The 114,448-nt window shown below is 68.1% G+C and carries 105 protein-coding genes, 4 tRNA genes and 4 pseudogenes (1 of these 113 running past the window's edge); 69 read left to right on the forward strand and 44 right to left on the reverse strand.

Translation table 11 applies throughout. From position 1 onward, the window contains the following. Positions 1-836: the 5' portion of a hypothetical protein gene (locus tag NAM01S_RS04500; protein WP_067779684.1), read on the reverse strand. Its footprint begins 277 nt before the window's first position; the window shows 836 of its 1,113 coding nt (coding positions 1-836); it begins with the start codon at positions 834-836; its stop codon lies beyond the left edge, outside the window. A gap of 369 nt (positions 837-1,205) precedes the next feature. Here NAM01S_RS04500 and NAM01S_RS04505 point away from each other — a divergent pair, with 369 nt between their 5' ends. Next, positions 1,206-2,162, forward strand: coding sequence for a hypothetical protein (locus NAM01S_RS04505; protein WP_253790558.1), 957 nt, complete (start codon positions 1,206-1,208; stop codon positions 2,160-2,162). Positions 2,163-2,182: 20 nt separating this feature from the next. On the opposite strand, the gene NAM01S_RS04510 is transcribed toward NAM01S_RS04505, so the two are convergent. From NAM01S_RS04510 to NAM01S_RS04530, 5 genes are all read right to left on the reverse strand, one after another. After that, entirely contained in the window at positions 2,183-2,785 is a 603-nt protein-coding gene (locus NAM01S_RS04510; RefSeq protein WP_067779686.1) for a Dabb family protein, read from the reverse strand. Beyond that, a complete protein-coding gene (locus NAM01S_RS04515) occupies positions 2,782-3,105 on the reverse strand; it encodes a hypothetical protein (protein ID WP_067779688.1) in 324 nt (107 codons plus the stop codon). Before NAM01S_RS04515 ends, NAM01S_RS04510 begins: the two co-directional genes overlap by 4 nt. Beyond that, positions 3,102-4,004, reverse strand: a complete 903-nt coding sequence (locus NAM01S_RS04520; RefSeq protein WP_067779691.1) for an LLM class F420-dependent oxidoreductase — start codon at positions 4,002-4,004, stop codon at positions 3,102-3,104. Before NAM01S_RS04520 ends, NAM01S_RS04515 begins: the two co-directional genes overlap by 4 nt. 140 nt (positions 4,005-4,144) lie before the next feature. Next, positions 4,145-5,335, reverse strand: coding sequence for a sigma factor-like helix-turn-helix DNA-binding protein (locus NAM01S_RS04525; protein ID WP_067779693.1), 1,191 nt, complete (start codon positions 5,333-5,335; stop codon positions 4,145-4,147). 452 nt (positions 5,336-5,787) lie between these two features. Then, positions 5,788-6,726, reverse strand: a complete 939-nt coding sequence (locus tag NAM01S_RS04530) for a helix-turn-helix domain-containing protein (protein ID WP_169810802.1) — start codon at positions 6,724-6,726, stop codon at positions 5,788-5,790. 153 nt (positions 6,727-6,879) lie between these two features. Between NAM01S_RS04530 and NAM01S_RS04535 the strand changes: the two genes are divergently transcribed. Both NAM01S_RS04535 and NAM01S_RS04540 read left to right on the forward strand, forming a co-directional pair. Continuing rightward, positions 6,880-7,173: a hypothetical protein gene (locus NAM01S_RS04535; protein ID WP_067779696.1), complete on the forward strand. Its 294-nt coding sequence runs from the start codon at positions 6,880-6,882 to the stop codon at positions 7,171-7,173. Between the two features lie 209 nt (positions 7,174-7,382). Then, entirely contained in the window at positions 7,383-7,718 is a 336-nt protein-coding gene (locus NAM01S_RS04540; RefSeq protein ID WP_255284287.1) for a Scr1 family TA system antitoxin-like transcriptional regulator, read from the forward strand. Positions 7,719-7,803: 85 nt separating this feature from the next. Here NAM01S_RS04540 and NAM01S_RS04545 read toward each other — a convergent pair. The 3 genes from NAM01S_RS04545 to NAM01S_RS04555 form a co-directional block, all read right to left on the reverse strand. Beyond that, a tRNA-Val gene (locus tag NAM01S_RS04545) sits at positions 7,804-7,878 on the reverse strand. 1 nt (position 7,879) lies between these two features. After that, a tRNA-Cys gene (locus tag NAM01S_RS04550) sits at positions 7,880-7,950 on the reverse strand. 45 nt (positions 7,951-7,995) lie between these two features. Then, positions 7,996-8,068: transfer RNA gene (locus NAM01S_RS04555), tRNA-Gly, on the reverse strand. 508 nt (positions 8,069-8,576) lie between these two features. Between NAM01S_RS04555 and NAM01S_RS04560 the strand changes: the two genes are divergently transcribed. After that, positions 8,577-8,648: transfer RNA gene (locus tag NAM01S_RS04560), tRNA-Val, on the forward strand. 321 nt (positions 8,649-8,969) lie between these two features. Here the strand turns inward: NAM01S_RS04560 and NAM01S_RS04565 are convergent. Both NAM01S_RS04565 and NAM01S_RS04570 read right to left on the reverse strand, forming a co-directional pair. After that, on the reverse strand, positions 8,970-10,244 hold the full coding sequence (locus NAM01S_RS04565) for an MFS transporter (RefSeq protein ID WP_253798293.1): 1,275 nt from the start codon (positions 10,242-10,244) through the stop codon (positions 8,970-8,972). Between the two features lie 303 nt (positions 10,245-10,547). After that, a complete protein-coding gene (locus tag NAM01S_RS04570) occupies positions 10,548-11,243 on the reverse strand; it encodes a TetR/AcrR family transcriptional regulator C-terminal domain-containing protein (protein WP_067779702.1) in 696 nt (231 codons plus the stop codon). 71 nt (positions 11,244-11,314) lie between these two features. On the opposite strand from NAM01S_RS04570, the pseudogene NAM01S_RS04575 reads away from it, so the two are divergent. The 12 genes and pseudogenes from NAM01S_RS04575 to NAM01S_RS04630 form a co-directional block, all read left to right on the forward strand. Next, a pseudogene (locus tag NAM01S_RS04575) lies at positions 11,315-11,476 on the forward strand (class I SAM-dependent methyltransferase); the annotation flags it as partial. Between the two features lie 71 nt (positions 11,477-11,547). Continuing rightward, positions 11,548-11,748, forward strand: coding sequence for a hypothetical protein (locus NAM01S_RS04580; RefSeq protein ID WP_067779708.1), 201 nt, complete (start codon positions 11,548-11,550; stop codon positions 11,746-11,748). 66 nt (positions 11,749-11,814) lie between these two features. Next, a complete protein-coding gene (locus NAM01S_RS04585) occupies positions 11,815-12,453 on the forward strand; it encodes a TetR/AcrR family transcriptional regulator (protein ID WP_084482447.1) in 639 nt (212 codons plus the stop codon). Beyond that, entirely contained in the window at positions 12,450-13,304 is an 855-nt protein-coding gene (locus NAM01S_RS04590; RefSeq protein WP_067779714.1) for an MlaE family ABC transporter permease, read from the forward strand. Before NAM01S_RS04585 ends, NAM01S_RS04590 begins: the two co-directional genes overlap by 4 nt. After that, positions 13,304-14,170 (forward strand): ABC transporter permease, encoded by an 867-nt coding sequence (locus tag NAM01S_RS04595; protein ID WP_067779717.1) that lies wholly within the window; start codon positions 13,304-13,306, stop codon positions 14,168-14,170. The genes NAM01S_RS04590 and NAM01S_RS04595 overlap by 1 nt, the downstream gene beginning before the upstream one ends. Positions 14,171-14,174: 4 nt before the next feature. Further along, positions 14,175-15,248 (forward strand): MlaD family protein, encoded by a 1,074-nt coding sequence (locus NAM01S_RS04600; RefSeq protein WP_067779720.1) that lies wholly within the window; start codon positions 14,175-14,177, stop codon positions 15,246-15,248. Continuing rightward, on the forward strand, positions 15,245-16,252 hold the full coding sequence (locus NAM01S_RS04605; RefSeq protein WP_067779723.1) for an MCE family protein: 1,008 nt from the start codon (positions 15,245-15,247) through the stop codon (positions 16,250-16,252). The genes NAM01S_RS04600 and NAM01S_RS04605 overlap by 4 nt, the downstream gene beginning before the upstream one ends. Further along, the gene (locus tag NAM01S_RS04610) at positions 16,249-17,277 is read left to right on the forward strand and encodes an MlaD family protein (protein WP_253798291.1); all 1,029 of its coding nucleotides are present in this window, start codon (positions 16,249-16,251) and stop codon (positions 17,275-17,277) included. Before NAM01S_RS04605 ends, NAM01S_RS04610 begins: the two co-directional genes overlap by 4 nt. Next, positions 17,277-18,380, forward strand: a complete 1,104-nt coding sequence (locus NAM01S_RS04615; RefSeq protein WP_067779726.1) for an MlaD family protein — start codon at positions 17,277-17,279, stop codon at positions 18,378-18,380. Before NAM01S_RS04610 ends, NAM01S_RS04615 begins: the two co-directional genes overlap by 1 nt. After that, complete coding sequence (locus tag NAM01S_RS04620; RefSeq protein WP_253798289.1) at positions 18,272-19,486, forward strand: MlaD family protein; 1,215 nt, start codon at positions 18,272-18,274, stop codon at positions 19,484-19,486. The genes NAM01S_RS04615 and NAM01S_RS04620 overlap by 109 nt, the downstream gene beginning before the upstream one ends. Further along, positions 19,483-20,451, forward strand: coding sequence for an MlaD family protein (locus NAM01S_RS04625; protein ID WP_084482449.1), 969 nt, complete (start codon positions 19,483-19,485; stop codon positions 20,449-20,451). The genes NAM01S_RS04620 and NAM01S_RS04625 overlap by 4 nt, the downstream gene beginning before the upstream one ends. Positions 20,452-20,488: 37 nt before the next feature. Further along, on the forward strand, positions 20,489-21,094 hold the full coding sequence (locus tag NAM01S_RS04630) for a hypothetical protein (RefSeq protein WP_067779733.1): 606 nt from the start codon (positions 20,489-20,491) through the stop codon (positions 21,092-21,094). Positions 21,095-21,115: 21 nt separating this feature from the next. Here the strand turns inward: NAM01S_RS04630 and NAM01S_RS04635 are convergent, their stop codons facing one another. Further along, positions 21,116-21,538 (reverse strand): type II toxin-antitoxin system Rv0910 family toxin, encoded by a 423-nt coding sequence (locus NAM01S_RS04635; protein ID WP_169810803.1) that lies wholly within the window; start codon positions 21,536-21,538, stop codon positions 21,116-21,118. 43 nt (positions 21,539-21,581) lie between these two features. After that, positions 21,582-22,295 carry a TetR/AcrR family transcriptional regulator gene (locus NAM01S_RS04640; RefSeq protein ID WP_067779739.1) on the reverse strand — a complete coding sequence of 238 codons (714 nt, stop codon included), beginning with the start codon at positions 22,293-22,295 and terminating at the stop codon, positions 21,582-21,584. A gap of 35 nt (positions 22,296-22,330) precedes the next feature. Between NAM01S_RS04640 and NAM01S_RS04645 the strand changes: the two genes are divergently transcribed. The 8 genes and pseudogenes from NAM01S_RS04645 to NAM01S_RS37480 all read left to right on the forward strand — a co-directional run. Further along, a complete protein-coding gene (locus NAM01S_RS04645; protein WP_253798287.1) occupies positions 22,331-23,254 on the forward strand; it encodes an alpha/beta fold hydrolase in 924 nt (307 codons plus the stop codon). Next, on the forward strand, positions 23,185-24,147 hold the full coding sequence (locus tag NAM01S_RS04650) for an alpha/beta fold hydrolase (protein ID WP_218018335.1): 963 nt from the start codon (positions 23,185-23,187) through the stop codon (positions 24,145-24,147). The genes NAM01S_RS04645 and NAM01S_RS04650 overlap by 70 nt, the downstream gene beginning before the upstream one ends. Then, positions 24,144-25,718: an FAD-dependent oxidoreductase gene (locus NAM01S_RS04655; RefSeq protein WP_067779749.1), complete on the forward strand. Its 1,575-nt coding sequence runs from the start codon at positions 24,144-24,146 to the stop codon at positions 25,716-25,718. Before NAM01S_RS04650 ends, NAM01S_RS04655 begins: the two co-directional genes overlap by 4 nt. Before the next feature lie 13 nt (positions 25,719-25,731). Continuing rightward, complete coding sequence (locus NAM01S_RS35620; RefSeq protein WP_067779752.1) at positions 25,732-25,977, forward strand: hypothetical protein; 246 nt, start codon at positions 25,732-25,734, stop codon at positions 25,975-25,977. A gap of 4 nt (positions 25,978-25,981) precedes the next feature. Then, entirely contained in the window at positions 25,982-27,058 is a 1,077-nt protein-coding gene (locus NAM01S_RS04665; protein WP_169810804.1) for a zinc-dependent alcohol dehydrogenase, read from the forward strand. Further along, on the forward strand, positions 27,055-28,227 hold the full coding sequence (locus NAM01S_RS04670) for a DUF3500 domain-containing protein (RefSeq protein WP_067779758.1): 1,173 nt from the start codon (positions 27,055-27,057) through the stop codon (positions 28,225-28,227). The genes NAM01S_RS04665 and NAM01S_RS04670 overlap by 4 nt, the downstream gene beginning before the upstream one ends. Before the next feature lie 25 nt (positions 28,228-28,252). Continuing rightward, the gene (locus NAM01S_RS04675) at positions 28,253-29,047 is read left to right on the forward strand and encodes an HpcH/HpaI aldolase family protein (RefSeq protein ID WP_067779761.1); all 795 of its coding nucleotides are present in this window, start codon (positions 28,253-28,255) and stop codon (positions 29,045-29,047) included. A gap of 70 nt (positions 29,048-29,117) precedes the next feature. After that, positions 29,118-29,380: pseudogene (locus tag NAM01S_RS37480) on the forward strand (pyruvate dehydrogenase); the annotation flags it as partial. 32 nt (positions 29,381-29,412) lie between these two features. On the opposite strand, the gene NAM01S_RS04680 reads toward NAM01S_RS37480, so the two are convergent. The 8 genes and pseudogenes from NAM01S_RS04680 to NAM01S_RS04710 form a co-directional block, all read right to left on the reverse strand. Continuing rightward, entirely contained in the window at positions 29,413-29,955 is a 543-nt protein-coding gene (locus NAM01S_RS04680) for a YceI family protein (RefSeq protein ID WP_067779764.1), read from the reverse strand. Beyond that, the gene (locus NAM01S_RS04685; protein WP_169810805.1) at positions 29,952-30,497 is read right to left on the reverse strand and encodes a YceI family protein; all 546 of its coding nucleotides are present in this window, start codon (positions 30,495-30,497) and stop codon (positions 29,952-29,954) included. The genes NAM01S_RS04680 and NAM01S_RS04685 overlap by 4 nt, the downstream gene beginning before the upstream one ends. A 48-nt stretch (positions 30,498-30,545) precedes the next feature. Continuing rightward, on the reverse strand, positions 30,546-31,361 hold the full coding sequence (locus NAM01S_RS04690) for a fumarylacetoacetate hydrolase family protein (RefSeq protein ID WP_307188657.1): 816 nt from the start codon (positions 31,359-31,361) through the stop codon (positions 30,546-30,548). A 99-nt stretch (positions 31,362-31,460) separates the two neighbouring features. Beyond that, on the reverse strand, positions 31,461-32,861 hold the full coding sequence (locus tag NAM01S_RS04695) for an amidohydrolase family protein (RefSeq protein WP_307188658.1): 1,401 nt from the start codon (positions 32,859-32,861) through the stop codon (positions 31,461-31,463). A 465-nt stretch (positions 32,862-33,326) separates the two neighbouring features. Beyond that, positions 33,327-33,568, reverse strand: a pseudogene (locus NAM01S_RS36345) (thiolase family protein); the annotation flags it as partial. A 90-nt stretch (positions 33,569-33,658) separates the two neighbouring features. After that, positions 33,659-34,934, reverse strand: a pseudogene (locus NAM01S_RS04700) (acyl-CoA dehydrogenase). 591 nt (positions 34,935-35,525) lie between these two features. Further along, positions 35,526-37,676, reverse strand: coding sequence for a bifunctional 3-(3-hydroxy-phenyl)propionate/3-hydroxycinnamic acid hydroxylase (locus NAM01S_RS04705; protein ID WP_067779773.1), 2,151 nt, complete (start codon positions 37,674-37,676; stop codon positions 35,526-35,528). A gap of 314 nt (positions 37,677-37,990) precedes the next feature. Further along, positions 37,991-39,313 (reverse strand): LuxR C-terminal-related transcriptional regulator, encoded by a 1,323-nt coding sequence (locus NAM01S_RS04710; protein WP_218018336.1) that lies wholly within the window; start codon positions 39,311-39,313, stop codon positions 37,991-37,993. Between the two features lie 186 nt (positions 39,314-39,499). Here NAM01S_RS04710 and NAM01S_RS04715 point away from each other — a divergent pair, with 186 nt between their 5' ends. Continuing rightward, a complete protein-coding gene (locus NAM01S_RS04715) occupies positions 39,500-40,585 on the forward strand; it encodes an S-(hydroxymethyl)mycothiol dehydrogenase (RefSeq protein ID WP_067779776.1) in 1,086 nt (361 codons plus the stop codon). Further along, positions 40,582-41,214, forward strand: coding sequence for an MBL fold metallo-hydrolase (locus tag NAM01S_RS04720; RefSeq protein ID WP_067779779.1), 633 nt, complete (start codon positions 40,582-40,584; stop codon positions 41,212-41,214). The genes NAM01S_RS04715 and NAM01S_RS04720 overlap by 4 nt, the downstream gene beginning before the upstream one ends. Before the next feature lie 350 nt (positions 41,215-41,564). Here the strand turns inward: NAM01S_RS04720 and NAM01S_RS04725 are convergent, their stop codons facing one another. Next, complete coding sequence (locus NAM01S_RS04725; RefSeq protein WP_067780117.1) at positions 41,565-42,671, reverse strand: MlaD family protein; 1,107 nt, start codon at positions 42,669-42,671, stop codon at positions 41,565-41,567. A gap of 763 nt (positions 42,672-43,434) precedes the next feature. Between NAM01S_RS04725 and NAM01S_RS04730 the strand changes: the two genes are divergently transcribed. The 15 genes from NAM01S_RS04730 to NAM01S_RS04800 all read left to right on the forward strand — a co-directional run bounded on the left by NAM01S_RS04730 (position 43,435) and on the right by NAM01S_RS04800 (position 61,441). After that, complete coding sequence (locus NAM01S_RS04730) at positions 43,435-44,619, forward strand: cytochrome P450 (protein WP_067779782.1); 1,185 nt, start codon at positions 43,435-43,437, stop codon at positions 44,617-44,619. Between the two features lie 13 nt (positions 44,620-44,632). Beyond that, positions 44,633-44,830, forward strand: a complete 198-nt coding sequence (locus NAM01S_RS04735; protein WP_067779785.1) for a ferredoxin — start codon at positions 44,633-44,635, stop codon at positions 44,828-44,830. Between the two features lie 14 nt (positions 44,831-44,844). Next, complete coding sequence (locus NAM01S_RS04740) at positions 44,845-45,957, forward strand: NAD(P)/FAD-dependent oxidoreductase (RefSeq protein ID WP_253798284.1); 1,113 nt, start codon at positions 44,845-44,847, stop codon at positions 45,955-45,957. Positions 45,958-46,601: 644 nt separating this feature from the next. After that, a complete protein-coding gene (locus NAM01S_RS04745; protein ID WP_067779791.1) occupies positions 46,602-48,809 on the forward strand; it encodes a SulP family inorganic anion transporter in 2,208 nt (735 codons plus the stop codon). A 294-nt stretch (positions 48,810-49,103) separates the two neighbouring features. Next, positions 49,104-51,347 carry a solute carrier family 23 protein gene (locus NAM01S_RS04750; protein ID WP_067779794.1) on the forward strand — a complete coding sequence of 748 codons (2,244 nt, stop codon included), beginning with the start codon at positions 49,104-49,106 and terminating at the stop codon, positions 51,345-51,347. 113 nt (positions 51,348-51,460) lie between these two features. Then, the gene (locus NAM01S_RS04755) at positions 51,461-51,892 is read left to right on the forward strand and encodes a TIGR02611 family protein (protein WP_067779797.1); all 432 of its coding nucleotides are present in this window, start codon (positions 51,461-51,463) and stop codon (positions 51,890-51,892) included. Then, positions 51,889-52,506, forward strand: coding sequence for a (2Fe-2S)-binding protein (locus tag NAM01S_RS04760; protein WP_169810806.1), 618 nt, complete (start codon positions 51,889-51,891; stop codon positions 52,504-52,506). The genes NAM01S_RS04755 and NAM01S_RS04760 overlap by 4 nt, the downstream gene beginning before the upstream one ends. A 312-nt stretch (positions 52,507-52,818) precedes the next feature. Then, the gene (gene thrS, locus NAM01S_RS04765; RefSeq protein WP_067780120.1) at positions 52,819-54,879 is read left to right on the forward strand and encodes a threonine--tRNA ligase; all 2,061 of its coding nucleotides are present in this window, start codon (positions 52,819-52,821) and stop codon (positions 54,877-54,879) included. After that, on the forward strand, positions 54,876-55,457 hold the full coding sequence (locus NAM01S_RS04770; protein ID WP_067779803.1) for an ATP adenylyltransferase: 582 nt from the start codon (positions 54,876-54,878) through the stop codon (positions 55,455-55,457). The genes thrS and NAM01S_RS04770 overlap by 4 nt, the downstream gene beginning before the upstream one ends. Positions 55,458-55,510: 53 nt before the next feature. After that, positions 55,511-56,173 carry a phosphatidylinositol phosphate synthase gene (gene pgsA, locus NAM01S_RS04775; RefSeq protein ID WP_067779806.1) on the forward strand — a complete coding sequence of 221 codons (663 nt, stop codon included), beginning with the start codon at positions 55,511-55,513 and terminating at the stop codon, positions 56,171-56,173. A 70-nt stretch (positions 56,174-56,243) separates the two neighbouring features. After that, positions 56,244-57,218: a phosphatidylinositol mannoside acyltransferase gene (locus NAM01S_RS04780; RefSeq protein WP_067779809.1), complete on the forward strand. Its 975-nt coding sequence runs from the start codon at positions 56,244-56,246 to the stop codon at positions 57,216-57,218. Continuing rightward, positions 57,215-58,339, forward strand: coding sequence for a glycosyltransferase family 4 protein (locus NAM01S_RS04785; RefSeq protein ID WP_067779811.1), 1,125 nt, complete (start codon positions 57,215-57,217; stop codon positions 58,337-58,339). Before NAM01S_RS04780 ends, NAM01S_RS04785 begins: the two co-directional genes overlap by 4 nt. After that, positions 58,339-59,382: an NUDIX hydrolase gene (locus NAM01S_RS04790; RefSeq protein WP_067780122.1), complete on the forward strand. Its 1,044-nt coding sequence runs from the start codon at positions 58,339-58,341 to the stop codon at positions 59,380-59,382. Before NAM01S_RS04785 ends, NAM01S_RS04790 begins: the two co-directional genes overlap by 1 nt. A 436-nt stretch (positions 59,383-59,818) precedes the next feature. Then, positions 59,819-60,739, forward strand: a complete 921-nt coding sequence (gene pdxS / locus NAM01S_RS04795; RefSeq protein WP_067779814.1) for a pyridoxal 5'-phosphate synthase lyase subunit PdxS — start codon at positions 59,819-59,821, stop codon at positions 60,737-60,739. A gap of 207 nt (positions 60,740-60,946) precedes the next feature. Further along, positions 60,947-61,441, forward strand: coding sequence for a WKL family lipoprotein (locus tag NAM01S_RS04800; RefSeq protein WP_067779816.1), 495 nt, complete (start codon positions 60,947-60,949; stop codon positions 61,439-61,441). 240 nt (positions 61,442-61,681) lie between these two features. On the opposite strand, the gene NAM01S_RS04805 is transcribed toward NAM01S_RS04800, so the two are convergent. Next, positions 61,682-62,290 (reverse strand): nucleoside/nucleotide kinase family protein, encoded by a 609-nt coding sequence (locus tag NAM01S_RS04805; protein WP_084482497.1) that lies wholly within the window; start codon positions 62,288-62,290, stop codon positions 61,682-61,684. A 197-nt stretch (positions 62,291-62,487) separates the two neighbouring features. Here NAM01S_RS04805 and NAM01S_RS04810 point away from each other — a divergent pair, with 197 nt between their 5' ends. The 4 genes from NAM01S_RS04810 (at position 62,488) to NAM01S_RS04825 (ending at position 65,874) form a co-directional block, all read left to right on the forward strand. Beyond that, on the forward strand, positions 62,488-63,306 hold the full coding sequence (locus tag NAM01S_RS04810; RefSeq protein ID WP_067779819.1) for an acyl-CoA thioesterase: 819 nt from the start codon (positions 62,488-62,490) through the stop codon (positions 63,304-63,306). A gap of 47 nt (positions 63,307-63,353) precedes the next feature. Beyond that, on the forward strand, positions 63,354-64,004 hold the full coding sequence (pdxT, locus tag NAM01S_RS04815) for a pyridoxal 5'-phosphate synthase glutaminase subunit PdxT (protein WP_067779822.1): 651 nt from the start codon (positions 63,354-63,356) through the stop codon (positions 64,002-64,004). A gap of 140 nt (positions 64,005-64,144) precedes the next feature. Further along, entirely contained in the window at positions 64,145-64,978 is an 834-nt protein-coding gene (locus NAM01S_RS04820) for a C1 family peptidase (RefSeq protein ID WP_084482499.1), read from the forward strand. 143 nt (positions 64,979-65,121) lie between these two features. Further along, a complete protein-coding gene (locus NAM01S_RS04825; protein ID WP_067779825.1) occupies positions 65,122-65,874 on the forward strand; it encodes a YebC/PmpR family DNA-binding transcriptional regulator in 753 nt (250 codons plus the stop codon). Between the two features lie 55 nt (positions 65,875-65,929). Here the strand turns inward: NAM01S_RS04825 and NAM01S_RS04830 are convergent, their stop codons facing one another. The 3 genes from NAM01S_RS04830 to NAM01S_RS04840 form a co-directional block, all read right to left on the reverse strand. Then, positions 65,930-66,436 carry an SRPBCC family protein gene (locus tag NAM01S_RS04830; protein WP_067779828.1) on the reverse strand — a complete coding sequence of 169 codons (507 nt, stop codon included), beginning with the start codon at positions 66,434-66,436 and terminating at the stop codon, positions 65,930-65,932. Further along, on the reverse strand, positions 66,433-66,795 hold the full coding sequence (locus NAM01S_RS04835) for a metalloregulator ArsR/SmtB family transcription factor (RefSeq protein WP_067779831.1): 363 nt from the start codon (positions 66,793-66,795) through the stop codon (positions 66,433-66,435). The genes NAM01S_RS04830 and NAM01S_RS04835 overlap by 4 nt, the downstream gene beginning before the upstream one ends. Positions 66,796-67,015: 220 nt before the next feature. Further along, positions 67,016-67,222 carry a DUF5988 family protein gene (locus NAM01S_RS04840; RefSeq protein ID WP_067779834.1) on the reverse strand — a complete coding sequence of 69 codons (207 nt, stop codon included), beginning with the start codon at positions 67,220-67,222 and terminating at the stop codon, positions 67,016-67,018. A 74-nt stretch (positions 67,223-67,296) separates the two neighbouring features. Between NAM01S_RS04840 and NAM01S_RS04845 the strand changes: the two genes are divergently transcribed. From NAM01S_RS04845 to NAM01S_RS04865, 5 genes are all read left to right on the forward strand, one after another. After that, positions 67,297-67,803 (forward strand): O-acetyl-ADP-ribose deacetylase, encoded by a 507-nt coding sequence (locus NAM01S_RS04845; protein ID WP_067779837.1) that lies wholly within the window; start codon positions 67,297-67,299, stop codon positions 67,801-67,803. Between the two features lie 89 nt (positions 67,804-67,892). Continuing rightward, entirely contained in the window at positions 67,893-68,462 is a 570-nt protein-coding gene (gene ruvC / locus NAM01S_RS04850; RefSeq protein WP_067779840.1) for a crossover junction endodeoxyribonuclease RuvC, read from the forward strand. After that, positions 68,459-69,064 (forward strand): Holliday junction branch migration protein RuvA, encoded by a 606-nt coding sequence (ruvA, locus tag NAM01S_RS04855; RefSeq protein WP_067779843.1) that lies wholly within the window; start codon positions 68,459-68,461, stop codon positions 69,062-69,064. Before ruvC ends, ruvA begins: the two co-directional genes overlap by 4 nt. A gap of 6 nt (positions 69,065-69,070) precedes the next feature. Beyond that, on the forward strand, positions 69,071-70,156 hold the full coding sequence (gene ruvB, locus NAM01S_RS04860) for a Holliday junction branch migration DNA helicase RuvB (protein ID WP_067779846.1): 1,086 nt from the start codon (positions 69,071-69,073) through the stop codon (positions 70,154-70,156). Positions 70,157-70,262: 106 nt separating this feature from the next. Next, positions 70,263-70,778: a GtrA family protein gene (locus NAM01S_RS04865; protein ID WP_067779849.1), complete on the forward strand. Its 516-nt coding sequence runs from the start codon at positions 70,263-70,265 to the stop codon at positions 70,776-70,778. A gap of 18 nt (positions 70,779-70,796) precedes the next feature. On the opposite strand, the gene NAM01S_RS36970 is transcribed toward NAM01S_RS04865, so the two are convergent. Further along, complete coding sequence (locus tag NAM01S_RS36970) at positions 70,797-71,363, reverse strand: DivIVA domain-containing protein (protein WP_301317662.1); 567 nt, start codon at positions 71,361-71,363, stop codon at positions 70,797-70,799. A gap of 169 nt (positions 71,364-71,532) precedes the next feature. Beyond that, the gene (locus NAM01S_RS04875; protein ID WP_067780135.1) at positions 71,533-72,183 is read right to left on the reverse strand and encodes a TetR/AcrR family transcriptional regulator; all 651 of its coding nucleotides are present in this window, start codon (positions 72,181-72,183) and stop codon (positions 71,533-71,535) included. A 77-nt stretch (positions 72,184-72,260) separates the two neighbouring features. On the opposite strand from NAM01S_RS04875, the gene NAM01S_RS04880 reads away from it, so the two are divergent. From NAM01S_RS04880 to NAM01S_RS04910, 7 genes are all read left to right on the forward strand, one after another. Beyond that, positions 72,261-73,751, forward strand: a complete 1,491-nt coding sequence (locus NAM01S_RS04880) for a flavin-containing monooxygenase (protein WP_067779852.1) — start codon at positions 72,261-72,263, stop codon at positions 73,749-73,751. Positions 73,752-73,992: 241 nt separating this feature from the next. Beyond that, positions 73,993-74,343: a preprotein translocase subunit YajC gene (gene yajC / locus NAM01S_RS04885; RefSeq protein WP_067779855.1), complete on the forward strand. Its 351-nt coding sequence runs from the start codon at positions 73,993-73,995 to the stop codon at positions 74,341-74,343. 103 nt (positions 74,344-74,446) lie between these two features. Continuing rightward, positions 74,447-76,156 (forward strand): protein translocase subunit SecD, encoded by a 1,710-nt coding sequence (gene secD, locus NAM01S_RS04890; protein ID WP_067779858.1) that lies wholly within the window; start codon positions 74,447-74,449, stop codon positions 76,154-76,156. Continuing rightward, entirely contained in the window at positions 76,153-77,382 is a 1,230-nt protein-coding gene (secF, locus tag NAM01S_RS04895; RefSeq protein WP_067779861.1) for a protein translocase subunit SecF, read from the forward strand. Before secD ends, secF begins: the two co-directional genes overlap by 4 nt. Before the next feature lie 27 nt (positions 77,383-77,409). Further along, positions 77,410-79,119, forward strand: coding sequence for an ABC transporter substrate-binding protein (locus NAM01S_RS04900; protein ID WP_067779863.1), 1,710 nt, complete (start codon positions 77,410-77,412; stop codon positions 79,117-79,119). 37 nt (positions 79,120-79,156) lie between these two features. Further along, complete coding sequence (locus NAM01S_RS04905; RefSeq protein ID WP_067780138.1) at positions 79,157-79,729, forward strand: adenine phosphoribosyltransferase; 573 nt, start codon at positions 79,157-79,159, stop codon at positions 79,727-79,729. 176 nt (positions 79,730-79,905) lie between these two features. After that, a complete protein-coding gene (locus tag NAM01S_RS04910; protein WP_067779866.1) occupies positions 79,906-81,957 on the forward strand; it encodes a CocE/NonD family hydrolase in 2,052 nt (683 codons plus the stop codon). Here NAM01S_RS04910 and NAM01S_RS04915 read toward each other — a convergent pair. Beyond that, positions 81,937-82,368, reverse strand: a complete 432-nt coding sequence (locus NAM01S_RS04915; protein WP_084482457.1) for a nuclear transport factor 2 family protein — start codon at positions 82,366-82,368, stop codon at positions 81,937-81,939. The two genes, NAM01S_RS04910 and NAM01S_RS04915, sit on opposite strands and share 21 nt — an antisense overlap. Before the next feature lie 79 nt (positions 82,369-82,447). Here NAM01S_RS04915 and NAM01S_RS04920 point away from each other — a divergent pair, with 79 nt between their 5' ends. The 4 genes from NAM01S_RS04920 to NAM01S_RS04935 all read left to right on the forward strand — a co-directional run bounded on the left by NAM01S_RS04920 (position 82,448) and on the right by NAM01S_RS04935 (position 85,923). Then, positions 82,448-82,948 carry a winged helix-turn-helix transcriptional regulator gene (locus NAM01S_RS04920; protein ID WP_253798281.1) on the forward strand — a complete coding sequence of 167 codons (501 nt, stop codon included), beginning with the start codon at positions 82,448-82,450 and terminating at the stop codon, positions 82,946-82,948. Positions 82,949-83,137: 189 nt separating this feature from the next. Beyond that, entirely contained in the window at positions 83,138-84,757 is a 1,620-nt protein-coding gene (locus tag NAM01S_RS04925; RefSeq protein ID WP_067779872.1) for an ABC-F family ATP-binding cassette domain-containing protein, read from the forward strand. A 123-nt stretch (positions 84,758-84,880) separates the two neighbouring features. Beyond that, positions 84,881-85,099, forward strand: a complete 219-nt coding sequence (locus tag NAM01S_RS04930) for an excalibur calcium-binding domain-containing protein (protein ID WP_067779875.1) — start codon at positions 84,881-84,883, stop codon at positions 85,097-85,099. A gap of 32 nt (positions 85,100-85,131) precedes the next feature. Continuing rightward, a complete protein-coding gene (locus NAM01S_RS04935; RefSeq protein WP_067779878.1) occupies positions 85,132-85,923 on the forward strand; it encodes a class I SAM-dependent methyltransferase in 792 nt (263 codons plus the stop codon). 14 nt (positions 85,924-85,937) lie between these two features. Here the strand turns inward: NAM01S_RS04935 and NAM01S_RS04940 are convergent, their stop codons facing one another. Genes NAM01S_RS04940 through NAM01S_RS04980 form a run of 9 tightly spaced genes read right to left on the reverse strand, consistent with a single transcriptional unit; the run spans position 85,938 to position 95,140 of the window. Then, the gene (locus tag NAM01S_RS04940; RefSeq protein ID WP_067779881.1) at positions 85,938-87,116 is read right to left on the reverse strand and encodes an acyl-CoA dehydrogenase family protein; all 1,179 of its coding nucleotides are present in this window, start codon (positions 87,114-87,116) and stop codon (positions 85,938-85,940) included. After that, positions 87,113-88,486: an FAD-binding oxidoreductase gene (locus NAM01S_RS04945; protein ID WP_084482459.1), complete on the reverse strand. Its 1,374-nt coding sequence runs from the start codon at positions 88,484-88,486 to the stop codon at positions 87,113-87,115. Before NAM01S_RS04945 ends, NAM01S_RS04940 begins: the two co-directional genes overlap by 4 nt. Then, positions 88,483-89,235, reverse strand: coding sequence for a hypothetical protein (locus tag NAM01S_RS04950; protein WP_157107593.1), 753 nt, complete (start codon positions 89,233-89,235; stop codon positions 88,483-88,485). The genes NAM01S_RS04945 and NAM01S_RS04950 overlap by 4 nt, the downstream gene beginning before the upstream one ends. Next, positions 89,232-89,555, reverse strand: a complete 324-nt coding sequence (locus NAM01S_RS04955; RefSeq protein WP_067779887.1) for an avidin-fold protein — start codon at positions 89,553-89,555, stop codon at positions 89,232-89,234. The genes NAM01S_RS04950 and NAM01S_RS04955 overlap by 4 nt, the downstream gene beginning before the upstream one ends. Then, the gene (locus tag NAM01S_RS04960) at positions 89,552-90,850 is read right to left on the reverse strand and encodes an ATP-grasp domain-containing protein (protein ID WP_067779890.1); all 1,299 of its coding nucleotides are present in this window, start codon (positions 90,848-90,850) and stop codon (positions 89,552-89,554) included. Before NAM01S_RS04960 ends, NAM01S_RS04955 begins: the two co-directional genes overlap by 4 nt. 16 nt (positions 90,851-90,866) lie before the next feature. Continuing rightward, positions 90,867-91,910 (reverse strand): NAD(P)/FAD-dependent oxidoreductase, encoded by a 1,044-nt coding sequence (locus NAM01S_RS04965; RefSeq protein ID WP_067779892.1) that lies wholly within the window; start codon positions 91,908-91,910, stop codon positions 90,867-90,869. 1 nt (position 91,911) lies between these two features. Continuing rightward, a complete protein-coding gene (locus NAM01S_RS04970) occupies positions 91,912-93,456 on the reverse strand; it encodes a class I tRNA ligase family protein (RefSeq protein WP_067779896.1) in 1,545 nt (514 codons plus the stop codon). After that, on the reverse strand, positions 93,453-93,848 hold the full coding sequence (locus NAM01S_RS04975; protein ID WP_218018337.1) for a cupin domain-containing protein: 396 nt from the start codon (positions 93,846-93,848) through the stop codon (positions 93,453-93,455). Before NAM01S_RS04975 ends, NAM01S_RS04970 begins: the two co-directional genes overlap by 4 nt. Continuing rightward, positions 93,845-95,140 carry a lysine N(6)-hydroxylase/L-ornithine N(5)-oxygenase family protein gene (locus NAM01S_RS04980; RefSeq protein ID WP_067779899.1) on the reverse strand — a complete coding sequence of 432 codons (1,296 nt, stop codon included), beginning with the start codon at positions 95,138-95,140 and terminating at the stop codon, positions 93,845-93,847. The genes NAM01S_RS04975 and NAM01S_RS04980 overlap by 4 nt, the downstream gene beginning before the upstream one ends. 202 nt (positions 95,141-95,342) lie before the next feature. Between NAM01S_RS04980 and NAM01S_RS04985 the strand changes: the two genes are divergently transcribed. Next, positions 95,343-96,938 (forward strand): peptide ABC transporter substrate-binding protein, encoded by a 1,596-nt coding sequence (locus NAM01S_RS04985; RefSeq protein ID WP_084482461.1) that lies wholly within the window; start codon positions 95,343-95,345, stop codon positions 96,936-96,938. A gap of 276 nt (positions 96,939-97,214) precedes the next feature. On the opposite strand, the gene NAM01S_RS04990 is transcribed toward NAM01S_RS04985, so the two are convergent. Both NAM01S_RS04990 and NAM01S_RS04995 read right to left on the reverse strand, forming a co-directional pair. Continuing rightward, the gene (locus NAM01S_RS04990; protein WP_253798279.1) at positions 97,215-98,291 is read right to left on the reverse strand and encodes an NAD(P)-dependent alcohol dehydrogenase; all 1,077 of its coding nucleotides are present in this window, start codon (positions 98,289-98,291) and stop codon (positions 97,215-97,217) included. Beyond that, positions 98,284-100,485 carry an MMPL family transporter gene (locus NAM01S_RS04995; RefSeq protein WP_218018338.1) on the reverse strand — a complete coding sequence of 734 codons (2,202 nt, stop codon included), beginning with the start codon at positions 100,483-100,485 and terminating at the stop codon, positions 98,284-98,286. The genes NAM01S_RS04990 and NAM01S_RS04995 overlap by 8 nt, the downstream gene beginning before the upstream one ends. Here NAM01S_RS04995 and NAM01S_RS05000 point away from each other — a divergent pair. Then, positions 100,439-101,920 (forward strand): sensor histidine kinase, encoded by a 1,482-nt coding sequence (locus tag NAM01S_RS05000; RefSeq protein ID WP_218018339.1) that lies wholly within the window; start codon positions 100,439-100,441, stop codon positions 101,918-101,920. The two genes, NAM01S_RS04995 and NAM01S_RS05000, sit on opposite strands and share 47 nt — an antisense overlap. Before the next feature lie 43 nt (positions 101,921-101,963). After that, positions 101,964-102,641: a response regulator transcription factor gene (locus NAM01S_RS05005; RefSeq protein ID WP_067779908.1), complete on the forward strand. Its 678-nt coding sequence runs from the start codon at positions 101,964-101,966 to the stop codon at positions 102,639-102,641. 4 nt (positions 102,642-102,645) lie between these two features. Here NAM01S_RS05005 and NAM01S_RS05010 read toward each other — a convergent pair whose 3' ends face one another. The 4 genes from NAM01S_RS05010 to NAM01S_RS05025 form a co-directional block, all read right to left on the reverse strand. Further along, positions 102,646-103,263, reverse strand: coding sequence for a TIGR03667 family PPOX class F420-dependent oxidoreductase (locus NAM01S_RS05010; protein ID WP_084482463.1), 618 nt, complete (start codon positions 103,261-103,263; stop codon positions 102,646-102,648). Between the two features lie 68 nt (positions 103,264-103,331). Beyond that, complete coding sequence (locus NAM01S_RS05015; protein ID WP_084482503.1) at positions 103,332-104,681, reverse strand: MFS transporter; 1,350 nt, start codon at positions 104,679-104,681, stop codon at positions 103,332-103,334. A gap of 97 nt (positions 104,682-104,778) precedes the next feature. Continuing rightward, a complete protein-coding gene (locus NAM01S_RS05020) occupies positions 104,779-105,609 on the reverse strand; it encodes an isocitrate lyase/PEP mutase family protein (RefSeq protein ID WP_067779916.1) in 831 nt (276 codons plus the stop codon). 129 nt (positions 105,610-105,738) lie between these two features. After that, positions 105,739-107,124 carry an XRE family transcriptional regulator gene (locus NAM01S_RS05025; RefSeq protein WP_067779919.1) on the reverse strand — a complete coding sequence of 462 codons (1,386 nt, stop codon included), beginning with the start codon at positions 107,122-107,124 and terminating at the stop codon, positions 105,739-105,741. 384 nt (positions 107,125-107,508) lie between these two features. Between NAM01S_RS05025 and NAM01S_RS05030 the strand changes: the two genes are divergently transcribed. From NAM01S_RS05030 to NAM01S_RS05050, 5 genes are all read left to right on the forward strand, one after another. Further along, positions 107,509-108,459, forward strand: coding sequence for a hypothetical protein (locus tag NAM01S_RS05030; protein ID WP_067779922.1), 951 nt, complete (start codon positions 107,509-107,511; stop codon positions 108,457-108,459). A gap of 70 nt (positions 108,460-108,529) precedes the next feature. Then, positions 108,530-109,783, forward strand: coding sequence for an adenylosuccinate synthetase (locus NAM01S_RS05035; protein ID WP_067779925.1), 1,254 nt, complete (start codon positions 108,530-108,532; stop codon positions 109,781-109,783). 59 nt (positions 109,784-109,842) lie between these two features. Then, positions 109,843-110,484 carry an NUDIX hydrolase gene (locus NAM01S_RS05040; RefSeq protein WP_067779928.1) on the forward strand — a complete coding sequence of 214 codons (642 nt, stop codon included), beginning with the start codon at positions 109,843-109,845 and terminating at the stop codon, positions 110,482-110,484. Positions 110,485-110,646: 162 nt separating this feature from the next. Next, positions 110,647-111,621 carry an alkaline phosphatase family protein gene (locus NAM01S_RS05045; protein WP_253798277.1) on the forward strand — a complete coding sequence of 325 codons (975 nt, stop codon included), beginning with the start codon at positions 110,647-110,649 and terminating at the stop codon, positions 111,619-111,621. Between the two features lie 264 nt (positions 111,622-111,885). Further along, positions 111,886-114,354 (forward strand): RelA/SpoT family protein, encoded by a 2,469-nt coding sequence (locus tag NAM01S_RS05050; RefSeq protein ID WP_067779933.1) that lies wholly within the window; start codon positions 111,886-111,888, stop codon positions 114,352-114,354. The last annotated feature ends 94 nt before the right edge of the window (positions 114,355-114,448 follow it).

Here is a 114,448-nt window from a genome sequence, read left to right on the forward strand (position 1 = left end):
TCCAGGCGTTCCTGCGGTGCTTCCGTCCGCGGCGCGATCTCCGCGGGTTCGGAGTGCGCGTTCGAGATCGGTTCGGGCGCGGCGTCGTAGGGCGCGCCCCGCGAGACGTTCGGTTCGACCCAATCGTGTAGCGCGGGCGGGACGGAGACGGGCTCTCTGCGCGGCAGCCCGTTCGTCGCGGCGGGCTGCTGCTCGACCCGCGCCGCGACGGCGGCCGCTTCCAAGCTGTCGGTGCGCGGCGATTCGGGCGCGGTTTCCTGGCGGAGCGCCGTCGGTCGGAGACGCTCGGCACGGGAGGTTTCGGGGCGCGGTGTCTCCTGGCGGGCTTCGAGGCGGGGTGCCTCCGAGCGCGTGGTTTCGGGGCGTGGTGCTTCGGGGCGCAGCGATTCCGAGCGCGTGGTTTCGGAGCGCATGGTTTCCGGGCGCAGCGATTCCGAGCGCGTGGCTCCGGCGCGCAGCGCTTCCGACCGCTCGGTTTCGGGACGCAGGGCCTCGGAGCGCGGAGCCTCGGCCCGTAGGTTCTCCGACCGTAGGGTTTCGGATCGCGGCGCGTCGGTTCGTGCCGCGTGCCCGCGGCGCTCGGCGCGGGCGGACGGCACGGTGCGTTCGACGGCGGCACCGGACGCTACGTCCTCGAGCCGGGCTTCCAGCGACGAAACGTTCTGTTCGGTGCGGAAGGCCCAGGCCTCCAGCTTCTTCAGGCGCGCCTCGACGCCGTTGTCGTCGCCCACCCGGGCGGCGACGTTGTCGAGCTTGTCGCTCACCTCGCGCAGGAGCTCCGCGATGCCCGACAAGATCGCGCCGACCGACTCGGCGCTCTGCTGGCCGTGCTCCATGCGTACCTTCTTCCCCGTCGATGCCCGAACTCCGTGCGTGGCCCGGCGATTCTATCCGCAGGCATTTGGCGGCGCGGGGCGAGCACGGCCGTCGCGGTCCCGGCGGCGGGCGGGCGATCCGCCGCGCCCTGCCGCGTCGCCGAATTGGCGGCAAGTATCAATCGACCGAAATTTCTGTGGTGTTTCTCGCGCATGTCGCTGCGAAAACCCTTGTGACGCAGCACACATCGCCTGGTGAGCGGCGTCGCGACGGGCGCGGCGCACCCGAGCGCGGGGTAAAGGGGGCTGGCGAGCGGAGAAAGTTAGGCGCACTCTTGATCTATGGAGTAGGTCGCGAGACCGTGCGGTGTTGGGCAGGGGAGTGATCGCGTGAGAACGACGCAGCGTGTGGAGCAGGCTTGCGGGCGTCGGGCGGTGCTCGCCGAATTGGGCATCGCCGAGGTTCCGGACGAGATTCGCACCGCGGTGAGCGATCGGTCCCGGTACAGCTGCCGGTGCCCGGGATGCGCTTATGCCCAATGGGATATCCAGCGGCTCAAGTACTGGCTGTGCGGCAGGCTGGTCGCCTTCGGCGCCGACGAGGCAGACGTGGATCGGCGCATCGGGGGTATCCGCGTCGACATCCTGTGGCGGATCGGCGAGCGGACCTACGCCATCGAGGTGCGCGGCGGGCCGCTGGACCGTACCCTCGCCCTGGAGCACACCGCCCGGCTGCGCGAGGCGGGGTGCGACGGCGTGCTGTGGCTGTGCCAGCCGGGTTACTGGGTCGCCCACCTGCCCGCGCTCGGCATCGCCGACTTCGCCCCGCCCGCCTGCGATTACCTCGCCGACATGGGCATGCTCGACGCCGAGCACAGCGCCGTCGCGATGCCGCGGCGCGAGCCGTTCGAACTGCGCGAGTTCCTGCGCGGCTGGGTATCGGGTGAGATCGTCTGGGGTTTCCGCGACGAGATGACGGGAGGATGGGCCACCGTGACCGACTGGGAGCATCACACGAGAACACAGGCCGCGGTGATCGCCCGGCAGCGGCAGGAGTTGATGAATCAACGCACCGCGCTCGCGCTCTCCCGGAAATCGGTCCGTGACAAGCAGAAACAGGTCATGAAGCTGACCGCCCGCCTGGAGCGCGCCGAACACGACGCCCAGGAACAGGCGGACGCCCTCGCGGAGGTGAACCGCAAACTCGCCGATCACCACCGCGTCGACAACACCCTGCGAGCCACCATCGCGGGCCTCCAACAGACCGTCAGCCACTGGCAGCTGATCACCTACTGCGCCATGCTGCTGATCGTGACGTTCCTCGCCGCGGCGATGGTGGTGCGCTGAGTTCGTCGCTGGGCGTTGGATCAGGTCAGCACCGGACCGTCTGCCCAGCGGTACAGGTGGGCAATGGCGGGTTCGACGATGGAGCCCGGGATTTCCGGGTCGAACCAGCGATCCACGTGGGTCCAGTGGTACGGGTGCAGGAGGTAGTCGCCGTTGAGACCCACGGGGTCGGCGAATTCCTGTTCCCAGGCGTGGGTCCAGGTGCTCGGGCCGTCCGTTCGGCTCAGGGACCACGATCGGATGGCGGGGATGTGGGTGGGCATGGCCATGAGATCGGATTCGAATCGAGCGATCAGCTTGGCAGGAGTTTCCGGGCGCACGGTGAGCAGCAGTGTTCGTTTGATGCGACGCTCTGTCTCGCAGGGCACGACGTGGGACGCCACTCGGGTCAGCGAGACCGCGTCCACCGGCGCGTCGAACAGCTCGGGGAGGGCTTCCCGGGGTGTGGTGTCGCCGATCAGGTCCCAGGTCGTGCCGAGGCCGCCGGTGCTGCCGGGCTGGTCCGCGCCGCCGGAGCAGTGTCGGACACCGGTGCGTTCGGTGGCGGCCGCGGCCAGTTCCGATGTCCATGTGTCGGCGTCGATGTCGTGGGGGAGGTCGCTCAGGACTATCCAACGCTTCATGCCTGCTCCTCTGCCGCCATGATGTGGCGCTCGCGGGATATCGCGATGGCATCGGTGTCGGCCCAGAAGCGCGCCACGTCGGGATCGGCGGCGGCGAGGGCTCGCATGCCGTAGAAGTCGTAGATGCCGGGGAGTTCCCAGATGATCTGGAGCGCAATGGAATCAGCGGCGTGGTACGCACGTAGGACGCGGGGCGCGCGCAGGCCACGGGCGGTTGCGCCGGGGAGATAGTCGGCGCGCCAGCGGGCCAACCAGTCCTCGGCCCGTTCGGCGGGCAGGACTACGCGGTCGAGGACGCGAACCGGGTTCACGGTGCTCACAGCTTCGCCACCACCTCGTTGCGGTAGCGGTCGACGTAGTCCGCCAGCCGTTCCACACCGGTGAGCAGCGATTCCTCGCCGAACATGGGTGGGGTCAGCACGATTCGGCTCGCACCCGCGCGTACGTAGGGGCGCACGAAATCGGCGTCGAACTCACGCGTGAAGTCGCGGGAGCCGGGCCAGATGGTCATTTCCACCGCATCCTCGGAACGCCCCTCCGCCGTGGCGATTTCGCGAATCCGATCGGCGCCGCGGGCGAAGTCGTCCGAGGTGATGGTGTACGGGAACCAGCCGTCACCCACCAGGCCCGCCCGGCGCACTGCCGGAACACTGTTGCCGCCCAACACAATCGGCACCGGTCGCGATGGCTGCGGCAGGCAGAACTGCTTGTCGAACGAGACGTGCGTACCGGAGTAGCCGGCGGGCGATTCGGTCCACAGCGCGCGCATGGCGCCGACGCACTCGTCGAGCCGTGCGCCCCGATCCGCGAACGGCACCCCGATGGCCGCGTATTCCTCCTTCTGCCAACCGATTCCGAGACCGAGCAGCAGCCGGCCGCCGGACTGGATATCCAGGGTCGCCGCCCGCTTGGCCAACACCACGGGACTGTGCAGTGGCGCGACCACCATGGCGGTGCCGAGCTTCAGTGTGGTCGACGCACCGGCCAGAAAGGCGAGCGTCTCCAGCGGATCGGTCATCGGCACACCGAGATCACCGCCGGGCATCTTTCCGTCCGGAGAGTATGGGTACAGGGGCTCGTAATCCTGCGCCACCACCACGTGCTCGACGGTCCAGATGGATTCCAGCCCGCAGTCCTCCGCCGCGGCGGCGAACTCCCGGAGGAATCCGCCCGATGTCACCAATCCATCCAGGTACGGCATGAGCATGCCGAGTCGCATCCGGCCACCTCCAGTGTCGAATCCAGCCCCCACGACGAATGTGGCGTGTTGGCGCGGTCACAACACAGCAGTGGTCTCGGTGAGCGAGATGCACCTCGCTATGGCCGGGGGCTTGTATACCGGTCGTGGTCGCCGAGGTATCAGGCGCGGGTCAGGCGGAAGGGGCCGCGGTCCCAACGCCATTCGTTGCGCAGAACCAGCGCGACGAAATCGAGTAGTTCGAGTCCGGATTCGTGGTGCAGCCGCCGTACTTCGTGCCACGGCACCGGGCCGCGTTCGATGAGTTCGGTGAGTCCCTTCTCGTGGCGAGCGTCCACCTCGCGACCAGCCAGCTCGGGTAGACCGAGGCGGCTGCCCGTCCAGACCAGCCACCCCCAACCTTCGGCGTGCGCGCGGGCTCGGGCGGCCGCGGACCTGACGCGGTTGACGTGGAAGGCGATGTGGCCGAGCGGCTGCACGTCGATCAGCGCGATCCGTCCGTCGGTGAAACGCGCGGCGACGCTCGGGTAGTGGACCCGTTCGGCACCGTCGATGTCGTACGGCACCGCCACCGGATGTTCCTGGAACGTCTCGATGAGGTCCGCCCCGTTGAGCGTGCGCAGCAGCCTGGCCTGGAGTGCGGAGTCGAAGCCGACGTCGCGGCCCACCTTGTCCAGGTAGAACCGTCCGCGACCGTCGTCGTCACCGTCGACCGTCCGGGCGGAACTCGTCGGCAACGCGGCGGGCGCGCCCGAAGGCCACTCGATGCGCGCCGACCATTCGCCGACCTCCGCGGCGGCCGCGGGTTCGGCGTCGCGCAACTTCGCCAGCTGCCGATTCGTCTTCTTCTGCCACGCCATGATCCGCTGCATGACGTAGCCCGCGATCCGTTTCGCGTCCTCCGGGGCGTGCCCCGCGAGCCGCAGCTTCAGATACGACAACTCGTTGGCCGCCAAATCCGTGTCGGTCGCGTATGTCTCCACCAGCAGCGCCCGCACCAGCGCCGAATCCCGCCCATCCACCGGATACCGCGCCGCGAACACCTCCGCCTCCGCGCGGCTCAGCGCCGCCTCCCGCAACATCTGCCCGACCGCCCGAGTGTGCAACTGCCGCACCCGATCCCGCGCCAAATCGAACCGAGCCCCGATCCGCGCCAACGTCTCCGGCCCCTCCCCACCGACCCCCAACCGCAACCCCACAATCTCCGCATCCCGCTTCCGCCGCTCCGCGACCACCCCCACCATCCCCGCCACCCCTTCATTCACCTCTTCGAGCCCGAACACCACCTCCCCCCGAATGTCATCCGGAAACGCCACATCACCCTCGCCACCGAACCCCGCTTCACCAGCCACAACCCGCAGCTTAACGAGGCCTCCCGACAATCTGGGCCCTACGAGACCGCTGCCGTTCTACAACCGGCAGCGCGGTGTCGAGAACCTACCTGCTGCCCGCGCGGGCCTACGCGCCTACACACGGGGCGCCGCGCTCTCTCCGAAGGGGCACTAGAACCGCCGCTGAGCGGGGTCGTTCAGACGGCGGTACTACCTCCTCGGCGTCCTCGAAGGCTCACACTCGCCCCCGACCGGCGGAGCAGTCGCGCTATCACCTGCATTTCGACAAGTGTTCCCTCGAGACCGGTCTCGAGAGCTTTGTCGGCCAGCGAACGCGCCTCCGACAACGACGGCGACCGGGCGACGCGAAGGGCTTTCATTACTGCTGCGATAGATGTGCTGCCTGCCTCGAGTTCGAGGACGGTCGGACTATTCTCGGCCAGGAGGGCATCGCGCATACGCGCGCACCGTCCCTACCCGCTGACCGCGCACATGTCCGGGTCGACTCGGCGGAGCGCGGATGCCAGCCATTCGGTGCGACGGTGCTCTACAGGCATCTCCGCCAGGCCGTCCGTGGCTTCCTCGATCGCACGGCTCGTGTCCCCCAGCAGAGCCAGAACGCCACCGCGCTGTACCGCACCGAATCCGGGAGTCCACCAGTACATTGCTTCCAGCGGTTCGACGCCGTGCGCTGCTTCGGTCGCCGAGTCCGCGTCGGCCAGGGCGCGCCGGGCTTCCTGCGTCTCCCCGCGCGCGGCCAGCAGTTCGGCCCGCCGCATCCGTGCGTAGGCGATCAGCACGGGATGCGCGCCACGGACAGCCAGCGCGGCGTCCGATAGGCCGATCACTTCGCCGTAGTCTCCTGTCGCACTCCAAGCCACGTATCCGGCGAAGCCGAGGCTATGGACGAGCCGGTCCGGGTCGCGGGACTCCGCCGCCAGATCCACTGCCGTAGAAAGGCTTCGCCGCGCAGCGGTGTCCGCCCCTACCGCGTGTTCGAGCCAACCCCGGTACTGCGTGACTTCGGAGGCGAGCGCCACCGCCTCCGTCCGCGCTGTCCGCGCCTCACGGGCGAACTGCTCGGTCATGGCTGACATTCCGCGCACGGCCGGAAGTACCGCCAGCGCACCGGTCGCGTCCTCGATCCGCCGGGTAGCCGAGAGCATTGCGGCGACGTCGGCCAAGGCGCTGGCGTCCACGCTCGCGGCCGATCTCGTTGCGGCAGTGAGACGGCCCAGGTCCGTCGTCCCCAGCACCCTCTCGTAGGCGGCGGTCACCCCGGTGGGCACCGGGCGTTGTCCGGTCTCGATCAGGGACAAGTACGCCTTGCTGTAGAAGGTCCGTTCCGCCATCCCGCGCAGGGAAATGCCCGCAGCCTCACGGGCAGCGCGCAAGAGTGCCCCGGTTTCCACCACTTCAGCGTAACGGGCCTGTAGACGCATGTGGACGGCGAAACCGTAGGACTCCCAACCGTCCACCCATAGCGTCGATTTCAGCCCCGCCGCCGGGTCGATGCTGGTCCTCGGCGGTGGGTGCCCACCACGGCTGGGGACGAAGGGCAGGGAATGGACGCGCTCGGATGGATAGACCCGTGCTCGCCGACAACGGAATGGGATCGCGCGCAGGTGCGTCGGTTGGCGCGGCGGTTGGGTTACCCGCTGCGGTGGGCGGACCCAGCGTCCGTGCTCGGTCTGGTCGAACAGGTCGAATCCTCGGGAGCCGACGTCGTCCTTTTGCCGTCTTCGGCGCACGTCGACGCGGTGACGCTGGACCGGTTGATGTCGGTTGCCGACGTCGAATGCGCCGCGCCCCGTGCGTCGTTCGGCCGCTGGCCCGCACTCGGCGGGGGCCTCCGATGAGCGCAACGCAAGCCGGACTCGTCTTCGTGACAGCGCTACCGCTGGCCGTTGTCGTCGCCGCGATCTTCTGGCCGTCCGACTACGACGACTGAAGGAGACACGACAGCAACGGATTCCGCGTGTGCGCGCATCCGGCCCGGCCGTACAGAAATAGATCTTGGGGCATCCGGAAGAGTTCGGCTAGGAGTCGGCGAGGCATCGTGACATAGGTGCTTCACGGCCTATTGCAGACCCCGGCTTACGCGCGGGCGCTCATGGCGGCGGGAATGGCATTCCTCAACACCAGTCGCGACCTCGACCAGGCGGTAGCCGCGCGGATGGAACGGCAACGGGTGCTCCACCACGGTCGGCACCGGTTCTATCTCCTGGCCGGAGAGCAGGCACTCGAGACCACAGTCGGCGACGACACGGTGATGGTCGAGCAGCCACGCCACATTCTGGAACTGATGGCACCGCCTCGCGCACTCACGGAAAAAGCCGTCCACGGCCCTGCCGCTCGGGACCTGATCGAGACCGAACTGCGTCGGCGCGGCGGCGCATCGTAGGGGGAACAGGCTGCTCGTCGGTCCGTGTTCAGTTCACGAGGACAAGAAAGGCCCCCTCGAAAGGGGGCCTGACCTGGTGAGACGGTGGTGCGCGATACTGGGATTGAACCAGTGACCTCTTCCGTGTCAGGGAAGCGCTCTCCCGCTGAGCTAATCGCGCGAGGTGGAGACGGGAATCGAACCCGTGTGCACGGCTTTGCAGGCCGTTGCCTCACCACTCGGCCACTCCACCGCGCAAAGGGGGAAGGCTGTTTACACTGCCTGGCCCTACCTCTCGAGCGGATGACGGGATTCGAACCCGCGACCCTCACCTTGGCAAGGTGATGCGCTACCAGCTGCGCTACATCCGCATTTGCATCTCGGGGGCTATCGTTCCGGCCTCCGTGGTGCGAGACAGAACATTAGCCGACGCCCGGTGAAAGGCACAAATCCGCTGGTAGAACGGCCGGAAACGGTGAAGTTGCGAGTGTGGCTCGTGCGGCCGATGGGGTGTGGGGGACTGGGGAGGCTCGTGCGGCGGCGAGTCGCTCCGGATTGCTCTCGAACCGAGGTACCGCTGGGGCGGACTCGTCGGCTCGGGGCCGGACCCATCGGTCGGGGTCCGGGCGCCGCGCGGAGTTGGGTCGGGCTACCACTCGGGTGGCTTCGGGGCGGCACCGTTCGAGCCCGCGAAGTCGGGTGTCGCCCGGGTGGCTCGGGGAGGGTGGCGCCGCCGCTCTCGCAAACCGACGCGAAGCCGCGAACCCGGTCGCGGCGAATCGGTGCCACTCAGATGGCGATTTGGTGGCTGACCGGTAGAGCGTGCTAATGTTCCATCTCGTTCGGACGGCACGAAGTCGCCGCTCGAACGGAGAGTTCGGTCTCATAGCTCAGCGGGAGAGCGTCCGCCTCACACGCGGAAGGTCGCTGGTTCGATCCCAGCTGGGACCACTCACTATTTGCAGGTCAGCGCGATTTCCAGAATTCGACGCTGACCTGCGTGCAACTAACGTGCAAGAAGTCCCCTCACGCTCTGTTGTTGTGTCGCAGTCGGTGACTTGATCTCGTTTGCGCACACCGGTCCCTGGCGTTAGCCGCTGAGGGCGGCGATCACCTGGCTGTCCTTGCCTGTCGTTCATCTGCGGGTGCCGTTTTGTGCAGCAAACTGAAAGCGGACTGAGCTGACCCTGTTGATATGCCGTGCCCAGGTGCCATATGTGGTCGAGACGCCGTCGGCGTGCAGATCAACGGATAGTTTCTGGAAAGTACGGTTCAGTACTTTCGATAGCGGCCGCTATTCGGTCGGCGCGTGGGCCGGGTAGGGAAACGATCGGCCAGGACCGTACCCAACAGCGACAGCATCGCCACGACCGCGACGAGCGTTCCGAACACCAGGCCGATGCGAGACAGGCTCCAATGTCGGGCGGCCAACCCCACCCCGACAACGGGGATGGAGATTGCGAGATAGGCGACCAAGAAATAGCTGGACGCGATCTCGCCGCGTCGTGATGCCGGGGCCGTCCGCACCAGCGCGCCGAGGCCCTTGGTGAAGCTAACGCCCTGTCCGGCGCCGCCGACCGCTGCTGCCGCGATCAGTGCGGGCACCGACCCGATAGTCAGGGCTACCCCGATGAGCAGCGCGCTCAGGGTCAAGCCCGCACAACCCAGGATCAGCGCCGCCGTTACGGGCCAGCCCCGGCTCGCGATCTGGGCGCCGGCCGACGCGGCGAAAACCGTGGAGACCAATACTCCGGCGATGAGCTTGTTGTGCACCTGCAACGACTGAGTGAGAAATGTCGGCACGACCGAGGCGAACAGGCCGATCACGCAGAAGCCGGCGAAAGCTGCCAATGCGGCCCGCAGGAAGGCGAGGCCCGTGCCGGGCGGGACCGATAGCCGCTGTACGGTGAGGCGGCTATGCGGTTGTGGCGCAACGGTTTCCGCTGTTCGTCCGATCGCCAGGACGGCCAAGCCGAGTAGCGCCAGATGGACGGCGAAAACAACGCGCAGGGGCCACGGACCGTATTGCACCAGTGCGCCTGACAGTATCGGTCCGATGCCCAGCCCGCCGATATTGGTCACGCCTGCCACGACCACGGCCCGTGTCTTCCAAGACGACGGTGCGGCCTCGGCGATCATGGCGGTCGCGGTCCCGGTGAACAATCCCGCCGACAACCCGGACAGCCCGCGCCCGAGTAGTAATTGCGCCACCGACTCTGCGGTGAGGAACACCGATGAGCTGGCTGCGGAACAGGCCAGACCTGCGAGCAACAGCGGCCGGCGTCCGAGGAAGTCTGACCATCGGCCGAACAGAATCAGCGCCGCAATGACACCCGCGGCGTAAGTCGCGAAGATCATGGCGGAGGTGTCGATGCCGAATCCGAGTTCGGCCGCGTACAGGGTGTACATCGGAGTCGGCAGAGTTGTCCCGAGCATGACGACCGCGAAGGCGAGACATACCGGCAGCATCGCCTTGATCGCCGAGGCATCTTTCGCGGTGGTGGCCGCGTCTTCGATACGCGCCTCGGGCGCCTGCAGGGTTCTCATGCTGGTAACAGTGTTGGATGGGCGGACACTCCGTCAACATTTATCGGCAACAGTGTGACCGATATTATGTAATGCTGGGACTGTCGAAGTCGGGCCGGGCTGTCGGATGTGGTCAGGGCGAGCCCGTTGTGCAACAGCACCTTGCTCATCTCGGGGGGCGGTGCAGTCGGCCGGTAAGCCGGAAGCTGTTGGTGTTACTGCGGCGCTGATTCGCCCGGACGGCGCGGTCCAGCGATCGAATTGCGACCTGTCCGCACTGCGCTGCGCGATGCCCCCGCCTCGATTTCCCCGGCGGCGGCTGAATTACTCCGCTGCGGTGTCGTGGTGCGACGCGAGCCCGTCGATGATCATGTCCAAGCCGAAGCGGAACTCGTCCTCCAGCCTTTGCATGGGCAGGCAATCGGCGACGGCGATGGTGGAGGGGAAGTCGGCGGGATCGAGCTGGTGGAAGAGCGCGGTGAGGCGCGCGGGCTCCGGGTCGGGAGCGGTGGGGTCGTGCAGCTGCGCGGCGAACCCGACAACATACCGGGCCAGCATGGCGTAGGTGCGCGCGGCCGCTTCGGGCGCGAAACCGGCGTCGAGCAGCATGGTGAGGAAGCGCTCACGCAAAGCGAGCACATTGGGTCCGGTGGGGACCTGTTCGATGAGCAGCGGTGCGATGCCGCGATGCCGGCTGAGTGTGTCGAAGATGGCCTGCGCCGCCGTCCGGCTGGCTTGTTGCCAGTCGCCGTCGGTCGCGTCGACATTCAGATCGACCTCTCCGAAGACCCAGTCGACCACGAAACCGACGAGCTCGGCACGGCCGGTGACGGCTCGATAGAGCACCGCCGTTCCGGTGTCGAGCCGCTGGGCGAGAGTGCGCATCGACAAGGCCGCCGCGCCTTCCTCGTCGACGAGTTGCACGGCGGTGGCGACGATTTTGTCGAACGGCACGCGCGGACGACCTGGCGAGCGACGCGCCGGGCGCGTGCCGGTTTCGGGTTCGGTGCTGCTTCCCATGCCTACATTCTCGCCGACGGCGACGCCGTCGCGGGAACAGCACGCGGTTACGGCGTAGCCGAATGTGGCCGACGGTGAGCGACCTGGACCCCACCTCGGTCGCCAACATCGCCGCCGGAGAGCTGGGTGCGCCTCCTCGGGTGCGCACCCAGGTCGTCGACGCGACCGCCATCGATGCCCCGGACGACAGCTACGTGGTGTTCTCTATGTCGTTTCATCACCTGCCGCCTTCGCGCTGGGTCCGATTCTCGGTTTCCCCTTCCTGACCGCAGCGCTGCTCGCCCCGCAAGATCGAGGCCGGCTGATGGCGGACCATCGAGGGCCACAGAACGACGAACCGTTCGATGTCGGCGTCGTCGTCGAATGCCTGATGCAACTGGCGGCCTCGGCGCTGCGTTCGGCTGCTGTGCTCGACCCGACGCTCGACATCGAAGCAACACTTCGGCCGTTGATCGACGAATTCTCCGCTTCCCGACGAACCGGGGGCTCCGAGCAGGGCCAATAATAACGGCAACAATGTTGCTGAAATAGCTTGACGACGGCAGTGATTACGGACACACTGTAGCCCATTATGGATGGACACGCTGCCGTGGATGCGCCGGACGTCGACGCGATGAATGCTCGGGCGCAGCGCGCCCTGCGCACCCGGGCGGCTTTGATCCAATCGGCACGACGGGCCCTCGGGAGCGGCGGGCTCGCGCGCCTAGGTATCGCCGACTTGGCGCGCGATGCCGGTGTCTCGACCGGATCCTTCTACAACCACTTCACGGGCAAGGACGAGTTGTTCGCCGTGGTTGTAGCCGAGGTGGTCGAGGAACTCGCCGACATCCTGGACGACGCTGTCGCGGGCAAGGACGAGCCCGCCGAGTACGTCCGGGCGCAGATCCGTGCACTCGTGGTGATCGGTCTCGCCGATCCCGGCACCGCCGCGATTGTCGTGGACGCGCGATATCACGTGCTCGAGCACGCCGACATCCGCTCGCGCCTGTCGTTCGGCGTCCAGGCGGGGATCTCGGCGGGCTGCTTCCACGTCCACGATGTCGAAGCCACCCTGGATCTCCTGGGCGAAGTCGTCTTGGCGCTCCTGCGAACCTCACGCCGCAATCCCGCCGCGGTGACGACGGAGTGGATCGAGACCCTGGCCCAGCAGGTGCTGTACGCGCTGGGACACCCGCCCGGCCCGGCCCGAACGAAAGATCGAATGTTGTGACTGTACCACCCAATGCCTCTGGCGCACAGCGTGATTCCTCCGTTGTGCAGATCGTTCGCGCGAACTTCTCCGACACCGTCGTCGGCGGCGTACGCACCTGGGGACGGACGGTCGACCTCGCCATCGAGTCGGTGGGGCAGGGACTCGGCGATCTGGTGCGCGGGCGCTTCCAATGGCGCGAAATGCTGTACCAAGCGTGGTACATCGTTACCGTCACGGCCTTACCCGCGATCCTGATGGCCGTGCCGTTCGGGGTGATCGTCTCGGTCCAGATCGGCAACATGATCCGGGAATTGGGCGGCGACTCACTGCTGGGGGCGGCGAGCGGGCTCGGGGTCATCAAGCAGGGCGCCCCGATCGCGACGGGACTGCTGCTCGGCGGCGCCGGCGCCGCGGCGATCGCAGCAGACCTGGGCGCCCGCACCATCCGCGAAGAGGTGGACGCGCTGCGGGTCATGGGCGTCAGCCCCATCCGTCGGCTGGTGGTGCCGCGCATCGTCGCGATGGTGCTGGTCGCGCCACTGCTGAACATCCTGATCATCTTCACCGGCGTGGCCGCGGGATACTTCGTCGCGATCGGCGCGCAGGGCGTGACCTCCGGAAGTTACTGGGCCACTTTCGGTTCCTTCACCACGGTCACCGATGTGGGGATCTCGCTACTGGAGGCGATCCTGTTCGGCTTCATCGTGGCGATCATCGGCTGCCAGCGCGGCCTGGAAGCCAAGGGCGGACCCCGCGGCGTGGCCGACGGCGTGAATGCCTCGGTCGTGCTCTCGGTGATGTCGGTCCTCGTCGTCAATCTCGTTGTCAGCCAGCTGGTCCAGATGTTCGCCCCGACGAGGATGGCGTGATGACCGCGACGCCGTACGCGCCGCGCGGCCTGCGCTGGGCATATCGGGCGGTCCGGGGTCGACGACGACTGTTGCTGCCGATCGACTCGATCGGGTTCATGCTGTCGTTCTGTTGGCAGGTCCTGTCGGCGATCCCCTTGGCACTCAAACACTATCGCGCCCAGACGCTGCGCGCGATCAGCGAAACGACCTGGGGGAGAGGGGCACTGATCGTCGGCGGCGGCACCGTGCCGATGCTGATCGTGCTGGGTATGGTGCTCGGCGCAGCCGTGGGCATCCAGTCCTATGGCACGTTGAACATGGTCGGATTGGGCCCGCTGACCGGGATCGTCTCCTCGTTCGCCAACACCCGAGAGCTCGCGCCGATCATCGCGGCGATCGGATTCGCGGCCCAGGCCGGGTGCCGGATGACCGCGGAGATCGGGTCCATGCGCATCTCGGAGGAAATCGACGCGATCGAATGCCTTGGGTTGCGCTCGATTCCGTTCGTGGTGACGACGCGGGTTATCGCCGGCGTGGTCGCGATCGTGCCGACCTTCCTGATCACCCTGATCCTCAGCTATATGTCCTGCGCACTGGTCGTCGTCGGCATCCACGGTCAGGCCTCAGGGGTCTACGAGCACTATTTCAGCCAATTCGTCAGCGGTCCCGACATCGCCGCCGCCGTATTGAAGGTGCTGGTCTTCGGCGTCGCGGTGATCCTGATCCATTGCTATCAGGGGTATTTCGCGACCGGCGGGCCCGAAGGCGTCGGCATCGCGTCGGGCCGGGCGGTGCGCGCGAGCTTCGTCGCGATCATCACATTGGACATGCTGCTGAGCCTGATCATCTGGGGTTTCAGCGCGACGATCACGTTTACGGGGTAGCGACATGCCTACATTCGGGCTGCCAGGGGCAGCCATCACCGAAAAGTCCGCACGGCGGACGGGCGTGCTGGCCCTCGCGGCCGTCGCGGCTGTCGCCGCGGTCTGGACCGGGGTTCAGTCGGTGCGCGTGGATGATCGGATGCGCGTGACGCTGCGCACCGAACAGATCGGCGACGGTATCGTCACCGGCGCGCGGGTGCGACTGGACGGGGTCAATGTCGGCGAAGTCACCGACATCGACAGTGCCGGCGCCGGGCAGCAGGAGATCACGCTACGACTGGACAAGTCCCAGCTCACCGGGCTCACGGACGCACTCGTCCTCGACTACGCGCCGTCGAACCTGTTCGGCATCAGCGAGGTCGAGTTGCGCCGCGGTGAAGGCGGCGCCGCATTGCGCGACGGAGCAAGTGTCGATCTCACCGGTGGGTCGGCATCGCGAGTCACGAATGCCACGTTGGGCACGCTGATCCGGTCGCTGGGACAAACCACCGACCAGGTGCTGACACCACAACTGGCCGACGTGCTCACCACACTGGCCACCGACGCCAAGGCCTTCACCCCGATTCTGGAGGCCGTCGTGATGCTGGGCCGAGCCGTCGCGGAAACCCAGCGCTACGATCCGTCCTTCCTGATCGGGCAATACGCTTCCACACTGCATGGCACGGCCGCATTCGCCGGCGCCACAGTCGATCTACTCGATCACATCAACAACATCGAAGTCCTGCGCACCGATCAGCCGCTGTTCGATTCGGGCGTCGCGCTGCTCGCCGAGCAGATGTTTCCCTCGATCACGAATCTTGGACAGACCGGGCAGCGGCACTACACCGGATACACCGACATGCTGACCCCCTTGCTCAACGTCACCGCCCAGATGGTGCCCACCCCGCAGCGGTCGAGTGCGGAGCTGCGAACCCTGTTGGAACGTATCGACAATGCCTTCGTGGACAGCCCCGAGGGCCCGGTCCTGCGACTCGAACTCACCTTGCGCGGGTTCCCGGCACTGGCTGCACCGCTGTTCGGCACCGTAGCCCCCGTTGCCGCGATCCCCGCACCGGCTGCTGCGGGAGGTTCGCGATGAAATCGACTGTCGGCGTGATATTTCGGCTGGCGTTGTTCGCAGCCGTGATGGTGGTGCTGCTGACCACAGTGGTGACTGCGATCGAGCGGCCCGTCGCCGGGAGCGCCGACGCGTTCCGCGTGATGTTCACCGACGCCAATGGTTTGAAGCCCGGCGACGATGTGCGTATGTACGGCGTGCAGGTTGGCAAGGTGCAGGCAATCGCGCTGGATCAGGGCCGTGCCGCGGTAGAGATAAGCGTCCAGCGCGACCATCCGGTGTTCGAGACGAGCGTCTTCGCGATCCGATACCAAACGCTCACCGGGCAGCGGTATGTCGACCTCCGTCAACCTGCCGCGCCGGGTATTCGGCTCGCGGCGGGCGCGACCGTCGCACCCGAGCGCACCATCCCGTCCTTCGACATCACCACCTTGTTCAACGGACTGCAACCAGTGCTACGGGACTTCTCACCCAGCGCCCTCAACCAACTCTCCGAAAGCGTCCTTGCGGTGATCCAGGGCAACGGCACCGGCCTCGGGCCCGCGCTGGAGGCGGTGGAACAACTGAGCCGCTACGCGGTGGATCGGCAGGCCGTCATCTCCACCTTGGTCCGCAACCTGCACGCCCTCGACGACCGCCTCGGCGGCAAGTCGCCGTACCTGGACACCCTGATCCAAGGGCTGACCAACCTGTTCACCGTGCTGGAGGACAAACTGAAAGGGCTCGTCGACTACGCCCTGGCCGCGCCACCGGTGCTGGGTCCTCTCGATGATCTGCTCGCGACCCTCGGGCTGACTCCAGACAGCAATCCCGACCTCGAAAATGCCTTGCGCGCTGCGTTTCCCGATCCGCAGGCGGCGACGGAGGTCTTGGGCAAGCTCCCCGGACTGCTGCAGGGCCTCGAGGCAATGCTGCCCGGCGTCGCGCCGGAGATGACCGTGACCTGTTCGAACGGAAATGCGCCGGTACCACCGCAATTGCGGGTGTTCATCGGCGGTCAGAGGATCGTGCTGTGCAACCGGTGACGACAGAACTCCGCAAACGGATTCGCCTCAGGGGTGATCGGCCCGTCGCCGACGACCGCACGATCCGCCGACGTGAACTGCGGCTCGGCTGGATCGGCGCGGCCGCGGTAGTCGTGGTGCTGGCCGCCTGTGGCGTCCTGTACACGATGCCCCCGGGCCAGGTGGAATACGGCGCCGATATGGCCGAGGCCGGCGCCCTCCGCGCCGGTGAGGACATCCGGATGGCCGGTATCACCGTCGGCACGGTGAAATCGCTGGAACTGCACGACGATCGGGTGCACATGATCTTCACCGTGGATTCCGACGTCTTCGTCGGTGATCAGTCCACCCTCGACATCCGCATGCTCACCATCGCGGGCGGCCACTATGTGGCCCTGACGTCGGCTGGCTCGAAACCGTTGCGGCAGAAGGTGATCGCGAAGGATCGGGTGCGGCTTCCGTACACGATCGGTCAGGTCTTCCAGGACGCGGTGACCCCGGTCCGCGAGGTGGACGGGGAGACTCTGCGCCAGAATCTCGCCGAGCTGCAAACCGCACTGGTCCAGAGCCCGGACGGTCTGCGCCAGCTGGGCCGCGCGGTCGACTCCATCGTCGACATCCTCGACCGACAGAACGCGGATGTCTCACGGGCACTGGCGATCTCGCAAGAGTATCTGAGCGCGGTCAGCGGCAATACCGCTCTGTACGGCCGGCTCACCCGCGAACTGAACATGATCACCGACATCCTCGTCGACAAGCGTGCGGAACTGCGAGGGTCACTGGCGTTACTGGAGCGGATGCTCTCGCGCCTGGCGGCGATCGAACCGGCCTACGACAGCTCGCTGAAACCCATGATGGACGAACTCGCCGAGGCGATTCCCGAGTTGGACCGACTAGCCGGGCGCCTCGACCAGGTCGTGGCCAGCGTCGAGCACCTGGGGCAGCAGCTGCGCGAGATCGCCAGCGGCCCAGGCGGTCCCGCCGTTGACCACTCCGCGACGACCGTGCCCGCACTGTGCATTCCTGTACCGGGGAGGACCTGCTGATGCGCCGATTTCTCGCTTCCCGCGGATTCATGTCGGTGGCCGCGGTCTCGGTCATCGTCGCGATCGCGGCCGCCGGGTACGTGGTACTGACCGGCGCTGCCAAACCGATGCGCGCGTACTGCGCGATGATGCCGGACGCGGCCGGGCTCTATCTCGGCAGTCACGTCACCATGCTCGGCATCCCGGTCGGCTCGGTGACCCGGATCGAACCCTCCGGTGACAGGGTGCGGGTCGACTTCCGGATCGAGGCCGATCATCCCCTGCGCGGCGAGGTTTCGGCGGTGACACTGTCGGACACCCTGGTCGCTGACCGCAACCTCGCGCTGGTGTCCGCGGCGAAACCGGCGGCGGAATGGGACTCGGGTCGATGCGTCACCCGCGCACTCACTCCGAAGAGCATGACCCAGACCATGGATGCGCTGTCGAAGCTCGCCACCGAGCTGAGTGCGCCGGACGATCCGGCCCGGCAGAGCACCCTCAGTGGTGGCGTCTCGGCGCTGGGTACCGCCGTTTCGGGTACCGGTGACGCGCTCAACGAGTTGCTGTTCAAACTCGGCGACGCGTTGAAATCACCGGACGCGGCGATCGGCCGCATCGGCGAACTCATCGACGCGATCACCACTCTGAGCGCAGTGCTGAAGAACAACTGGGGCGAACTGGAACATATGCTCACCCGGCTCGGCAGCATGTTGGAGCAAGCCAACACCGAGGTCATCCCGCCCTTCGTCGGCATCATCGACGCGCTTCGGGTGGTGTTGCCCTGGTTCAACGACATCACCACGACATTCGGGCGCCCCCTGCTCAACGCCGTGCACGCGACGGTGCCACTGATCAGGTGGGCCGGCGCCAACGTCAGCACGCTCGAGCAGCTGGTCGACATGGTCCCAACGCTGACCGAGGCCTTCCGCACGTCCGTCGACCCCGCGACGGGGCAGACCGCGCTTGCCTACACCGGGCCCAAAGCGGCTCTCGCCCAACCTGATGCCGACCAGACTTGCGCGGCGATCAACGCCGCGCTGCCCGGCCGGTGTCGCAGCGCCGAGCATGGTTTGGCCGACATCGACCTGGTTCCGCTGGTATTGGCGATAGCGGGCGCGAAATGAGGTCCGGATACGGGGTGTCCCCGGACTCGGACACGCCACTAGGTGATCACGGAAAGCGCTGGGGTGCAATGAACTTCACAACCAAGCTGCTCGCACTAGCAGTGGCCGGGTGCACTCTCGGCGGCTGCGCGTTCGATCCATCGGCCATTACGCTCCCCGGCACCGGCCGTGGCGACGGGTACCGGGTGCATGTCGAGTTCGCCAACGCACTCAATCTGCCGGGGCGGGCGAAAGTGATGGCCAACGGCGTTCAGGTCGGCGACCTCGCGGCCGTACGCGTCGTCGATCCCGCGGCCACCGCCCCCGGCCACGTGATCGCCGACGTCGACATCGACCGCGCGGTGCGGCTGCCCGCCGCCACGACCGCACAGCTGCGGCAGAACACCCTGCTCGGCGACATCTTCATCGAACTGACCACACCACCAAGCGGATTCGACCACACCATCGCCGACGGCGGCACCATACCGATCACCCAGACGAAACCAGCCGTCCAGGTCGAGGACGTCATGGCGGGCCTGGCAACGTTCTTCCAGGGCGGCGCGGTGCAGCAGTTCCAGGACCTTGTGAATCGCTTGAACGCGGTATTACCCGAACAGCCGTCCGACAGCGCGCACATGGCACAGGTTCTCGGCGCCGACTTCGCCGATGTCGCACAGCATCTCGGCGAAGTCGACAACTTCCTCGACGGCATGGAAGCCAATGTGAACATGGCGCTCGATCGCGATCGGGCGCTGCAAGCACTACTGAGCGAGCAAGGCGCCACACACGTCACCTCGGCGCTGCAGTCGCTTATCCTCGTACTCGGCCTGGCCGGTGCGATGGGCGATATCGTCCACGCCCTTGCCTGGGTAGCGCCCCTGGCCTCGGCGGGTGACGCTGCAGCAAAAGCCTTGGTGCCGTTGCTGTTCACCGATCGGCCCCTGGACCTCAACGCGCCGTCGAACCTCAACCGGCTCGTATCCCTGCTCCGCGACCAGATCATCCCCTTCGTCGAGCACGGGCCGAAAGTCGACATCGTCGGCGTCGACGCCGGCAACGGCGTCCCCGCGCCGGAGCAGGCCGGTCGGATCATCGACACCTTGCGCATGATCGGAGCGGTCCGTTGAAGTCCCGAATCCTCGGTCCCGCGACCTCATTGGGCAGTATCGCCGCCGTCGCGCTGATCGCCGTTGCCTACCTTGCGTTCGACGTCGTCGGCGTCGACTGGTTCACCAGGTATTCCACCCTGACCATGACGCTGACCAATTCGGGCAGCCTCGGCCCCGAATCACCGGTGTCGCTGTCAGGGGTTCGCGTGGGGAAAGTCGTCTCGGTGCGCAACGGCGAGGGCGGCGTCCACGTCAGCATGCGAGTGAACGACGACTACCACATCCCGGTCGCCAGCACGGTCACCATCGAAAACCTCTCCGCGCTGGGCGAACCGCAGGTTCGGTTCACCCCGGCCCAGGGCGGCGGTGCCCCGTATTTGCGCGACGGACAGCACATCGACACCCGCGCGATCCGGACACCGACTTCGATACCCGAGGTCGCTCGTCAGGTGACCCACCTGATGGAGCAATTGGACCCGCAGGCGATCAGCGACATCGTCGACAACTTCACCCGGGGGCTGGCAGGCACCGAGGCGATCGTGCCACAGCTGGCGCGATCCACCAGTCTGCTCGCCGCCACCCTGCTGGCCCGCACCGACGCGATCCACCGCATGCTCACCGACCTGCAAGCGGTGGGCGCGGACATGGAATGGACGGGTCCGGCCATGAGCGCTGCCGCGCCCGGCTGGAGCCAACTGGGAACTTCGGCGGACAACCTGGCGAAGTCCATCGAGAGTTTCGTCCGAATCGGACAGGTGCCGGACATGTATGTCCAAGGCACCGGGCTCATTCCGTTCTTCGCCGACTTCACCGATTACCTCGAACAGGTCGGTCCCGACCTGGCGCAACTCGCGCCGGCGCTCACCCCGTTGGCCATGCACGCCGCAGGGCAGCTGAGCCACGTCGACCTCAGTGCGCTGATTGCGCAAGCCCTCGCCGACACCGGTGAAAGCGCATTGCGTTTGCAGATCAACGTCAAATAGCCGCGCACCGATCCAGAACCCCGCCAAGGAGAAGCACATGACCATCGAAACCGAAGATCGAACCGACCAGGCATCGGAAACACAAGCGCGTGACCTCCCCGCGGAGCTCGGGCGCACATCGGGCACCGTCTCGATACGGCTGTCTGCCATCACCATCGGCGTCGCGCTGATCGGATTGGTCGTGGCTACGGGCGTTTTCGCCGCATTGTGGATGTCGGCGCGCAGTGAGCTCAGCGACCGCGACGCGTCCGCCGCCGGGTACCGTCATGCCGAGCAGGTTGCCACCGACTATGCGGTCGGCGCCTCCACCATAAATTTTCAGGACTACAACGCCTGGATCGGCAAGCTGAAGGCGAACACGAGCCCGCAACTGGCGAACAAGTTCGACGCCACCGCACCGAAACTGCAGGAAATCCTGGTGCCGTTGAAGTGGTCTTCGACCGCCGCCCCGATCAATGCGATCGTCACCTCCGAGAACGGCGGCGTCTACAAGGTGAACGTCTTCCTCAACGTCAACTCCACCAACGCTCAGACTCCCGACGGCGGCCAAACGACGGTGACGTACAACGTCACCGTCGATTCGGGGGCGGGATGGAAGATCACCGATGTCGGCGGAATGGACGGCGCTCTCCCACTGAAATGATCCTGGGCTCGTTCATCGGCGTCAGGCGACCAGGCCCTGGACCTTCTTCAGCGATTTGTCGAGGGCGCCGACGAGCGAGTTCTTGAACACCCCGCCCATCGGGCCGTCGATCATGCCGCCATCGATGCTGGCCGTGACGTCGACGGTGGTGGTGGCGGCTTCGTCCCGCAGACTGATGGCGAGTGCCAATTTGACGCCGGCCCTGGTGGTTCCTCCCATGGTGAGCGCTCGTGGCGCGTCGACGTTCTCGAAAGTCCAGTCGATGGTGACCGGCATATTCATCACGCTCGCGCTCGCGGTGGCGGTAACCCCGCTGGCGAGCTGGGCAGGCACGGCGCTCTTCCACGACTTGTGAATCACCAGCCAATCGCCCCAGCGCGACGGATCGCCGATGACCTTCCAGACCTCATCGGGGCTGGCCTGGTAACGGGCGCTGGTTTGCACGGTACGCATGAGACTCTCCTGGCTTCGGAATTCGATAATACGGCTACAGTGTATCCGAATTAGGATGGCCTGCGCCACAACGGAGCGGCGCGAGCCCGGCGACCAGCAGTCGCAGGCCGAAGTGGAATTCGCTTTCCAGGGTCTGTGTCGGCAGGTGATCGGCGACGGCGATCGTGGCAGGGAACTGTCCAGGATCGAGTTGGCGATAGAGGGTCGTGAGAGTTGCGGGGGCGATGGTGGCGGCGGTGCTGTGGCCATGTAGCTGTGCGGCGAAGCCGATGGCGTAGCGGGCGATCGTCGCGTAGGCGAGGGCCGCGGATTTCGGCGAAAACCCGTGGGCGAGCAGCATTGCCAGGACCCGCTCGCGCAGGGCCAGCGAATGGGGCCCGATCGGCACCTGCGCGATGAGCAGTGGCGCGATCCCGGGATGGCGGTGCAGGACCGAGAAGATCGCCTCGGCGGCCGCGATGCAGGCGCGCTGCCAGTCATCGCCGATCTCGTCGTCGGCGATGTCGACCTCACCGAGCACCCAGTCGACCGTATGGGCGATGAGCTCCGCGCGATTGGCGACTGCTCGGTAGAGCACCGCGGTGCCGGTGTCGAGTCGGTGGGCGAGTGTGCGCATCGATAGTGCGTCGACTCCCTGCTCGTCGACGATGTGCAGCGCGGTCGTGACAATCCGGTCGAAGGGGACTCGTGGGCGGCCGGGGGAGCGTCGCGCCGTCGTTTCGGCGGCGTCTGAATCTGCAGTGGTCACACATGCGTCCTTCGGTCGTCGACTGTGCTGGACACGTGATCATAATATCGGTCACATCGTTGCCGGTATCGCTTGACCTGGCGACATATATCGGCAACACTGTAACCACTATGAGTAGACGAGCAGCTGAGGATTACATCGACCTCGATTCGCGCTTCGCGATCGTCGAGGGCCGCAACATCCACTACAAGCGTGCTGGGACCGGATCCCCGGTACTGCTCCTGCACGGCAGCGGATCCTCGCTGCACTGCTTCGACCAGGTGGCCGCGGGCTTGCCCGCATTCGACGTGATCCGGCTCGACCTGCCCGGCTTCGGTCTCACCGGGCCGCGCGGCGATCGGGACTACCGCATCGCGGCATTCACCAAGACGATCGCCGCTTTCCTCGACGCCATCGGGGTCGCCAAGGTTTCGGTGGTGGGCAATTCCCTGGGCGGCAATATCGCCTGGAATTTCGCGCTGGACTACGCGCATCGGGTGGACAGGCTGGTTTTGATCAATGCCACCGGCTACCCGGGCAAGTCGCTGCCGCTGGCGCTGCGCTTGGCCCGCAACCCGATCGGGCGCGTGCTGATCCGGCGCCTGTCGTCGCGATCGGCGACCGAACGCAATCTGCGCTCGGCCGTGGGCTCACGTAAATCGGTGGTAGACGACGCGATGGTCGATCGGGCCTACGCGATGCTGACCCGGCCGGGCAACCAGCAGGCGTTCATCGACTTCGCCAACACCGAACAGATCGATCGCACCGCCGAGATCCCGGCCATCGGGGCGCCCACGCTGGTGCTGCGTAGCGCCTCGGTGGACGGACAATATTTCAGCCGTGATATCACCGGCAGCCTCGAACGCGTGCATCCCAGTGGCGGTCACCTACTGCCCGACGAGGATCCGGAATGGGTGGCGAGTGCGCTATTGGACTTTCTGACTGTCGGGACGGCCGCGCCGAAAAGGAGCCAACGATGAAGTATTTCGTGGTACGCGGCGAAACCCGCCACCTTGATCAGCTCACCCGTGCGGAACTGCGCGGCGAATTCCTCGAATGCAGCGCCGGGATCACCCATTACGAGATGACCGGGCCCGAAGGCGGCGAGGTGGTGGTCTTCGCGGGCAGCCTGACCACCCCACTATTCTATTGGGATCAGCTGGTGAGCCGCCTGCATTCGCGTGGGTTCCGGACCCTCACCTACAGTCCCTACGGCCGCGGTTATTCCGACCGTGTGCAGGCTACCTACGACGAAGCCCTGATGGTGGGGCAACTCGCGGACCTGACCCATCGCCTGGATCTGGCCGAACCTTTCCACGTTGTCGGAGCGTCGATGGGCGCTTTGGTAGCAATGGCTTTCGCCCAGCAGCACACCGCCCGGATCGCCACCTTGACGTTGGCCGGTCCCGCCGGGCTGCAGCCCGCACCGTTCGTCGCCGCCGTGCTGCGCAACAAGACAGCGGGCACCTTCCTGGCGAAGCAGCTGGGCAGCAAGATGCTCGACCGGCATCTGTCCCACAACGTCCGCGATCCCGAACGATCCGCGGCGCTCACGGCGATGGTGCGCGAGGCCTACCAGTTCGAAGGATCGATCTACGCCCTGTCCGCCACGATCGCCGACTTCCCGCTGGGCGGACGGCAAGAGCTCTACCGGCGGACCGGACGCTTGCCGATCCCGAAGTTGTTGCTGTGGGGTGATGAAGACGCGGTCACCCCGATCACGAGCTTCGACGAGGTGACTGCGCTGCTGGCCCCGACCGAGTCGCACATCCTCTCGCCGTGCGGGCACATGGTCCCCTTCGAGGAACCCGCCGAGATGGGCCTGCGGTTCCACGCGTTCGTCGATGCGGCACGGGAAGAGATGTCACGATGAAGACCAAGCCGAACACCGAAACAGTTGACGTGCTCATCGTCGGGGCCGGGCCGACCGGCACCGCGTTGGCGATCGACCTGACCCGCCGTGGCGCTGCGGTGCGGGTTATCGATAAGGCCGCCAACTCATTCGACGGATCGCGCGCCAAGGGAGTCCAGCCGCGCAGCCTCGAGGTCCTCGAAGACCTCGGCGTACTGGACGACATCCTGGCCGGGGGCGGAATCTATCCGCCCCTCGGCATTCACGCGGGCCCGCTGACCATTCCGTGGCACATGATGTCCCGCAACGAAACGACCTCCGATGTGCCGTACCCGAATACGTGGTTGATTCCGCAGTTCCGCACCGACGCGGCACTGCGTGCAGGATTACAGCGCATGGGCGTGGCCGTCGAAACAGAGTGTGAATTCGTCGGATTCGAGCAGCGTCCGGATGCGGTGCTGGCGAGCGTCGCGGGCCCCGGCGGTGTTGCCGAGATCAGCGCTCGCTACCTGGTCGGCGCCGACGGTGGCGGCAGCATGGTCCGCAAAGCCGCGGACATCGGCTTCGAGGGCTCGACCGACGAAGCCGATCGAATGGTCATCGTCGACGCCGTGGTCGACGGGCTTTCCCGAGACTACTGGCATGTATGGCCGCGACCCGGTGGCCGATTCGCCGGCGCGTGCCCGCTGCCGCACTCCGATCGGTTCCAGGTGATGATTCGCCTGAACCTCGGGGAGGAGCCGGCTCTCGACGAGGAGAGCCTGAACGCGCGCTTCCGTAAGCAGACCGGCGACAAGAAGCTGCGCCTGTCGGATATCGGCTGGAAGTCGGTGTTCCGCCCCAACATTCGTCTCGCGGAGCGCTATCGTTCGGGTCGGGTGTTCATCGCAGGCGACGCCGCCCACGTGCATCCGCCCGCGGGTGCTCAAGGGCTCAACACCGGTCTGCAGGATGCCTACAACCTTGGCTGGAAACTCGGCCAGGTGCTTGCGGGCGCGCCGGAGGCGCTGCTGGACACCTATGAGGCCGAGCGGCAACCGATCGCCGCCAGGGTCTTGGGTTTGGCGACCAAGAAGTACGATGGCTTCGCCAAGCTCGACCCATCGTCGATCAAGCGCGGTGACGATGAACGCCAGCTCGGCCTGCACTACCGGGCAGGACCACTGGTGCCGTCCGGAGCTGAACAGACCACGACGCTGCACGTCGGCGACCGCGCCCCGGACGCGAAACTGCTGGACGCCAATGGGGGAGCGCGACGCCTTTTCGAACTCTTCAGCGGAGCGCACTTCACCGCGATCGCCTACGGACGCGCGGCGGCCGAAGAACTGGCAGTGCTGCCGTGGCCGACGGCAGGCGCAGGACTGAAGAAGATCGCCGTCGATGCCGGGGAACACCCGAATGCCGATGTGGTGCTTGCCGATATCGCCGATTCCTTCGCCCGGACATACGGCGTCTCCGACTCCACCTTGCTGTTGATCCGCCCCGATGGCTACCTCTCCTCCATCGTCACCACCGACATGGGCCGGACTGTCAGCGCACAGGCCGCCCCGATGTCTCCCGCCGTCGACATTCCTGCGGTGCCCAACTCCTGAGGTCGTCCTTGCAATGTTGTGGCATCTGACCGTCGATTTCGGCCTCGGTTCCCCATTGCATTTCCTTGCCTCCTACGACGCTGCCATCACCTTCGCGCGGGAAGCCGTCGAGGGTGGCTGGGCTCGGTCCGTCGCGGTCGACGATCGCGTGGACCAGAGCTATCCGGCCATGCCGTGCCAAGGCCTGTTCTCTGGGCCGTGCCTGCCGGTTTCCGCGCACATCCCGAATTTCACCAGAAAGGTCGCAGATGCCCCCTGAGACGATGTTGGCCGCCGTACTCGGCGAACCGGGAGCGATCACCACGACACGGCTGCCCGTCCCCGAAGTCGGCCCGGACGATGTCCTGGTTCAGGTCCGCCGCGCGTCGCTGTGCGGTTCGGACCTCAAGATTCGCAGTCATAAGTTCTTCGGCGGCGACGGGCCGCCTTCGGAGACCTTTGTCCCCGGACATGAATACGCCGGTGTGGTGGTCGCGGTGGGCAGCAGCGTCGACGAGTTCGCGGTCGGCGATCGAGTCGTGACCGAGGCGCATCGAGGCTGTATGCGCTGCGTCAACTGTCTGTCGGGGTCCTATACCGATTGCCTGAACTACGGGAATCGGCACAAAGGACATCGAACGCAGGGCATGACGGTCAACGGCGGATTCGCCGAATATGTCGTCAACCACGTGTCCACGCTGCATCTGCTGCCGGACGCCGTCGATTTCGACGCGGCTGTCATCCTCTCCACCGTCGGCACGGTCATGCACGCCTTCGATGCCCTCGGTTCGCTCATTGTCGGCGCGAGCGTCGCCGTGATCGGTCCCGGCCCTATCGGACTGCTGGCTGTCCAGGTCGCACGCCAACTCGGAGCCGAACCCGTTGCCCTGATCGGCACTCGGGCCAGCCGATTGGACCTCGGAAAACAGTTCGGCGCCGACCTGGTGCTCAATTCGCGCACCGAAGATCCCGTCGCCGCCGTGCGCGATCTCACCGGCGGGCGCGGCGCCGACATCGTCCTCGAGTGTTCCGGCGCCGCGCCGGCGGTCGATCAAGCGATCCGGATGGCCAAACGGTCCGGAAAGGTCGTGCTGGTGGGCTTTTTCGAACAGCCGGTGACGGCGGACCTCAATCGTGCCGTCATGAACGGCATATCGCTGCAAACGGTCCGCGGCGAAGGGACCGGATCCGTGGCTCGGGCCGTCTCCCTGGCAAGCCGGGGGAGACTGGACGCCAATGCACTGGTGACACACCATTTCCCGCTCGAAGACATCGGTGAAGCGTTCGACACCTACGCCGAACGCCGTGGCGATGCCATCAAGGTGATGCTGGATGTGTCCGACGACCCGCAAGCGCCATGATCGGTGAAGCGCATACGACGGTTGCCGAGACCGACCCGCGACGAGCAGTCGCCGCGGCGATGACGGCAGCGGTCACGGCGTGGCTGGACACATTGACCGAGGACCAGCGTTCGGCGGCGCTGTTCGATTCGCCGCTGGTCGCCGAAGCCGACGCCGAACGACTGCGGTGGTATTACACTCCGACCGACCACGGCGGGCTGGCTCTGCGTGAGCAGTCCGCTGCCCAGCAGAGGCTGGCGATGCAGCTGGTCGCCTCCGGGTTGTCCGAGGCCGGATACGCCACCGTCGCCACTGTGGTCGGTCTGGAGAACGTCCTGGACCAGGTCGAAGGCTGGAAAGCCGATTGGGCCCGGGAACGCGGACGCGACCCAGAGCTGTACTGGCTCAGACTATTCGGCACGCCGGGCAGCCCGGTGTGGGGTTGGCGCTTCGGTGGTCATCACATCTCGCTCAACTACCTCATCGTCGACGGATGCCTCGTCTCGACGACACCCTGCTTCCTCGGCGCCGACCCGGCGAGCACCGCGCTTCTGGGTGGCTCGCCGCTACGGCCGCTCGGCGGGATCGAGGATGTCGCACGGAATCTGGCCCGGTCCTTCACCGCGGAACAGCGCGAACAAGCCCTGCTGCACGAGTCCGCGATCTCCGACATCGTCTCCGGCAACCGGGCTCGAGTGACCAGCGGCGACACCATGATGCATATGCAGGACCTGTGGCGCGGCCAGTTCGCCGACCCGGCGCTGAACAAGCTCGTCGACGACATCGATCGGCGTGCGGAAGCGGCGAGCGGATACCGCGAGGCGGATCACGCGGCACTGGCATTTTCGGTGCCGCCCAAAGGAATCTGCGCACGGAGTCTCGATGCCACGCAACGGAGCGACCTTCGTCGATTGATCGCGCTGTACACCGGCCGTGCTCCGGCTGCCATGGCAGCTGTACACGCCGCGCGATATGCCTCCGATGCGGTCCTCGACGTCACCTGGTTCGGGTGGGCGGGAGGTATGGCACTCGATGATCCCCACTACTACCGGATCCAAGGCCCGGACCTGCTCATCGAATACGACAACACCCAGCGTCGGGCCAACCACGCGCACTCCGTATGGCGGGATCTGTCCGCTGACTTCGGCTTCGACGCCCTCGCCGAGCATCGAAGGCATCACTCCCACTGAGAGACCAGACCGCGAAAGAGGCACTATGAAGGACAACGCGAAGACAAGCCCGGCCGGATTCGCCGAGCGGCTGCGGGCCGGGTCACCGGCCGTGGGTTACTGGGTGGTATGCGACAACCCGGTGGCCACCGAACGCATCGCGATGACCGGCTACGACTACGTCTGCATCGACGCACAGCACGGTCTCATCGAATACCGTGGCCTGCTCGCCGGAATCACCGCGATCGACGCCGCAGGGGTTGCCGCCCTGGTCCGCGTGCAACTCAACGACCCGTTCTGGATTGCCCAGGCGCTCGATGCGGGCGCCCGCGGCGTCATCGTGCCGATGGTCGACACCGCCGCCGAGGCCGAAGCGGCGGTGTCGGCCTGTCGCTTTCCGCCGATCGGCCTGCGCAGCAACGGCGCGCTGCGTGCGGGGTTGCGGATCGGCCCGTCGCTGGCCGAAGCCAACGCCGAGGTCGCTTGCGTGGTGATGATCGAGACTGCCGCCGGGCTGCGCAATGTCGCCGAGATCGTCGCGGTGCCCGGAGTCGACGCGCTCTACGTCGGCCCCTCGGACCTGCGCCTCGCCCTCGGCGGCACCAGTCCCACCGACCCCGCGGTCGACGCCGAGTTCGAGGACGCACTGCGCGTCGTGCTGAAGGCCGCCGCCGCGGCCGGAAAGGCGGTGGGCATCCATTGCCCGGACGGCGCCACCGCCGCGCGCCGCCGCGCCGAGGGCTTCAACTACGTCAGCATCGCCAACGATCTGATGCATATAGAGCAGGCTGCCAAGAGCCACCTCGCGCAGGCGACCGACGACCCGGTCCGACCCAGCTGATCGCCCGACTCGACAGGGACGCAAGACCCCCGACCTCGAGGCCGCTCGGATTGGGACGTATCTGGTGAGCGAGGCGCTCGCTGCCGCCGAACGTCTCACGCAGACAGGCGTTCCCGCCGATGTCCTCTGCGTCACCAGCCCGGGGCTGCTGTTCCGGGCATTGCAGGCGCGGCCGGCCCTGGACTCCGGCGAAACCTGGATCCGCGAGCAGCCGGGTGCGCCACGGTGCACTCGGTGTCTCGCGGATCGGGCAGGCCGGTCCCCGACGACGTCTATCGCTATCACGGCATCGACGCCGACAGCATCGTGCGCGCCGCGCTCGATCTGTTGTGAACCTCGCGCCCGCTCGCATGAGCTTCGAGCCTCTAGATCTGTCGGCGAAGAGGGATGAAGCTGCCGCTGATCAGAAGATCGGCATGGAGATGGAGCATGCCGTGCGGCTCCGCGAAATCATAGGCCGAAAGGTCGATCCGCGCGGTCGTGGCGGCAGCGATTCGGTTGCCGGCTGGTGCGAGATCGACATCGAGGTCCAGCGCGGTCGCGATGTCGCGAACGACCAATTTGCCGACGATCTCGAGGCGCGCCGGGTTGGGGCGGATGGCGTTGCCGCGGAACGTAATCAGCGGGTGGTTCGCGACATCCAGGAACCCGGGTGCGCACAGTCGGTTGTCTCGCGCCCGCAGTCCGGTCGATATGCCTGCGGCATGAAGTTCCATCAGCACGGCGCCGGTCTTGTCCTCGCCCCACACTATCGATCCGCGAGCGCGGGGAAAGCGGCCGGAGAACCGGAACGATTGCCAGAGCTCGCGCGCGGTGAATCTGATGTCCGCAGTGCTTGAATCGAGCTTCCACGTGCCGGCACGGGCAGCGCCGGCCGCGGCGTCGGGACCGTCGGTTCTCTGGCTCATTGTCCGGTTTCGGTCATCGACGAGCGGACGAGGTTTCCCCGGATTCCGATGGTTACGTGCGGGCGGACGATGCCGAGTGGCGGGGCAATGCCCAAGGCGGACAGATCTATCCGGGTGCTTGTCGTGGCGACGAGGTCAGGGCCGTGGGATTCGAGTTCGACATCGAGTCGCAGTTCGGTGGCGGCGCCGCGAACGGCCAGCGCGCCTTCCACTTCGAGGCGCATCGGGCCGCTGGCGACGGCGCGACCGTGGAACGAAATCATCGGGTGGGTTTCCACATCGAGGAACCTGGGCTCGCGTAAGTGCCGATCACGCAGGGGGAGACCGGTGGTGATGCTTGCGGCATGTATTTCCAGTAGCACCGTCGCGGTTTCGGACTGACCCCAGGTTATGGAGCCGCGTGCTAGCGAAAAGCGACCGGAGACCGGAATCAGACCCCAGAACCCTCGCGCGGAGAACCCGATGTCTGCGGTCGCGGGATCCAGGTCCCAGGTATCGGCGCGGTCCGAGGCGTTGGCGTCCGGTCGATCGTTAGTAGTCATGACGTCCATCTGGTTCTGGGCCGACGGAAGTGCGGCCGATTCGACCGTTCATGCTGGATCCGAAGCGACGATGGGATTCAGCAGTTCGCCGACACCGTCGATCCGGCTGATCAGGACCTGGCCGGGTTCCAGGAAGCGCGGCGGAGTCATCGCGCTGCCGATGCCGGCGGGTGTTCCAGTGAACAACAGGTCACCCGGCAGCAGGGGGAGCAGAGCCGATAGCCGTGAGATCAGCTGCGGCACTGGGAAGATCATGTCCTTGGTACTGGTCTTCTGCACCTCTTCGCCGTCGAGGGTGCAGGTCATGTGCAGGTCGTCGGGATCGGGCAGCTCGTCGGGGGTGACCAGCCAGGGCCCGATCGGCCCGTAGCCGGGAAGAGATTTACCGAGGCTGAATTGCGGCGCGGGCCCGCGGAATTGGATGGATCGCTCGGAGATGTCCTGGGCCACGGCGACACCGGCGACATGTTCCCAGGCGCGATCGGCCGGGATGTGGCTTCCGCCGACACCGATCACGACCGCCAGCTCGATCTCCCAGTCGGCGGTTCCGCCGGCCGGTACGGGAATGCCGCTGCGGGCACCGGCCAGGCAGCTGGCGAACTTGGTGAACACCAGCGGGTCGCTGGGCAGGTCGAGCCCGGATTCGGCGGCGTGCTGACGGTAGTTCAGTCCGATGGCGAAGATCTGCGGTGGGCGCGGAGCCGGAGGCAGGAGGAGCGCAGGGTCCAATGGCTCGGCGGCGGACAGGTCGGCGCTGTGGGCCCACTCCCGGAACGCGGTCCAATGCTGGTAGATCGACTGCGGCTCGGCGAGGAAGCGCCCGCCACTGGCGCGTTCGACGTCAACGGCTCCTGCTCCGGTCACAATGATAAGGCGGCCATCGAGATTACCGATCTTCACTGTCACTCCTTGGTGTCGAAGATGTTGTCGCGCTGCAGAATTCGAGGTGCCGGGACCGGGCGGTCACAGCGATATCGAATCCGATGGCAAGGCGCGGCAGCCTGTGAAAAGGATGTCGCCGGCTCGGGAACGACTGACGAGACCGGCTGCCGAACGTTCGAGGTGCTGCAGTACGGATTCGACGTCCACGCCGAGCAGCCGGCCGTCGCGCTTGACGATGCGTCCGTCCACGATGACGGTGTCGACGTTGCTGGTGTCCATGTGCTGGACGACCGCGCCCGCCGCGTGATTCACCGGTCCCGCATTGAGCGTGCGGGCGTTGAGCGCGATGACATCCGCCCGTTTGCCTGGTGTCAGAGAACCGACGAGGTGATCGAGATGCGCGCCCTGTGCGCCGCCGAGTGTTGCCATCCTGAGTATGTCTCGAACCGTAATCGGTTGCACTTCAGGTGAATTGGTCTGCCGGGCAGCTTCGATTCGACTGCGCTGCCAGGAGTAGGCCGCGCGCATCTGGGAGAAGAAGTCGACGGGTGCGATGCCGACCGTGTCGGTGCCGAAACTCGTGGGAATCCCATGGTCGAGAGCGGACTGCAAGGCAGGCTGCCCCATGGCGAGCGTCTGCTCCGCGCTGGCAGACACCGACACCTTGCCGCCGGTCCGCTCGATGACTCGCCACGCGGCGTCTTCGATGCCGAGGCAGTGGATGTAGGTGATCCAGGGCCCGAGCAGCCCCTCCGTTTCGAACTGTTCGAGCACGCGCCCCCAGCTGGTGTCGTTGACGTGCGCGAACATCGGCAGTTCCAGGTCGCGGGCGAGCTCGAACAGATCCTCATCGACGTGGTAGCCCAGGGCCAGCCGGACCAGCGTCTCGTCGCCCACGGCTCCGGCGTCTTCGAGTAGGCGACGGATGTCGTGCGGATGGGCATACGAGGGGTCCGGCTCGTGATCGCCCAGCGACGGCGAAAAGCTGAAGACGCAACGGATTCCGGAACGTCGGATGCCGTCGAGTGCCGCGTCGGTATGTGCCGGGGTGTAGGAGCACTGCGACGTGTCGACCACCGTCGTGGTGCCCGCCGCCAGGTTCTCGAGTGCCCCGCCGAGCTGTCCCCAGTAGACGTCATCGGGCGTGTACTGATGAAACAGGGCGTCGGCCCCCGCCCGCGACTGCATGAAGTAATCCAGATCGAGGGCGTCGGACCAGTAGGAGCGCAACGCGGTCTGAAACATGTGGTGATGTGAGTTCACGAAGCCGGGGAGAACGATCTTGCCGGCACAGTCGACGACCTGCGCATCGGCGGGGATTTCCCGGCCGACCTGGACGATCGTGCCGTCCTCGATGAGTACGTCCCCCCGCTCGAAATCGCCCAGGTCGTCGTCCATCGTGAGCACGATCCCGCCACTCAGTAGCAGGCGACCGTTGGAATTCATGCTTGCCTCCGATTGAGCACAGTCCAGCGCGCTCATCTGGGGCGCGACGGCGTTCAACGTAATGGATACAGTGTTGCCGTTATAGCGGGCTGTGTCAACGTCCGAGGTCGCCGTCGCTCGGCTCGGACGGCACCCAGAGCGGCGTCGAGGTCCGCGGCGTCCGCCCAGGTGCCATGGAATCCCATGGGAACCCGATGGTTGCGCTTGATTCGGGCGATAGGGCGGCTGTGAAGACGTGTGCGGAAATGCGTTTGTGTGTAGGCGTCCGGGGCTTCGAACCACCGCATTACGGAAGGGTGATCAGGTCGCGGACGGGATCGGCATGCTCATCAGCTCCAAGGAGTTGATCGACTTGCTGACGGCATGCCGGCCCCGTGCAGCACGATTCATCGGCGAACTACCGGCTGACGCTGGCCACGCCCGCCGCGAGAAGACGGGCGCCGTTGACCGCCTCGGCGGTGCCGGTGCGGTCCAGGTATGGGGTGATTTCACCGTTCCAGAACCCGAAGCCACCGCCGAGGTCAGGCCCTGGTCACCGGTCTGCGTGGTCGCCGCGATGGCGACCTCGTCGATGCGAGCGGGGTCGAGTCCGGGGTTGCGGCGCAGCAGCTCTCGAATGGTCTTGACGACGAGGTCATCAGCACGGGTCCGGCTTAGATGCCGGTCGGGCTCGCCTTCCCGAACGGAGTACGCACGCCGTCGACAAAGACGACACTGCGTTGAGTTGTGGTTGTCGGAGCCACGAGTGTCCTCCCGACTGGAGCGAAGAGCTTGCCCCTTGGATGTGAGTGTGAAACTGTCAGGAGCCCGCGAGGGGCCGGGTGTTCGTGGACTCAGAAAGCACCGTCAGGCAAATCCATGACTGTCCCTGTCACAGATGTCACCACTCGCCTTGCGGAGGACAGATCCGGCAGCACGGTCCTGCTGAAGAAGTCAGCTACAGCCACCTTGCCTTCGTAGAAGGCTCGATCCTCCTGGGATGGTTCGCAGGCGAGCGCGGCGAGTGCAATCTCGGCTTGTTCGAGCAATCGCCACCCGATCATCAGATCGCCGAATGCCAACAAGAATCGCACCGAGCCGAGCCCGATCTTGTACAGCTCGCGCGGCTGTTCCTGGGCCGCCATGAGGTAGCCGATGAGGCATTCGGTCATTGCTCGTACGTCGCCGAGTGCCGTGGCCAAAGCGACGCGCGATTCGCTCGAGCGCGGGTCACCGTTGTCCCGTTGGAGGAATTCCGAGATCTGGTCCTGCAGGTGCGCCAGAGCGGCGCCTTGGTAGGCCTTCTGCATCATCAGGCTGCGACGAACATCGGGATGGCGAACGATTGCCACGCGCGGGGCGGTCTTGTCGGCCATTTGCGTCAGGTCAGGGCCTTGCACCCGGGTCTTCGCATACTCGAGTGCGTTGAGGTAGCCGGTGGACAGAGTGGAGATCGCCTTCGTGCCCACTTGCATCCGCGCGTTCTCGATCACTTTGAACATCTGGGCAATGCCGTTGTGTACGTCGCCGACCAACCAGCCTTTGGCGGGAATCCCGTGGCCGCCGAAGGTGAGTTCGCAGGTTGCCGACACCTTCAAACCCATCTTGTGCTCGACATTGGTGACGAACACTCCGTTTCGCTCGCCGAGTTCCCCGGTGTGCGGATCGAAATGGAACTTCGGCACGAAGAATAGGCTCAACCCCTTGGTGCCGGGCCCGGCACCCTCGGGACGTGCGAGAACAAGGTGGAATATGTTCTCCGCCAGATCGTCGGACTCGGCTCCGGTTGATCGCCCATGTCACCACCCACGGGGCGGCAGTGCCTCCCAGTTCCTCGGACATGCCGAGCAAAAACCACTCCGAGTCCTGCCATGTCCACAACGACTTCTTGAAGCTGTCCGGCAGAGTGACCGAATGTGTTGCCGGATCGAAGACCGGCGGATTCCGGTCGGCATCGATGAACGAGGCGGCCACCGGACCTTCGGCCTGCCGCGCAGCTTCCGACAGCATCGAGCGGACGGTGGCGGAGTCCAGCTCCCCGAAGTTTCCGGATCGCAGGATCGCGTCGAGGTCGATCACCTCGAACAGGTTGAACAGCAGGTCGCGGACATTGCTCTTGTAGTGACCCATGAAGACCTTTCATGACGCAGCACCGCGCTGGATCAGCAGACCAAGGTGCATATATTATTAATCAACAAAGTTACTATGAATCGTAGCGATTATGCGGGTGCAGTAGCAAGCGCCCACATTCCAGACCGGTCGCTCACCAGCAATCTTCAGCGCTCGTTCTTCGCCACAGGCATGCATGATCTGCGACGGCCCGAGGTCGGCCAAGTCGCCGATGGTGTCCTGATCCGCGAACCACCTGAGCTATCGACTAGTCGCGTCCGCGACTAGTCACATATATGACCACGCCGCCATAGGTGCAGACGACCTCAATCGATGTCGCTGGACTCAGCCGCTGAACCGATCGACTCGGTGCCCGGATGCGGGTAGGGCCAGCGTGACGCCGTCCTCGGCAGCTTTGCTCGTTGTTCGATGCAAGCGTCGGCGATGCTCGGCCACCGGTGTCTGTCGCATTGCCGAGCTCTGCCGGCGTGCGGCCTGGTCACGAAGGGCGAGTCCACCGTTGGTCGGGGTGTAGAACCATCGGAGCCGTTCGGCCTCGACGTCCGGAGCGGGCGTCGACCGAAGTCGGTCACGACGGCTACCCGGTCGACGTCAGGCGGGGGAACGCACGTCAATACTCTCGGTTTCCGAGTGGACGGGGATGAGTCGGCCCCGGATTTCGAGGTTGACCTTGGGGCGGACCATTGCGAGCGGAGGCGCGAAGCCATAAGGGGCCAAGTCGATCCGCGCGGTCGTTGTGGCGACGATTCCGGGGCCGTCCAGTTCGAGCTCGACATCCAGGTGCAACTCGGTCGTGGTGTCGCGAACGGTCAGCTTGCCGACCACACCGAGTAGCGCGGAGCCGCGACTGACGGCGTTGCCATGGAACGAAATCAGTGGGTGGGTCTGCACATCCAGGAACTCCGGTGCGCACAGATGCCGGTCTCGCATTGCGAGACCGGTCGCGATGCTCGCGGCCTGGAGTTCCAGCCGCACAGTGCCCGTTCCATCCTCTTCCCAGGTGATCGAGCCGCGGGCTCGGCTGAAGCGGCCCGATACCGGGAGTAGTCCCCAGAGCCCGCGGGCGACGAACCCGAAGTTCGCGGTTTCGGAATCGAGTTCCCAGACACCGGTTCGCTCGACAGCCTCGGCGTCTGCCCGCCCAGGACCCGATGCCGATGCATTCGATACCCGCTGCGCCAACTTCGCCAGGGTGTCGTCGAGTGCGGTCGCCGCGGGGTTCGCACAGACGTAGTGGTCGGGACGGAGTATGACGAAAGGCTGCCGTTTGAAGAATGGACGGGCCAGCTCATGGAGGTCTTCGAGGATCTCGGTCGGCGCGCCCCGATGGACGGGACGGCCTCCCGGCGCGGTCAGCGTTACGTAGGTCGCGCTCAGAACGTCCTCGGCGATGCGACGGCCCTGTGGCGAGAGCGCTTCACGTGGATCGGCCTCCCAGCCGACAATCCGCCAGCCGGAGCCCGAGATGTCCTCGAGTCGATGCTCCGCGCCGCTGAACGTCCGCACCATGGGCTGGGGGAACAGGCGGCCCACCGGCGAGCGCAGCGATGGTCGTGCCAGCACCAGGCCGCGTCGGTACCGGGCCGATGGGCGCCAGCGGCCTTGGCGAGCGCGTTCTCGAAGTGCCGGAACGCGCAGGAGCATTCCGGCCACCGCGTCGCGAATCGCCGCCGCCGGGCGCGATTGCATCGTGACCAGACGGCCCATGCGAACCGACATCGCGGTTATCGTGTCGGCGTGCGGGCGGCGCTCGGCCTCATAGGAGTCGAGGATGTCCAGAGGCGCACCCGCTTTCACCACGGCCGCGATCTTCCAGGTCAGGTTCGTGACATCCCGGATTCCCGAGTTCAAGCCCTGGCCGATCATCGGCGGCATCAGATGGGCGGCGTCTCCGCACAGCAACACCCGTCCGACCCGCCAGTGCTCAGCGCTTTTGGCTCGGAAGTCGTAGACGAGATGGCGCAGGATCTCTGCGGTGTCGGGGTTCGTTTCCGCACCGATCACCTCTCGCGCGGCCTGGGGTGTGAGAAGTTCTTCTTTGTTCTCCCAGGGCATTACCTTGCGTTCCCAGCGGTGCCCGCCAGCAGCGAGGCGGCCCGTGAGGCTCGGCGCCGCCGGGTCGAGCGTCATCTTGAAATACGGGTGATGTGCGATCGGCTCCGGGAGTTTAGCGTCGATGATCAGCCACGTGTCGGTGTATTCGGATCCGACGAGTTGGACGCCGATCGCTTCGCGGGTGGCGCTATTGGCGCCGTCGCAGCCAACGACGAAACTTGCACGAGCGCGGCCGGTTTCTCCGTTGACATCACGAAACTCCAGGTCGACGCCTTCGCTGTCCTGGTTCAGCCCGGTGAGCGTGTGACCGAGTCGGATATCGACGTCCGGGTACTCCGCAAGCGCTGCCCGAAGATGCTTGTCCAGCAACGGCTGGTAGATCGCCGACAGCCAGGGATGTCCCTGAAGTTTCTCCGTCGGTAACGTCGTCGCGACAACCTTGCCACGAGCCGACACCCATTGGGCGCCTGCCCCAAGGAGCATGTCGGGAACGGCGCGCTCATACACCCCAGCCTTTTGCAGCGTGCGCAATGCTTCTCCGTCGAGGACGCCGACGCGCGGATTGGGATACACGTCGGCTTCGCGCTCGAGTGCCAACACCGTCAGTCCCGTACGTGCAAGCAGAAGAGCCGCCAGCTCACCGACCGGGCCCAGTCCGATCACAGCAACGTCGAATCGGTCGGACATGCAGTACGTACTCCTCAGGCATTGTCACCGCAGCAGACACGTCGATCGGACTTGGTCGAGCGCCATCGGTGGTTATTCGGAAGGATATTAAGGCAACATCGTGTCCGATACTATGGCAAGGCTCGACGCATCGGCAACGCCGTTGCCGATACAAGACGCCATTGCTGTCGACAACCCGTGAAGGGGATGTCGGTAGCCCGGGAGCGACTGATGAGCCGGGTGCCGAACGTTCGAGTTGTTGCAGCACTTGTTCGATATCCACGCCGAGTAGACGGCCCTCGTGTTCGATGATTCGCCCGGTCACCGGATCAGCATCACCGCGAGCCCGGCAGCGGGCGTTGGGAGGGCGTGTCAACTGCAGTTGCGGCGCCAGTGGCGGCGCGCAGGCCGATCGCTGCTGCTTCTCCGCGAGAGGTGACTTCGAGCTTTTTGAGGATGCCTGCGACGTGGAATTTGACGGTGCTCTCGGCGATACCGAGGTCGACGGCGATCGCCTTGTTCCGCTTGCCGGCACAGATCGACGCCAGTACCTCCCGTTCTCTCCTGTTGAGTGTCGCGAACCGGTCTTCGTCGGGACGGGCTGCCAGGGGTTCGAGTGGAAGTTCGATAGTTACCCGGCTCCCCCAGTGCGGCACGGTCTCGATGCAAAGGTCACCTCCAAGCGTCTGGACACGGCCCTGGAGTTGGCTCCGCAGGATCGACACGTCGAGCTCGCCGGACTCCTGATCACGCACATCGATTGTGAGTTTCGCGCTGTCGAATGCCCAAGCGATGCGCAGACGCGCAAGGGTGGATTGCGCCGTGAAGGACAGGACGGTGGCGCGTGTCATCGCGCGCGCCGCGTATGCGACTTCGCCCGGCAAACTCTTGCCGTCAACGGGCGGAGGGACGAAGTCGACATGCGCATGGTGATGGCGGAGAAGTTGCCGCAATTCTTTGCGTAACCGTGCGAAGGCGGTGCGCGGGGCTTCCTCGGACAATTCGCGGTCGGAGTTCTGTGCCGACCGCAGCGCCATCAGGGCGTCCGAGGCGGAGTCGGCGGCGGCGGCACGGGCGGTGCTGTCGTCGAGGCCCGCGGAGCGAAGGGTGCGCAGGATGCTTACCAGTGCCGCCTCGTGTGATGCCGCCAGTTCCGCGATCGTCCGCGCTCTTTCACTCGAAGCAGCCCGGGATTCTGCCAGATAGTCCGGGCTTGCTTGAGCGACTTGTTGCCTGATGGACGTGGCGACGATGCCGAATATCGCGGCCAGGGCGCCAGACTGAGCTACTTGCTGACCCTGCGTCCGGAGAATGAGAACCAGCAGCGTGCCGGGAATGTCGTGGAGCGTCCACACCCAACGTTGGGCACCGCCGATCGAAGCTGTGGCACTCAGCGATGCTCCGGGCTCGACCCTGGATTTGAGGTTCTCGAGTTCGTTGATAGTGATCTTGTCGACTATGGAAGCGGGCCCGGCGACTTTGCGGGGACGGCCGGTGCATTCATGTGTGAAGATCACCAGAGCTGTGTGTGGCCACCGGGGGCTGAGAAAGCGAGACAGTCGACGCGCGATCTCGTAGAGCGGTCCCGCGATGACATCACGAAGGGCACCCAGTTCCGCAGCTCTCTCATCGGCGGACGCGTCGGTCATCTCGGACATCCGCATCAGTTTACGCAGGTGAGCAACTCGTCGGACGCCAACCCCAGGACATTCTGCCTGCCATTGCGGAGAGGTTTTTCTAGCCTTTCGACTAGGTCACCGGAGTCATCGGATCGAGCTAGCGTCCTGGGAGACATGCCGAAAAGTGCATGCCACTTCAGCTCGAGACGAAGGAATCGAAGCAACATGCCACAGCAGGTACGCGGTGTGGTCGCCCGCTCGAAAGGGGCTCCCGTCGAACTCACCGACATCGTTATCCCCGATCCGGGTCCAGGCGAGGTCGTCGTCGCGGTGGCTGCGTGCGGGGTCTGTCACACCGACCTGACCTATCGCGCGGGCGGCATCAACGACCAGTTCCCCTTCCTGCTCGGTCACGAAGCCGCAGGCGTCGTCGAGAGTGTCGGTGAGGATGTCGACTCGGTGGAGGTCGGCGACTTCGTCATCTTGAACTGGCGCGCTGTGTGCGGCCAGTGCCGGGCCTGTAAACGTGGCCGACCGCAGTACTGCTTCAGCACGTTCAACGCCAGCCAGAAGATGACCCTGCTGGACGGCACCGAATTGACTCCCGCGCTGGGAATCGGCGCATTCGCCGAGAAGACACTGGTGCACGCGGGTCAATGCACAACGGTCGATCCCGCCTCGGACCCCGCCGTTGTCGGGCTGCTGGGGTGCGGCGTCATGGCCGGTCTGGGCGCCGCGGTGAACACCGGTGCTGTCGGACGAGGGGACTCGGTGGCCGTGATCGGTTGCGGTGGCGTCGGTGACGCCGCGATCATGGGCGCGCGGCTGGCGGGCGCGTCGAAGATCATCGCGGTGGACCGGGACGAGAAGAAGCTGGCCTGGGCGACCGACCTCGGGGCGACCCACACGGTCAACGCCACCGACACCGATGTCGTCACCGCGGTGCAGGACCTCACCGGCGGATTCGGCGCCGACGTCGTCATCGACGCTGTCGGGCGTCCCGAGACCTGGAAGCAGGCGTTCTACGCCCGCGATCTGGCGGGCACCGTAGTGCTGGTCGGCGTGCCCACGCCGGAAATGCGGTTGGAGATGCCGCTGCTGGACTTCTTCTCCCACGGCGGGGCTTTGAAATCGTCCTGGTACGGCGACTGTCTGCCTGACCGCGACTTCCCGGTCTTGGTGGACCTTTATCGTCAAGGGCGTCTGCCGCTGGAGAAATTCGTCACCGAGCGCATCAAGATCGACGAGGTCGAGGACGCCTTCCACACCATGCACGAGGGCAACGTGCTGCGCTCGGTGGTTGTGCTGTGAGTGGCGAACTGCGCATCGACCAGGTCGTCACCTCGGGGGTTTTCGAACTCGACGACGGCGTCTGGGAGGTCGACAACAACGTCTGGGTCGTTGGCGACGACGACGAGGTCCTCATCATCGACGCCGCCCACGACTCCAAACCCATCATCGAGGCCGTCGCCGGTCGCAATGTCGTGGCGGTGGTCTGCACCCACGGGCACAACGACCACGTCACCTTCGCGCCCGAACTCGGCAGAACGCTCTACACACCCGTTGTCCTGCACCCCGGGGATCGTGAGCTATGGGAAATGACACATCCAGAGGAGTCGTACTGGCATGCTGCGGATGGCATGCGCATCGCACTGGCCGGAACGGTCCTCGACGTCATCCACACCCCAGGCCACTCGCCGGGCTCGATCTGCCTGTACTTGCCGGAGGCAAAGGCCTTGTTTTCTGGGGACACCCTGTTCTCCGGTGGCCCTGGCGCGACCGGGCGGTCGTTCTCCGATTTCCCGACCATCATCGGCTCCATCCGCGACCGGTTGTTCGCGCTCCCGGAGGACACCCGGGTCTACACCGGGCACGGTGAGGGCACCACCATCGCCACCGAAGCACCGCACTTGTCCGAGTGGATCGAGCGAGGCTTCTGAGATGCGCAACGCGCCCGAGCCCGACATCGACGAGTCAGCGTCAAGGTTCATGCGCGGACGATCAGCTCGGTCTGCGCGCCGACGCCACCCGCCGTGAACTGCTCGCGGCGCTGGATGGCATCGCCGACGTGCACAGCGTCACCGCCGCTATCGAGAACGGGACGGTCGTAGCGACCGTGCAACTGGCTGAGGCAGCGATCGCTACCACCGAATGCGGGACAGAGCCGAAAAGGAGACAGAGCCGGAGATCAGACACTGCCGCGAGTCAACCGAAATCGGGGCAGTCCCGTTCGCAAGAATCGGTAGACCAGGTGGGCGAATGCCGCATTCGATACCACGTCTGCGAGTGTTCACTTGGTCAGTCCGAGTAGTGCGGCGGTGAGCCCGTAGTCGGGTCCGAAGTCCTGCATGTTTCCGGTACGGCAACCGTCGGCCTTCATCTGGATGCGTTCGCAGAACAGGCTGACAACCTCACCATTCAGGGCGGTGGGGATCATGAAATGGGCGCGGACGTAGCGCTTATCGCGGTCAATGACATTGTTGATGTTCTGAAACACCAGCGGTGTCAGGTCGGCGACTTCGGTGAGGCCGTAGGCGTTGTCGCGCAGTTGCTGGGTCACGTTGGTCAGGCCGGTCAGGGAGCCCGACAGCTGATCCTGGTATTGCGTGAGCGTGGTGCTCGTGTTCTGCAGGAAGGCGAGCAGCTGATCGAGCGTGGCCTGCAGACCGGGCGACTGATCGGCGAGCAGGCCGGTCACCAGGGTCATCCGGTTGCTGAAGTCGCGCACCGACTGGTCGTTCTCGGCCAGCATGGCGGTGAGGTCGTTCAGCTTGATGATGATGCTGGAGACCGCGTCCTTGTTGTCCACGCCGACCTTCAGCGCGCTGGACAGCGCGTTGAGGGTGTCGCGGATCTTCTCGCCGTTGCCGTTGAGCATCGGGTAGAGCATCCGTCCCGACAGCGGGCCGACGCCCTCCTGGCCCGGCTCCGGCTTCAGCGCGGCGGCGAACTGGTCGATGGTCTTGATCATCGTGTCCAGTTCGACCGGCGTCCTGGTGCGGGCCTTGGGCAGGTGCGCGCCGTCGGACAAGGTCGCGCCGCTGGTGTAGACCGGCGTCAGCTCGATGTGCCGGTCGGTCACGATGGACGGCGAGACGATCGCGGCGATCGCGTCCTTCGGGATCTTCACGTCCTTGTCGATGGACATGTGCACCTCGATGAGGGTCCCCTTGGGCACGATCTTGTCGACCTTGCCGACGTCGAGCCCGAGCACCGTGATCGGATTGCCCTCGTAGATGCCCGCGATGTTGTCGAAATCGGCGGTGATGTGCGTCGTATGGTCCAACGCATCGGAAGCCGAATCCGACAGCAGCGCGCAGCTGCCCGCCGTGACCGCCGCCGCGGTGATGGCGAGTGCCTTGATTGCGCCGACCTTGCTCCCTGAACCAGGCCTCAGCACGGGTGGCCCTGGAGGTTTCGGTTGATGCGGTTATACCAGGTCCGATCCACGGAAAGCGGCCCGAGTCCATGAGTGGTATATCGACCCGTCGACCGACCGTGCACGCTGGCGAGGGGGTCGTGGTGGCGGCTCATCAGCCACTCCCTTCATTCGAATGAAGAAATCGTCAGGCATGACAGATAGTTCAGTCAATAACAGATCGATAACTATTGAGGAATGCGTCACAAGTGATAGACGGATCCGCATACCCCGCGTGCGGTCCGCAAGGCGGTTGCCGCCGGCCGGGCGCCGTTCGCTGGCCTCGGGTATCGGGGAGTGTGGGCGCGGTTGTGTCGAGCTACCCGGCGGTGGGCTCGTGCGCCCGGGGTCCTCGGCGTTGTCGCGGGGGTTGCGCAGGATAGGGCCACCGCAGCCACCTCGTAGTCAGTTGTGAGGAAACGCTCAGCAAGGCTTGACTGATGACTTCTTCGTAAGTGACGATATAGTCAGTATCTGAAGGAGTAGTAGATGGCCGACCCGCACGATCACCATGCTGAGGTGTACGACCTCAGCTGGTCGGGATTCGCTGAACCCGATCTTGTCGGTGCCGGCACATCCGCCACCGCCTTCGGTCTCGCGACGCTCCTGGTTCGAGGGCCCCGCTTTTTCGATGGCCGACCCGAAGAATCGGACCTCGGTCTCAGGCCGTTCGCACACACCGTGCGTGTTCGGATTCCCGTTCCCGTCTCGGGTTGCCGCCCCAATCTCTCCAGGAGTTCCGATGCGTAAACACGCTGATGTACCGACCTATGAACCAGACCTGTACTCGCCCCAGGCGGTGCGCGACACCTATCCGCACTATGCGCGGCTGCGGGAGCTCGGCCCGGTGGTATGGCTCGCCCGCCAGAAGGCGTATGCGCTGCCGCGGTATGCCGAATGCAAGCAGGTGCTGCTCGACGATGCGACGTTCGTCTCCGGCGCCGGCGTCGGCCTGAACCCGCTCACCAACCGGCTCTCGCGCGGCACCACCTTGAACAGCGATGGTGACGACCACGCCCGCCGTCGCGCGCTGCTGTCCCCACACCTGAGTCCGCGGGCGTTGCGCAAGATGCGTGAGTCTATCGACAAGCAGGCGGACGCAGTCGTCGTGGCCGCAACCGCTGAGGGCCGCATCGATGGCGTCGAACTGGCCACCGCGCTCCCGATGTCGGTCGTGCCCGACCTGATCGGATGGCCGCACGAAGGCCGTGAAAACCTCCTGCGCTGGGCAGGGGCAACCTTCGATGCGCTCGGACCCATCAACCGGCAAACACTACGATCCACGCCCTCGGGCATCGAGATGATGCAATTCGCCCGGCGGATCGCCCGCGATCGCGCCATCCTGCCCGGCGGCGCGGGTCAAGACGTGCTACGGGCCGCCGAGGAGGGCACGATCCCGCGTTCCGACTGCCCGGCCATGCTGATCGACTACTTGGCGCCGTCACTGGACACCACGATCAGCGCGATCGCCAGCGCATTGCACCTGCTGGCCACCCATCCCGAGCAATGGCGGCTGCTGAAATCGGACCCGTCCCTGATCCCGAACACGGTGAACGAGGTCGTCCGATACGAATCGCCGATCCGAGCGTTCTCGCGCAAAGCCGTTCGCGATGTCGAGATTGCCGGAACACCGATCGAGAAAGGGGCGAGGGTCGTGGTCATCTACGGTTCGGCCAATCGTGACCCACTCGAATGGGAGTCCCCGGATACCTTCGATATTCGCCGCGACGCCGCCCGCCAACTCGGCTTCGGCCACGGCACCCATGGCTGCGCCGGCCAAGGCCTCGCCCGCTTGGAGACCCAAGCGATTCTGCGTGCGCTGGTCGACCGTGTCGACCGCATCGAGGTGGCCGGCGAGCCCGAATGGGCGATGAACAACATCATCCACCGCTACGCGCGGTTGCCCCTACACCTTGTTCCAGCCTGAAAGGACGACTCCGATGAAGATCACCATCGACTACGACCGCTGCGAGGGACACGGGCTGTGTGCCGACCAAGCACCGAATGTGTTCAGCCTCGACGACGACGCCGAACTGATCTACCACTTCGACGGTGAGGAAGTTCCCGGCGACGAGGTCGCCGCCGCCCGTGCGGCCATCGTTTCCTGCCCGGTCGCGGCATTGCGGGAATCGTCGTGAGTGAGCGTCGCGCCGTGGTCGTCGGTGAATCCATCGCCGGTGTGACCGCGGCCCGCGAACTGCGGGCGCTCGGTCATCGAGGAGCGATCACCATCATCGGCGCAGACCCATGCGGCTCCTATTCGCGGCCACCACTGTCCAAGGCAGTGCTGAAGGATTCGACCGCCGACGCCACACTGGGCTATCGGCTCGATGACCTCGACGTCACCAGTGTGTGTTCCCGGGCGGTGGCCGCCGATTTCGACCGGCGCGCCGTCGTGACCGCTGATGGTCACACGCTCTCCTATGATGCGTTGATCATCGCAAGCGGTGCCGAAGCCCGCCGCATCGCCGCAGCCGGGCAACGCGGCGAACTTGTGCTACGGACGCTCGATGATGCGCGCACACTGCGCTCGCGCCTCGACACTGCCACCTCGGTGATCGTGGTCGGCGCGGGTTTTCTCGGGATGGAAGTCGTCAGTGCCTGCGTCGCACGTGGCATTCCCGTCACCGTGGTAGACGTCGATCCGCCCCTGCAGACCATCCTCGGTTCGTACCTGAGCGCAATGATCAGCGCACGCGCCGAACAACAGGGCGTTCGAATCGTGCAAGCAACAGAATTCGTCACCCTCGTCGGCGATCCGGTAAGCGGTGTGGCCCTTGTCGACGGTGTCGAACTGACAGCTGATCTAGTGGTCACCTGCGCCGGAGAAATACCGAACACATCTTGGCTGGCGGGCACCGGGCTGGCCGACCGCAACGGCGTTGGCATCGACGAGGCATGTGCGACCACCGCCCCTGGTGTCTATGCCGCTGGGGACGTCGCCTATCTGCGCGCGGGGAACAGGCGTGCGCCGTTCTGGTCGAACGCCGTCGCTCAAGCCAAGGTGGCTGCGGCTTCGGCGCTGGGGCTGCAGCCTGTCGGAGCTGCGAGTGACGACTATTTCTGGACCGAAATCCTCGGCATCTCGATCAAGGTAGTCGGGGCTCTGCCACTGATCGGCCCGCCGACCCGAGTCGAGGGCAGTCTTGCCGACGGATCTGCCCTGCTCACCTGGCACCATGGTGCGGGGCGGGCGACTGTCGTCGCCTACGGAATCCGCAAACCCATTGCCCGGCTGCGCGCACTGGCCATTGCGCCGAGCTGATTGCAGATCGGGTCCAACGTAGGCCGCTTGCCAGCGTCCTGGAAGGAAGCTTCCAGATCCGACCGAAGGAGCGGCGCGCGGGCCGCGACTCGGGCTCCTTGCTTGTCGATGACATACGGCCCTCGTCGGGTCTGACGTGCAATGAACGTGCAACTTCACAGCCCATTCCTGCACACCGGTGCTGTCGTTTGCAGCTCGGATCGGGGAGTGAAATCCCTGGTAGAGGCTACTTCGGTCCAGATCGAAGCGCTAGGAAGAATCTGGGCATCGCTGGTTCGATCCCCGCTGGGACCACTCAGAGATATCGAGGTCGGTGCACGGAAGTGCCCGGCCTCGTTCCGTATTCGAAGCAGTCTTCGGCGGCCCTCTCGCCGCTCGACCGTGAACCTGCCTCATCTGTGACTTGCATCACATTTTGGTAGCAGTTGCTCCCGTGCGCACCATAGGGCTTTCCACGCGCTTTGCGAAGTCTTTACTATTAGGCCGACCTGTGCGCCAGGGGGTCACCGCTTCACCGAAGTGTCTGGAACGTACGCACCACCGCTGGAACAACAATCGCTCCACCAAGCTTTCGCGCTTTCGATGCCAGTGCATGTTGCCCCGATGAACCGAATCGGCTGCCGCCGAGACGGCGAAGGAGAACTATGTCGACCGACACCGATCCCGCACCACGGACGTCGCAGCTCGCCAGGATCCTGCATCACGATGTCCCGGCCTCCGTCGTGGTTTTCCTTGTCGCCCTACCCCTTTCGCTAGGTATCGCGGTCGCCTCCGGCGCGCCCGTCGCGGCGGGCCTGATCGCCGCGGTCGTCGGTGGAGTGGTGGCCGGACTGCTCGGCGGCTCGGCCGTCCAGGTCAGCGGGCCGACGGCGAGCCTGACCGTGGTGGTGGCCGAGAGCGTGCACCATTTTGGCTGGGCAGCAACGTGTTTCATCACCATCGGGGCCGGCGTGTTGCAGATCCTGTTCGGGCTCAGTCGAATCGCGCGGGGCGCGCTGGCCATCGCGCCGGTGGTGGTGCACGGGATGCTGGCGGGCATCGGCGTGATCATCGCGCTGCAACAGGTGCACGTGCTGCTCGGTGGCGCGTCGTTGAGTTCACCGTTCCAGAGCCTGATCCAGCTACCGCAGCAGCTCGTGTCGTTGCATCACGCGGACTTCTGCGTCGGCCTTGTGGTCATCGCGATCCTGATCGCTTGGCGCTTCCTGCCGCGCCAGCTGCGCACGGTGCCTGGTCCATTGGTGGCGGTGGTGGTGGCGACATTGCTGTCGCTGTTCCTTCCGGGTGACGTGGATCGAATCGTGTTGAGCGGCTCGCTGTTCGACGCCATCGGCCTGCCCGTGATCCCCGCGGGCGGCTGGTTCGCTTTGGGCGTCGCGATGATCACCATCGCGCTCATCGCCAGCGTGGAGACGCTGCTTTCGGCGGTGGCCGTCGACAAGGCGCGGCCCGGCCACCGAACCAACCTCGATCGCGAGCTGATCGGCCAAGGCGCGGCCAACATGACCTCCGGCATGCTCGGCGGACTGCCCGTCGCGGGGGTGATCGTGCGCAGCATCACCAACGCCAACGCGGGCGCGCAGACCAGGGCCGCCACTGTCCTGCACGGACTTTGGGTGCTGGTCTTCGCCGTGGCGCTGGCCGGTCTCGTCCAGCAGATACCGAAGGCCGCGCTGGCCGGGCTGCTCATCCTGATCGGCGTGCAGCTGATCAAGCTGGCGCACATCCGGCTCGCCAGGCGCAACGGCGACCTCGCCGTCTATCTCGCGACCGTGCTCGGCGTCGTCTTCCTGAATCTGTTGCAGGGCATGGCGATCGGGCTCGCACTGTCGGTGGCGCTGTTGCTGTGGCGGGTGGTCCGGGTGACGATCCTTGCCGAGCCGGTGGCGGGCGAGCGGCGCTGGGTGGTGACCATCGACGGCACCTGCACCTTCCTCGCGCTGCCGAAGCTCACCGCGGAACTGGCCAAGGTGCCGCCCGGCGTCCCGGTGACGGTGGAGATGACGGTCGACTTCCTCGACCACGCCTCCTACGAACTGATCACCGACTGGGCACAACAGCGCGAAGACTCGGGCGCCCCAGTCGATTTCGCCGAGATCGGCGCCGCGCGCATGGCGGCCGTCGTGCACGGCCCGCCCGAGCGCGGACATTCGCGCAAGGTGCTCGACGAGGTGATCGGCCCGTGGCGGCGCACCGGCAACCGGGTGGACCGGATCGCCGCGGGCATCGCCGCGTATCACCGCGGCCACGCCCACCTCATGCGCCCGCACCTGGACGGTCTGCGCAACCACCACGACGCGGACTCGTTCTTCCTGACCTGCGCGGACGCCAGGATCGTGCCCAACGTCATCACCAACAGCGGTCCCGGCGACCTGTTCACCGTCCGCAACGTCGGCAACCTGGTGCCGGTCGGCGGCAGCGACGTCTCGGTCGAGGCCGCGCTGGTCTACGCGCTGGAACAGCTGGACGTGCGCGCGGTGGTGGTGTGCGGGCATTCCGGATGCGGCGCGATGGAGGCGCTGTACCGGGAGGTGCAGGCCGGTCCTGGACTGGGGGACTGGCTGGCCCACGCCAGGCCCGCGCTGGAGCGGTTCCGGCTGGGGCATCCGGTCGCCGAGGCCGCGGCGCGCGCCGGGTTCGGCGAGGTGGACCAGCTGGGCATGGTCAACGTGGCGGTGCAGCTGGAGACGCTGTACGCCTATCCCGCCGTGCGCCGCGGGATCGAGGAACGCGGGGTTGCGGTGTCTGGCCTGTTCTTCGACATCGCGACCGCGCGGGTCATCGAGGTGCGGGTGGACGGGATCGCGGAGTTCGACGATGTGGACAGCAATGTCACGGCCGAGCCGGTCTGAGCTCGCCGTGCAGGTATGCGGTCGCGAACGGAAGGGGTTGCCGGACGGCGTATTTCGACCACGGTGTGAACGATTTCACATCGAAACCTCGATATGGGAATCGACACTTCTACCGCAGTTCTCAGGCTTTGCTAAGTCTTTACCAATACCCTTGAACGGGTTTACATCTCGGCCCAGCGCCGTGTCGGGAACTGCTTCACCGCGAGATGCCGGTTCGCGGTCCATTGCCCTGCTGGACATGTTGATCGTCAACCGACCTCGACGCCGCGGCGTCGAGTCGGCGAAGGAGAAGTCATGGCTGTCGAGAGCGATCTGGCTCCACCGCTGTCCCCACCTGTGCCGGGCCGAGGCCCTGGCAATCTGTCCGATCGTCTGACATCCGTCTTGCGCCACGATCTGCCCGCATCGATCGTGGTCTTTCTTGTCGCGCTGCCGCTTTCGCTCGGCATCGCCCTCGCCTCCGGCGCGCCCGTCCTCGCCGGCCTCATCGCCGCCGTGATCGGCGGCATCGTCGCGGGCACCCTCGGCGGCTCGGTTCTGCAGGTGAGCGGCCCGGCCGCGGGCCTGACCGTCGTCGTCGCGGAATCCATCGACAAGTTCGGCTGGAAGGTCACCGGCTTCATCGTGGTGGCCGCCGGTGTCCTGCAGATCATCTTCGGCCTCAGCCGCATCGCGCGAGCCGCGCTGGCCGTCGCACCCGTCGTGGTGCACGCGATGCTCGCCGGCATCGGTGTCACCATCGCGTTGCAGCAGGTGCACGTGCTGCTCGGCGGGTCGTCGCACAGCTCGGCCTGGAACAACATCACCGAACTGCCCGGCCAGCTGATGTCGCTGCACGGTGGTGACGCGCTGGTCGGCGCCGTGGTGATCGCGATGATGCTCGGCTGGAAGTACGCGCCGGAGAAGATCCGGGTCGTGCCTGGCCCGCTGGTCGCGGTGTTCGTCGGCACGGTGCTGTCGATGGTGCTGCCGACCGAGGTCGAGCGCATCGTGCTGGAAGGTTCGCTGTTCGACGCCATTGGGCTGCCGGAGATTCCGGACGGCGGCTGGTCGGCCGTCGCGCTCATGGTGCTCACCATCGCGCTGATCGCCAGCGTGGAGAGCCTGCTCTCGGCCGTCGCCGTCGACAAGATGCACAACGGCCGCCGCACCAATTTCGACCGCGAGCTGATCGGCCAGGGTTCGGCCAACGTGCTGTCGGGTCTGCTCGGCGGCCTGCCGGTCACCGGCGTGATCGTGCGCAGCGCCACCAACGTCCAGGCGGGCGCGCGCAGCCGCGCCTCGGCGATCATGCACGGCGTCTGGGTCCTGCTGTTCTCGGTGGCGCTGACCGCCGTCGTGCAGCAGATCCCGAAGGCCGCGCTGGCCGGTCTGCTGATCGTCATCGGCATCCAGCTGGTCAAGCTGGCCCACATCAAGCTGGCCCGGCGCACCGGCGATCTGCTCGTCTACTCGGCGACGATCCTCGGCGTGGTCTTCCTGAACCTGCTCGAGGGCGTGCTGATCGGCCTCCTGCTGGCCTTCGGTCTGCTGCTGTGGCGTGTGGTCAAGGTCGCGATCACCGCCAAGCCGATCCCGCAGTCGCAGCGTTGGATGGTCACCATCGACGGTTCCTGCACCTTCCTCGCGCTGCCGAAGCTGTCGGCCGAACTGGCGAAGGTGCCCGCGGGCGCCGACGTGACGGTCGAGATGACCGTCGACTTCCTCGACCACGCCGCCTTCGAGGCCATCGAGGAGTGGGTGCGCCAGCAGGAACACGGCGGCGGCAGCGTCGAGTTCGTGGAGATCGGCACGGCGCGGATGGCCGACGCGCTGACCGGGCCGCCCGCGCGCGGTTTCGGTCGCGCGGTGTGGGACGAGATCCTCGGGCCGTGGCGCCACGAGGACAAGCACCCCAATCCGCTCGCGGCGGGCGTCGCGGCCTTCCACCGCAGCCACGCGCACGTGGTGCGGCCGCACCTGGACGGGCTCGCGCACCAGCAGGACCCGCACTCCTTCTTCCTGACCTGCTCGGACTCGCGCATCGTGCCCAACGTGATCACCAACAGCGGCCCCGGCGACCTGTTCACCGTCCGCAACGTCGGCAACCTGGTGCCGGAGACGGGTGACGCCTCGGTGGAGGCGGCGCTGGTGTTCGCGCTCGAGGAGCTGAACGTGCGCTCGGTGGTCGTCTGCGGCCACTCGTCCTGCGGCGCCATGAAGGCGCTGTACTCGGGCGCCGACGCCGGTCCCGGCATCGGGCCGTGGCTGGCGCACGCGCACCCGAGCCTGGACCGGTTCCGCGCGGGCCACCCGGTCGCCGAGGCCGCCCGCGCCGCGGGCTACGGCGAGGTGGACCAGCTGAGCATGGTGAACGTCGCGCTGCAGCTGGAGACGCTGCACCGCCACCCGGCGGTGCGCCGAGCCGTGGCCGAGCGGGGCGTGCGGGTGTCGGGCCTGTTCTTCGACATCGGTAGCGCGCGGGTCGTCGAGGTGACGATCGACGGTCTCGCCCACATCGACGACGTGGACGAGCGCCCCGTGCCCGAACTGGTCTGATCGACAAGTGGGGACGACCCGCGGGTGCCGAGCCGGTGCCCGCGGGTTTTCTCTGTGTTGGCCGGGGTCGGAGCGAGATCTCCGCTCTCCGGCTTTCTCGTACGCTGGCTGGTGTGAGTGCCGAGCTGGACCAGAGACCGACCGACGAGCCGACCGGATGGCGCGCCTTCCGCACCGGCGTGGCCACCCGCCCTACGCTGAACCTCGCCTACCGCATCGGCGTCGCGGTGATCGGCCTGCTGGTGCTGACCCTCGGCATCCTGGCGATTCCGTATCCCGGTCCGGGCTGGGCGATCGTGTTCGCCGGACTCGGCATTCTCGCGACCGAATTCGTCTGGGCGCGCCGGGCGCTGACCTGGCTGCGGGACCGGTACCGGCAGGGCATGGCCTGGTACTCCTCGCGTGGCATGGCCATGCGGGTGACCGCGGCGGCCGCCACCGCGTTCCTGGTGGTCGCGACGCTCTGGGTGCTCGGCACATACGCATTGGTCGGCGGCTGGATCGGAGTCGAATCGGAATGGTTGCGCAGTCCTCTGAAGTGGTGAGCACGGTCCCCGGCGCGACGCTCACGCGACCGGAGTGGCTGACGGCACGGATCACCGAGATGGGCCGGTCCTGGGGCACCTCCTCGACCCGCATCGCGGGCACGCTGTGGTGGTGCATGGTCGCCTCCGCGCTCGTGGAGCCGTTGGCGCGCGCGGCGGCGACCGGCCAGCTGCCGCCCGAACCGGCGCTGGACCGCATCGACTGCGAGATCCGGCCCGACGGCGGCGTCGAACGCGTCCGCATCGCGGCCTGCGACGCTCCCGACGCGGCGCGGTCCGCTGCCGTGCTGCGGGAAACCCTCGCCGTGGTGATCCCGGCCGTCGCCGCGGTCTCCGGCGCGGGCGTGCCATCGCTGTGGGCGATCGCCGCCGACGCGATGGGCAACCGCGCCCTCGACGCGGGCAACGGCGCGGCGGGCGCCGAACTGGCGGCCCAGGTGGGCGGGAAGCTGCCGGTGCCGCGTTTCGTGGAGATCGGCGGCCGCACCTTCGTCCGGCGCATCTCCTGCTGCCTCGTCTTCGAGATCCCCGGCTGCGAGATGTGCACGAGCTGCCCCAAGCGCCCCGCCGCCGACCGCGAGGCGCTGCTGGCGAAGCTCGCCTCGGGGGCCTGATCCGCCCGCTCGCGGCGGCGGTATTCGAGTTGCGCGCGGCCGGATGTCCTGCAAGATGGGTGCCGACACGCCGACAACCCGCTACCCCACCGCGACAGCGGGTTTCGCGCGCACACCGACCACGCGCCGGATACGCCGAGAACCCGGCCGGGGACCCGACACTCGGCTCGTGACGCCACGCTCGAGGCGCTCGCGACCGGCGCGAATCGCGGGACGGCGGGACAGCTAGCATTGGTCGCGCCGGGCGATTGCCGCCCGGCGCCGACGCGCGGGAACAGGCCCGCCCACGAGAACGCCAAGGAGAGCGCCGCCGTGACGACCTCAGCCCCGATCAGCCCAGCCACCCTCGTCCGGGTGCCGGCCGGGACTACGGCGGGCGCCGCGGTGCGCGAGGCGGGTCTGCCGACCAAGGGCCCCGACACCATCGTCGTGGTGCGCGACGCCGAGGGCGCGCTCAAGGACCTGTCCTGGACCCCGGACACCGACGTCGAGGTGGAGGCGGTCGCCGCCAACACCGAGGACGGGCGCAGCGTGATCAGGCACTCCGCCGCGCACGTGCTCGCCCAGGCCGTGCAGCAGGAGTTCCCGGAGGCGAAGCTGGGCATCGGCCCGCCCATCAAGGACGGGTTCTACTACGACTTCCGCGTCGACCGGCCCTTCACCCCCGAGGATCTGGCCAAGCTGGAATCCCGGATGAAGAAGATCGTCAAAGGCGCGCAGCGCTTTTCGCGTCGCGTCGTGGAGATCGACGAGGCCCGCGTCGAGCTGGCCAAAGAGCCGTTCAAGCTCGAGCTGATCAGCGACAAGTCCGGCATCGACGACCCGGAGGTCATGGAGGTCGGCGGCAAAGAGCTGACCATCTACGACAACCTGGATCCGCGCACCGGCGAGAAGGTCTGGGGCGACCTGTGCCGCGGCCCGCACATCCCGACCACCAAGTTCATCCCGGCCTTCAAGCTGACCCGCAGCTCGGCCGCCTACTGGCGCGGCGACCAGAACCGCGAGGACCTGCAGCGCATCTACGGCACCGCCTGGGAATCCCAGGAGGCCATGGACGAGCACCTGCACCTGCTCGCCGAGGCCGAGCGCCGCGACCACCGCAGGCTCGGCCTCGAGCTCGACCTGTTCAGCTTCCCCGACGAGCTCGGCTCCGGCCTTCCGGTGTTCCACCCCAAGGGCGGCATCATCCGCAAGGAGCTCGAGGAGTACTCGCGCCGCCGCCACGTGGCCGCGGGCTACGAGTTCGTGAACACCCCGCACATCACCAAGGGGCATCTTTTCGAGGTCTCCGGCCACCTGGACTGGTACAAGGACGGCATGTTCCCGGCCATGCACCTGGACGCGGAGCTCAACGACGACGGCACCGTCCGCAAGCCCGGCCAGGACTACTACGTCAAGCCGATGAACTGCCCGATGCACAACCTGATCTTCCGGTCCCGCGGCCGGTCGTATCGGGAACTGCCGCTGCGGCTCTTCGAGTTCGGCTCGGTCTACCGCTACGAGAAGTCCGGCGTGGTGCACGGCCTGACCCGGGTGCGCGGCATGACCCAGGACGACGCGCACATCTACTGCACCAAGGAGCAGATGCACTCGGAGCTGACCGACACGCTGCGCTTCGTGCTGGATCTGCTCAAGGACTACGGCCTTGACGACTTCTACCTGGAGCTGTCCACCAAGGACCCGGAGAAGTTCGTCGGCTCCGACGAGATCTGGGAGGAGGCCACCGAGACCCTGTCCAAGGTCGGCGAGGCCTCCGGCCTGGAGCTGGTTCCCGATCCGGGCGGCGCCGCGTTCTACGGTCCGAAGATCTCGGTGCAGGCCAAGGACGCGCTCGGCCGCACCTGGCAGATGTCGACCATCCAGCTCGACTTCAACCTGCCCGAGCGCTTCAACCTCGAATACACCGCCTCCGACGGCACCAAGCAGCGCCCCGTGATGATCCACCGCGCGCTGTTCGGCTCCATCGAGCGCTTCTTCGGCGTGCTCACCGAGCACTACGCCGGCGCCTTCCCCGCCTGGCTCTCGCCGGTGCAGGTGGTCGGCATCCCGGTCGCGGAAGCCTTTGCGCCGCATCTGGATCGGGTGATCGAGCTGCTGCACGACGAGGGCATCCGCGCCCAGGTCGACCGCAGCGACGACCGGATGCAGAAGAAGATCTTCAACAACACCGCGCAGAAGGTGCCGTTCATGCTGCTCGCCGGTGAGCGCGACGTGAACGCGGGCGCGGTGAGCTTCCGCTTCCGGGACGGCACCCAGGTCAACGGGGTGCCCGTCGCCGACGCGGTGGCCACCATCGTCGCGTGGATCGCGCGCCGCGAGAACGCCTCGCCGACCGCCGAGGGGTTCGAGATCGTCGCGGCAGGTGGGGCATGACCGCGGACGGGCTCGCCGACCTGGACGACACGGAGCAGGGGAACATCGTGGACATCGGTGCCGGCGATCCCGATCGGCTGCAACGCATCTGGACGCCGTACCGGATGTCCTACATCACCGAGGCCGCTGGCTCGCGCCCGACGGATGCCACCGGTCACCCGTTCACCGACATCCCCAAGATGTCCGACGAGGACGGCCTGATCATCGCCCGCGGTGAGCTGGTGTACGCGGTGCTGAACCTGTACCCGTACAACCCGGGGCACATGATGGTGGTGCCCTACCGCAGGGTGGCCAACCTGGAGGACCTCACCGACGCCGAGAGCGCCGAGCTGATGGCGTTCACCCAGCGGGCCATCCGGGTGATGAAGAGCGTCTCGCGCCCGCACGGCTTCAATGTCGGGCTCAATCTCGGCGGGGTCGCGGGCGGCTCGCTGGCCGACCACCTGCACCAGCACATCGTGCCGCGCTGGGGCGGCGACGCGAACTTCATCACCGTGGTCGGCGGTGTCAAGGTGATGCCGCAGTTGCTGCGCGAGACGAGAGCCCTGCTCGCCGAAGCGTGGAAGGAGACGGAGTGATCGAGCACCGCGGTGCGTCGTCCGTCGGAGCCGACCGGGTGCGGGTGTAGCCGGTGCTGAGTTTCTTCGGCCGTGAGACGTTCGCCAAGGCCACCGCTCCGCTGGGCAAGGCGCTGGTGCGCACCGGTCTGACCCCGGATGCCGTCACCCTGATCGGCACGACGGCCTCGATCGCTGCCGCGGTCACACTCTTCCCGACCGGTCACCTGTTCTGCGGCACCATGGTGATCTGGTTGTTCGTCATGTTCGACATGCTCGACGGCGCCATGGCACGGGCGCGCGGGGGCGGCACGAAATACGGTGCGGTGCTCGACGCCACCTGCGATCGGGTGGCCGACGGCGCGATCTTCGGCGGTCTGGCCTGGTGGGCGGTGTACCACGAGAACAACAAGTGGCTGTTCTTCGCGACGCTGGTCGTGCTGGTGACCTCGCAGGTCATCTCCTACGCCAAGGCGCGCGCCGAGGCGAGCGGCCTGTCCGCCGACGGCGGCATCATCGAGCGGCCGGACCGGCTGATCATCGTGCTCGTCGGCGCGGGCTTCACCGGTCTCGGCGGCCACTGGGGCATCGAGTGGCTGACCTGGGCGGTGCACGTCGCCATGTGGATCCTCGCGGTGCTCAGCATCGTGACGGTGTTCCAGCGCGTGCTCGCGGTGCGCAATTCGCCCGGTGCGCGCGAGGTCATCCCGCCCGCCGCGCCGCAGGAGGCGCGGTGAGCGCACCGAGACTCCGCGCACCGGTCCGGGTTTTCGGTCGTATCGTCGGTGCTGTGGGATCGGGGGAACGGTGAATATCGGGGAACGGTTGAGCGACGCCGGTTATGCGGCGGGCTGGCGACTGGTCAGGGCGCTTCCGGAAGGCGCGGCCCGGCGAGTGTTCGACTGGGGCGGGGGACAGGCAGCGCGCAACGGCGGCCCGATTCAGTTGCGGCGCAACCTCGCCCGCGTGCTCGGCGTGCCGCCCGAGCAGGTGCCAGACGACCTGATCCGCGCGAGCATGCGCTCCTACGCGCGGTACTGGCGCGAGGCTTTCCGGCTGCCGACGATGGACCACGTCGCGCTGGGCAAATCGTCGCGGCTGCCGGTCGGCGGACTGGTGCACCTGGACGCGGCGCTGGCCGAAGGGCGCGGCGCGCTCTTGGTGCTGCCGCATTCCGGGAACTGGGACATGGCCGGGTTGTGGTGTGTCCAGAACTACGGCGGTCTCACCACGATCGCCGAGCGCCTGAAGCCGGAGTCGCTGTTCGAGCGCTTCGTCGCCTACCGGGAGAGCCTCGGTTTCGAGGTGTTCCCGCTGACCGGGGGCGAGCAGCCGCCGTTCGCCCTGCTGGCCGAACGCCTGCGCCAGAACAAGATCGTCTGCCTGATGGGCGAGCGCGATCTCACCGGTCGCGGGGTGCCGGTCACCTTCTTCGGTGAGCGCACCTGGATGCCCGCGGGCGCGGCCAAGCTGGCCATCGAGACCGGCGCCGCGCTCATACCGGTGCACTGCTGGTTCACCGTGGACGGCGACGGCGAGGAAGCCTGGGGCCTGAAATGCGAAGAGCGGCTGGACGTCTCGGGTGGCGTCACGGCGGCGACGCAGCAGCTCGCTGACCGTTTCGCCGCCAATATCGCCGAACACCCCGCCGATTGGCACATGCTGCAACCGCTGTGGGAGAGCGACCTGTCCGAGGAACGCAGGGCCAGGATCGCCGCCGCGCAGGGCGGAGTCGCGGCGCAGGGTGGAAAAGCGCAGGGCGGAGGAGACGAGGCGCCGTGAAGATCGGCATGGTCTGCCCCTATTCGTTCGACGTCCCCGGCGGTGTGCAGGCGCACGTGGTGGAGCTCGCGCGGGTCCTCATCGAACGCGGGCACCGCGTGAGCGTGCTCGCGCCCGCCTCGGAGGGCACCCCGCTGCCGGAGTTCGTCGTCTCCGCCGGACGCGCGGTGGCGATTCCCTACAACGGCTCGGTGGCCCGGCTCTCGTTCGGCCCCATGGCCTACACCAGGATTCGCCGCTGGATCGACGGCAACGATTTCGATGTGCTGCACATCCACGAGCCCAACGCCCCGAGCCTGTCCATGCTCGCGCTCAAGATCGCCGAGGGTCCGATCGTCGCGACGTTCCACACCTCGACCACGAAGTCTTTGGTGCTCAGCACTTTTCAGGGGGTGCTCCGGCCTTACCACGAGAAGATCAGCGGCCGGATCGCGGTCTCGGAGCTGGCCAGGCGCTGGCAGGTGGAGGCGCTCGGCTCCGACGCGGTGGAAATCCCCAACGGCGTCGACGTGGCCGCGTTCGCGCGCGCTCCGATGCTGCCTGGCTATCCGCGCGCGGGCGGCACGGTGCTGTTCCTCGGACGCTACGACGAACCGCGCAAGGGCATGGAGGTGCTGCTCGGCGCGCTGCCGGAGCTGGTACGCCGCCACCCCGACCTGGAGATCCTGATCGTCGGCCGCGGCGACGAGGAGCGGCTGCGGCGCGAGGCAGGGCCGAACGCCGGACACCTGCGCTTCCTCGGCCAGGTCTCCGACGAGGAGAAGGCCTCGGCCATGCGCAGCGCCGACGTCTACGTGGCGCCGAACCTCGGCGGTGAGAGCTTCGGCATCATCCTGATCGAGGCCATGGCCGCGGGCACCGCGGTGGTGGCCAGCGAACTCGACGCGTTCCGCAGGGTGCTGCGCGACGGCACCGCGGGCATGCTGGTCCCGGTCGGGGATTCGGCCCGGCTCGCGGCCGCGCTGGACACCGTGCTGACCGACGAAGTGCGCAGGGAATCGTTGGTGCACACCGCCAATCAGGTGGTCGGCGAATACGACTGGCCGGTGGTCGCCGAGCAGATCCTGCGGGTCTACGAGACCGTCACCATCGGCGACACCAGGGTGCGGGCCGCAGGATGATCACCTTCTCGGCCACAACGGTTCTCGTTCTCGCGCTGATCGCGGCGGTCGTCGTCGCGATCGGTCTGTGGGCCTACTCCACGGCGAATCGGCTCGACCGGCTGCACGTGCGCTCCGACCAGTCCTGGCAGGCGCTGGACTCGGCGCTGGCCAGGCGGGCGGTGGTGGCCCGCGCGGTGGCGATGGCGATCGCAGGTCCGGTCTCCGACCCGGCGCTGACCGACCAGGCCAAACGCCTGTCCACCCTGGCCGATCGCGCCGAACGCGCCGGCCGCGCGGAACGCGAGACGGTGGAGAACCAGCTCTCCTCGGCGCTCTCGGCCGTCGACATCGCCCAGCTGCGCCCCCAGCTGGTCGCCGAACTCGCCGACGCAGAGGCCAGGGTGTTGATCGCCCGGCGCTTCCACAACGACGCGGTCCGCGACACGCTCGCGCTGCGCACCCGGCGTCCGGTCCGGCTGCTGCACCTGGGCGGCACCGCGCCGCTGCCCACCTATTTCGAGATCACCGAGCGCGCGACGCCCGCCGCCTCGACCGGTCTGGCGGTGGACACGATCCGCACCTCGGCGCGCGTCGTCCTGCTCGACGAGCAGGACCGGGTGCTGCTGATGCGCGGCAACGACCCGAAGACCCCGGCGGTCTCGTTCTGGTTCACGATCGGCGGCGGTGTGGAGCCGGGGGAGTCGCTGCGCGCGGCCGCCGTGCGCGAACTGTGGGAGGAGACCGGGCACCGCGCCGATCCCGAGAGTCTGCGCGGCCCGATCTGGCGGCGCGTGGCGGTGTTCCCGTTCGACGGGCAGCTGATCCGCGCCGAGGAGCTGTTCTTCGTGCTGCGGGTGCCCGCCTTCACGCCCGAACCGGGCAACCTGACCGTGATCGAGCGCCGATCCATCACCGGGCACCAGTGGTGCGCGCCCGCCGACATCGCGACCCTGGACCGCTCCGGCGAGACCGTCTACCCCTATCACCTGGACGAACTGCTCCCCGAAGCCGCCGAGATCGCGGCGGGCGCGGACGACCCCGAGGTCCGCTCCATCCGCTGAGCGTGCCTGTGATCTGGTTCACGATCGTGATAGCTTCGTGACTGGATCGCGTCCCCGCGGGTATCCGGATTCGGTGCTCCTCGATGATGCGGGGCGGTCCTTGTCTGGTGTTGGAGGTAGGTAGTTCATGTCGTATCTGCTGTTCGATTTCCTGTTGCCGCTCGTGGGCCCGACGGCCGCCGAGTACTGGGCGCACCTGCTGGTCGTGAATCCGATCTGAGCCGGGTCGGCCCGGCGGATTCCGCGCGGGCTCGATCGCGAAAGGTTCGCTGACGACCCGGAGTCGATTCGGCGGGGTGGCGCGTGTCACTTCACACGGAGCTGGTCCCCGAGTCGGCCTCGGTACCAGTCCAGTGGCCCTCAACTGGCTATCAAGTGGCTTTCTCGGCACGCCTAGAATTGGGTCGTTTCGTTCCGCGCGACCGGATAGGCGCACATGACCCAGGAGTTTGCCGTGACCACGCCCGAGACCACCAACACCGTCGGCACCGCCCGCGTCAAGCGCGGCATGGCCGAGATGCTCAAGGGCGGGGTGATCATGGACGTCGTCACCCCCGAGCAGGCCAAGATCGCCGAGGACGCGGGCGCGGTCGCGGTCATGGCGCTCGAGCGCGTGCCCGCCGACATCCGCGCCCAGGGCGGCGTGTCCCGGATGAGCGATCCGGACATGATCGAGGGCATCATCGGCGCCGTCTCCATCCCGGTCATGGCGAAGGCCCGCATCGGCCACTTCGTGGAGGCGCAGATCCTGCAGAGCCTCGGCGTCGACTACATCGACGAGTCCGAGGTGCTCACCCCCGCCGACTACACCAACCACATCGACAAGTGGAACTTCACCGTTCCCTTCGTCTGTGGCGCCACCAACCTCGGCGAGGCGCTGCGTCGCATCACCGAGGGCGCGGCCATGATCCGGTCCAAGGGCGAGGCGGGCACCGGTGACGTGTCCAACGCGACCACCCACATGCGCCAGATCCGCCAGGAGATCCGCAAGCTCGCCGCGCTGCCCGCCGACGAGCTCTACGTCGCGGCCAAGGAACTGCAGGCGCCGTACGAGCTGGTCCGCGAGGTCGCCGAGACCGGCAAGCTGCCGGTCGTGCTTTTCACCGCCGGTGGCATCGCCACCCCGGCCGACGCCGCGATGATGATGCAGCTCGGCGCCGAGGGCGTGTTCGTCGGCTCGGGCATCTTCAAGTCCGGCAACCCGGCGCAGCGCGCCGCCGCCATCGTCAAGGCCACCACCTTCTACGACGACCCGGACGTGCTGGCCAAGGTCTCCCGCGGCCTCGGCGAGGCCATGGTCGGCATCAACGTCGAGGAGATCGCGCAGCCGCACCGGCTCGCCGAACGCGGCTGGTGAGTCGTAACTCCGCACCTGCGTTTCCTGACGCCCGGTCCCTGAGCAACGTCCAGGGGCCGGGCGTTTCGCGTCTCGCGCTCTCGACTCTTCGAACCGCCATACCGCGATCTCAGAGTTCCCTCAGAGCAGGCGATTAAGTTTCGATCTACGGCGAGCAGCACGGGTCGCCGGTGATGCCGACCGATTCGAACGCAAAGGACCAAGAGCTTGAAGCTTCGGAAGACCGGAAGAATCGCGATCGCGGGCCTGGCCGTCGCGGCCGCGCTGAGCCTGACGGCGTGCGGTGGCGAGGACAAGAGCACCGAGGCCACGCCGACCCGCGCCACCACGAGCGCCAAGGCCACCGCGGCGGACGTCCCGCCGGTGCCGACCGTGGAGCAGTTGAACGCGCAGCTGCAGCGCGCGCTCGACCCGGCGGTGCCGAACCAGGAGAAGCTGGCGATGATCCAGGGCGCCGAGGCCGATCCCGAGCTTCCCGGCAGGCTGGCGCAGGCTTACCAGCAGACCGGCGCGAGCGTCGTGGTGACCGAGGTGACCGCCTTCGGCGACACCATCAACGCCAAGGCCAAGATCGTGCTCAACAACCAGGAGAACATCGCGGACGTGCCGTTCGTCGCCGAGAACGGCACCTGGAAGGTCCAGAAGGCGTGGGCCTGCGGAATGCTGACCAACCTCGGTCAGCAATCACCCGCCTGCGCCTGACAGCGCTGATCCGCCGGAAACGCGGATCGTGCCGCACACGCCTCGGCGGGCGAGTGGCACACAACGTCGGGGGTGGCGGAAGCTCCGCTACCGCTGTGTGTGCCACTCGTCGAACACCGTCGAATCGCCACTGCGCCAACGACACCCGGCCGCGTATCGCGACCGGGTGTCGTGCTTCCCGGTCCCGCGTGGCGAGCCTTCGCCGTGCGGCACACCGGGATACGAGGGTCGCAGCCGGCTTCAGGTGCTCAACGCTGGGCGGTCGGGGTGGTCCCAGCGCGCCGAAAACGTTGGCGGCTCCGGGTTCTCGCGGTCGTAGGACAGCAGCGCGGGGATGGTCCAGTGCTCGTCCTGCGGCGTCCGTCGGCGCAGCGCCGCCTCGCTGAGGTCGAGGCGCACCGTCAGATCGAAGGCCAGGTCGCGGCCGAGCAGCATGGGGCCCGCGACGAAGAGCACCAGATCGGCGGGTGCGGCGCGGACGGCCGCGCGAGCCGAGCGGTCGGCGGTTTCGTCCCACAGCGCGGGCAGCCAGCGGCCGTGTGCGCGCAGCGCGTCGATCACCTCGCGGCGGACCGCGTCGTAGTCGAACCACGCTGTGCGGTAGGAGAATTCGTCCTCCCGACCGAATTCCATGCGGAGCGAGGCGGGGCGGACGTAGTCGTGCAGTGCGACGACATCGGCGGAACGTCCTGTCCCGCGAAGTCTTTCGGCGGCGCGCCGGGCGAACGCGACGGGCTCCGCGGCGTCGGACGCGTCGATGGCGATCACCCGGCGGCCCGGCAGCGCGCGGAGCCGGTCGACGAGCAGATCGGCTAGGCCGTCCTGGGTGATCGGCACGAACTGCGGCACCGTTCCATCACAGCAGACGCGCACGCGGATACCGTCCCGCGGCCCGGAGAGACCGGTGTGGCAGGCCCGGACACGGCGAATTCCGTTGCCCTCGTGCTGTGACCAGCGCGACATCCGGCAACCGCCTGGCATCCGGTCGATCTCCTCGACCGGTGGCCGAACGGGGCGAATCGGACGCCGTTGGTTAACCTCAGCGCATGGCGACAATCGAAGAGGCATTGGAGATCGAACGCCTGGAGCGGGACATCTTCCGTGGCGCGTCCACGAAGACCCAGCTGGCTCGCACCTTCGGCGGTCAGGTCGCCGGGCAGGCGCTGGTGTCGGCGGTGCGCACGGTGGAGCCGCATTTCCAGGTGCACTCGCTGCACGGATACTTCCTGCGGCCGGGTAACCCGCAGGAGCCGACCGTGTACCTGGTGGAGCGGATTCGCGACGGCCGCTCCTTCTGCACCCGCCGGGTCACCGGCGTGCAGGACGGCGCGGCGATCTTCACTATGTCGGCTTCGTTCCACGTCGGCGACGCGGGCCCGGAGCATCAGGACGTGATGCCCGAGGTGGCGGCGCCGGAGGACCTGCCGGACGCGCAGACCTCGATGAGCCCGGAACGGCTGTGGGCGATGCGCGAATGGGAGCACTGGGATATCCGCACCGTGCCGCAGGAGTCGGTGTCGCGCCGCGACGGCGTGGTCTCCCAGCAGCAGGTGTGGTTCCGCTACCGGCACCCGCTGCCCGACGACCCGCTGTTCCACGTGTGCACGCTGGCCTACATGAGCGACATGACGCTGCTCGGCTCCTCCAAGGTCACCCACCCCGACGAGAAGACCCAGGACGCGTCGCTCGACCACGCGATGTGGTTCCTGCGCCCGTTCCGCGCCGACGACTGGCTGCTCTACGACCAGTCCTCGCCGTCGGCCGGTTTCGGCCGCGCGCTCACCGGCGGCAAGATCTTCAACCGCGAGGGCAAGCTCGTCGCCGCCGTCGTGCAGGAGGGACTGATCCGCACCCTGCGCGACTGAGCGACCGTGAGCGGGCACACAGCGCTGGGACTAATAAGCTCGGCGGGGTGAACGCATCATCGGTCGCCGCACCCGCCGCCGAGGCGCGGCAGACGCCGTCCCGGCCCACCATCGGTGTTCTTGCTTTGCAAGGCGATGTGCGCGAACACATCGCGGCGCTGGAGCAGTGCGGCGCGGAGCCGGTGCTGGTGCGGCGGGCGTCGGAGCTGGCCGCCGTGGACGGGCTGGTGCTGCCCGGTGGCGAGTCGACCGCGATCAGCAAGCTGCTGGAGGCGTTCGAGCTGCTCGAACCGCTGCGCGCGCGGCTGCGCGACGGCATGCCCGCCTTCGGTTCCTGCGCGGGCATGATCCTGCTCGCCTCCGAGGTGCTCGACACCCGGCCGGACGCCAAGCATCTGTCGGGCATCGATATGACGGTGCGCCGCAACGCCTTCGGACGCCAGGTCGATTCCTTCGAGACCGATCTGGATTTCGCGGGTCTGACCGACGGCCCCGTGCGCGCGGTCTTCATCCGCGCGCCGTGGGTCGAGCGGGCGGGCGCGGACGTCGAGGTGCTCGCCACGGTGCCCTCCGGTCCGTTCGCGGGCCGCATTGTCGCGGTGCGCCAGGGCAAGGTGCTCGCCACCTCCTTCCACCCCGAGGTGACGGGCGACCTGCGGGTGCACCGCATGTTCGTCGATCTGGTCGTCGCTGCGTAGTTCGCGCCGAACCCGCTGGTGAAACGGGTAATCGAGTACTCGCGTTTCGCCGCGCCGCGCGGTGGATCATCGCTGCCATCCGGGCGATCCCGACCGACCCGGGCGTGGTGGCGACATCACCGGACGAACGAAGCACGACCATGACCGAAGTCATCTCCGCACCCCGTGCGAACAACGAAGAGCCGGTGCCCGCCGAGGCACGGATCTGCAATCTGGTCCCCTCCCGCGACACCGAGCGGGATTGGACGTTCACCGACGCACTGTCCGTCGGCGCGCTCGGCGCCGTCACGGCACTGCCCAACTCGGTGGACCTGCGCCGCGACTGGTGGACCATCGGCGACCAGGAGGACACCGGGTCCTGCGTCGGCTGGGCGACCGGCGACGGACTGATGCGCTACCACCTGGTGACCGCGAGCAAGCTGAACAGCGACCGCCGCGTCTCACCGCGGTTCGTATGGATGGCCTCCAAGGAGACCGACGCGTTCTTCCAGCGGCCGGAGACCTTCATCGAGGGCGCGGGCACCGAGCTCAAGTCGGCCGTCGAGGTCTGCAAGAAGTACGGCGTCGTCGAGGAATCGTTGCTGCCGTTCCACATCCAGACCAAGATGTACCGCGGCCAGGAGAACACCTTCTGGGCGCACGCGGCCACCCTGCGCATCGCCTCGTACTTCAACGTCGGCAAGAACCTCAACCAGTGGAAGACCGTGCTGGCCGACGGCCGTCCGATCCTCGCGGGGTTCATGGTGGACGACACCTGGGACAACGCCACCGCCAACGGGGGTTTCCTGGAGGATTTCGCGGCGGGCACCGAACGCGGCGGGCACGCCGTCGCCATCGTCGGCTACCTGCCCAGCGGGCACTTCATCGTCCGCAACAGCTGGGGCACCGCGTGGGGCGACAAGGGCTTCGCGTACGCGTCGCCGAAGTACATCAAGGGCGCGTTCTTCCCGGAGGCGTACGTGGTCTCGCTCTGAGGGGCTGGGGAGGATGCCGTCTCGACGGCGTCCATTAGGCTGGAGGAGTTGTCCGCTCGGTTGGCACGCGGCTCGATCCCTCCCCGGGGCGCCGCCGTCCCCGGCGGTCACTCCCAGTGCAACCGACCTGAAGGAAGTAGGGAATGAGCGGCCACTCCAAATGGGCCACCACCAAGCACAAGAAGGCCGCGATCGACGCCAAGCGGGGCAAGCTCTTCGCGAAGCTGATCAAGAACATCGAGGTGGCGGCCCGCACGGGTGGCGGTGATCCGGATGGCAACCCGACGCTGTACGACGCCATCCAGAAGGCCAAGAAGTCGTCGGTCCCCAACGACAACATCGAGCGCGCCCGCAAGCGCGGCGGCGGTGAAGAGGCGGGCGGCGCCGACTGGCAGACCATCATGTACGAGGGCTACGGCCCCAACGGCGTCGCGGTGCTCATCGAGTGCCTCACCGACAACCGCAACCGCGCCGCGGGCGAGGTGCGCGTCGCGATGACCCGCAACGGCGGCAACATGGCCGACCCGGGCTCGGTGTCCTACCTGTTCCACCGCAAGGGCATCGTCACCCTGGAGAAGAACGGGCTGTCCGAGGACGACGTGCTGATGGCCGTGCTGGACGCGGGTGCCGAGGAGGTCAACGACCTCGGCGAGTCTTTCGAGATCATCAGTGATCCGAGCGATCTGATCGACGTGCGCAAGGCGCTGCAGGCGGCCGGAATCGACTACGACTCCGCCGAATCCGGTTTCCAGCCGTCGGTGTCGGTCGCGGTCGACGCCGAAGCGGCGCGCAAGGTGTTCAAGCTGGTCGACGCGCTAGAGGACAGCGACGACGTGCAGAACGTCTACACCAACGTGGACATCTCCGACGAGGTCCTCGCGCAGCTCGAAGACTGAGCCGACCACACGGCGAGCCCCGGACCCGGTCCGGGGCTCGCCGTCGTTTCCGGGGTCAGGCGCCGAGTTGCGCGCGGTAGTAGTCGGCCATCGGCGGGTAGTAGTCGTCGAAGTTCGGCGGTTCGGCGCCCTCCCGCGCGGTGCCGAACAGGTCGAGGTAGTACTCCCAGCCCGGCCCGACCTGCGGCGCCTGCGCGACCTCGTCGTCGGTGCGCAGGTGGTGGGTGAAACGCAGTTCGGTGACGCCATCGGTCTCGGTCAGCCGCACGTCGAGGATCCAGGATCCGTACTCGTCGATCGCGGAGACCGCCAGCCGATGCGGCGGTTCGCAGGCGTCGATGGTCATCTCCATCCACGGTTGCTCGTCTTCGTGGACCATCTGCACCTGCACGGTGCGGCCTGGTCCCGCCTCACCCTTCCACGGACCGAACCAGCGCGCGGTGCGGTCCGATTCGGTGAGGCTCGCCCACACGTCCGCGATCGGGGCGCGGTAGGTCCTGGTCAGGACGAGGTCGCGCCCTCGGTCGGCGGGCAGCAGGCGTCCGGTGGGTTGCTTGGTCATGCCGTGTTCTCCCTCGTCGTGCGATCTTCGGGAGGCTGCCTGCGCTCCCGGCGGGTGCGGTAGATCTCGGTTTCCAGTGCGTCGAGGCGCTGCGCCCAGCCCGCGGGCCGTTCGAAGCGCGCGATCCACCCGGCCAGTTCCGCGAGCGGTTCGGCGTTCAGCGCGTAGAAGCGCTGTCGGCCGACCGGTTTGTCGCGCACCAGTCCGCTCTCGCGCAGCACCCGCAAGTGTCTGCTCACCGCGGGCCTGCTGATCTCGAACCGCTCGGCGATCTCGCCCGCGGTCAGCCTGGCGCTGTGCAGCATCTCCAGGATTTCCCTGCGCACCGGGTCGGCGATCGCCGCGGCCACCTCGTCCACGGGTAAAGCGTAACCACTTGGTTACGCATTTGTCCATGGATTCGCACACGGGTCGGGACGGGCGCCGACCGGTGGGTCGGCGGCCGTCGGTACGCGGGGGAAGGGGAACGGCAGCACGGCGATTCGCCAGCCGCCGGGATGGCGGGCGCCTACCGAACGCGCCCGGAAGGGATCCGTGGGCGGCCGCTCGGCGGGTCGCTCACGCGAGAGGCCGCTTCGACTATTCGGCGACCTTCGTGCGGTCACACCACTCGTAGACGGTCAGGCGACCCGACTCGGTGTCGGCCTGCCGCTGGGTGACCTTGAAATGTTCGTAACCGCCCTTGAAGGGGATTTTGAGCTCGATTCCCGGAGGGGTGATCGGAACGACCCGCTCCGGCAAGTCCGCGGGCCCGCCTTCGAGGATGGCTTTCGCACCGTTGCTCATTGTCCGATGGTAGTTCCGGCGGCGCCGCCGCCTGGGTATTTTCACCGGACCGTCGGGCGCGGAAGAATTCCGGCATGGTCCGAATCGAGTTCGTGCGCGGCGATATCACCGAGCAGGCGGTCGACGCGGTGGTGAACGCGGCCAACTCCTCGTTGCTCGGCGGCGGGGGAGTCGACGGCGCCATCCATCGCAAAGGCGGTCCCGAGATCCTGTCCGAGTGTCGTGACCTGCGCGCTTCCCGCTACGGCAAGGGTCTGCCCACCGGAAAGGCGGTGGCAACCACGGCGGGTAGGTTGCCCGCGCGCTGGGTGGTGCACACCGTCGGCCCGGTCTGGTCGGCCACCGAGAACCGTTCCGAGCTGCTCGCCTCCTGCTACCGCGAATCCCTCCGGGTCGCCGACGAACTCGGCGCGCACACCGTCGCGTTCCCGGCCATCTCCACGGGCGTCTACGGCTGGCCGATCGAGGACGGCGCGCGCATCGCGGTCGAGACAGTCCGCGCGACCGAGACCGCGGTGCGGACCGTGCGCTTCGTGCTGTTCGACGAACGCGCCTACGCGGCCTTCGCCGAACACGCCTGAGGGCGGCATCCACCGTGTCGCTGGTGACCCGGTCCGCGGCGCTCCGTTAGACTCTCGAACAGTTGTTCGTGTCTGCGAGAGGGGAATTCGTGCGGGTGATGGGCGTCGACCCCGGGCTCACCCGGTGCGGCCTCAGCATCGTGGAGGGTGGGCTCGGTCGCAAGGTCACCGCGCTCGATGTCGATGTGGTGCGCACCCCCGCGGACATGGAACTGGCGCAGCGGTTGATGCGCGTCGCCGATGCCGCCGAGCACTGGATGGACACCCACCGGCCGGAGGCGGTCGCGATCGAGCGAGTGTTCGCCCAGCACAACGTGCGCACCGCGATGGGCACCGCGCAGGCGGGCGGCGTCATCGCGCTGGCGGCGGCGCGGCGCGGGATTCCGGTGGCCTTTCACACGCCGAGCGAGGTGAAGGCCGCGGTCACCGGCAACGGCACGGCGGACAAGGCGCAGGTGACCGCGATGGTCACCCGCATCCTCGGCCTGCAGGTCGCGCCCAAACCGGCGGACGCGGCTGATGCGCTGGCCCTGGCGATCTGTCATTGTTGGCGGGCGCCGCTGCTGGAGCGGATGGCCGCGGCCGAGGCCAAGGCGGCCGAGGCGCGGCGGCGCTACACCGAACGACTGGCGGAACAACGGAAGGCGGTGCGCGGGTGATCGCGTCGGTACGCGGCGAGGTGCTGGAGATCGCGCTCGACCACGCGGTGGTCGAGGCGGCGGGCGTCGGCTACCGGCTCAACGCGACCCCCTCCACGCTGGCCGCCCTGACGCGCGGCGAGGAAACCCGCCTGTACACGGCGATGATCGTGCGCGAGGACTCGATGACGCTGTACGGCTTCGCCGACACCGAAGCGCGCGACCTGTTCGGTCTGCTGCAGACGGTCTCCGGTGTCGGCCCACGACTGGCCATGGCGGTGCTCGCGGTGCTCGAGCCGGAGGCGCTGCGCAAGGCGCTGGCCGAGAGCAATGTCGCCGCGCTGACCAGGGTGCCCGGCATCGGCAAGCGCGGCGCCGAGCGCATGGTGGTGGAACTGCGCGACAAGGTGAATCTCGTTCCGGTGCAGGCGGGCCCACCCGGCAGCGCGCCCGCTCCGGTGCTCACCCCGGTCCGCGAGCAGGTCGTGGAAGCGTTGACCGGGCTCGGCTTCCCCGCCAAACAGGCCGAGCAGGCCGTGGACACCGTGCTCGCCGACCAGCCCGCCGCCGACACCTCGACCGCGCTGCGCGCCGCGCTCTCCCTGCTCGGCAAGAACCGATAGGCCGTCATGGACCACGACGACACCGATGCGGCCGAATCCCCGGTCAGCGCAAGCTATTTGAAGTCCGACGGGGAGATCGAGGCGAGCCTGCGGCCGAAGTCGCTCGACGACTTCATCGGCCAGCCCCGGGTCCGCGAACAGCTCGCCCTGGTGCTGCGCGGCGCCAAACAGCGCGGCGGCACCCCCGACCACGTGCTGCTCTCCGGCCCGCCGGGCCTCGGCAAGACCAGCATGGCGATGATCATCGCCGCCGAACTGGGCACCGCGTTGCGCATCACCTCCGGCCCGGCGCTGGAACGGGCCGGCGACCTGGCCGCCATGCTGAGCAATCTGGTCGAAGGCGACGTGCTGTTCATCGACGAGATCCACCGCATCGCGCGCCCCGCCGAGGAAATGCTCTACCTGGCCATGGAGGACTTCCGCGTCGACGTGGTCGTCGGAAAGGGGCCGGGCGCGACCTCGATCCCGCTCGACATCGCCCCCTTCACGCTGGTCGGCGCCACCACCCGGTCCGGAGCGCTGACCGGCCCGCTGCGCGATCGCTTCGGCTTCACCGGCCACATGGACTTCTACGAACCCGAGGAACTGCTGCGCATCCTGCTGCGCTCGGCGCACATCCTCGGCGTAGGCATCGAGACCGACGCGGCGGCGGAGATCGCGGGCCGCTCCCGCGGGACGCCCCGCATCGCGAACCGGCTGCTGCGCCGGGTCCGCGACTACGCTGAAGTGCGCGCGGACGGCCTGATCACCCGTCCCATTGCCAAGGCGGCGCTCGAGGTCTACGACGTGGACTCGCTCGGCCTCGACCGGCTGGACCGCGCCGTCCTCGGCGCACTGGTCCGCAGCTTCAACGGCGGACCGGTGGGCGTCTCGACCCTCGCGGTCGCGGTGGGGGAGGAGGCGGCCACGGTCGAGGAGGTCTGCGAGCCGTTCCTGGTGCGCGCCGGGATGGTGGCGCGGACGCCGCGCGGTCGCGTCGCGACGGCCGCGGCCTGGGAGCATCTCGGCTTGGTGCCGCCGCCCGACCTGGTGTTCGGCTCGATCGAGGTGCGCGGCCGCGAACCGCACCCCACACTGGACCTGTTCGACTGACCGGTCGTTCATGTGCGCGGGTACCGGACAGCAGGTGAACGTCCTGTCCACCGATGCCAGGTCCGCGCGAGCGGCGCGCTCGAGCGCACGCCGATAGAGTCGGGACATGACGGTGGTCAATTCCGTGCTCTATCGCATCCCCGAGCCGTATCGCAGCAAGGCGATCGAGCACCGCGAACTGCTGAAGTTCGCCACGGTAGGCGCCATCACCTGGTTCATCGATACGGGCGTCGTCTACGCCACCAAACTGACGGTGCTCGGCGACAAGCCGCTGACCGCGCGCCTGCTCGGCGTGCTCATCGCCACCATCGCGTCCTACATCCTGAACCGGGAGTGGTCCTTCCGCACCAGGGGCGGCCGTCAGCGCCACCACGAGGCCGCGCTGTTCTTCGCGGTGAGCGCGCTCGGCATCGGCGTCACGATGATCCCGCAGGCCATCTCGCTGTACGTGCTCGATCTGCGGGTGCCGCACGTCGGACCGGTGACCCAGGCGGTGGCCAACTTCGTCACCGGCCAGATCCTCGGCGTGCTGCTCGCCATGGCCTTCCGGTTCTGGGCGCTGCGTCGCTTCGTCTTCCCGGACGACCTTCGCGAGGCCGAATTGCACAGCATCCAGGGCTGATTCGGCCTCGGAGCGGCCTCAGTGCTGCGTGTTCTCCAGCGCGGTGACCACCAGATCGAGGAAAGCGTCCACCTCGTCGCGCTGATATCCGCGGGTGCCGAGACGCGCCTCGGTGAAGCGGACCGCGCGCACGTCGCCGACCGTGAGACTGCCGGGCCCGCCGTGCGCGAGGCTGGCGGCCACCAGGTCGAGGAAGGCGTCCACCTCCTCCTCGTGGTAGCCGCGGCGGCCGACGGAGGACTGGGTGAACCGCATCCGGTGCACGTCGTCGGGGGTGAGCAGGGGAGCGGGGCCGGGACCGTTGCCGCCCGCGGGCAGCGGACGCGTGCCGTTCTGCCGGTGTTCGAGTTCCGCGCGCACCCGGTCCAGGAATTCGTCCACCTGATCGGCCTGGTAGCCGCGGCCGCCGAAGCGGGGCGCGCCGAAGGCGACGTGGCGGATGTCGTCGGCGGTCAGCGCGCCGTGACCGCCGAGGGTGGCGGCGACCAGTTCCATGAAGGCGTCGACCTCGTCGGCGTGATAGCCGCGATGGCCGAACGCGGGCACGGCGAAATGGATGCGGCTCACGTCCTCGGGGGTCATCATCCGCGACATTGTGTCAGGGTCCCCGCCCGGTTCCGGTCGAATGCCGGTATTTCGAACCGCGCGGTCTCGCGCGAACACGTCTCTTGCAAACACGAACGCCCCCATGCGAACCAGTGCCGGCTTGTGCACCCACACTGTAGTCGCCGGGGGCGATTCGCACGGCGGGTCGTCAGTCCTTGCGCACGCCGTCGATGAGCAGGCGGCGGATCGCCTGATTCAGCCCCTGGGTCGCGGCCATGTCCGGGTCGCGCATGCCGTGGATGACGGCGGCGAGCAGCATGCCCGTCACCGCGCGCGCGGTGTTGGCGGTGTCCAGATCGGCACGCAGGTAACCCATTTCGACGCCGTGCTCCAGGTAGCCGGCGGTCAGCGCGTCGGCCGTGTCGAGCAGGCCGTAGAGCCGTGCGGTGAGTTCGTCGTCGATGCCGGTGGCGTGGAAGAGCAGCAGCTGCGGGATGCGGCGCTCCTCGATGAGGATGTGCGACAGCGCCGTGCCGATCCGCTCGAGCTGGGCGCGGTACTCGTCCAGCGAGCCCGCCGCGTCCGGGGCGTTCTGGGTGCCGAGCGCGTCGACGATGCGCGCGGACAGGTCGTCGATGACGTGATCGATGATGTCGCGCTTGTTGGCGAAGTACCGGTAGAAGGTGCCGTGCCCGATGCCCAGCTCGTTGGCGATGTCGGCGATGCCGGTGGCGTGATAGCCCTTCTCGGCGAAGCAGACGAACGCCGTGTCGATGATCTCCTGCCGCAATTCGGCCTTGCGTCGCTGGAGCGCGCTTCCGGCCGCCGACCGGGTCGCTCGGGTGGATGGCTTCGTCACCTTGCCGATGATACAGTCGTCACAAACGGAATGATGTGTCATTCCGTGACAACTGATTCACATCTTGGAGGTTCGACGTGGCGCCTCAGTACGACGCGGTCGTGGTTGGTGCGGGATTCGGTGGCATGGGCGCGGGCATCGAGCTCGACCGGCTCGGACTGAGCGATTACGTGATCCTGGAGCGCGAGAACGATCTCGGCGGCACCTGGCACGTCAACCACTACCCCGGCCTCGCGGTCGACATCGCCTCGGTGACCTACTCGTATTCGTTCGAGCCCAACCCCTACTGGTCGCGGCTGTTCGCGCCGGGCAGGGAGCTCAAGAAGTACGCCGAGCACGTCGCCGACAAGTACGGCCTGCGCCGCAGGATGCGCTTCGGCACGGTGGTGGACGGCGCCCGCTGGGACGAGGAGAACCAGCAGTGGGTGGTCTCGATCGCGGGCGGCGAGACCGTCACGGGCCGCTACCTGCTCACCGCGACCGGATTCCTCTCGCAGCCGTACACGCCGCCGTTCCCCGGCATCGAGTCGTTCGCGGGCAAGATCATCCACACCACCGCGTGGGAGGACGACTTCGACCTGACCGGCCGCCGTGCCGCGATCATCGGTACCGGAGCCACCGCCGTCCAGCTGGTGCCCGAGGTGGCCAAGAAGGCCGCGGCGCTGACCGTCTTCCAGCGCACCCCGATCTGGGTGGTGCCCAAGGTCGACGCGCCGATCCCGCCGTCGGTGCAGAAGCTGTTCGCGAAGGTGCCCGCCACCCAGAAGGCGGCGCGCATGGTCAACACCTCGATGCTCGAGGCGCTGATGGTGGTCGGCGTGCTGCACTTCAAGCAGGCGAAGATGATGAACAAGGGCGCGGGCCTGCTGGCCAAGGCGCATCTGCGCGCGCAGGTGCGCGACAAGAAGACCAGGCAGCAGCTGACCCCGCACTACGACTTCGGCTGCAAGCGGCCCACGTTCTCCAACCACTACTTCAAGACCTTCAACGCGCCGCACGTGCGGCTGGAGACGAACTCGATCGATCACGTCGAGGCCGACGGCATCGTCACCGCCGACGGGCACAAGACCGAGATCGACACCCTGATCCTGGCCACCGGCTTCAACCTGTGGGACGTGAACTTCCCGGCCGTGGAGATCATCGGACGGGACGGGGTGAACCTCGGAAAGTTCTGGCGGGACAACCGTTTCCAGGCCTACGAGGGCATCACGGTGCCGAAGTTCCCGAACTTCCTGAGCCTCAACAGCCCGTACTCCTACAGCGGTCTGTCCTACTTCACCACCATCGAGGCGCAGATGAAGCACATGGGCAGGCTCTTCGGCGAGCTGTTCCGGCGCGGCGAGACCACCTTCGAGGTGACCGAGGCGGCCAACGCGCGCTTCCTGGACACCGTCACCGACAAGCTCGGCTCCTCGGTGTTCTACGGCGGCGACTGCGCGAGCGCGCGCAGCTACTACTTCAACCAGCACGGCGAGGCGGCGCTGCTGCGCCCGAACAGCACCGTCAGCACGCACCGCAAGGCGGTGAGCTTCCCGCTCGACGACTACGTCTACGGGGTGTCGGCCTGATCCTCGCGTTCGCCCCGCGACCGGAAAACGCCGGGTCGCGGGGCTTTCGTGTGCCGGGACCTGGTGGTCGTCCCGCCGGGTCCTTCGGCGTTGGAGGACCTCCGCCGACGTGCCGCGCGCCGCTCGAGACGGCCCGAGTGGCGCACGTCAAGGGTGTGCCGGTGTGGCAGTGCCGACAACAGCTGGCAGACTGTGGTGGTACTTGTCCATCCCACCCACAAGACAGGGACTGACTTCGACGATGGAACTTCTGTTTCCGCTGCTACTGGTAGCCCTGCTCGTGCCGATGTTCCTCGGCGTCCGCCGCCAGAAGCGGGAGGCCGAGAAGGTCACGGCCATGCAGGACAACCTGAAGATCGGCGACGCGGTAACCACTACGTCGGGTCTGTGGGGCACTGTTGTCGACCTCGACGACGAGACGGTCGACCTGGAGATCGCCGAGGACGTCGTGACCACGTGGTTGCGCCAGGCGATCCGCGAGGTCCGCACCGTCGACGAGACGACCGCCGACGAGTCCGGCACCGACGAGACCCCGGCGGCCACCGCCGAGGAAACGCCGGAGCAGACCGAGACCCGGCTGACCAAGGACTGACGTCGGCTGCGCCACGACCGCACGCCGGACGCCGTAGCGTTCGGCGGCGCACGCGTGTGCGCGCCTGATCCACCCTCGACTTCCCGCCTAGGAGATACGAACTGTGCCACCTTCCCAGGGATCGGCGCATCCGCTCCGGTTGCTCGGTGTCTACGCCGCGCTGCTGGCCGTGATCTATGCGTTGGTGTTCTTCACCGGTGACAAGTCCCCGACCCCCAAGCTCGGCATCGATCTGCAGGGCGGCACCAGGGTCACGCTGACCGCCCGCACCCCGGACGGCAGCAAGCCGAGCCAGGACAGCCTGCAGAAGGCGCAGGAGATCATCGAGAACCGCGTCAACGGTCTCGGCGTCTCCGGCTCCGAGGTGGCCATCGAGGGCGACAACATCGTGATCACGGTGCCCGGCGACGACGGCCAGCAGGCCCGCGCGCTCGCCACCACCGCCAAGCTCTACATCCGTCCGGTGCTGCAGGCCGTGCCGAAGGGCGCGACGGTCCCGCAGACGCCGCCCGCCCAACTGCCGGTGCCCGACGCAGGTCAGCAGGTCCCGACCGACGCGCCAGCCCCCGAGGCGCCCGCGCCGGAGGCGCCCCCGCAGGAGCCGCCCGCCGAGGACGCGCCCGCGCCGCAGCAGCGCGTCTTCCCCGCGCAGGCGCCCACCGAGCCGGCCGACCCGACCCTGACCCCGCAGGAAGAGGCGCAGCGCGAGATCGCGGCGGCCAAGGCGACCAGGCAGAGCACCGACCCGGCCACCCAGCAGGCCGCGATGGCCGCGCTGGACTGCACCAAGGCGGACCCGCTCGCGGGCAACGACGACCCGAACCTGCCGCTGGTCACCTGCTCGCAGGACGGCAGCGAGGTCTTCCTGCTCGACAAGAGCCGCATCGACGGCCAGGAGATCAAGAACGCGGTCGCCAACCTCGATCAGCAGCAGTCGCGCTGGGTGGTCGACCTGGAGTTCAAGTCGACCGGTAGCGACGCGTGGGCCGACCTGACCGGCGAGTACCTCTACAAGCGCGTCGCGTTCACCCTCGACTCCAAGGTGGTCAGCGCGCCGCAGGTCCAGGCGGGTCCGCAGCTCGGCGGCACCACCCAGATCTCGGGCTCGTTCACCGCAACCACCTCCAAGGAACTGGCGAACACGCTGAAGTACGGTTCGCTGCCGCTGTCGTTCCAGACCTCCGAGGCCGAGACCGTCTCGGCGACCCTCGGTCTGTCGTCGCTGCGCGCCGGTCTGATCGCGGGCGCGATCGGTCTGGCCATCGTGCTGCTGTATTGCCTGGTCTACTACCGCATGCTCGGCTTCCTGACGGGCCTGTCGCTGATCGCCTCCGGCTTGGCGGTCTACGGCATCATGGTGCTGCTCGGCCGCTGGATCGGCTTCACCCTCGACCTGGCGGGCATCGCGGGTCTGATCATCGGTATCGGTATGACCGCGGACTCGTTCGTGGTCTTCTTCGAACGCATCAAGGACGAGATGCGCGAGGGCCGCAGCTTCCGCTCGGCGGTGCCGCGCGGCTGGCAGCGAGCCCGCCGCACCATCCTGTCCGGTAACGCGGTGAGCTTCCTCGCCGCCGCGGTGCTCTACTGGCTCGCGGCCGGACAGGTCAAGGGCTTCGCGTTCACCCTCGGCCTCACCACCATCCTCGACGTGGTGGTCGTGTTCCTGGTCACCGCGCCGCTGGTGCTGCTGGCCTCGCGGAGTGCGTTCTGGTCGAAACCGTCGATCAACGGCCTCGGCGCGATCCAAGAGGTCGCGCGCGAGCGCCGTGCCGCAGAAGCCGCAGTCGCAGAAGGCGTGAGGACGCGATGACCAACAGCCAGACCAGCCCCTCGCTGCGCAAGGACGCCGAACGGCCCTTCGACGACTACGCCTACGGGCAGGCCGCGTCCGAGCACGGCTTCTTCAACCGGCTCTACACCGGAACCGGCGCGATCGACGTCATCGGCCGCAGGCGCATGTGGTACGCGATCACGGCCGTGATCATGCTGATCTCGTTGGGCAGCATCCTGTTCCGCGGGTTCAACTTCGGCATCGACTTCGAGGGCGGCTCCCGCATCCAGTTCCCCGCGGGCGACGCCACCACCTCCCAGGTGGAGGCCGTGTACCACGAGGCGATCGGCACCGACCCGGTCTCCGTGCAGACCGTCGGCACCGGCTCGACCGCGACGATGCTGATCCGCTCCGAAGCACTCGACGTGCAGCAGGTCGACAAACTCAACGGCGCGCTGTTCGAGGAGTTCAAGCCCCTCGACAAGAACGGCAACCCGAGCCGGGCCGCGATCAGCACCTCGGATGTCAGCGAGACATGGGGCAGCCAGATCACCGAGAAGGCACTGCGGGCGCTCGCGGTGTTCCTGGTACTCGTCTCGATCTACATCGCCGTCCGCTTCGAACGCGACATGGCGATCGCCGCGCTCGCCGCGCTGGTCTTCGACGTCGTGGTCACCGCGGGCGTGTACTCGCTGGTCGGCTTCGAGGTCACCCCGGCGACCGTGATCGGCATCCTGACGATCCTCGGCTTCTCGCTCTACGACTCGGTCGTCGTGTTCGACAAGGTCGAGGAGAACACCAGGGGCATCCTGCATCTGAGCCGCCGCACGTATGGCGAACAGGCCAATCTCGCGATCAATCAGACGCTGATGCGCTCGATCAATACCGCGCTCATCGGCATCCTGCCCATCGTCGGCCTGATGGTGATCGCGGTGTGGATGCTCGGCGTCGGCACCCTCAAGGACCTCGCGCTGGTGCAGATGGTCGGTCTGCTGGTCGGCACGTACTCGTCGATCTTCTTCGCCACCCCGCTGCTCGTCTCGCTCAAGGAGCGCTGGGGCCCGGTGGCGGCGCACACCAAGAAGGTGCAGGCCAAGCGCTCCGGAATCGCGGCGGCGCGGGCGGGCGCTGCCGCCGAGCAGCGCGTGGTCGCCGCGACCGGTCGCGGCTTGCCCGACGCCCCGGCCCGGCGGTACCGGGAAGCAGGCCAGGCGCCACGCCCTGGCGCACGGCCCTCCGGAAAGCGACAGAAGAAGAGGCACTGACCAACCGACGGTTAGGGGTTTCGTTCGATGCGACAGCCACGCAGCGCGGTACGTCTGATCGGAGCGGTCGCCGCGAGCGCCTTGGCCGCCGGAATGGCGGCCGGGTGCTCCGGTCAGAACCAGGTGCCCTCCATCGGGTACGCGGTCGACGCCGTGATCGCCAGCTACAACGGCGGAAGCACGCTCGGCGCGAGCAGCGGCTCGGCGGCGGTGTTCCAGCGCGTGCTCACCGGGTTCTTCTACACCGGACCCGACGGACAGCAGGTCGCCGACACCGATTTCGGCACCGCCAAGGAGGTGCCCGGCGAGTCCCAGACCATCCAGTACCGGCTCAACCCCGACGGCGTGTACTCCGACGGTGTGCCGACCTCCTGTGACGATCTGGTGCTCACCTGGGCCGCGCACAGCGGGCGCTTCACCAAGCCCGACGGCGGCTCGCTGTTCGACGCCGCCGACACCGCGGGCTACGCGGACATCGAGCGGGTCGAGTGTCAGCCCGGTTCCAAGGACGCCACCGTGGTGTTCCGCCCGGACCGGCGGTTCGGTCCGTGGCGCGACCTGTTCACCGCGGGCGAGGTGATGCCCGCCCATGTCGCCGCGCGGGTGGCCAGCGTGCCGAACGTGGTGTCGGCCGTGCAGTCCGGCGATCTCGGCGCGGTGCAGCGGCTGGCCGACTTCTGGAACACCGGCTGGACCATCGGCGCGGAGAAACTCGATCTTTCCCGGTTCCCGTCCTCGGGTCCGTACCGGATCGAATCCTTCAGCGCGAAGGACGGTCTCGTGCTGATCGCCAACGAGCGGTGGTGGGGCAACAAGGCCGAGACCGGGCGCATCGTGGTGTTCGACAAGACCGCCGACCTGAAGTCCAAGGTCGCCGACAACGCCGTCAGCGTGGTCGACGTGGGCGCGAACTCGGTGCCGGACCTCGATCTGGGCGGCTTCTCGGCGAAGACCGTGCCGGGCCGCGGCGCCGAGCAGTTGGTGCTGGCCACCGACGGCGTGTTCGGCTCGGTGGAGGCGCGCCGCGCCTTCGCGCTCTGTGTCCCGCGCCAGGCCCTGTTCGACACGCTGGGCAAGGCCGCCGACGTGCCGACCACCGGACTCGGCGCCGGCCCACTGAATTCCCGTACCACGCAGCAGGATTCGCTGTTCTACGCGGCCACGACCGGGGCCGCCGAGCGATACCGCGGCAGCGACATCCGGGCGGCCACCGCCACGCTCGCCTCGGCGCGCGCGGCGAATCCGACGATCCGCATCGGCTATGTGGCCCCCGACGAGCGCCGCGCCAAGACGGTGCAGATGATCGCCGAGGCGTGCAAACCCGCGGGCATCGGCGTGGTGGACGCGGGCGCGCCCGACTTCCGTCCCGGCCAACTCGCCGAGGGCCGCGTCGACGCCGTGCTGGCCAGCACCGCTGGCGCGCCTGGCCCGGCCGGTTCGCTGACCGGCGTGGCCGCGACCAGCGCGTTGCGCACCGGCAACGGGCTCAATTTCGGACGATTCGGGAACGGCCGCTACGATGCGATCACCGATCAGCTTGCGGCCGACGACAACTCGGCCGCGCAGCTGGGTCTGCTGACCGAGGCCGAGAACCTGTTGTGGTCGGAGATGCCGAGCATTCCCCTGTTCGCCACTCCGCGCACGATCGCTTTCGGCGACGGTCTGCGCAACGGTGTGGCCGGTCCCACCCAGGGTGGCACCGGCTGGAACATGGACCGCTGGGTGTTGCGGCGGTGACAGGTGTTGGTGGGTGAGTGATCATGGAGAGGTGTCGATGAGTAAGCACGCGGCGGTCGAGTCCGACGAGATTGTCGCCGAGCGGACCGCCAAGGCGGCCGAGCTGGTCGAACGCCTGACCCGCTGGCGCGACGATTTCCCGACGCCCGGCGTCCGCTTCGCCGATCTCACCCCCGTGTTCGCCGATCCCGAGGGTTTCCGCGCGGTCATCGACTGCCTCGCCGCCTGCGCGCCGGACGCGGACCTGGTCGCAGGCGTGGACGCCCGCGGCTTCCTCCTCGGCGCGGGCGTCGCCGCCACCCTCGGCACCGGCGTCCTCGCCGTGCGCAAGGCGGGCAAGCTGCCGCCGCCCGTGCTCAAGCGCGAATACAGCCTCGAGTACGGCACCGCCGCGCTGGAGATTCCCGGCGACGGCGTCGACCTGGCGGGTCGCCGGGTGCTGCTGCTCGACGACGTGCTCGCCACCGGCGGCACGCTGGCCGCGGCCGCGGAGCTGTTCCGCGCGGCAGGCGCCGAGATCGTCTCGGCAGCGGTCGTTCTCGAGCTGAGCTTCCTGGAAGGCCGCAGCCGCCAGGGCGACTACCCGCTGACCTCCATCGTCCGGATCTGAACCCGGGCGGTCGCCCCCGACCGTTGACGCGGCATGTTTCGACGTGCCGACCGGCCCGAAGATCCCCGATTCCCCGGTAGCCGATTGCTATCGTCCCAGTCGGTGTCGATCGACCGGTGACGAGGGGAAGGGCAGGGGTGGCCAGGACATTGCAGCCGAGGAGGCTGTCGGGGTCGATGATCAAATCGGTGTTCGGCGCGATCGCGGTCGTTCTGGCGGTGGTCGCGATCGGCGCCTATCACCCGGCGCCGCAACAGCCGGATCTGGCGGCTCTCGCCGACCGGTGGACCGAACTGCACGACGGGCCGCAGCCGTACTCGGATGTGAACATCCAGTGGGACGTTCCCATCGAGATGAGCGACGGCGTCGTCCTCAAGGCCAATGTGTACCGTCCCGCGCAGACCGGCGGGCCGGTGGAGTCGAAGCCGCTGCCGACGATCGTGAACCTCACGCCCTACACCAAGCTGCTGACGAATCTCGTCGATTCGGCGCTGGCGGTGCCCGGGTTGCAGCAGTTCACGATGGACTTCGTGGGGCGGCTCAACCTGTCGGGCACGCCCATCAGCGGGTTCGAGGACCTGCTGCACGCGCTGGACGGCGGCACGGTGCAGACCGTCCTCGGCATCGACCGCAAACTCATCCGCAGCGGCTACAACCTGGTCGTGGTCGACGTCCGAGGCACCGGATACTCCCAAGGCAGCTGGGACACCCTCGGCGCCCGCGAACAGCTCGACACCCGCGAGGTCATCGAATGGGCCGCCGCGCAGCCGTGGTCGAACGGCGACATCGCGATGAGCGGCGGTTCGTATGCCGGGATCAACCAGCTGCGCGCCGCCGAGAACGCGCCCGCGCCGCTGAAGGCGATCTTCCCCGTGGAACCGGGCAGCGACCTGATGCGCGACGTGGTCGCGCCCGGCGGGGGCGTCGGCACCATGTTCCTTCCGATGTGGCTCAGCAACGTCAACCGGCTGAAGCTGATCCCCGATGTGGCGTCGACGCTCAACGGCACGTTCGACTGGGCGTGGTTGCGCGAGCGAGTGTCTGACCCGAACACCAACTTCGACCTGCTCACCCAGGCGCTGATGACGCCGTCGCTCGACGACGTGCCGCCCGAGCTGGCGGCCGCGCTCGACGAGAACAGTCCGTTCCGGCAGGGCATTCTCGGGCACCCCGAGCGGGTGAACGTCCCGGCGTTCGTCTACGGCGGGTGGCACGACATCTTCGCCAACAGCGCGACCAAGCTGTACAACGCCATGCCGCTGCCGGAGGACAAGAAGAAGCTCGTCGTCGGCGACACCTACCACGCCAATCCTGGCGCGGGGACCGGTGTGCCCGGCGCGCCGCCCCGGCTGGACGTGCTGCAGCGCGCGTGGTTCGACAGGTGGCTCAAGGGTGTCGACAACGGCATCGACGACTTCGGCCCGATCGTGGTCTGGGAGCAGGGCGGCAACTGGGTCACCCTGGAGCGCTTCCCGCAGCCGGGCATCGTGCACCGCCGCGTCTACCTGTCCGCGGACCCCAGCGGAACCGCCGGGGACGTGAAGTACGACGGCTCGCTGATCGACACCCGCCCCGCCGACGCGGAGACGCTCACCATCGCGCCGGGCCTCACCATGATCTGCTCCCGCGACACCGCGCAGGGATCGGCGGGCATGGCCGCGGTCTTGGACATGTGCGCCAAGGACTCCCGCAGGGCCGAACGCAACGCGCTCACCTTCACCAGCCCGCCGGTCGCCGAGCCGACGGTGATCTCCGGGCCGATCAACGTGCACCTCAACACCGTGCACGACGCCACCGACGGCTACTGGAACGTCACCGTCAACGACGTGGCGCCCGACGGCACCTCGCTCGTCCTGTCCACCGGCCAGCTGACCACCTCGATGCGCGCCGTGGACGAGGCGAAGAGCGAGCGCTCGCCCTCCGGCGACTACACCGCGCCGTACAACCGGATCACCCTGGACAGCATGCTGCCGGTCACGCCGGGCGAGCCGATCGGGCTCGACATCGCCGTCATCCCCACCCAGGCGGTGCTGAAGCCCGGACACCGGCTGCGGGTGGACGTCTTCGCCGGCAACCTGCCCAAGGCGGTGGCGTTCCGGCCGATGCTCAACAACTCCGAGCTCAAAGCGCAGTTCCTGGCCATCGATCCGGACGCCCCGAGCTACGTCAACCTGCCCACCGATCGGCCGCTGCCAGGGAACCGAGTCTCAGCCGACGGCGGCAGGTGATCCGGCGCCGCGTGCCCGCCGCAGCACCGCCGGGTAGCGCAGCAGGCCGGGGCCGAGCTTGGCCGCGAGGAAGGTGAGCGCGAGCCACGGGCGCAGGTGCGGGTCGAGCCTGCGGATGCGCCCGTCCTCGGCCAGGTCGAGCACCATAGCCTCGGTCATCCGGAACGGGCCGACCTTCGCCTCGCCGAGCAGCACCCGGCGCGGCCCGTCGCCGATGCGCGCGGTCCAGCGCAGTCCAGACACTCCGCGGTAGACGACCGTGAGCAGGACGCGCAGGTCCTCGTGACCGCGGAAGACGAGGGTGCCCGAGATCGGCGAACGCAGTTCGGCGTCCGGGGCGAGCGTGTCCATCAGCGCATCGATATCGGCGGTCTCGGTCGCCGCGCAGAACTGGTCCACCACATCCGTCATCTCACGCACCCCTTCCGGTGGTCGATGGGATCGAACGTAACCGGGTCACTTGTTTTTTGCAATGGACTACGATGGAGCGGTGGCCAAGGCTGACCTTTCCGAGATCGTCTGCTCGATCGCCCGCACGCTGGACGCGGTGGGGGAGCGGTGGACGCCGCTGATCCTGCGCGACCTGTTCGTGGGAATGACCCGCTTCGAGGACATCCGGCGTGATCTCGGCATCGCCTCGAACGTGCTCGCCGCCCGGCTGGACACGCTGCGGGCGCGCGGCATCGTCGAATCGCGGGTCTACCAGACGAATCCGGTCCGGCGCGAGTACCTGCTCACCGCCAAGGGACGCGAGTTGTACCCGGTGCTGGCCACACTGATCGCCTGGGGGGACAAGTGGAGCGCGGGGACTGAGGGGCCGCCGGTGGTCTCGGTCCATCGCACGTGCGGGCGGCACGCCTCGGGCGTGGTGGTGTGCGAGGAATGCGGAGAACCGCTCACCGCCGAGACGGTGCGGTGGGAGCCGGGACCCGGTGCGCGGCGCGGGCCGGGGACGATGCTGGTGGGCGATTTCATCGCGGCGGCAGAATGATTCGCGGCAGGTAGGTGCCGTGATCGTGGCGGGTGTGAGCGAAATTGCACTGGCGCGATCAGCGGCTGTGTGGCTAACCTGGAGCGGTCTTGTTCCCGTCGATCGGAGTATGCGTTGATTCTTTGAGGTAGCGCCTTCGGGCGGCCCGCCTTCGCGCGCCGCGTTTCCGTCGCACCTCAGGGGTTCCGCATGACCTTTCTGTCTCTTTCCGATCTCACCTTTTCCTGGCCGGACGGCACTCCCGTATTCGAAGGCCTCGGCGCGGTGTTCCCGGCCGGGCACATCGGCCTCGTCGGCGTCAACGGCGCCGGGAAATCCACGCTGCTGCGCCTGATCGCGGGTGAGCTGACACCGGCGCGCGGCTCGGTCACGGTGTCGGGGCATCTCGGCTACCTGCGCCAGGATCTCGGGCTCGCCGACGGTCAGCGGGTCGACGCGGTGCTCGGCATCGTCTCGGTGCGAAAAGCGCTGCACCGCATCGAATCCGGTGCGGGCGACGAGCGCGATTTCGAGACCGTCGGCGCCGCATGGGATGTCGAGGAGCGCGCCGTCGCGCTGCTCGGCAGGCTCGGGCTGCACTACGTCGCCGATTCGGCCGAGGGGCTCGACCGCGGGCTGGACACCCTCTCCGGCGGCGAGACCGTCCTGCTCGGGCTGGTCGCCGAATTGCTCGCCGAGCCCGACGTGTTGCTGCTCGACGAGCCGACCAACAACCTGGATCACGTTGCGCGCGAACGCCTCTACGAGGTGATCGGACAGTTCTCCGGCACGGTGCTCACGGTGAGTCACGATCGCGAACTGCTCGAAGGGATGGACGCCATCGCGGAGTTGCGGGCCGGTGAGCTGCGGCTGTTCGGCGGGAACTACAGCGATTACGAGCGCATGGTCGACGCCGAACAACAGGCGGCGCGGTCCGCGGTGCGCGAGGCGCGCAACGATGTGCGCAGGCAGGCGCAGGAACTGGTCGAGACGCGCGTCAAGCTGGACCGCAGGCAGCGCTACGGCAAGAAGCAGGCCGAGAACATGCCGAAAATCCTTGCCGGGGCGCGTAAGCGGGCGGCGCAGGTGTCGGCGGGCAAGCTGCGCAACACCCACATCGAGCGGCTCGACACCGCCAAGGAACAGCTCAAGCAGGCGGAGGAACTGGTCCGCGACGACAAGGAGATTCGCATCGAGCTGCCCGACACCCGGCTCTACCCGGGGCAGGAGGTGCTCGCGTTGGACGAGGTGACGCTGGCCTGCGGGCCGACGGTCACGCTGCGGGTGTCGGGTCCGGAGCGGATCGCGCTGACCGGGCGCAACGGCGTCGGCAAGTCGACGCTGCTGCGCCGGATCGCGCAAGCGCCGCCGAAGGTGCCGTGGCGGATGCTGCCGCAGCGGCTGGACGTGTTCGACGCGAGTCGTTCGGTGTTCGAGAACGTGTCCGCCGCCGCACCGGAGGCGACGCCGCTGCGCATCCGAGCCCACTTGGCGCGCTTCCTGTTTCGCGGCGGCGACGCCGACGTGGCGGCGGGCGCGCTGTCGGGAGGCGAGCGGCTGCGCGCCGCCCTCGCCATGCTGCTGCTCGCCGAGCCCGCGCCGAAACTGTTGTTGCTCGACGAGCCGACCAACAACCTCGATCTGCCCAGCCTGCGTCACCTCACCCAGGCGCTGGCCGGATTCGAGGGCGCGCTGATCGTGGTCAGCCACGACCCGCGCTTCCTCGACGACATCGGGGTCACCCGGCGGCTCGAACTCACCGAGGAAGGACTCGTCGACGCCGAGAGAATCGTCGAAAAGGACGTGCCGGAGGCGGAGCCGACGGTCTGACATGGGCGTGTTGCGCACCGGTGCTACCGCCTGGCAATATGTCCGAGTCGTCCGATTGGAGACGAAAAGCAGTGTCGGGCAGCGCTTCCGAGCCCATGCCCAGGATCGAAGGGGGTCGACTCGGTGCAGTTCGCCCGACGCCTCGCCAGCACGTTCTTCGCCGCCGCCGCCCTGGTCGCGCTGGGCTCCGCCGCCGCGGGTACGGCCAACTCGGAGCCGTACTACAAGAACTGCGCCGCCGTCCGCGAAGCGGGCGAAGCCCCGCTCTACGAGGGCGAACCGGGCTACGCCGAGCACCTGGACCGCGACGGCGACGGCATCGCCTGCGAGTCCAAGCGCTGATCGGACCCGCCGCCCGGTCGTAGGATCGGGGAATGACGGGCGAGCGGCGGTCACGGTGGCTCGGTGCGGAGTACGCGGAGACTTCGGCGCACCACCGTGCGGTGGACGAGTGGTTCCTGACGCGGATTCGTCCCGAGGCCGAGGACACCGTCGTCGATCTGGGGTGCGGTAGCGGGGAGTTCACCGCCGTGCTCGCGGAGTCGGTGCCGCGCGGGCGCGTGATCGGCGTGGACGAGGACCCGTCCATGCTCGCGGCCGCGGACCGGTATTCGGCGCCGAACCTGGAGTTCGTGCGTGCCTCGGCCACCGACTTCGATCGGCACCTCGAGCCGGGCGTCGCGGATCTGGTGGTGAGCCGGTCCATGCTGCACTGGCTCGCGGTCGCGGACTATCCAGCGGTCTTCGGCGCGGTGTATCGGACGCTGCGACCGGGCGGTTGGTTCCACTCGGAATCCGCGGGCGCGGGCAACATGGCGGGACTGATGGCGCTGCTCGGGCGCATCGCCGTAGCCAACGGGCTGCGACCGCCCGCACCATTCCCGGACGCCGGGATCGTGTTCGACATGCTGCGGACCACGGGATTCGACATCCCGGCCGACGGCGTCCGCACGGTCGCGCAGCTGCGCCCGTTCACCCGAGCCCAGCTCGCCGACATGCTGCGCACGACCGCGTCGGTCTCCCTCACCCGGCAGGCCGAGGCCGCCGACGCGCACCGCCTTGTCGACGAACTGGTCGCCGGTACCGACGAACTGCTCCGTTCGGACGGCACCTACGACCAGACCTTCGTCCGCCTCGAGATCCTCGTCCGCCGCCCTTCGGACTGAACCGGGCCGGACGTTCAGCTCACCAGGCCGAGGCAGAGCTTGAACGCGGGCGTGCCGCCCATCAGGTACGCGCCCGCGGACTGGAGGATGCGGTCCTGGGCGACGATGTGCTGGCACATGGTGTTGGTGTCGCGCAGCCAGCGGTCCAGCGGTGACGGCCGGTAGATCGCGGCCGTCTGGCGCAGGTCGTAGAGGCGGCCGACGATGGTGCGGGCGGTGCGGAACGCGTGCAGGCGCGAGAGCGGCAGCGCGGCGCGTTCGGTCGGGGTGAGTTCGTCGAGTGTGCCGCCCGCCTCGAGGATCTCCCACTGGCGGCGCAACGCCGCGTAGACGCCCGAGCGGGCGGCGTGCAGTTCGGCCTCGCATTCGGCGATGGTCACCTGGACGCGGTAGTCGTCGGACTTGGCGGCGGATTCGGCCCGCGCGTAATCGAGCGCGGCCCTCGCCACGCCCAACGGCACCGCGGGCATGTTGCGCATGTGCACCTCTGGCTGGCCGAGCGGGCCGAAACCGTGGCGCACGGAGGCGAATTCGAGCGTGTGCTCGTCGGGCACGAACACCTCGGCGATGCGGTAGTCGCAGCTGCCGCTGCCCGCGAGCCCCGTGGTGTGCCAGGTGTCTATGACCTCTACCTGGGCGCGCGGCACCATGAACAGTCGCGAATCCGGCGCGCCGGCCGCGTCGCGCTCGGGTTCGCCGTCCCGCACGACGAACGCGCCCGATACCACCCAGTCGGCGTGCGTGATGCCGCTGCCGAACTGCCAGCGTCCGCTGAGCCGGAACCCGCCGGGCACGCGCTCGGCGCGGCCGGTCGGGAACAGCAGGCCCGCGGTCACCATGTCCAGGCTCGGGAACATCTCCTTGGCGACCGGCTCGTCGAGGTACCGGGCGTAGAGGCCGGTGTCGGAGCCGATCATGGCGCACCAGCCGACCGAGGCGTCACCGTAGGCCAGCGCCTCGACCACCTCGGTCTGTTCGATCGAGCTGAGCTCGGGCCCGCCCCAGTCGCGGGCGAAGGCCATGCGGAAAACGCCCGCGTCGCGCAGCAGCTCGACGATGTCGGCGGGCAGGCGGCGGGCGGCCTCGATCTCCTCGGCGCGCTCGCGCAACCGGGGCGCCAGCGCTTGGGCGCGGGCCAGGATCTCGGCGCCCGCGCCGAGCGAGGTGGTGGACGGTTCGTCGACGAGGGTCATGCCTGGGGCTCCTTGCTGAGTGTGGTGATCGCCTGGGGGAAGCGGAAGAAGCCGTCCGGGTCGTACCGGTGCTTCACCTGCGCCAGGCGGGCGTGGTTGGGTCCGTAGTAGGCGGACGGGTCGGTGAGGGCGGGGTCGGTGAAGTTGACGTAGGCGGCGTCGGTGGCGTACCCGCCCAGCTCCGCGTAGAGGCCGTCGAGCCATTCGAGGTTGCACCACATCGTCCGCGCCGAGTCGGTCGCGCTCCACGAGGTGTCCATGGAGACGAGGAACAGCGTGTCGCGGTGCGGGAAAGCGGTGTCGCCGACCGGGATTCGGTTGATCGCGCCGCCCCAGGTGAACAGCGCGACGCCCGCGCCGTCGGGGTTGGCACTGCCCGGCCAGCGATCGACGGCGTCGACGACGACATCGATCCCGGCTTCGGTCAACGGTTTCGGCGTGCATCGGGTACGCACCGCGAACGGGTCGCCGGAGGTCTCGTGGTGCAGGAAGTCCTTGGCCTGCCAGTAGTTCCGATCCGCGATGTCGACCCGGCGGGGCGTCGCGGCCGCGAGCGCGGGTGCGAGCAGTTCGCGCAATTCCGTTGCGGGACCGAGGTGCTGGCCGATCACGGAGACGACGCCGGGATCCTCGCCCGCGCGGCTCGCGCCGATGCGCGCCGCGAATTCGTCGGGCGCGGCCGCCATGATCTCCTGCATGACCGCGAGCACCCGCCGGGCGTCGCGCCATTCCCACAGCAGCAGGCAGGTCGAGCTGGGCACGGTGTCGCGGGCCTGGAACGTGAACGAGGTGTTCACCCCGAGGTTTCCGCCGCCGCCTCCGCGGCAGGCCCAGAACAGGTCCGCGTTCTCGCGGGCGTGGCAGCGCAACGTGCTGCCGTCGGCCAGCACGATCTCGGTCGCCACCAGCGCGTCCGCGGTGAGCCCGAACGCGCGTGACACCGCGGCGACGCCGCCGCCGAGTACCAGCCCGCCGATGCCGACCTGATTCGAATTGCCAAGTGGCACAGCGAGATCGTGCTCTTGCAGCGCGGCGTACACCGCGCCGTTTGTCGCGCCGCCGCCCACGGTGACCAGACCGTTCGCCGGATCGACCCGCACCTCGCCGAGGCCACTCAGGTCGAGCACCAGCCCGGTGCCGACCGAATGGCCCGCGTAGCTGTGCCCGCCGCCGCGCGCCACCAGCGGCACATCTTCCTCGCGCGCCCATCGGATGGCGCGCGCGACGTCGGTGGCGTCGCGGACCGACAGCACCGCGCGCGGCCGAATGTCGGCGTAGCGCTTGTTGAACGGGACGCTCACCGCCGCGAAGCCGTCGTCGCCGGGGTAGCGCACCGTCCCGGCGTTGAGGCGATCCAGACTCGCGATCATCGGACCACCTCCGCAGAAGTCGCGCGGCCGTAGCGGTCGAAGGCGGCGAGGTCCGGCGTACCGCGTCCGATCGCCGCCCACCGCCGGTCGGGCCCGGTGCGTGGGCATGGCGCCTGCTGCGGGGCGTCGAGGTCTTCGGTCACCGCAGGATTCGTTCGACGCTGCTCGTCAGGGCATGTCGGCACCGGCGTGGCCGATCCCGTCGCGAGGCGGGGGACCTGGGCGGCGCTGTCGGTCAGTGCCGCCTCGCGGTGGACGTCGGAAAGTGCGGAGGCCGAAGGGGAAACGGCTCCTGCCCCTGCCGCGAGGCGGGGGCGGTGGGCGGCGCTGTCGGTCAGTGCCGCCTCGCGGTCGACGTCGGAAAGTGTGGAGGCCGAAGGGGAAACGGCCCCTGCCCCTGCCGCGAGGCGGGGGCGGTGGGCGGCGCTGTCGGTCAGTGCCGCCCCGCGGTCGACGTCGGAAAGTGTGGAGGCCGAAGGGGAAACGGCCCCTGCCCCTGCCGCGAGACGGGGGCTGTGGGCGGCGCTGTCGGTCAGTGCAGCCTCGCGGTCGACGTCGAGAAGTGCGGAGGCCGAAGGAAAGACGTCGTCCACCGCCCCTGACCCTGCCGCGAGACTGGCGGTGTCGGCGGCACTGACGGGCAGTGTCGCTCCGATTTCGAGGTCGAGAGGCGCGGAGGCCGGAAGGACAACGTCGTCCCCTCCCGCGTCCCACGGTCGCACTCCCAACCGCCGCAGCAGCCGGTTCATCGGATCTCCTCCAGGTAGGAGATCCCGCTGCTCGCGTTGGGCCCGTAGCGTTCCCACTCCTCGCGCAGCCGCAGCGGCCCGCCGTCGGAGGGCTCCGGTTCCGAACGGGTGAAGCCCGAGACGATGTCGCCGCCGTGCAGGACCATCGTGTAGGCCAGGTGCAGCACCCCGTCGGCGTCGCAGAGGCCGTTGAGCGCGCCGCGGCGCACCTTGCCGCCCGCGAAGGACGCCCACACCAGATCGCCGCGCTGGTAGTAGCGCGCGACGACCCCGTCGTCGCTGTCCGGGTTGCGGAACCTGCGGCCGTCGTAGTTGATCATTTGTCGGCGTCCAGGAGTCCGGCGGGCAGGGTGAACGCGGCGCCGGGCGCGAGCGGTTCCAGCGGATCGCCGACCAGCTCGACCGAAGCGCCTGCCGCCTTGAGCAATTCGGAGCAGCGCGGCGCGTCGGCGGCCTCGCACACGACGAACGAGTGGCGGGCGATGTAGCCGCCGGGCGGCAGCCGCAGCTCCGCGCCGGGCTCCACCATCGCGGCGGCGGTGACCAGACCTGGCGCGTGCTCGGGCACCGTCACCGAGCGCACGAGCGTGTCGTGTTCGGGGTAGCCGAAGCGGATGCCCGCCGCGGCCTTGCGGGTGGGGGTGGTCGCGGGCCGGTGCCCGGTGGCGACATCGACCAGCACCTCACCGGGATCGATGCCGGTGGCGATCTTGCCGAGGAACGGGATGAGATCGCCGCCGAGGCGGCCGTTGACCTCGATGATGAGCGGTCCGCGCGCGGTCAGCCGCACCTCGGTGTGCGTGATGCCGTTCTCCACCCCGAGCTCGCGGTGCGCGGCGGCGAGCGTGCCGATCAGTGCCTCGTCGTCCAGCAGCGGGTCGGCCGCGTCGACGAGATGACCCAGCTCCTCGAAGTAGGGTTCCAACCCGGTTCGCTTGCGCGCCAGGAACATCGGCAGGTACTCGCCCTTGTAGACCGCGGCGTCGACGCTGATCTCCGGGCCCACCGCGAACTCCTCGACGATGGCGGTGCCGCGGAACGGTTCGTCGCCGATGGTGCTCGCGCCGGTGGCGGTGGCGAAGGCGGCGTCGAGCTCGGTGCGATCGGCGGCAAGCACCACGCCCATGCTCGCGCCGAGCGCCTGCGGCTTCACCACCACCGGGTAGCCGATGCGGTCGGCGGCCGCCCGCGCCTGCTCGAGGGTGCCGGTGAGCTCGAAACGGGGTTGCACGAGCCCGGCGTTGGTGAGCACCGAGCGGGTCCGGTTCTTGTCGCGGCAGCCGCGCACACCGGTGGCGGTCAGGCCGGGCACGCCGAACTCGTCGGCCAGGTCGGCGGCGGGCTGGACCAGTGGCTCGTCCCAGCACAGCACGCCGACCACCCGCCTGCGGGCGGTGACCTTGCGCGCCTCGGCGGCCAGCAGGGCGTGGTCGAAGACGTTGGCGACCACGATCTCGTCGAAATAGGCGTGCTGCCAGGTGGGTTCGATGTTGTTGAGCAGCACGAGGTCCAAGCCGCGGGAGCGCGCCCGCGCCATGACCGAGCGCACCAGGTACTCCCGGTACAGGCGCAGTCCGCTGCCGATCACCAGCAGCACGTCGTTGGTGGGGGTCATGATGCTTCCTTCCGCATCAGGCGGCCGGTCGGGCGGCCGCGAGTTCGACGAGGTGGTCGGCGACCAGCGGTGCGGTGCGGAACCCGTCGCCGCCGGTGGCGGCGCGGGCCAGGACCGCGGGTCCCGGCCGGGCGAGGGTCGCGCCGCCGGTCGCGGCGTCGACGGTGTAGTGGCACTGCTTGACCGCGGCGATGCGGTACCGGTGCGCGTCGGTGAGGACGTGATCGACGTACTCGCTTGCCGCATAGAGGCTTTCGGCATCCGTGCCGACGTCTTCCACGGTGCGGCAGAGCCGGGAGGAGCTGAGCTTGAGCAGGGTGCCCGCCCCGGGCGGCATGAGCCAGCCGGTGCCGTCCGCGCCGATCCGCCCGGCGCTCGGCGCCTGCTCCCACCACGCGGCCAGGTCGGCGGGCGGGCGCAGGTAGACGGTGGTCTGCCGGTGCAGCACGGTCGGCACGTCCACGAGTTCGCCCGTCCACGTCCCGGTCGCCAGCAGCACCAGATCCCCGCTCAGCCGCGTGCCGTCGCGCAACCGGAGCCTGGCGGCGTCGATGTCCACCTCGACCACCTGCCGCCAGGGCAGCAGCGTGACGGCGGGCTGGGCGCGCAACCAGCGCGCGGCGGCGTGCAGCACCCGTTCGGCGAGCAGCACGCCCGCGTCGGCCTCGAGCAGTCCGTAGTGTCCCGAAGGAAACACGATGTGCGGCAACGACTTCGGCTCGACGACACGCACCGGCAACCCGCCGCGCCGAGCCTCCGCCACGGCGAAGTCGATCGACGCGGCGGGCCATCCGGTGACCACCCCGATGCGCCGGTAGAAGGGTCCGCCGAGCAGCGCTTGCAGCCGCAGCCAACGCCGGTGCAGCGCCGCCGCGACAGCGGTCGCGCCCGGATCGCCGGGGCTCAGCGCCCGCACGGCCCGGTGGTGATCGAACGAACTCGACGCCGGGTTCGGGATCGGGCCCCGATCCACCACCGTGACCCGGTGCCCGGCCCGCGCGCAGCGCACGGCCGCGATCAGGCCGGTGACACCGGCGCCCGCGATGACGACGTCGGTCATGTCAGCCTCGCACCGCTTGCAGTCGCGGCAACCGGACCGGCTCGATCACGGTGCGCCGCACCACCTCCCGCAGCGCGGTCCCCGGCAGCATGTCCGAACCCGCCAGCGCCGCTTCGGCCAGATCGACGAGCAACGGTGCGGCGCAGCGCACCAGCACGTCCACCTGGTGGCAGAAGTCGCCGCCGTCGGCGACCGGCGCGCGGTCCAGCCGGGCCAGCTGCTGGGTCAGCGTCTCGGCGACCCGGTTCAGGCTGAAACCGGGCAACTCGTAGGCGACCTCGAAACGCTCGACCATGCGCAGCGCGTCGGACCTGCCGCGATCCGAGACCGGCATGGCACCGCGCCACACCCGGTCGTCGGACTTGGCGGCCACGCGATTCCACGGCTCGACCAGCCGGGTCTTGGTCAGCGCGACCAGCTCGTCGTGGCTGAAGCTGGTGCGCTGGAATTCCGGGCTGTTGCAGGCCAGGTGGAAGCGGATCAGGTCGCGCGGAACCTGTGCCGCCAGGTCCCGGCCCCACACCAGGTGTCCGCGGCTGGTGGAGAACTTCTCGTGGCGCAGCTCGTAGAACTCGTTGGTGAGGAACAGTTTCGGCAGCGCGTAGTCACCGAGGGCGAGCAGCATCGCCAGCCCCGAGATCCCGAACGGATGGATGTTGTCGATGCCGAGGAAGTACACGACCCGCGCCGCGGCTTCGGGACGCCACAGCGCGTCCTCCGAACTCGGCTCCATGCCGCGGTTCTCGGCCGCCAGCATCGAGCAGTACATCGTCCAGGCGACCGGCTCGGCGTTCGGATTGACCACCTGCCCCGGCAGCTCCGGCGCCGGGATGCCCCAGGAGATCGGATAGGTGACCGGGAAGTCCGGCAGCGGACGGTCGAGCAACTCGGCGACCACCTGCGCCGCGTGCGGGCGCAGCAGCCCCGCGGCCTCGGCGAAGTGGGCGCGCAACCGCTCGCGATAGTCCTCCAGCGGGAGGACGAGCACCTTGGCTTCGCGAATCTCCAACCGCTCCTCGGGGTTTCGCGTCGAGCGCGGATCCAGCAGTTCGCCTGCGGTCACCGCGTGCCCGCAGCTCTCGCACAAGCCGGCGCAGCTGTCGGCGAGGCAGACCGGGCAGCCGCCCGCGACGTGTCCGTCCACCAGGTATTCGCCGGTGCTCGGCGCGTACGGGAACGGCATCGGCCGCATCCGCAGCGCCCCCTTGGCGCGCAGTTCGGTGACGACCCTGGCGACGTAGGAGGTGAAGCGCCGCTCCCATCCGGTGAAGGCGTCGACGGCGATGCCGAGCGCCGCCAGCGTCGCCTCGACCTCCTTGGCCGAGCGTTCGACGAGTGCTTGCGGCTCGATGCCGAGCCGGTGCGCGGTGGTGGCGACATAGGTGGAGGTGTCCTGCACGCCGGTGCCGAACAGCACCTGCGCGCCCGTCGCGCGTGCGTAGCGGGTGTAGACGTCGGCGGCGAGGAAGGGGCCCGCGATATGGCCGAGGTGCAGATCGCCGTTGGCGGTCGGCGCGGGCGAGACGACGACGGTGGGGCCGTTCACGATGTCACCGAATCTTCGTGCGGCACCGCTTCGTTCGAATGCCTGCGGACGAATTCGGCCGACAGGTCGGCGTCCCACCAGATCGCGTACCACTCGAAATCGGCGTCGCCGACGTTGCGCACGTGATGGGTGGTGCCGGGAATCAGGTGGGCCAGATCGCCCGCAACGAATTCGCGCCGCTCCCCGTCCACTTCGAGGACGGCGCGACCGGTCATCGCGATGAACAGCTCGTACTCGTGGTGGGCGTGCGCGGTGGAGACGTCGCCGGGACGCAGCACGCACCACGCGCCCTCGAACGGCGCGTTTAGCGCGGGCCAGGGCAGCAGACGCTCGGAGGCGACGCCGTAGGCCTCGGTCAGGCCCTCCCGGTTCAGGCTGCGGATCTCGATCATGCCGTGCGGCTTTCCGGGAAGGCGCCCGCGGTGACGTGGCGGCGGTCGAGCATGTCGTCGACGATGTCCTGCGAGCGGTGCGCGAGCACGCTGATCAGGGTGTCGGAGATGCCGTGCGTCTGTTCGTTGACGCCCTGCAGATACACCGCGCCCCAAGCGGATTCGCCGAGATCGAGGCGGTAGCGGCGGCTCACCGAGACCTCGTCGAGCCCGAGCTCGTCCGCGAGATCACGGACCAGCGCGGGCATCGTCTGCTCGTACCCGGTGCCGAGCAGCACCACGTCGCAGCGCAGCGGCTCGACCTTGCCGTTCTTGCGGTCGCGCAGCTCGAGCACCACCTCGTCGCCGTCCATTCGGGCGCCGGCCACCTCGGTCATCGAGCGGACCGTCGAACGCTCCTGGCCGAGCATGCGCTGCTGGTACAGCATCGCGTAGAGCTCGTCGAGGAACGGCGGAGCCAAGCCCGCGTAGTTGGTCAGGTGCACCTCGTCGAGGATGCGGCCGCGCACGTCGGCCTCGGAGTGGTAGAACTCGTCGACGAAAGACGGGAAGAACAGCTCGTTGACGAACTTGCTCGTCTGGTAGTTCTGCAGGCCGATGGACCGCATGACGATGGTCGGCGCGCTGCGCGGCAGATCGGTGTGCAGCGCCATGAACATCTCCGCGGCGCTCTGCGCGCCGCCGATCACCACCGGGCGGATCGGCCGGTCGGTCGGCAGCTGCGCGACCCTGGTGCAGTACTGGGTGCTGTGAATCACGCGGTCCTCGGGCAGGTTTCGGAAGACCTCGGGGATGTGCGCGTCGCGGCCGGTGCCGACGACCAGGTCACGGCAGTCGACGGTGTCGCCGTCGGCGAGGGTGACCGTCCAGCCGACGAGCCTGCCGTCGCCGGTGCGCCGCGGCGCGATCGAGGTGACGCGGGCGTCGTAGCGCACCGAGACGTGCTCCAGCGAATGCGCGACCCACTGCTGGTAGTCCGACAGCTCCCAGCGGTAGGGGTTGAAGGTGGCCAAATTGACGAACTCGTCCAAGCGCCTGCGCTCGTACAGGAAGTTCAGGAAGGAGAACCGGCTGCGCGGATTGCGCAGTGTCACCAGGTCTTTGAGGAACGACACCTGGCTGCGCGCCCACGGGAGCAACAGGTTGCGCTGCCATTTCACGTCGGGGTGCTGCTCGAGCAGCAGGGTCCGCTCGGCCAGTCGCGGCGCGTCGGATTCCTCGAGCGCGACAGCCAGCGCGAGGTTGGCGGGTCCGGCGCCGATGGCCAGGACGTCGACTTCGTGATCGCTCACATTTCCACCTGAGTCTCGATGGGTATCAATTGCTCCGACCCAGTGAATGCGCTGCGCGAGTTGACCGAAACCCGCGCGCCGATCCGCACGACAACCTGTCGACAGCGGGTCCGTTCGGCCGGTCTATCGCGCCTGACAGTCGATTGAATGTTTCTGCCGCACAGCACTGCCGATCAATTTCGCGCTCTGCTGAGCTGGCCAGATGAGCACCTCGACCAGATCACTAGCGCTCCGCGTCGCCGCGGGGATCACCGCCGTCGCGTCCGCCGCGTTGCTCACCGTCGCCTGCGGCGGCGAGCCCGCCGCGGACCGAGATATTCTGAGCTACAACGGAACCGAGCCGGAGAATCCGCTGATCCCGGGTGATGCCACCGAACGCGACAGCGTCAAGATCGTCAACGCGCTGTTCACCGGGCTCGTCGAATACGACACCGCCACCGCGGAACCCCGCAACGCGGTGGCCGAGTCCATCGTCACCGCCGATTCGCGCGTCTACACCGTCACGCTGGCGCCGGGCTGGACCTTCCACGACGGAACACCGGTCACCGCACAGAGTTTCGTGGACGCCTGGAACTACACCGCCTACGGGCCGAACGAGCTGCAAGGCGCGACGTACCTGTCGCACATCCAGGGTTACGAGGCGCTGCGGGATGGTTCGGCGACCCGGTTCTCCGGCCTGCGGATCCTCGACGAGCGCAGATTCGAGGTCACCCTCTCGGCCCCGTTCTCGGCGTTCCCGACCCAGCTCGGCTACGCGGCGTTCTTCCCGCTGCCGAGCGGCTTCTTCGCCGACCGAGCCGCGTTCGAGGCCGCACCCGTCGGCAACGGCCCCTTCCGTTTCGTCTCGCACACCCCGGGCGAGAACATCGTCGTGCACCGGTACGAGGCCTACGGTGGCGCGCGCAAGCCGCACATCGAGGGCGTGGAGTTCCGGTTCTACAAGGCGCTCGAGGACGCCTACGCCGACGTGGTGGCGAACGAACTGGACTATCTCGACTTCGTCCCCGCCGACGCGCTGGCCGGCGGCCGGTACAAGTCCGAGTTGGCCGGGCGGAATCTGTCGCACACCTATCTCGGCGTGCAGTCCGTCTCCTTCCCGCTCTACGACCCCAGGTACGCGGACCCGCGCCTGCGGCAGGCGATTTCGATGGCGATCGACCGGAAGTACGTGGTGGACACCGCCTTCGACGGCGACAAGCTCCTCGCCGACGGGCTGGTGCCGTCCACCGTGCCGGGATACGTCGCCGGACAGTGCGGGGAACTGTGCGAGTACCGCCCCGAGCGGGCGCGCGAGTTGTTCGAATCGACCGGCTTCAACGGGCCGATCGAACTGACCTCCAACGACGACTCGGCCAACCAGGTGTGGATGGACGCGGCCTGCGCGACGATCAGCAAGGCACTCGGCCGCGAATGCCGGTACGCGCCGGTGCCCACGTTCGGCGAATTCCGGACGCTGATCAACGACCGCCGCATGTCGACGATCTTCCGCTCCGGCTGGGTCGCCGACTACCCGTCCATCGAGAACTTCCTCAACCCGATCTTCCGCACCGGCGCCGCGGTGAACGGCACCGGGTACTCCAGCCCCGAGGTCGACGCCCTGCTCGCCGACGCGGACGCCGCACCCGCCGAGCGCGCGGGCTGGGTGCTGTACCAGCGGGCCGAGCGGCAGATCCTGCAGGATATGCCCGCGATCCCGTTGTGGTTCCAGAAGGTGCAGTCCGGCTGGTCGAACCGGACCAGGGACGTCGCCGTCTCGCAGCTGTTGCAATTGGATCTGTTCGCGGTAGAGGTGAACTGACCCCGCCCGTCACGACGAAGGCGGCGGCGGTTCCAACGCCGCCGCCTTTTCCGTTGTACCGGAGAGGAATCCGGCACCGGTCGTGCTTCGGGTCACTATGCGCGTCGGCGGTATCTCACCCGAGCCGAGCCGTCCGCATCTTCGAACCTACTCGGGTGATCACGGTTGTCGGTGCGGTCGCTGGGTATGCGTCGCTTCGGACCGTCACCATCATCGGCGTTCCGAGGGAACCGGCGCACAGCCGGATGGCATGGCATGTATGGAATTCGAGCTGATTCACCGCACAATGACAATCTTGCCGCGAGCGTGCCCCTGCTCCAGGTAGCGGATGGCAGCCGGCAGTTCGTCCAAAGGGTAGCTGCGGTCGATGACGGGGGCCACGTCGCCCGCCTCTATGATATCCCGAAGCATCACCAGATCCGCCGCGTTCGGAGCGACCGTGAAGCTCGTCAAGCGCTGGCTCACGAATGGAGACATCAGACGAGCGGCGAGCAGGCGATCCACAGCGCCGATCCAGCGGCCGTCCGAGTCACCGCCGGCCAGCACGAGCGTGCCGCCGGTCGTGAGTACCCGCAGGTAGTCCGAGGGGGCGCGGGTTCCGGACAGCTGGAAGACGAGGTCATAGCGTTGCCCGCCGCGGGTGAAATCTACTCGGGTGTAGTCGATGACGTGATCCGCGCCGAGGGATCGGACCAGGTCGGCATTTGCCGTGCCGCAAACACCGGTCACCTCGGCGCCCCAGCGCTTGGCGAGTTGCACGGCGAACGTGCCGACACCGCCCGCCGCGCCGACGATCAGCACGTGCTTCCCCGGACCGATCCGTCCGTGATCACGCAGTGCCTGCAGGGCCGTCGTCGCGGCCAATGGTACGGCCGCGGCCTGCTCGAAGGAGAGGTTCTCCGGTTTGTGTGCCAGGAGATCTTCCGGAACGCAGACGTATTCGGCGAAGGTACCGAAGCCGCGCAGGAACGGGCTTCCGAATACCTCGTCCCCGGGCCGGAATCCGGTGACGTTCGCACCGACCGCTTCCACCTGCCCCGCCACATCACAGCCGGGCACCGTATGGTGCGGGCGCCGCAGCCCCAGCTGCAGACGGGCGATGTACGGAATGCCTCTGATCAAGTGCCAGTCGGCCGGGTTCACCGATGCCGCGTGCACGCGGACAAGTACCGAACCGTCCTCCGGCGTCGGAGTGTCGATGTCACGGAGTTCCAGGACATCGTCCGGTGCACCGTACTCGTCGTGAACGATCGCTTTCATACGTTCCCTTACCTTTCCTACAGGTGGTCGAGCGGATTCACCGCGCTTCGAATTGCGCGGGAAGAGCACTTGCGCGGCGATAGAATCAGCCACGCTCAGTGACGGGCACCGGCGCAGTCGCGGTCGGCGGCTCGATATCGTGCTCGCGCGATCGCGGCAGGAGCGAACCGAGCCAGCGGGGCATCCACCAGTTGGCCCGGCCCAGCAATGCCATGGTGGCGGGTACCAGCACCATCCGGACGATCGTCGCGTCCAGCACGATCGCGGCGGCCAGCCCCAAACCCATCATCTTCACCAGCGGCGACGGGCTCGCGACGAAGCCGAGGAACACCGCGGTCATGATCAGTGCGGCGGAGGTGATCACGCGGCCTGTACCCGCCAATCCGCGTGCGACCGCCTCGGCATTGTCGCCGGTGGCGTCGAATTCCTCGCGGATACGCGAGAGCAGGAACACCTCGTAGTCCATGGACAGGCCGAAGAGGATGGCGAAGAACATCGTCGGCATCGGTGAGGGGATCGGATAGGTCCTCTCCAAACCGAATACGGTGGCGAACCAGCCCCACTGGAACACCGCGACCACGATGCCGTAGGCCCCGCCGATCGACAGCAGGTTCATCACCGCCGCCTTCAGCGGTATCGCGAAGGAGCGGAACACCACCATCAGCAGCAGAAACGACGCGACCAGGATCGCGGCGACGAAGACCGGTAGGGCTTCGTCCAGCCGTTCGGTGAGGTCGTCGGTCATGGCCGTCAGACCCGATACGGCCACGTTGTCGGGGAGGAGGTCGCGGATGCGCCGCAGGGTTTCCGCCGTCGCCGCGTCCGCGGGACCGGTGGCAGGTATCGCCGACAGCACGACCGTGTCACCGGCGGGTGAGGTCCGGGGCACGCCCACGGCCACAATCCCGTCGTCGGCGGCGATACGCTCGGCCAGTGCGGGGATGCGTCCGGCATCGACTCCCGGACTGCGCAGATCGGCGACAAGCAACAGCGGGCCGTTGAAGCCCGGCCCGAAACCATCGGCCAGCAGGTCGTAGGCGCGGCGGTGCGTGGTGCTCGTCGAGTCGTCACCGGCGTCCGGGAAGCCCGTGCGCATGCTGAACGCCGGGGCGGCCAATGCCAGCAGCACCGCCGCGGCGACGACCAGATACGGCCACGGGCGCTCGGCGATCCGGTGGGCGAAACGCCACCACGCCGTGCCTGTCGCCTGCTCGGCAGGGCGATTGCGGCCGAGCAGGCGCCCCGTCTCGATTCGGTCGCCGAGCAGTGACAGCAGCGCAGGCAGCAACGTGAGCGCGGTCGCGACGGCGAGCAGCACCACCAGCGAGGTGCTGAGGCCGACCGAGGTCAGGAATCCGACACCGGTCAGCACGAGGGCCGCCATGGCCACGACGACGGTGCCGCCCGCGAACAGCACAGCGGAACCCGCGGATCCCATCGCGTTGGACAGCGCCATCGCGTTGTCCTGTCCTGCGGCGCGGTTCTCGCGGTAGCGGGCCACGATGAACAGGGCGTAATCGATGCCGACACCGAGGCCGATCATCGCGCCGATCGTCGGTGCCGCCGAGGAGATGTCCAGCGCGCTGGCCAGTACCACGATGCCACCGACTCCTGCGGCAACCGTGATCAGGGCCAGCGCTATCGGAAGCAGCGCGGCCACGATGCTGCCGAACGCGACAACCAGCACGATCAGCGCGACCAGTACACCGGCGGCCTCCGCACCCGAGGTCGCGGTATCGGAATTGATGAACGCCGCGTCGCCACCGAGTTCCGCTGTGAGACCGGCGTCCCGTGCTGGCGCCATCGCCGCGAAGAGCGCGTTCAGTGCGTCCGGCCCCAGATCCGTCGACGGCAGATCGAGGGTGATTTCGGCGAATGCGATCCGACCGTCGGGAGAGATCGTGCCCGTGGCGAACGGGTCGGCCACCACGGCAACGTGCTCCACGTCGGCGACCCGGACGACCGCGGCATCGACGGCGGATCGGTGACCCTCGAGCCGCTCCCCTGGCGGCGCGGCGAAAACAGCCACGGCGCTGCCGTCGGCCGCTTCGGGGAAGCGTTGCTCGAGCAGGTTCATCGCCTGCTCGCTCTGGCTGCCGGGCGCGACGAAGTCATCGATGAACGGGCCGCCCGCAGTCCCGGCCATGGTCAGCACGAGTGCGACGGCCGCCACCCAGGCAGCGATGATTGCCCATGGTCGGCGGGCGCTGACGTCGCCTATGTGGCGGGTTAATCGGTTCATGATCACGGGCTCCTGGGCGATGGCCGCCGGTTGTTCCGAAGGCATTTGGGACAGCGGGTTCCATCGTGGGCGGCAGGCACCTGCGCGGTCGCCCGCCGCGAGGGGATTCGCTCCCCCCCGTTCGTCGGGGTTGTCATGCCGCGGTCGTCCTCCTGACGGCGGAGGCGGTATCCGCACAGAGCGTGATGACTACCCGTCCCGGTGTGGCCTACCGTTGCCTGATGCGCATCGACTCGTCTCGCAACACCGGCCGTCAGATCTCGGGGCGATGACCGACCGCGCCGCGCGCCGGCCCTCGGCTGCGCCGCATGGCCCGTCGGAGCGATTCTGGGGCCCGTTCACCCGCTGGCCACGCATCTCGGACGCGAGCCTCGCTGTCACGATGTTCCTGCTGGCCGTGCACGTCGTGGACGCGCCCGGTGACGCGATCGCCCTCCGCTCGATCGGCTCGGTACCGGTAGCCATGCTGCTGGTTTCCGCCGTGGCGAGCGTGGCGCTGTATTGGCGCCGCAGCGCACCCGTGCCGGTCCTGGCGGTGACGCTCCTGTCCTGGCTGGTCGTGGCGGTGAGTTCGGACTATTCCGACTTCGGCGGTATGGCGATCATCGCGCTGTACAGCGCGGGGCGCTACTCCGGCGAGCTGCGATGGGGCTATGCCGGTATCGGGGGTGGCTTTGTCGTGGTCACCGTCGATGGCCTGCTCGCGCGCGCCGCCTGGGCGGAGATCATCGCCGGTGTCGTCGCCATGGAACTCGCGTGGTACGTGGGCCGCCGGTTGCGTCTGCGCGCCGAACGCGACGACCGGCTGAGCCGGGAACAAGCCGAGGAGGAACACCGAATCCGCATCGAGGAACGTACCCGCATCGCCCGCGAACTCCATGATGTGGTCGCCCACCGAGTGAGCATGATGACGGTACAGGCCGGAGCTGCCAAGGTCGTGGCCAGCCACGACCCCGAGGCGGCCCACCAAGCGATGGCCGCAGTCGAGGACGCCGGGCGACAGGCGCTGGACGAACTGCGCCATCTGCTTGGAGTGCTGCGGCCGGATCTCGATCACGACGGACTCGGGCCTCAACCCGGCCTTTCCGACCTGCCCGGTCTCGTCGAGGAGGTGCGCCGGGCGGGCCTCGATATCTCGGTGACGACCGAAAACATCCGTGCCTCCCTGGCGGCTCGCGTGGAACTGTCGGCTTATCGCATCGTGCAGGAAGCACTGACCAACGTGCTCAAGCACAGCGGCCCGCGGACCCGGACCGAAGTGCACCTGCGTGGCACGCAGTGTGGCCGGGGCATCACGATAGAAGTGCTCGATGATGGCCGTGCGACACGATCGGGGCCGAGTATCGACAAGCGCCCGGCGGGTCACGGGATCATCGGTATGCGCGAACGGGCCCAGCTGTTGGGTGGCAACCTCGAGGCGGGGCCGCGACCCGGCGGCGGTTTCCAAGTGCTTGCCGAACTACCCACAGGAGGGCCGTAGCCGTGAGTTCCGTGAACCGACTTGCGCCGGAATACATCCCGGCATGACTATCCGCGTCATCGTCGTCGATGATCAGGCCCTGGTCCGCACCGGCTTCACGATGGTGTTGCGGATCCACCCGGACATCGAGGTGGTGGCCGAGGCCGGAACTGGCCTCGAGGCGGTCGAGGCAGCGCACCGCCATCGTCCGGACGTGATCCTGATGGACATCCGCATGCCCGAAATGGATGGGCTCGAGGCGACCGCCAGAATCATGGCGGAGGCGGATTGGGATGTCCGAGTGCTGATCCTGACCACATTCGATCCGGACGAATACGTCTATCGAGCCCTGCGGGCCGGTGCCAGCGCCTTCGTGCTCAAAGACATGCCCGCCGACCAGCTGGCCGCGGCTGTACACACCGTGGCCGACGGTGGTGCGCTGCTCGCGCCCTCGATTACTCGCCGCTTGATCGGCCGGTTCGCACGTCGTCTCACCGTCGACACCGCCGTCGCAGGCCGTCTGCAACGGCTCAGCGACCGGGAACGCGACGTGATGGTCGCCATCGCGCGCGGAGCCAGCAACGCCGAGATCGCCGCGCAACTGTTCATCGGAGCCGCGACGGTCAAGTCCCATGTATCGAGCATCCTCACGAAACTCGGCCTGCGCGACCGCGCCCAGATCGTCGTCTTCGCCTACGAGAGCGGCCTGGTCGAAGCCGGCGACAACAGCATCGGTCATTGACCGATCAGGCGTCACGTCGCCATTCGCGCCAGTCCAGCGCGGTCACCGACCCGCTGCTGTGCAGGCGGGTCGGCGTGATGATCATGGCCGCGGAGAACATCGTGGCGAACTCCGCCGGTGTGCCGAACATCGCGCCGATGCGTTCGGCGTACTTCGCCGCGTACCGCGGCTCGCGGTCCGCGGGCGGCAGGTCGGGGGCGAGCGCGGCGGTGCCTTCCAGGCGGACGATGTCGCGGCCGATGTCGGTGACGTCGAGGCCGAGACTCACGTGTGGGTTGGCCGCCACATTGCGCAGCTTCTGCTTGCCGGGTTGGCTGTAGACGAGGACCGTTTCGTCCTCGCGCAGCAGAAACCACACCGGCACGCTGTCTGGCCTGCCGTCCGGGCGGACTGTGGTCAGCCACGCGACGAGATTGCTGCGCAGCCTGTCTTCGACGTACGCGCCGCGGCCGGCGGGAAGATGGAATGTCAGGTTCATGGGTGCCTTCATCTCGTACGAAAGTGCCTGTTCGGCAGGGGATGTCGTGCGATCTGCGGGTAAGAGGCTAATCGAGCGACGGCGCGTCGGCGCGGTGACGGGAGAACCGCGCGGTTGCGGGAAACTCGCGGTGAACGCGAACATCCGCCGATCGTGTACTCGATCGGCGGATGCCTCAGCGGAACGCGCCTCGTGGCGCCGGTGTGCGGCGTTCACGCTCCGGTGCCGGACTTGACGGTGGACACCGCGGTGCCCGTCGCCGCGTCGGACGTGTCGGTGTCGGCTTCGTCGGATACCTCCATGTCCGTTGGCGCGTCGGGTGTTTCGCTCACCACGGGCTCGCTCGTATCCGCCTTGTCGTCCTCCCGCATCCCGGCGTACGCGCACCAGGCCGCGACGAGCCCCAGCACGCCGCACAGCGGCCAGATCCCGGAACCCAGGCGATCCCACGCCAGCACGCCCAGCGTGGGACCCAGCGCCATGCCGAGGCCGAAGGTGGCCTGGTGGGTGCCGATGTAGCGCGCCTTCACCGCCGAGGGGAAGGTCGACGGGTAGGCGAACATGGTGGGGCCGTTGATCATCACGCCGAGCACGAACACCACGGTGGCCAGCAGGATCGGCGCGGCGCCGTGCTCGGCGAAGGAGTACCCGGCGACGCCGAGCCCCATGACCGCGGTGCCCACCGCGCCGACCAGCGGCGCTCGCAGATGCTTGACGTAGGAGGTGATCTTCAGCTCGCACAGGATCAGCACCACCGACGCCGTGACGAGCACCGCGCTGTACAGGCCAGTGGAGTGACCGTCGGCGGTGATGTTCAGCGGCAGCGCGACGGTGTACTGCACGTAGATGATCGAGCCGATCAGCACCGAAGCCAGGAAAAGCTGATAGCGCCGGTCGCGCAGGATCACGCCGTAGCCGGTGCGCCGCTCGGTCGCCGGTTCCGGCGCGTCCTGCACCGCCTTGACGTTGGGCAGGAGCAGCAGCGCGAGCACCGCGTAGGTGAGGGCGGACGCGGCGTCCAGCCACAGCAGCAGGTTCCAGTCGATGAGGATCACGGCCGCGGCGATCAGCGGCGCCAGTGCCGCGCCCGCGTTGAGCGCGATGCGCATCATCGAAAAGCCCATCACCCGATGCTCTTCCGGCATCAGATCGCCGAGCATCAGCGCCGCCGCCGGTCGATAGGACTGGGTGACCAGGCCCGCCGCGCCCACCGCCGCGAGCAGCACCGCGAACATACCCGGCGTCGCCAGCAGCGGGATGAACGCGAGCAGGACCGACGATCCGGTCATCGCCGCGATGATGGTCGAGCGCGGGCCGAGCCGGTGGGTCAGCTCGCCGCCGAGCATGGTCCCGAACACCGCGCCCGCGCTGTAGGCGGTCAGCGCGAGACCGGCTTGGCCGATGCTGAATTCGCGATGCGTCAGGTAGAGCACCAGGAACGTCTGCACGAAAGCGCCGAGCTGGTTCACCAGCACGCCGATGAGCAGGTAGACGACCGGGCGCGGGGTCTGGCGCAGCGCGGCGAAAACGCCGGTGCGCGAATCGGTTCTGATTGCGTTCATCGTGAATCCTTGGTCGCCGGGGCGGAGATGTGGTCGGCGTTCGGGAGTTTCGGCGCGGCCGCGCTCGGACATCTCGATGCGGCCGCGCCTCCAGAGCTCAGCGCAGCAGCGCTTCGATCGCGCCGAAGTCCAGTGCGTCCGCGAGCTCGTTGTAGGTGCCGGTGTCGAGGAGTTCGCGGGCGGCGGCCGCGGCCCGCGCGTAGGCGGCCTGGGCCAGCGCCGGCCCGAGGCTGACCCGGCGCACTCCCGCCGCGGCCAGCTCCGACACGCTCGGCGCGCCAGGCCCGGTCATCACGTTCAGCGGAATCGGTGATTTGCCCGCGAGATCGGTGAGTGTCGGCAGGTCGAGCAGGCCGGGGACGAACAGGCTGTCCGCGCCCGCCTCGGCGTAGTCCACCGCCCTGGCCAGCACCTCGTCGAAGCGGTCCTCGGCCGCGCCGATGCCGAACAGGTAGACGTCGGTGCGCGCGTTGAGCACCAGTTCGGGAAGTCCGGCCTCGGTGGCCGCGGTGCGAGCCGCGCGCAACCGGTCGCACTGCGCCGCGCGGTCGAACAGCGGCCCGCCCGGCGCGGTGGAATCCTCCACGTTGACGCCGACCGCGCCCACCCCGACGACGGCGGCGACGGTGGCCGCGACGTCCTCCGGCGCGGCACCGTAGCCGCCCTCGACGTCGGCGGTGACCGGCACGTCGACGGCCGCGACGATGCGGGCCACCTGGGCGACGGCCTCGTCCCGCGTCATCCGCTGGCCGTCGGTGCGGCCGAGCGCCCAGGCCACGGCCGCGCTGGTGGTGGCGATCACCTGGGCGCCCGCCTGCGCGATCACCGCGGCGCTGATCGGGTCCCATGCGTTGGGTAGCACGAATGTGCCCGCCGCGTGCAGGTTTCGAAACGCGTTGGCCCGGCTCTGCTGGATCTCGTCCGCCACGTCCTCTCCTCCTGAGTCGTTGTCCTGATCTGTTCGAACTCGACGAACCTAACCCCGGAACCGGCTGTGACCACCGGGTCGGCGGCTACCGCGGACAATCGAACGTCAAAGCCGGACAACATGTTCGGCTCAGCGCCCGAAACCGCTGTCGAAACCGATGGCCGCGCGTAGTGGGTCGGCGTCGAGTTCGTCGGCGCCGCGCCGCAGCGCGAACCGGTCCGCCTCCTGCGCGACGACCTGCCCGATCAACGGCGACATCACATACCGCTCCGGCTCCGAAACCCGGTGCAGCAGACCACCGTCGATGAGGCTGTCCATCGCGTATTCGGCCGACTCGATCGAGATGTGCAGCGTGCGTGCCAGTGTCGCGGGCGTCACCTCGTCGGCGCCGCCCGCCAGCATGTGCAGCACATGCTTGGCCAACGGTGGACGCGACAGGTAGGCGGGCAGCACCGCGTCGGCGAGGCTCACATCGCCGATCCGCAGCCAGTTCGACACGTTCACCCCCTCGGCCAGGCGCGCGGCGATCTCCGACAGGCGTCGGCCCGGTTGCGCGGCGATCTTGCGGCCCGCGATGGTGAGCGCGAGGGGCAGGTGTCCGCAGAACTCGGCGATACTGCTCGCCGCGGCCGGTTCGGCCCCGACCCGGTCGCCGCCGATGAGCAGCCGCAGCAGGTCGACCGACTCGGTGCGGGGGAGCGGGCCGAGGGTGACGCGGCGCACCCCGTCCAGGCCGAGCAGTCGCGAGCGGCTGGTCACCACGATCTGGCTGTTCAGCGAGCGCGCGAGCAGCGGGCGCACCTGCGGTTCGTCGCGGACGTTGTCGAGCAGCACGATGACCCGGCGCTCGGCGAGCATCGAGCGGTAGAGCCCGATCCGGTGCATGTCGTCGGCGGGTACCCGATCGGGCGGTACGCCGAGCGCGCGCAGGAAACCGGCCATCACCTCCAGCGGCGCGGCGTCGTCGCAGCGGATGGCGGCCATGTCGGCGAACAGCTGTCCGTCGGGGAACTGCTCGGCGAGCCGGTGCGCGAACCGCAGCGCGAACGCGGTCTTGCCGACGCCGACCGGGCCGCGCACCACCACCGGCACCCGCGAGTCGGCGATGCCCGCCGTCGCCGCGCGCGTGCCGTCGAATTCGGCGACCCGGCCGACGAAATCGTCCGGTCCGATGGGCAGTTGGACCGGACGCCGCGGCGGTCCCGCGTCGGCCGTCTCGTCCACCACAATCGGCAGCGGCTCGGTGGGCGCGCCGTCCCCGCGCGCCTCGCGCCAACGGCGCTCCCACTCCGCGGGATCGCCGCCGCAGGCGCGGACGAACGCCAGCGCCACCGGCAGCGTCGGCAGCCGGTGGCCGCCCGCGGCGTCCGACAAGACGGAAGGGGAGTAGAGGGCCACGCTGGCCAGCTGCCGGTAGGACGGATTGCCCGCCGCGGCCCGCAACTTGCGCAGATCGCCCGCGAACGCGGCAATCGGGCCCGACCTGATATCGATCGGCTTCTCTCGTCTCCCCATCGGTGCTCCACTCCCTGAAATGCGTTGCGGCACACTTGCCCCTGTGCCGCAGCCTGGCAGCCGACGACGATGTCGGCTCCCCCCATGACGCGCACCGCCTAGCGAGCACCGGCCTCGGCGGTTTGCCCCTGATTCAGACCGCACTTCCGGGGAGCTCCGCACCGCGCGTCCGGCGAGTCCGAATTTCCCGTTCCGCGATCGTCCATCCGGAGGGTGAACGGCCAGCGTCGCTATGGCATGCAATAGGCGACGTGCCGCCTAAGCCTGAATCGCGGTGCGTGCCTTGGGTATTAACAGCCGGATGGGCCCGCGTTCGGCCAGCTCCCTTGACCGTCGTAGTTTTAGTCACCTACACTAAAACTACGACACGAGAGGAGCGGCGACATGGGATACGGACACTGGGACGACACCGCCTACCTGGCGGCCAAGACCTACCGCGCCGGCCGGGGGATCGATGATTTCGGCTACACCGCCGACATGCGCGCGCAGCCGTACACGAGCTGGCGGGCGCATCCGTCGCTAGACCCGCTCGGGGTCGGCGCGCGCGAATGCCGGGACTCCGCCGAGCACGGGAACTCGCTGCCCATCGCGGTGTTGTTCGACGTGACCGGCTCGATGGGGCAGGTGCCGATCATCATGCAGGACAAACTCGGCAAACTGCACGGACTGCTCCAGCGCAAGAAGTACGCCGACGATCCGCAGATTTTGTTCGGCGCGATCGGCGACGCCGACACCGACCGGGTGCCGCTGCAGATCGGCCAGTTCGAATCCGACAACCGGATGGACGAGCAGCTGCGCACCATCCTGCTCGAGGGCGGCGGTGGCGGCCAGAAGTCCGAAAGCTACGAGCTGGCGGCCTATTTCATGGCCACCCACGTCGTCACCGACGCGTGGGAGAAGCGGCGCAAGCGCGGATACCTGTTCCTCATCGGCGACGAGCTGAACAAGCCGCGGCTGGCCTCGCGGCACATCCGCGCGGTGATCGGCGATCACGTGCGCAGCGATATCGCGGTCGACTCGATCTACCGCGAGCTGGCCGAGAAGTGGCACGTGCACTACATCCTGCCGAACCAGTCCTCCTACTACGACGACCCCGAGATCGCGGAGCACTGGCGCGGGCTGCTCGGCCAGAACTTCCTGAAGCTCGACGATCCGGCCGCGGTGTGCGAACTCATCGCGCTCACCATCGGGCTGGCCGAGGGGCGGGTCGACGTCGAAACGGGGCTGGCGGATCTGCGCGACGTCGGGTCGGCGGCGGAGGTGGATTCGGTCGGCAAGGCGCTCGGCGCGCACGCGCGTCCGGCCGTGCGGGCGCTGCCGGGTGGTTCGCGCTGAGCGGGTGCGCCGCACCGCCGCGGGGTCGGTGCGGCGCGCTCGACGTTCATGAAACAGAAAGCAGGACAGCATGATCGGCTCGCATCTGATCGTCGTCGACCTCGGCTTCGGTGACGCGGGGAAGGGCGCGACGGTGGACTGGCTGTGCTCGCCAGAGGCGGGTCTGGACGTGTCCGCCGTCGTGCGTTTCAACGGTGGCGCGCAGGCCGCGCACAACGTGATCGCCGACGGGCGGCACCATACGTTCGCGCAGTTCGGGTCAGGCACGTTCGCCGGCGTGCCGACCCTGCTGTCCGAACACATGCTCGTCGAACCGATCGCGTTGGCGGGGGAGGCTCGGCGGCTGGCGGCGCTCGGCGTCCGAGATCCGCTGGCGCTGTTGCGTATCGACGATCGCGCGCTGCTGACCACGCCGATCCACATCGCCGCCAACCGTGCGCGCGAGGACGCCCGCGGTGCGGCACGGCACGGGTCCTGCGGCCGTGGCATCGGCGAAACCGCCTGGTACGCACTGGAACACGACGCGCCGACGGTCGCCGACTGTCGGCGACCCGATGTGCTGCGGCGGAAGTTGCGCGAACTTGCCGCCCACTACGGTCCCTTGATCGCGCCGAGCGCGCACCGCTACGAGCCGATCGACGATCTGGTCGACATGTACCGGGAGTTCGCGGCCGCGGTGCGGATCGTGGACGGGCGATACCTGGCGAGGGCGGCCCGGCGCGGCCGCCTTGTCTTCGAAGGCGCGCAGGGCGTGCTGCTCGACGAGTGGCGTGGATTGCACCCGCACACCACCTGGTCCACGGTCGAACCGCGCAACGCCCGCGCCATGCTCGCGGCCATCGGCCACGCGGGGTGCACCGTCGGTGTCACGCGCACCTACCAGACCAGGCACGGCGCGGGCCCGTTGCCGACGGAGGACCCGCGGCTCGCGATTCCCGAGCCGCACAACGGCTTCGGCGAGTACCAGGGCGCGTTCCGGCTCGGCCACCTCGACGCGGTGTTGCTGCGTTACGCCGTCGCGGCGTGCGGCGGCGTCGACGGTCTCGTGGTCAACCACCTGGATGCCGTCGGAACCGGCTGGGCCGCAACGGGTTACCGCACCTGCGCCGGTGTGGTGCGAGACCTGCCGCTCGGTCCGTGGCGCGACCTCGACTACCAGCGCCGGCTCACCGAGTTGCTCGCCACCGCCGAGCCGATACTCACCGAGTTGCCCGAAGATCGGCTGTCCTGGTTCGAGCGGACGCTCGGCGCGCCCGTCGTGCTCAGCGCGGACGGACCGACACGGGCCGACCGCACCGCGTCGCGGGCGGAGGTCGCCGCCTGAGCGGTGCTGTCGAAGGCGGGCGGGCGCCGGGCGAGCGACGGAGGGCAGGATGGTTCGGCGTGGAGCAATCCGTTGTGTCGGTCGACGTGGTGACGCTCCGGTTCTGGCCCGAGGACGCCGGGGTCACGATCGGAATCGCGCCGCGCGGCCACGAACCGTTCACCGGCGAACTCGCGCTGCCCGGCGTGCTGCTCGGCCGCGGCGAGCGCCTCGTCGCGGCCGCGCGCCGCGCGGTGCACACCAAACTCGGCGTCCCCGAGGCGGCGATCGGCGCGGTCGGTCAGCTCGTCACCTTCGACGAACCGCACCGCGACCCGCGCGGCCCGACCCTGTCCATCGCGATGTGGGCGGTGGTCGCCCCGCACGAAGGCCCGGCCCGGTGGGTCTCCTTCGACGCGACGCCCACCCTGGCCTTCGACCACAACCGCATCGTCGAGGACTCCCGCGCCGTGCTGGCCCGGCTGCTCTGGAAAGACACCGTGTTCACCCGCGCGGTGATCGGCGCCGAATTCCCCGCAACCCGAGCCGTCGAGCTCAGCACCTCCCTGCTCGGCCTGCGCCCCGACCCGGCCAACCTCAACCGCACCCTCGCCGCCCTCCCCGGCCTCGAACGCACCCCCGAACGCCGCCGCACCAAACCCACCGGCCGCCCCGCCGCCGTCTGGGCCTTCACCCCGGACGATCCTTCGAAGGCCGAATAACCCATCACTGCGACGCCGAACGCGGCGCCGAGGTAGTCCCAGTGGTCGGGGTGACCAGCGGCGCGGAGCGAGCGATCTGGATGGTCGGGAACCGGCCGGTCGCGCGGCGTTCGGCCGGAGTTCAGGGAGGCGACCGGCGCCGGGTCGGGCGATGAAAGCTCGATGAACAGACCGGGAAAGGGCTGGTGGGACGAGTACGCGGGCCGTCATCGTCACGGTATGCGAAGACGGTCGCTGTTGCGGGCCACGGCCGTCGTGGCGGCCGCCCTGGTTCCCGGCTCGGTCACTTCCACCGCCGCTCCCGGTCGCGGCAAGGTGCTCGTCATCGGGCTGGATGGCGCGATGTATGCCAAGATCCGCGAGGCCCGCGCGCCGAACCTGTTGCGGCTGGTCGCGGCGGGCACCCTCTCCCAGACCTCGCTGGTGCCGCACATCAGCCTGTCCGGCCCGTCCTGGGCGACCGCCCTCACCGGCGTGTGGGACCGCAAGCACGGCGTCACCCACAACGACTTCGACGCCGGCCCCTTCGACCGGTACCCCACGGTGTTCACCCTGCTGGAGCGCGCGGGACGCCGCACGGCCGCCGTCGCGACGTGGTCGAAGATCGCCACCATCGCGGGCAGCGGAGCGCCGCACGCGAGCCGGATCCGCGTCACCGCGCCCGTGCCGGACGACCCGGACGAGGCGAAGACCGACGCCGCCACCGCCGACGCGGCGATCGCCGAACTCACCGGCGACGCCCCCGACTTCCTTTTCGTCCACCTCGACCAGGTCGACTTCGCCGGTCACCGGCACGGGGCGGCGTCCAAGGCCTTCCTGGACGCGACCACCCGGGTGGACCGCGAGGTCGGCAGGATCGTCGCGGCCGTCGACGCGCGCCACGGCGAGCACTGGACCGTGCTGGTCACCACCGACCACGGCCATCTCCCGAAGGGAGGTCACGGCGGACAGACCCGAGACGAGACCGCCACCTTCGTCATCGCGCGCGGACCCGACTTCGCCCCGGGCGTGACCGACGCGCACTACGCCCTCGTCGACATCACTCCCACCGCCCTGGATCTGCTCGGCGTTCCGATACCGCGCGGTCTGGACGGCGGCTCGATGCGGGCAAGGCCTGCCACCGCCCGCGAGTGGTAGCGCCGGTCGCCGCGACCCCTGTTCGCCGTTCCCGGTCACGGGTGGCAAATCACTTCGGGCGCGGCCTGATTCGGTTCGGACGAATCCGCACTAAGGTCGACCGTCTCGACCCGAAATGTCCGATCCCAGCGCCCGAAACCGGACAGCTTCCGGTCTCGGCAGCTGCGGATCCGGCGGTGCGCTCGACCGGGGACTAAAGTTGTGGTCTGGGCGGTTGCAGCGGTCGTATAGGGTGGTCCGACCGCGGCGTGGAGAGGTGGTGGCATGACTCAGCATCTGGGCGAGGCGAATGTCGAGCAATCGGCGGCATCTGCCCCGCAGTCGAACGGTGCGGCGGCCGCCTCCGCGAGTCCGCAGCCCGCCCGGCCGACGCCCAACGATGTGCCCCAGAAGCAGCCGACGACGGGGCAGCGACCCTCCGGAACGGCACAGCGCCCGGCCGATCAGACCCAGCGCCAGCCCGGCGCCGCCGCCGTCCCCACCTCCGCCTCGCGGCGGGTGCGTGCGCGGCTTGCCCGCCGGATGACCGGCCAGCGCGGCATCGCCGCCGTCAAGCCGGTGCTCGAACCGCTCGCGACGGTGCACCGCGAGCTGTATCCGAAGGCGAACCTGACCCTGCTGCAGCGGGCCTTCGACGTCGCCGACGAACGCCACGCGCACCAGTTCCGCAAGTCGGGCGATCCCTATATCACCCACCCGCTCGCCGTCGCCAACATCCTCGCCGAGCTCGGCATGGACACCACCACGCTGGTCGCGGCGCTGCTGCACGACACCGTGGAGGACACCGGCTACTCGCTCGAGCAGCTGACCGCGGATTTCGGCGCCGAGGTCGCGCACCTGGTGGACGGCGTCACCAAACTGGACAAGGTCAATCTCGGCGCGGCCGCCGAGGCCGAGACGATCCGCAAGATGATCATCGCCATGGCGCGCGACCCACGCGTGCTGGTGATCAAGGTCGCCGACCGCCTGCACAACATGCGCACCATGCGCTTCCTGCCGCCGGAGAAGCAGGCGAAGAAGGCCAAGGAGACGCTCGAGGTCATCGCGCCGCTGGCCCACCGCCTCGGCATGGCGACGGTGAAGTGGGAGCTGGAGGACCTCGCGTTCGCGATCCTGCACCCCAAGAAGTACGACGAGATCGTCCGTCTAGTCGCCGACCGCGCGCCCTCGCGCGACACCTACCTGGCGAAGGTGCGCGCGGAGATCGTCAACACGCTGGCCGCCTCGCGCATCAACGCGATCGTCGAGGGCAGGCCCAAGCACTACTGGTCGATCTATCAGAAGATGATCGTCAAGGGTAAGGACTTCGACGACATCCACGACCTGGTCGGCATCCGCATTCTGTGCGACGAGGTCCGCGACTGCTACGCGGCGGTCGGCGTTGTGCACTCGCTGTGGCAGCCGATGGCGGGCCGGTTCAAGGACTACATCGCCCAGCCGCGCTACGGCGTCTACCAGTCGCTGCACACCACCGTGGTCGGCCCGGACGGCAAGCCGCTCGAGGTGCAGATCCGCACCCAGGACATGCACCGCACCGCGGAATTCGGCATCGCCGCGCACTGGCGCTACAAGGAGACCCGAGGCAAGCACTCCGGTGACGCCGCCGAGGTCGACGACATGGCCTGGATGCGCCAGCTGCTCGACTGGCAGCGCGAGGCCGCCGATCCCGCGGAGTTCCTGGAGTCGCTGCGCTTCGACCTGAAGTCGCCGGAGATCTTCGTGTTCACGCCGAAGGGCGACGTGATCACGTTGCCGCAGAAGTCGACTCCGGTCGACTTCGCGTACGCGGTGCACACCGAGGTCGGCCACCGCTGCATCGGGGCGCGCGTCAACGGACGACTCGTCGCGCTGGAGCGTCAGCTCGAAAACGGCGAAGTGGTCGAGGTTTTCACCTCCAAGGCGCAGAACGCCGGGCCGAGCAGGGACTGGCAGAACTTCGTGGTCTCGCCGCGCGCCAAGGCCAAGATCCGGCAGTGGTTCGCCAAGGAACGCCGCGAGGAGGCGCTGGAGAGCGGCAAGGAGCAGATCTCCAAGGAGGTCCGCCGGGTCGGACTGCCGCTGCAGCGGCTGATGAGCGTCGACGCGATGACCGCGGTCGCGCACGAGCTGCACTACACCGACATCTCCACCCTCTACACCGCGGTCGGCGAACACCAGGTCTCCGCGCACCACGTCGTGCAGCGGCTCATGGCCCAGCTCGGCGGCATCGGCGACGTGGAGAACGAGCTCGCCGAGCGCTCGACGCCGTCCACCACACCGAGCCGCCAGCGCGTCACCGGCGACGCGGGCGTGCTGATCCCCGGCGCGCCGGGCACGGTGGCCAAGCTGGCCAAGTGCTGTACGCCGGTGCCCGGCGACGAGATCATGGGCTTCGTGACCCGCGGCGGCGCGGTGAGCGTGCACCGGACCGACTGCACCAACGCCGGTTCGCTGCGCGAGCAGGCCGAGCGGATCATCGATGTCGAGTGGGCGCCCTCGCCCTCGTCGGTCTTCCTGGTCGCCATCCAGATCGAGGCGCTGGACCGCACCCGGTTGCTGTCGGATGTCACCAAGGTGCTCGCCGACGAGAAGGTCAACATCCTGTCCGCCTCGGTGGCCACGCACGGCGACCGGGTGGCGATCAGCAAGTTCACCTTCGAGATGGGCGATCCGAAGCACCTGGGCCACTTGCTGAACGTGGTGCGCAACGTGGAGGGCGTCTACGACGTCTACCGCGTGACCTCGGCCGCCTGAGCGAGCGTCCGCCGCAGTCCTCGAGCGGCAATCCGTCGCGTAGCCGTCCTCGCTGATTCAGCGCGCCATGAGTGGCCGGGACGAGACCCCGGAA

Source organism: Nocardia amikacinitolerans NBRC 108937 (assembly GCF_001612615.1).
In the GTDB taxonomy this organism is placed as follows: domain Bacteria; phylum Actinomycetota; class Actinomycetes; order Mycobacteriales; family Mycobacteriaceae; genus Nocardia; species Nocardia amikacinitolerans.

Bases quoted from the DNA above. Each gene is read 5' to 3' on its own strand.
- NAM01S_RS04510 (WP_067779686.1), bottom strand. From the start codon at position 2,785: ATGAAGCGTTGGATAGTCCTGAGCGACCTCCCCCACGACATCGACGCC.
- NAM01S_RS04520 (WP_067779691.1), bottom strand. From the start codon at position 4,004: ATGCGACTCGGCATGCTCATGCCGTACCTGGATGGATTGGTGACATCG.
- NAM01S_RS04535 (WP_067779696.1), top strand. From the start codon at position 6,880: ATGGACGCGCTCGGATGGATAGACCCGTGCTCGCCGACAACGGAATGG.
- NAM01S_RS04565 (WP_253798293.1), bottom strand. From the start codon at position 10,244: ATGAGAACCCTGCAGGCGCCCGAGGCGCGTATCGAAGACGCGGCCACC.
- NAM01S_RS04570 (WP_067779702.1), bottom strand. From the start codon at position 11,243: ATGGGAAGCAGCACCGAACCCGAAACCGGCACGCGCCCGGCGCGTCGC.
- NAM01S_RS04580 (WP_067779708.1), top strand. From the start codon at position 11,548: ATGGCGGACCATCGAGGGCCACAGAACGACGAACCGTTCGATGTCGGC.
- NAM01S_RS04585 (WP_084482447.1), top strand. From the start codon at position 11,815: ATGGATGGACACGCTGCCGTGGATGCGCCGGACGTCGACGCGATGAAT.
- NAM01S_RS04595 (WP_067779717.1), top strand. From the start codon at position 13,304: ATGACCGCGACGCCGTACGCGCCGCGCGGCCTGCGCTGGGCATATCGG.
- NAM01S_RS04600 (WP_067779720.1), top strand. From the start codon at position 14,175: ATGCCTACATTCGGGCTGCCAGGGGCAGCCATCACCGAAAAGTCCGCA.
- NAM01S_RS04605 (WP_067779723.1), top strand. From the start codon at position 15,245: ATGAAATCGACTGTCGGCGTGATATTTCGGCTGGCGTTGTTCGCAGCC.
- NAM01S_RS04615 (WP_067779726.1), top strand. From the start codon at position 17,277: ATGCGCCGATTTCTCGCTTCCCGCGGATTCATGTCGGTGGCCGCGGTC.
- NAM01S_RS04630 (WP_067779733.1), top strand. From the start codon at position 20,489: ATGACCATCGAAACCGAAGATCGAACCGACCAGGCATCGGAAACACAA.
- NAM01S_RS04650 (WP_218018335.1), top strand. From the start codon at position 23,185: ATGGGTGGCGAGTGCGCTATTGGACTTTCTGACTGTCGGGACGGCCGC.
- NAM01S_RS04655 (WP_067779749.1), top strand. From the start codon at position 24,144: ATGAAGACCAAGCCGAACACCGAAACAGTTGACGTGCTCATCGTCGGG.
- NAM01S_RS35620 (WP_067779752.1), top strand. From the start codon at position 25,732: ATGTTGTGGCATCTGACCGTCGATTTCGGCCTCGGTTCCCCATTGCAT.
- NAM01S_RS04665 (WP_169810804.1), top strand. From the start codon at position 25,982: ATGTTGGCCGCCGTACTCGGCGAACCGGGAGCGATCACCACGACACGG.
- NAM01S_RS04670 (WP_067779758.1), top strand. From the start codon at position 27,055: ATGATCGGTGAAGCGCATACGACGGTTGCCGAGACCGACCCGCGACGA.
- NAM01S_RS04675 (WP_067779761.1), top strand. From the start codon at position 28,253: ATGAAGGACAACGCGAAGACAAGCCCGGCCGGATTCGCCGAGCGGCTG.
- NAM01S_RS04680 (WP_067779764.1), bottom strand. From the start codon at position 29,955: ATGAGCCAGAGAACCGACGGTCCCGACGCCGCGGCCGGCGCTGCCCGT.
- NAM01S_RS04685 (WP_169810805.1), bottom strand. From the start codon at position 30,497: ATGACTACTAACGATCGACCGGACGCCAACGCCTCGGACCGCGCCGAT.
- NAM01S_RS04695 (WP_307188658.1), bottom strand. From the start codon at position 32,861: ATGAGCGCGCTGGACTGTGCTCAATCGGAGGCAAGCATGAATTCCAAC.
- NAM01S_RS04705 (WP_067779773.1), bottom strand. From the start codon at position 37,676: ATGTCCGACCGATTCGACGTTGCTGTGATCGGACTGGGCCCGGTCGGT.
- NAM01S_RS04710 (WP_218018336.1), bottom strand. From the start codon at position 39,313: ATGTCCGAGATGACCGACGCGTCCGCCGATGAGAGAGCTGCGGAACTG.
- NAM01S_RS04715 (WP_067779776.1), top strand. From the start codon at position 39,500: ATGCCACAGCAGGTACGCGGTGTGGTCGCCCGCTCGAAAGGGGCTCCC.
- NAM01S_RS04730 (WP_067779782.1), top strand. From the start codon at position 43,435: ATGCGTAAACACGCTGATGTACCGACCTATGAACCAGACCTGTACTCG.
- NAM01S_RS04735 (WP_067779785.1), top strand. From the start codon at position 44,633: ATGAAGATCACCATCGACTACGACCGCTGCGAGGGACACGGGCTGTGT.
- NAM01S_RS04745 (WP_067779791.1), top strand. From the start codon at position 46,602: ATGTCGACCGACACCGATCCCGCACCACGGACGTCGCAGCTCGCCAGG.
- NAM01S_RS04750 (WP_067779794.1), top strand. From the start codon at position 49,104: ATGGCTGTCGAGAGCGATCTGGCTCCACCGCTGTCCCCACCTGTGCCG.
- NAM01S_RS04770 (WP_067779803.1), top strand. From the start codon at position 54,876: ATGACCGCGGACGGGCTCGCCGACCTGGACGACACGGAGCAGGGGAAC.
- pdxS (WP_067779814.1), top strand. From the start codon at position 59,819: ATGACCCAGGAGTTTGCCGTGACCACGCCCGAGACCACCAACACCGTC.
- NAM01S_RS04810 (WP_067779819.1), top strand. From the start codon at position 62,488: ATGGCGACAATCGAAGAGGCATTGGAGATCGAACGCCTGGAGCGGGAC.
- NAM01S_RS04820 (WP_084482499.1), top strand. From the start codon at position 64,145: ATGACCGAAGTCATCTCCGCACCCCGTGCGAACAACGAAGAGCCGGTG.
- NAM01S_RS04825 (WP_067779825.1), top strand. From the start codon at position 65,122: ATGAGCGGCCACTCCAAATGGGCCACCACCAAGCACAAGAAGGCCGCG.
- NAM01S_RS04830 (WP_067779828.1), bottom strand. From the start codon at position 66,436: ATGACCAAGCAACCCACCGGACGCCTGCTGCCCGCCGACCGAGGGCGC.
- NAM01S_RS04840 (WP_067779834.1), bottom strand. From the start codon at position 67,222: ATGAGCAACGGTGCGAAAGCCATCCTCGAAGGCGGGCCCGCGGACTTG.
- NAM01S_RS04845 (WP_067779837.1), top strand. From the start codon at position 67,297: ATGGTCCGAATCGAGTTCGTGCGCGGCGATATCACCGAGCAGGCGGTC.
- ruvB (WP_067779846.1), top strand. From the start codon at position 69,071: ATGGACCACGACGACACCGATGCGGCCGAATCCCCGGTCAGCGCAAGC.
- NAM01S_RS04865 (WP_067779849.1), top strand. From the start codon at position 70,263: ATGACGGTGGTCAATTCCGTGCTCTATCGCATCCCCGAGCCGTATCGC.
- NAM01S_RS36970 (WP_301317662.1), bottom strand. From the start codon at position 71,363: ATGATGACCCCCGAGGACGTGAGCCGCATCCATTTCGCCGTGCCCGCG.
- yajC (WP_067779855.1), top strand. From the start codon at position 73,993: ATGGAACTTCTGTTTCCGCTGCTACTGGTAGCCCTGCTCGTGCCGATG.
- secF (WP_067779861.1), top strand. From the start codon at position 76,153: ATGACCAACAGCCAGACCAGCCCCTCGCTGCGCAAGGACGCCGAACGG.
- NAM01S_RS04900 (WP_067779863.1), top strand. From the start codon at position 77,410: ATGCGACAGCCACGCAGCGCGGTACGTCTGATCGGAGCGGTCGCCGCG.
- NAM01S_RS04905 (WP_067780138.1), top strand. From the start codon at position 79,157: ATGAGTAAGCACGCGGCGGTCGAGTCCGACGAGATTGTCGCCGAGCGG.
- NAM01S_RS04910 (WP_067779866.1), top strand. From the start codon at position 79,906: ATGATCAAATCGGTGTTCGGCGCGATCGCGGTCGTTCTGGCGGTGGTC.
- NAM01S_RS04915 (WP_084482457.1), bottom strand. From the start codon at position 82,368: ATGACGGATGTGGTGGACCAGTTCTGCGCGGCGACCGAGACCGCCGAT.
- NAM01S_RS04925 (WP_067779872.1), top strand. From the start codon at position 83,138: ATGACCTTTCTGTCTCTTTCCGATCTCACCTTTTCCTGGCCGGACGGC.
- NAM01S_RS04935 (WP_067779878.1), top strand. From the start codon at position 85,132: ATGACGGGCGAGCGGCGGTCACGGTGGCTCGGTGCGGAGTACGCGGAG.
- NAM01S_RS04940 (WP_067779881.1), bottom strand. From the start codon at position 87,116: ATGACCCTCGTCGACGAACCGTCCACCACCTCGCTCGGCGCGGGCGCC.
- NAM01S_RS04945 (WP_084482459.1), bottom strand. From the start codon at position 88,486: ATGATCGCGAGTCTGGATCGCCTCAACGCCGGGACGGTGCGCTACCCC.
- NAM01S_RS04950 (WP_157107593.1), bottom strand. From the start codon at position 89,235: ATGAACCGGCTGCTGCGGCGGTTGGGAGTGCGACCGTGGGACGCGGGA.
- NAM01S_RS04955 (WP_067779887.1), bottom strand. From the start codon at position 89,555: ATGATCAACTACGACGGCCGCAGGTTCCGCAACCCGGACAGCGACGAC.
- NAM01S_RS04960 (WP_067779890.1), bottom strand. From the start codon at position 90,850: ATGACCCCCACCAACGACGTGCTGCTGGTGATCGGCAGCGGACTGCGC.
- NAM01S_RS04965 (WP_067779892.1), bottom strand. From the start codon at position 91,910: ATGACCGACGTCGTCATCGCGGGCGCCGGTGTCACCGGCCTGATCGCG.
- NAM01S_RS04975 (WP_218018337.1), bottom strand. From the start codon at position 93,848: ATGATCGAGATCCGCAGCCTGAACCGGGAGGGCCTGACCGAGGCCTAC.
- NAM01S_RS04985 (WP_084482461.1), top strand. From the start codon at position 95,343: ATGAGCACCTCGACCAGATCACTAGCGCTCCGCGTCGCCGCGGGGATC.
- NAM01S_RS05000 (WP_218018339.1), top strand. From the start codon at position 100,439: ATGATCACGGGCTCCTGGGCGATGGCCGCCGGTTGTTCCGAAGGCATT.
- NAM01S_RS04995 (WP_218018338.1), bottom strand. From the start codon at position 100,485: ATGCCTTCGGAACAACCGGCGGCCATCGCCCAGGAGCCCGTGATCATG.
- NAM01S_RS05005 (WP_067779908.1), top strand. From the start codon at position 101,964: ATGACTATCCGCGTCATCGTCGTCGATGATCAGGCCCTGGTCCGCACC.
- NAM01S_RS05010 (WP_084482463.1), bottom strand. From the start codon at position 103,263: ATGTTCGCGTTCACCGCGAGTTTCCCGCAACCGCGCGGTTCTCCCGTC.
- NAM01S_RS05015 (WP_084482503.1), bottom strand. From the start codon at position 104,681: ATGAACGCAATCAGAACCGATTCGCGCACCGGCGTTTTCGCCGCGCTG.
- NAM01S_RS05025 (WP_067779919.1), bottom strand. From the start codon at position 107,124: ATGGGGAGACGAGAGAAGCCGATCGATATCAGGTCGGGCCCGATTGCC.
- NAM01S_RS05030 (WP_067779922.1), top strand. From the start codon at position 107,509: ATGGGATACGGACACTGGGACGACACCGCCTACCTGGCGGCCAAGACC.
- NAM01S_RS05035 (WP_067779925.1), top strand. From the start codon at position 108,530: ATGATCGGCTCGCATCTGATCGTCGTCGACCTCGGCTTCGGTGACGCG.
- NAM01S_RS05045 (WP_253798277.1), top strand. From the start codon at position 110,647: ATGAACAGACCGGGAAAGGGCTGGTGGGACGAGTACGCGGGCCGTCAT.
- NAM01S_RS05050 (WP_067779933.1), top strand. From the start codon at position 111,886: ATGACTCAGCATCTGGGCGAGGCGAATGTCGAGCAATCGGCGGCATCT.